The sequence below is a fragment of the Micromonospora sp. CPCC 206060 genome, from assembly GCF_036906895.1.
GTDB lineage: Bacteria > Actinomycetota > Actinomycetes > Mycobacteriales > Micromonosporaceae > Micromonospora.
Genome location: NZ_JBAKHU010000018.1, coordinates 1 through 110,202, shown reverse-complemented (window position 1 = coordinate 110,202; position 110,202 = coordinate 1). Strand labels below are relative to the sequence as shown.

Annotated in this window: 75 protein-coding genes, 1 pseudogene and 1 riboswitch; of the genes and pseudogenes, 45 read left to right on the top strand and 31 right to left on the bottom strand. The window is 71.8% G+C overall.

What is annotated here, in order from left to right; genetic code table 11:
• Window positions 1-42: 42 nt before the first annotated feature.
• From V6U90_RS14615 to V6U90_RS14605, 3 genes are read left to right on the top strand one after another with little or no spacing between them, the layout of a single operon-like run.
• Window positions 43-7,794, top strand: coding sequence for an amino acid adenylation domain-containing protein (locus V6U90_RS14615; protein WP_334435794.1), 7,752 nt, complete (start codon window positions 43-45; stop codon window positions 7,792-7,794).
• 44 nt (window positions 7,795-7,838) lie between these two features.
• Complete coding sequence (locus V6U90_RS14610) at window positions 7,839-8,777, top strand: ornithine carbamoyltransferase (protein ID WP_334435800.1); 939 nt, start codon at window positions 7,839-7,841, stop codon at window positions 8,775-8,777.
• Window positions 8,774-10,156, top strand: coding sequence for an MFS transporter (locus V6U90_RS14605; protein WP_334435791.1), 1,383 nt, complete (start codon window positions 8,774-8,776; stop codon window positions 10,154-10,156). Before V6U90_RS14610 ends, V6U90_RS14605 begins: the two co-directional genes overlap by 4 nt.
• Before the next feature lie 18 nt (window positions 10,157-10,174).
• On the opposite strand, the gene V6U90_RS14600 is transcribed toward V6U90_RS14605, so the two are convergent.
• Window positions 10,175-11,047, bottom strand: a complete 873-nt coding sequence (locus V6U90_RS14600; protein ID WP_334435789.1) for an aldo/keto reductase — start codon at window positions 11,045-11,047, stop codon at window positions 10,175-10,177.
• 201 nt (window positions 11,048-11,248) lie between these two features.
• Between V6U90_RS14600 and V6U90_RS14595 the strand changes: the two genes are divergently transcribed.
• The 3 genes from V6U90_RS14595 to V6U90_RS14585 are packed head-to-tail and all read left to right on the top strand — an operon-like array spanning window position 11,249 to window position 14,179.
• A complete protein-coding gene (locus V6U90_RS14595) occupies window positions 11,249-12,184 on the top strand; it encodes a TauD/TfdA family dioxygenase (RefSeq protein ID WP_334435787.1) in 936 nt (311 codons plus the stop codon).
• A gap of 5 nt (window positions 12,185-12,189) precedes the next feature.
• Window positions 12,190-12,975, top strand: a complete 786-nt coding sequence (locus V6U90_RS14590; protein WP_334435785.1) for a thioesterase II family protein — start codon at window positions 12,190-12,192, stop codon at window positions 12,973-12,975.
• 37 nt (window positions 12,976-13,012) lie between these two features.
• On the top strand, window positions 13,013-14,179 hold the full coding sequence (locus tag V6U90_RS14585) for a methyltransferase (protein WP_334435783.1): 1,167 nt from the start codon (window positions 13,013-13,015) through the stop codon (window positions 14,177-14,179).
• A gap of 107 nt (window positions 14,180-14,286) precedes the next feature.
• Here V6U90_RS14585 and galK read toward each other — a convergent pair whose 3' ends face one another.
• Window positions 14,287-15,408 carry a galactokinase gene (gene galK, locus V6U90_RS14580; RefSeq protein ID WP_334435799.1) on the bottom strand — a complete coding sequence of 374 codons (1,122 nt, stop codon included), beginning with the start codon at window positions 15,406-15,408 and terminating at the stop codon, window positions 14,287-14,289.
• Between the two features lie 29 nt (window positions 15,409-15,437).
• The gene (locus V6U90_RS14575) at window positions 15,438-16,322 is read right to left on the bottom strand and encodes a DeoR/GlpR family DNA-binding transcription regulator (RefSeq protein WP_334435780.1); all 885 of its coding nucleotides are present in this window, start codon (window positions 16,320-16,322) and stop codon (window positions 15,438-15,440) included.
• Between the two features lie 187 nt (window positions 16,323-16,509).
• On the opposite strand from V6U90_RS14575, the gene galT reads away from it, so the two are divergent.
• Window positions 16,510-17,706 carry a galactose-1-phosphate uridylyltransferase gene (galT, locus tag V6U90_RS14570; RefSeq protein ID WP_334435778.1) on the top strand — a complete coding sequence of 399 codons (1,197 nt, stop codon included), beginning with the start codon at window positions 16,510-16,512 and terminating at the stop codon, window positions 17,704-17,706.
• A gap of 62 nt (window positions 17,707-17,768) precedes the next feature.
• Window positions 17,769-18,596 (top strand): class I SAM-dependent methyltransferase, encoded by an 828-nt coding sequence (locus V6U90_RS14565; RefSeq protein ID WP_334435775.1) that lies wholly within the window; start codon window positions 17,769-17,771, stop codon window positions 18,594-18,596.
• 50 nt (window positions 18,597-18,646) lie between these two features.
• On the opposite strand, the gene V6U90_RS14560 is transcribed toward V6U90_RS14565, so the two are convergent.
• From V6U90_RS14560 to V6U90_RS14540, 5 genes are all read right to left on the bottom strand, one after another.
• Window positions 18,647-19,813 (bottom strand): VWA domain-containing protein, encoded by a 1,167-nt coding sequence (locus V6U90_RS14560; protein WP_334435773.1) that lies wholly within the window; start codon window positions 19,811-19,813, stop codon window positions 18,647-18,649.
• A gap of 5 nt (window positions 19,814-19,818) precedes the next feature.
• Window positions 19,819-22,179 (bottom strand): DUF5682 family protein, encoded by a 2,361-nt coding sequence (locus V6U90_RS14555; protein WP_334435771.1) that lies wholly within the window; start codon window positions 22,177-22,179, stop codon window positions 19,819-19,821.
• On the bottom strand, window positions 22,172-23,233 hold the full coding sequence (locus tag V6U90_RS14550; protein WP_334435769.1) for an ATP-binding protein: 1,062 nt from the start codon (window positions 23,231-23,233) through the stop codon (window positions 22,172-22,174). The genes V6U90_RS14555 and V6U90_RS14550 overlap by 8 nt, the downstream gene beginning before the upstream one ends.
• Window positions 23,230-26,217: an SWIM zinc finger family protein gene (locus tag V6U90_RS14545; RefSeq protein WP_334435766.1), complete on the bottom strand. Its 2,988-nt coding sequence runs from the start codon at window positions 26,215-26,217 to the stop codon at window positions 23,230-23,232. Before V6U90_RS14545 ends, V6U90_RS14550 begins: the two co-directional genes overlap by 4 nt.
• 120 nt (window positions 26,218-26,337) lie before the next feature.
• Entirely contained in the window at window positions 26,338-27,519 is a 1,182-nt protein-coding gene (locus tag V6U90_RS14540; RefSeq protein ID WP_334435763.1) for a glycoside hydrolase family 16 protein, read from the bottom strand.
• A 482-nt stretch (window positions 27,520-28,001) separates the two neighbouring features.
• Between V6U90_RS14540 and V6U90_RS14535 the strand changes: the two genes are divergently transcribed.
• Window positions 28,002-28,862 carry a carbonic anhydrase gene (locus V6U90_RS14535; RefSeq protein WP_334435760.1) on the top strand — a complete coding sequence of 287 codons (861 nt, stop codon included), beginning with the start codon at window positions 28,002-28,004 and terminating at the stop codon, window positions 28,860-28,862.
• Window positions 28,863-28,890: 28 nt separating this feature from the next.
• On the opposite strand, the gene V6U90_RS14530 is transcribed toward V6U90_RS14535, so the two are convergent.
• A complete protein-coding gene (locus tag V6U90_RS14530; RefSeq protein ID WP_334435757.1) occupies window positions 28,891-29,724 on the bottom strand; it encodes an esterase/lipase family protein in 834 nt (277 codons plus the stop codon).
• 539 nt (window positions 29,725-30,263) lie between these two features.
• Between V6U90_RS14530 and V6U90_RS14525 the strand changes: the two genes are divergently transcribed.
• Window positions 30,264-33,266, top strand: coding sequence for a carbohydrate binding domain-containing protein (locus V6U90_RS14525; protein WP_334435754.1), 3,003 nt, complete (start codon window positions 30,264-30,266; stop codon window positions 33,264-33,266).
• 57 nt (window positions 33,267-33,323) lie between these two features.
• Here V6U90_RS14525 and V6U90_RS14520 read toward each other — a convergent pair whose 3' ends face one another.
• The 6 genes from V6U90_RS14520 to V6U90_RS14495 all read right to left on the bottom strand — a co-directional run bounded on the left by V6U90_RS14520 (window position 33,324) and on the right by V6U90_RS14495 (window position 39,394).
• A complete protein-coding gene (locus V6U90_RS14520; protein ID WP_334435752.1) occupies window positions 33,324-34,265 on the bottom strand; it encodes an NAD-dependent epimerase/dehydratase family protein in 942 nt (313 codons plus the stop codon).
• Window positions 34,262-35,353 (bottom strand): cytochrome P450, encoded by a 1,092-nt coding sequence (locus V6U90_RS14515; protein ID WP_334435750.1) that lies wholly within the window; start codon window positions 35,351-35,353, stop codon window positions 34,262-34,264. Before V6U90_RS14515 ends, V6U90_RS14520 begins: the two co-directional genes overlap by 4 nt.
• Complete coding sequence (locus tag V6U90_RS14510; protein WP_334435748.1) at window positions 35,346-36,824, bottom strand: class I adenylate-forming enzyme family protein; 1,479 nt, start codon at window positions 36,822-36,824, stop codon at window positions 35,346-35,348. Before V6U90_RS14510 ends, V6U90_RS14515 begins: the two co-directional genes overlap by 8 nt.
• A gap of 19 nt (window positions 36,825-36,843) precedes the next feature.
• Window positions 36,844-37,581 (bottom strand): glycosyltransferase family 2 protein, encoded by a 738-nt coding sequence (locus tag V6U90_RS14505; protein ID WP_334435745.1) that lies wholly within the window; start codon window positions 37,579-37,581, stop codon window positions 36,844-36,846.
• Window positions 37,578-38,609, bottom strand: a complete 1,032-nt coding sequence (locus V6U90_RS14500; RefSeq protein ID WP_334435742.1) for a 3-oxoacyl-ACP synthase III family protein — start codon at window positions 38,607-38,609, stop codon at window positions 37,578-37,580. Before V6U90_RS14500 ends, V6U90_RS14505 begins: the two co-directional genes overlap by 4 nt.
• 101 nt (window positions 38,610-38,710) lie before the next feature.
• Entirely contained in the window at window positions 38,711-39,394 is a 684-nt protein-coding gene (locus V6U90_RS14495) for a Pr6Pr family membrane protein (protein ID WP_334435739.1), read from the bottom strand.
• Window positions 39,395-39,531: 137 nt separating this feature from the next.
• Between V6U90_RS14495 and V6U90_RS14490 the strand changes: the two genes are divergently transcribed.
• Window positions 39,532-40,614 carry an FUSC family protein gene (locus V6U90_RS14490; protein ID WP_334435736.1) on the top strand — a complete coding sequence of 361 codons (1,083 nt, stop codon included), beginning with the start codon at window positions 39,532-39,534 and terminating at the stop codon, window positions 40,612-40,614.
• Window positions 40,615-40,665: 51 nt separating this feature from the next.
• Here V6U90_RS14490 and V6U90_RS14485 read toward each other — a convergent pair whose 3' ends face one another.
• The 3 genes from V6U90_RS14485 to nudC all read right to left on the bottom strand — a co-directional run bounded on the left by V6U90_RS14485 (window position 40,666) and on the right by nudC (window position 44,048).
• The gene (locus V6U90_RS14485; RefSeq protein WP_334435733.1) at window positions 40,666-42,120 is read right to left on the bottom strand and encodes an acyl-CoA synthetase; all 1,455 of its coding nucleotides are present in this window, start codon (window positions 42,118-42,120) and stop codon (window positions 40,666-40,668) included.
• A gap of 226 nt (window positions 42,121-42,346) precedes the next feature.
• A complete protein-coding gene (locus V6U90_RS14480) occupies window positions 42,347-42,889 on the bottom strand; it encodes a carboxymuconolactone decarboxylase family protein (protein ID WP_334435730.1) in 543 nt (180 codons plus the stop codon).
• A gap of 238 nt (window positions 42,890-43,127) precedes the next feature.
• Window positions 43,128-44,048, bottom strand: coding sequence for an NAD(+) diphosphatase (nudC, locus tag V6U90_RS14475; RefSeq protein ID WP_334435726.1), 921 nt, complete (start codon window positions 44,046-44,048; stop codon window positions 43,128-43,130).
• 100 nt (window positions 44,049-44,148) lie between these two features.
• On the opposite strand from nudC, the gene V6U90_RS14470 reads away from it, so the two are divergent.
• A complete protein-coding gene (locus V6U90_RS14470) occupies window positions 44,149-44,784 on the top strand; it encodes an SGNH/GDSL hydrolase family protein (protein WP_334435723.1) in 636 nt (211 codons plus the stop codon).
• Window positions 44,785-44,935: 151 nt separating this feature from the next.
• Here the strand turns inward: V6U90_RS14470 and V6U90_RS14465 are convergent, their stop codons facing one another.
• The gene (locus V6U90_RS14465) at window positions 44,936-46,198 is read right to left on the bottom strand and encodes a hypothetical protein (protein WP_334435720.1); all 1,263 of its coding nucleotides are present in this window, start codon (window positions 46,196-46,198) and stop codon (window positions 44,936-44,938) included.
• Between the two features lie 263 nt (window positions 46,199-46,461).
• On the opposite strand from V6U90_RS14465, the gene V6U90_RS14460 reads away from it, so the two are divergent.
• From V6U90_RS14460 to V6U90_RS14415, 10 genes are all read left to right on the top strand, one after another.
• Complete coding sequence (locus tag V6U90_RS14460; RefSeq protein ID WP_334435718.1) at window positions 46,462-47,019, top strand: hypothetical protein; 558 nt, start codon at window positions 46,462-46,464, stop codon at window positions 47,017-47,019.
• A gap of 64 nt (window positions 47,020-47,083) precedes the next feature.
• Window positions 47,084-48,256, top strand: a complete 1,173-nt coding sequence (locus V6U90_RS14455) for an acyltransferase family protein (RefSeq protein WP_334435715.1) — start codon at window positions 47,084-47,086, stop codon at window positions 48,254-48,256.
• Between the two features lie 324 nt (window positions 48,257-48,580).
• A complete protein-coding gene (locus V6U90_RS14450) occupies window positions 48,581-48,727 on the top strand; it encodes a hypothetical protein (protein WP_334435712.1) in 147 nt (48 codons plus the stop codon).
• 150 nt (window positions 48,728-48,877) lie between these two features.
• On the top strand, window positions 48,878-49,666 hold the full coding sequence (locus V6U90_RS14445; RefSeq protein WP_334435709.1) for a hypothetical protein: 789 nt from the start codon (window positions 48,878-48,880) through the stop codon (window positions 49,664-49,666).
• A 56-nt stretch (window positions 49,667-49,722) separates the two neighbouring features.
• Window positions 49,723-49,974, top strand: a complete 252-nt coding sequence (locus V6U90_RS14440) for a hypothetical protein (protein WP_208815765.1) — start codon at window positions 49,723-49,725, stop codon at window positions 49,972-49,974.
• A 287-nt stretch (window positions 49,975-50,261) separates the two neighbouring features.
• Complete coding sequence (gene trpB / locus V6U90_RS14435) at window positions 50,262-51,533, top strand: tryptophan synthase subunit beta (RefSeq protein WP_334435700.1); 1,272 nt, start codon at window positions 50,262-50,264, stop codon at window positions 51,531-51,533.
• The gene (gene trpA, locus V6U90_RS14430) at window positions 51,530-52,339 is read left to right on the top strand and encodes a tryptophan synthase subunit alpha (RefSeq protein ID WP_334435697.1); all 810 of its coding nucleotides are present in this window, start codon (window positions 51,530-51,532) and stop codon (window positions 52,337-52,339) included. The genes trpB and trpA overlap by 4 nt, the downstream gene beginning before the upstream one ends.
• A gap of 217 nt (window positions 52,340-52,556) precedes the next feature.
• Window positions 52,557-52,700: riboswitch (cyclic di-AMP (ydaO/yuaA leader) on the top strand.
• Window positions 52,701-53,006: 306 nt separating this feature from the next.
• The gene (locus V6U90_RS14425; RefSeq protein WP_334435694.1) at window positions 53,007-53,864 is read left to right on the top strand and encodes a C39 family peptidase; all 858 of its coding nucleotides are present in this window, start codon (window positions 53,007-53,009) and stop codon (window positions 53,862-53,864) included.
• A gap of 161 nt (window positions 53,865-54,025) precedes the next feature.
• Window positions 54,026-54,778 carry an alpha/beta fold hydrolase gene (locus V6U90_RS14420; RefSeq protein ID WP_334435691.1) on the top strand — a complete coding sequence of 251 codons (753 nt, stop codon included), beginning with the start codon at window positions 54,026-54,028 and terminating at the stop codon, window positions 54,776-54,778.
• A 125-nt stretch (window positions 54,779-54,903) separates the two neighbouring features.
• Window positions 54,904-55,800, top strand: a complete 897-nt coding sequence (locus V6U90_RS14415) for a hypothetical protein (RefSeq protein WP_334435689.1) — start codon at window positions 54,904-54,906, stop codon at window positions 55,798-55,800.
• A gap of 204 nt (window positions 55,801-56,004) precedes the next feature.
• Here V6U90_RS14415 and V6U90_RS14410 read toward each other — a convergent pair whose 3' ends face one another.
• From V6U90_RS14410 to V6U90_RS14395, 4 genes and pseudogenes are all read right to left on the bottom strand, one after another.
• On the bottom strand, window positions 56,005-57,723 hold the full coding sequence (locus tag V6U90_RS14410) for a CDP-glycerol glycerophosphotransferase family protein (RefSeq protein WP_334435687.1): 1,719 nt from the start codon (window positions 57,721-57,723) through the stop codon (window positions 56,005-56,007).
• 13 nt (window positions 57,724-57,736) lie between these two features.
• Window positions 57,737-59,164: pseudogene (locus V6U90_RS14405) on the bottom strand (SDR family NAD(P)-dependent oxidoreductase); the annotation flags it as partial.
• 173 nt (window positions 59,165-59,337) lie between these two features.
• A complete protein-coding gene (locus V6U90_RS14400) occupies window positions 59,338-60,153 on the bottom strand; it encodes an ABC transporter ATP-binding protein (RefSeq protein ID WP_334435685.1) in 816 nt (271 codons plus the stop codon).
• Complete coding sequence (locus tag V6U90_RS14395) at window positions 60,146-61,045, bottom strand: ABC transporter permease (protein WP_334435682.1); 900 nt, start codon at window positions 61,043-61,045, stop codon at window positions 60,146-60,148. Before V6U90_RS14395 ends, V6U90_RS14400 begins: the two co-directional genes overlap by 8 nt.
• 157 nt (window positions 61,046-61,202) lie before the next feature.
• Here V6U90_RS14395 and V6U90_RS14390 point away from each other — a divergent pair, with 157 nt between their 5' ends.
• The 6 genes from V6U90_RS14390 (at window position 61,203) to V6U90_RS14365 (ending at window position 68,689) form a co-directional block, all read left to right on the top strand.
• The gene (locus V6U90_RS14390; protein ID WP_334435679.1) at window positions 61,203-61,853 is read left to right on the top strand and encodes a TetR/AcrR family transcriptional regulator; all 651 of its coding nucleotides are present in this window, start codon (window positions 61,203-61,205) and stop codon (window positions 61,851-61,853) included.
• A gap of 107 nt (window positions 61,854-61,960) precedes the next feature.
• Window positions 61,961-63,067, top strand: coding sequence for a DegT/DnrJ/EryC1/StrS family aminotransferase (locus V6U90_RS14385; protein WP_334435677.1), 1,107 nt, complete (start codon window positions 61,961-61,963; stop codon window positions 63,065-63,067).
• Complete coding sequence (locus tag V6U90_RS14380) at window positions 63,064-64,104, top strand: Gfo/Idh/MocA family protein (RefSeq protein WP_334435676.1); 1,041 nt, start codon at window positions 63,064-63,066, stop codon at window positions 64,102-64,104. Before V6U90_RS14385 ends, V6U90_RS14380 begins: the two co-directional genes overlap by 4 nt.
• Window positions 64,105-64,195: 91 nt before the next feature.
• On the top strand, window positions 64,196-65,740 hold the full coding sequence (locus V6U90_RS14375; RefSeq protein ID WP_442933586.1) for a glycosyltransferase family 4 protein: 1,545 nt from the start codon (window positions 64,196-64,198) through the stop codon (window positions 65,738-65,740).
• A 199-nt stretch (window positions 65,741-65,939) separates the two neighbouring features.
• The gene (locus V6U90_RS14370; protein ID WP_334435674.1) at window positions 65,940-67,526 is read left to right on the top strand and encodes a N,N-dimethylformamidase beta subunit family domain-containing protein; all 1,587 of its coding nucleotides are present in this window, start codon (window positions 65,940-65,942) and stop codon (window positions 67,524-67,526) included.
• Window positions 67,527-67,705: 179 nt separating this feature from the next.
• Window positions 67,706-68,689, top strand: a complete 984-nt coding sequence (locus tag V6U90_RS14365; RefSeq protein ID WP_334435672.1) for a DUF559 domain-containing protein — start codon at window positions 67,706-67,708, stop codon at window positions 68,687-68,689.
• Here V6U90_RS14365 and V6U90_RS14360 read toward each other — a convergent pair.
• A complete protein-coding gene (locus tag V6U90_RS14360) occupies window positions 68,667-69,752 on the bottom strand; it encodes an ADP-ribosylglycohydrolase family protein (RefSeq protein ID WP_334435671.1) in 1,086 nt (361 codons plus the stop codon). The two genes, V6U90_RS14365 and V6U90_RS14360, sit on opposite strands and share 23 nt — an antisense overlap.
• Before the next feature lie 88 nt (window positions 69,753-69,840).
• Between V6U90_RS14360 and pglW the strand changes: the two genes are divergently transcribed.
• The gene (gene pglW / locus V6U90_RS14355; RefSeq protein WP_334435669.1) at window positions 69,841-74,256 is read left to right on the top strand and encodes a BREX system serine/threonine kinase PglW; all 4,416 of its coding nucleotides are present in this window, start codon (window positions 69,841-69,843) and stop codon (window positions 74,254-74,256) included.
• Between the two features lie 30 nt (window positions 74,257-74,286).
• Here pglW and V6U90_RS14350 read toward each other — a convergent pair whose 3' ends face one another.
• Genes V6U90_RS14350 through V6U90_RS14340 form a run of 3 tightly spaced genes read right to left on the bottom strand, consistent with a single transcriptional unit; the run spans window position 74,287 to window position 75,426 of the window.
• Window positions 74,287-74,832 (bottom strand): NUDIX domain-containing protein, encoded by a 546-nt coding sequence (locus V6U90_RS14350; RefSeq protein WP_334435666.1) that lies wholly within the window; start codon window positions 74,830-74,832, stop codon window positions 74,287-74,289.
• A complete protein-coding gene (locus V6U90_RS14345) occupies window positions 74,816-75,133 on the bottom strand; it encodes a hypothetical protein (RefSeq protein WP_334435664.1) in 318 nt (105 codons plus the stop codon). Before V6U90_RS14345 ends, V6U90_RS14350 begins: the two co-directional genes overlap by 17 nt.
• On the bottom strand, window positions 75,130-75,426 hold the full coding sequence (locus tag V6U90_RS14340) for a DivIVA domain-containing protein (protein ID WP_334435661.1): 297 nt from the start codon (window positions 75,424-75,426) through the stop codon (window positions 75,130-75,132). The genes V6U90_RS14345 and V6U90_RS14340 overlap by 4 nt, the downstream gene beginning before the upstream one ends.
• Window positions 75,427-75,748: 322 nt before the next feature.
• Between V6U90_RS14340 and V6U90_RS14335 the strand changes: the two genes are divergently transcribed.
• From V6U90_RS14335 to V6U90_RS14265, 15 genes are all read left to right on the top strand, one after another.
• A complete protein-coding gene (locus tag V6U90_RS14335) occupies window positions 75,749-75,988 on the top strand; it encodes a winged helix-turn-helix domain-containing protein (RefSeq protein WP_334435658.1) in 240 nt (79 codons plus the stop codon).
• A 151-nt stretch (window positions 75,989-76,139) separates the two neighbouring features.
• On the top strand, window positions 76,140-76,997 hold the full coding sequence (locus V6U90_RS14330; protein WP_334435655.1) for a helix-turn-helix domain-containing protein: 858 nt from the start codon (window positions 76,140-76,142) through the stop codon (window positions 76,995-76,997).
• A gap of 346 nt (window positions 76,998-77,343) precedes the next feature.
• Complete coding sequence (gene pglX / locus V6U90_RS14325; protein WP_334435652.1) at window positions 77,344-80,928, top strand: BREX-2 system adenine-specific DNA-methyltransferase PglX; 3,585 nt, start codon at window positions 77,344-77,346, stop codon at window positions 80,926-80,928.
• Between the two features lie 96 nt (window positions 80,929-81,024).
• Window positions 81,025-82,224, top strand: a complete 1,200-nt coding sequence (locus tag V6U90_RS14320; RefSeq protein WP_334435649.1) for a DUF262 domain-containing protein — start codon at window positions 81,025-81,027, stop codon at window positions 82,222-82,224.
• On the top strand, window positions 82,221-83,372 hold the full coding sequence (locus tag V6U90_RS14315) for an AAA family ATPase (protein WP_334435646.1): 1,152 nt from the start codon (window positions 82,221-82,223) through the stop codon (window positions 83,370-83,372). The genes V6U90_RS14320 and V6U90_RS14315 overlap by 4 nt, the downstream gene beginning before the upstream one ends.
• Before the next feature lie 14 nt (window positions 83,373-83,386).
• Window positions 83,387-84,310 (top strand): hypothetical protein, encoded by a 924-nt coding sequence (locus V6U90_RS14310; protein ID WP_334435643.1) that lies wholly within the window; start codon window positions 83,387-83,389, stop codon window positions 84,308-84,310.
• 39 nt (window positions 84,311-84,349) lie between these two features.
• Entirely contained in the window at window positions 84,350-87,256 is a 2,907-nt protein-coding gene (locus V6U90_RS14305) for a hypothetical protein (protein WP_334435640.1), read from the top strand.
• A 32-nt stretch (window positions 87,257-87,288) separates the two neighbouring features.
• A complete protein-coding gene (locus tag V6U90_RS14300) occupies window positions 87,289-88,479 on the top strand; it encodes a hypothetical protein (protein ID WP_334435638.1) in 1,191 nt (396 codons plus the stop codon).
• A gap of 258 nt (window positions 88,480-88,737) precedes the next feature.
• Complete coding sequence (locus V6U90_RS14295; RefSeq protein ID WP_334435636.1) at window positions 88,738-90,840, top strand: EAL domain-containing protein; 2,103 nt, start codon at window positions 88,738-88,740, stop codon at window positions 90,838-90,840.
• Entirely contained in the window at window positions 90,821-91,147 is a 327-nt protein-coding gene (locus tag V6U90_RS14290; RefSeq protein ID WP_334435634.1) for a hypothetical protein, read from the top strand. Before V6U90_RS14295 ends, V6U90_RS14290 begins: the two co-directional genes overlap by 20 nt.
• Window positions 91,148-91,216: 69 nt before the next feature.
• Entirely contained in the window at window positions 91,217-92,695 is a 1,479-nt protein-coding gene (locus V6U90_RS14285) for a Fic family protein (RefSeq protein WP_334435631.1), read from the top strand.
• 44 nt (window positions 92,696-92,739) lie between these two features.
• The gene (gene pglY, locus V6U90_RS14280; RefSeq protein WP_334435629.1) at window positions 92,740-96,468 is read left to right on the top strand and encodes a BREX-2 system ATPase PglY; all 3,729 of its coding nucleotides are present in this window, start codon (window positions 92,740-92,742) and stop codon (window positions 96,466-96,468) included.
• Window positions 96,465-99,221, top strand: coding sequence for a BREX-2 system phosphatase PglZ (gene pglZ / locus V6U90_RS14275; protein ID WP_334435626.1), 2,757 nt, complete (start codon window positions 96,465-96,467; stop codon window positions 99,219-99,221). Before pglY ends, pglZ begins: the two co-directional genes overlap by 4 nt.
• A complete protein-coding gene (gene brxD / locus V6U90_RS14270; protein ID WP_334435623.1) occupies window positions 99,218-100,531 on the top strand; it encodes a BREX system ATP-binding protein BrxD in 1,314 nt (437 codons plus the stop codon). Before pglZ ends, brxD begins: the two co-directional genes overlap by 4 nt.
• Window positions 100,532-102,661: a DEAD/DEAH box helicase gene (locus tag V6U90_RS14265; RefSeq protein ID WP_334435620.1), complete on the top strand. Its 2,130-nt coding sequence runs from the start codon at window positions 100,532-100,534 to the stop codon at window positions 102,659-102,661.
• Between the two features lie 14 nt (window positions 102,662-102,675).
• Here V6U90_RS14265 and V6U90_RS14260 read toward each other — a convergent pair whose 3' ends face one another.
• From V6U90_RS14260 to wecB, 4 genes are all read right to left on the bottom strand, one after another.
• Entirely contained in the window at window positions 102,676-103,881 is a 1,206-nt protein-coding gene (locus V6U90_RS14260; RefSeq protein WP_334435618.1) for a hypothetical protein, read from the bottom strand.
• A 5-nt stretch (window positions 103,882-103,886) separates the two neighbouring features.
• Window positions 103,887-106,037, bottom strand: coding sequence for a glycosyltransferase family 1 protein (locus V6U90_RS14255; RefSeq protein ID WP_334435616.1), 2,151 nt, complete (start codon window positions 106,035-106,037; stop codon window positions 103,887-103,889).
• A complete protein-coding gene (locus tag V6U90_RS14250) occupies window positions 106,034-107,521 on the bottom strand; it encodes a glycosyltransferase (RefSeq protein WP_334435614.1) in 1,488 nt (495 codons plus the stop codon). The genes V6U90_RS14255 and V6U90_RS14250 overlap by 4 nt, the downstream gene beginning before the upstream one ends.
• 129 nt (window positions 107,522-107,650) lie before the next feature.
• Complete coding sequence (gene wecB / locus V6U90_RS14245; RefSeq protein WP_334435611.1) at window positions 107,651-108,739, bottom strand: non-hydrolyzing UDP-N-acetylglucosamine 2-epimerase; 1,089 nt, start codon at window positions 108,737-108,739, stop codon at window positions 107,651-107,653.
• A 283-nt stretch (window positions 108,740-109,022) separates the two neighbouring features.
• Between wecB and V6U90_RS14240 the strand changes: the two genes are divergently transcribed.
• The coding region (locus V6U90_RS14240) for a glycosyltransferase (RefSeq protein ID WP_334435797.1) at window positions 109,023-110,202 on the top strand (1,180 nt) is incomplete at its 3' end.

Sequence of the window (110,202 nt, the reverse complement as noted above, 5' to 3'; positions counted from 1 at the left end):
GCCGGGCTGCGGGAACACCTGCTGGCCAGCCTGCCGGAGACCATGGTCCCGGCCGCCTACGTCACCATCGACCGGCTGCCCCGGGACCCGAACGGCAAGGTCGACCGGCGGCAGTTGCCCGCGCCCGACGCCGGCTGCTACGCCACCGGGGTCTACCAGGCGCCGACCGGTGAGGCGGAGGCGGCGATCGCCGCGATCTGGGCGCAGGTGCTCGGGGTCGCGCAGGTCGGCGCCACCGACAGCTTCTTCGACCTCGGCGGTGACTCGATGCTCGCGGTCACCCTGGTCGGGGCGCTGCGCGCGGCCGGACACGAGGTGACCGTCCGGGACATCTTCGCCCACCGCACGATCCGCCGGCTGGCCACCGCACTCGACGGGAGCAACGGTCCGGCGGCGGCGTTCCGGCCGGTGCCGCCGTACGCGCTGATCAGCGCCGCCGACCGGGCCCTGCTGCCGGACGGGCTGGTCGACGCGTACCCGGCGGCGCAGACCCAGCTCGGCATGCTGGTGGAGCTGTCGGTGAGCGGGGACCGGGCGGCCTACCACAGCGTCCTCGCCCACCAGGTACGTGACGGGCGGCCGTTCGACGCCGAGGCGCTGCGGGACGCGGTCCGGACCGTGGTCGACCGGCACGAGATCCTGCGTACCTCGTTCGCGCTCACCGGCTACTCGGTGCCGATGCAGCTCGTACACGCCACGGTCGAACCACCCCTGTCCATCAAGGACGGACGCGGCGTACCGGCCGACCAGCAGGCCGCCCGGTTCGCGGAGTTCATCGCGGCGGAACGGGCCGAGGTGTTCGACCCGGCCGCCGCCCCGCTGCTGCGGGTGGCCGCACACCGGGACAGCGACGCGAGTTGGTGGCTGACCTTCACCATCTGCCACGCCATCACCGAGGGGTGGAGCAGCGCCCGGCTGGTCACCGAACTGCTCGACTGCTACGCGGCACTGGTCGACGCCAGGCGGGACGGGGTACCTGTCCACGCTCCGGCGGACCAGCAGCCCGCCGTGCGGTACGCCGACTTCATCGCCGCCGAACTGGCCGCGCTGGACTCGCCGGCCGACCGGGAGCACTGGCGGTCGGTGCTGGCCGGGCGCGCCCCTTTCACCCTGCCCAGCGGCTGGGGTGACCCGGACGCACCACAGCCGACCGCCGCCGTCACGGTCGACCTCACCGACCTGGACGACGCCCTGCGGGACCTGGCCCGGGACACCGACGTACCGGTCAAGGCGGTACTGCACGCCGCGCACCTGAAGGTGCTCAGCCAGCTCACCAACGAACCGGCCTTCCACGCCGGACTGGTCTGCGACGCCCGGCCCGAGGTGACCGGCGCCGAACACGTACACGGCATGTACCTCAACACCGTGCCGTTCCCGTACGACCGAAGTGCCGCCACCTGGCGGGAACTGATCGGCACGGTCTTCGACCGGGAGGTGGCCCTCTGGCCGCACCGGCGTTTCCCGCTGCCGGAGATGCAGCGCGAGGCCGGGCACCGGCTGCTGCACGTGATGTTCAACTACCAGGACTTCAGCCGCGCCGAGCAGGGCACGGCCGGCAGCGGGGCCGGCGGCACGGCCGGCGGTGCAGGTGGCACGCCACCGGCGGTGGTCGGCAACGCCGGGGACGGCGCCACCGAGTTCGACCTGTCGGTCTTCGCCCAACGGGGCCGCTACCAGCTCTCCGCGCGTACCGCCGTGGTCAGCCGGGCCAACCTGGACCGGATCGCCGGCATGTACCGGGCGGTGCTGGAGGCGATGGTCACCGACCCGGACAGCGACGCCCGCGCGGTCTGCGTACCCGGTGCGGAACGGGACCGGCTGCTCGGTGTCACCGACGTCGGCATCGAACCGCCGGTCACCGGCAGCCTGGACGAGCTGTTCCAGGCCCGGGCCGCCGAGTCCCCGGACGCGGTGGCCGTGGTCGCCGGTACCGCCGAGCTGACCTACGCCCAGGTCGACGCCCGCGCCAACCGGTTGGCGCACCGGCTGCGGGCGGCCGGCGTCGGCCGGGAAACCGTGGTCGGCGTCTGCCTGGACCGCGACGCCGAGCTGGTACCGGCGCTGCTCGGGGTGCTCCGGGCCGGTGCGGCGTACCTGCCGCTGGACCCGGCCCAGCCCGCCGACCGGATCGGCTACATGCTGGCCGACGCCGGGGCGCGCACCGTACTGACCACCACCGCGCAGGCCGACCTGCTGGCCGGGTTCGCCGGAGAGCTGGTCCTGCTCGACACCGACGACCCCACCGGCCAACCGTCGACGCCGCCGCAGGTCGACCGGCACCCCGACGACCTGGCCTACGTCATCTACACCTCCGGCTCGACCGGCCGGCCCAAGGGCGTCTGCGTCAGCCACGCCAACGTGCTGCGCCTACTCGACGCCGCGCAGGAGCACTACGCCGCCGACGACACCGACGTGTGGGCGCTGTTCCACTCGTACGCCTTCGACGTCTCCGTCTGGGAGCTGTGGGGTGCGCTGTGCCACGGCGGCCGGCTGGTGCTGGTGCCCCGCGAGGTGGCCCGGGTACCGCAGGACCTGCTCGACCTGCTGGTGACGCAGCGGGTGACCATGCTGGCGCAGACCCCGACCGCGTTGCGCGGACTGGTCCGGCTGGTCGGCGAGGACGCCCCGGGCGTCCGGGACCTGTCCCTGCGGGCGGTCGTGGTGGCCGGCGAGAAGCTGGACGCCACCGAGCTGACCCCGTGGGCGGCCCGGCTCGGCCTGGCCCGGGTCGCGCTGGTCAACATGTACGGCATCACCGAGACCACGGTCTACTCCACCTACCACCGGATCACCCGCGCCGACCTGGCCCCGGGGATGGGCAGCCGGATCGGCCGGCCGCTGACCGGGGTACGGATGTACGTGCTCGACGGCGACGGCCAGCCGGCGCCGATCGGGGTGCCCGGCGAGGTGTACCTGGCCGGGCACGGGGTGGCCCGGGGCTACCTCAACCAGCCGGAGCTGACCGCCCAGCGGTTCCTGCCCGACCCGTACGGCCCGCCCGGTGCCCGGATGTACCGCACCGGTGACCTGGCCAGCCGGCTGCCGGACGGCAGTGTGGAGTTCCTCGGCCGGATCGACCACCAGGTCAAGATCCGGGGCTACCGGATCGAACCGGGGGAGATCGAGGCCGCCCTGACCGCCCTGCCCGGAGTACGGGAAGCGGTGGTGATCGTCCGCGAGGACATCCCCGGCGACCCCCGGCTCACCGCCTACCTGGTGACCGGCGACGGGCCACGGCCCGAGCCGGCGCGGCTGCGCGCCGAACTGGCCCGCACCCTGCCCGACTACATGATCCCGGCGGCGTACGTGCCGCTGGACCGGCTGCCGCTGAACAACAGCGGCAAACTGGACCGGCGGGCCCTGCCGGCACCGGCGGCCACCGCCGGACCGGACCACGGGTTCGTGGCCCCGGCCACCGCGCTGGAGGAGCAGGTCGCCGGGATCTGGGCGGAGGTGCTCGGCCTGCCGGCGGTGGGGGTCGAGAGCAGCTTCTTCGACCTCGGCGGGCACTCCATCCGGGCCCTGGTGCTGGCCAGCACCCTGCGCGCGGCCGGGCTGGACGCCAGCGTCGCCGACCTGTTCCGGGCGCCGACGGTCCGGGCGCTGTGCACGGTCCTCGCCGGACGCGGCGCGGTGCCGGTGGCCGACCGGCTGGTGGAGCCGTTCGAGCTGGTCACCGAGGCGGACCTGGCCCTGCTGCCGGCCGGCCTGGACGACGCGTACCCGCTGTCGCAGGTGCAACTCGGCATGCTGCTGGAGATGCTGGCCGACAACGACGGGCAGCACCATTACCACAACGTGGCCTCCTTCGGCGTCCCCGACGACCGGCCGTTCGACCTGGCCACCCTGCGTACGGCGATCGCCGACGTGGTCGCCCGGCACGAGGTGCTGCGGACCTCCGTCGACACCGGCTCCTTCTCGGTGCCGATGCAGCTCGTGCACACCACCGCGGCGGTACCGGTCGACGCGGTCGACCTGCGCGGACTGCCCGAGGCGGACCGGCAGGCGCTGGTCCGCCGGCACGTCGGTGACGAGTACCACCGGCTGTTCGACGTCACCCGGGCGCCGCTGCTGCGGTTCACCGCGCACGTGGAGACCGACGCGGCATGGCGGCTCACCCTCACCATCTGCCACGTCGTCATCGAGGGCTGGAGCCTGCACGCCCTGGTGGTGGAGATCCTCGACCGGTACCACGCCCTGCGCCGGGGCGCCGCCCCGCCGCCGGCCGACACCCCGCCGGTACGCTTCGCCGACTTCGTCGCCGCCGAGCTGCGTGCCCTGGACTCGGCGGAGGACCGGCGGTACTGGCAGGGGATCGTCGAGCGGTACCCGAGGTTCCGGCTGCCGGACGCCTGGACCCCGGACCGGTCGGAGCAGCGGCAGCCGTACACGGCGGTGGTCGGGTACCCCGACCTGGAGCCGCAGCTACGGGCGCTGGCCTCGGCGACCCGGACGTCGCTGAAGGCGGTGCTGCACGCCGCACACCTCACCGTGCTCAGCCAGCTCACCGACGAGGCGTCGTTCTACACCGGACTGGTCTGCCACACCCGGCCGGACCTGGCCGGCAGCGACCGGGTGTACGCCATGTCGCTGAACACGCTGCCCTTCCCGCACGACCGGACGGCCCGTAGCTGGCGGGACCTGATCGGGCGGGTGCACGCCCGGGAGGCCGAGCTGTGGCCGCACCGACACTACCCGGCACCGGCGATCCGGGCCGCCGCCGGACGCGGTGCCCGGCTGACCGACGTCTACTTCAGCTACCTCGACTTCACCGAGGTGGTCGGGGAGCGGACCGCCACGGAGGAGCGGATCGGCGCGGCCAGCAGCGAGTTCGTGCTCGCCGTGTCGGCCGGTGCCGGCCGCGTCGAGTTGAGTACCGACAGCCACCACCTGCGCCGGGCCGACGTGGACCGGTTGGCGGCCATGTACCGGCTGGTCCTGGCGGCCATGGCGGCCGACCCGGACGGCGACCCCGGTCAGCCGTACCTGCCCGCCGACGAGCGGCACGACGTGCTGACCGGCTGGCAGGTCTCGGCCGCCCCGGCGGACACCCGACCGGTCCCGGAGCGGGTGGCGGCGCAGGTCGCGGCGGCACCCGACGCCGAGGCGGTGGACGGTACGACCTACGCCGGGCTGTACGCCCGGGCCAACCGGATCGGCCGGCACCTGCGCGAGCACGGGATCGGGCCGGAGCGGGTGGTCGGGGTGCTGCTGGACCGCAGCGCCGACCTGGTCGCCACGCTGCTCGGGGTCTGGCAGGCCGGTGGCGCGTACCTGCCGATCGACCCGGGGTACCCGGCCGACCGGATCGCCGGGATGCTGGCCGACGCCGGGGCGACCGTGGTGGTCACCACCACCGGGTACGCCGACCGGTGCGCCGGGGTGCGGACCGTGCTGCTGGACGCCGACGCGGAGCGGATCGCCGCACTGCCGGCCGACCCGCCCGGTGTCGTCACCGACCCGGACCAGCTCGCCTACGTGATCTTCACGTCCGGCTCGACCGGCCGGCCCAACGGCGTGCAGATCAGCCACCGCAGCCTCGCCAACTACCTCGGCTGGGCGGCGGAGGAACTGGTCGCCGACTCCACCGGCGGGGCCGCGCTCTTCTCCTCGGTCGCCTTCGACCTGGTGGTGACGAGCATCTGGGCACCGCTGGTCACCGGGCAGCGGCTCTGGCTGCTCCCCGCCGACGCCGGGCTCGACGAACTCGGCCCCCGGCTCGCCGCCGCCGGGCCGTTCAGCTTCGTCAAGCTGACCCCGGGTCACCTCGACCTGCTCGCCGGGCAGCTCGGCGGCGATCAGGCCGCCGCGCTGACCCCGCTGCTGGTGGTCGGTGGTGAGGCGCTGACCAGCCGGACCTGCGCCCGCTGGCACGCGCTCGCCCCGGACAGTGTGCTGCTCAACGAGTACGGACCGACCGAGGCGACGGTCGCGGTCGGCGGGTACCGGGTCACCGGGGCGCTGCCCGGCGACGTCGCCCCGATCGGCCGGCCGTTCGCCGGGATGCGCACCTACGTCCTCGACGCCGACCTGCACCCGGTGCCGGTCGGGGTGGTCGGTGAGGTCCACCTCGCCGGTCCCGGGCTGGCCCGGGGCTACGCCGGCCGGCCCGACCTGACCGCGGCGACGTTCGTACCCGACCCGTTCGGCGACGGCGGCCGGCTCTACCGCACCGGGGACCTGGGCCGGTGGCTGCCCGACGGGCAGCTCGACCTGCTCGGCCGGGTCGACGACCAGGTGAAGATCCGGGGCTACCGGGTGGAACCCGGGGAGATCCGGGCCGTGCTGCTCACCCACCCGGCGGTACGCGACGCCGTGGTGACCGCCGAACCGGCCGCCGCCGGTGGCCGGCACCTGGTCGCCTACCACGTCGGGGCCGCCGACGACCTGGCCGGGCACTGTGCCCGGTACCTGCCCGGCCCGCTGGTGCCGGCGGTCTTCGTCGAGCTGGACGCCATCCCGCTCAACGCCAACGGCAAGGTCGACCGCCGGGCGCTGCCCGCCGTGGAGCTGACCGGTGGCGGGACGTACCTGCCGCCGGCCACCCCGACCGAGCAGACCCTGGCCCGGATCTGGGCCGACGTGCTCGGCGTCGGGCAGGTGGGCCGGCACGACCGGTTCTTCGCCCTCGGCGGCCACTCCCTGCTGGTCGTACCGGTGGTGACGGCGGCCCGGCAGGCCGGACTGCCACTCACCCTGCGGGCGGCGATGCTCGACCGGACCCTCGCCGAACTGGCCGCCACGCTCACCCCGGTCGCCGCCCCGGTGGCGCGTACCGCACCGGTCGTGCCGGCGCTGGAGACCGTGCTCGCCGGTCACCCGGTACCGGGTGCCGCGCTGGCCCGGATCGTCGACGGGGAAGTGGTCGAGCTGCGTACCCACGGCCGGCTGGCCGCCGACGGCAGTGCGCCGGTCACCCCGGACACGGTCTTCCAGGTCGGTTCGGTCAGCAAACACGTCACCGCGGTCGGCACGCTGGTCCTGGTGCACCGGGGGCTGCTCGACCTGGACACCGACGTCAACGCGTACCTGAAGTCCTGGCAACTGCCGGCGGACCGGCCGGTCAGCCTGCGGCAGCTACTCAGCCACGTCGCCGGTCTCAGCTCCACCGGCAGCGACGGGTACCCGCGTCGCGGTCCGCTGCCCACCCTGCTGGACCTGCTGACCGGTCGGGGGGTGCCCACCGGGGAGGTCCGGGCCGGGGAACGGCCCGACCCGGTGGCGGTGGAACGCAACAGCCACTACCTGGTGGTGCAGCAGGCGATGGTGGACGTGACCGCGACACCGTTCGCCGACCTGATGGCCGAGCTGGTCTTCGACCCGTTGGACATGACGGGCAGCAGCTTCCACCAGGACTTCCCGGTCACCACCGGCCGGCCGGTCGCCCTCGGCCACGACGAACAGGGCCGGCCACTGCCGGACGGCTGGCAGCGGCGGCCGGACGCGGCAGCGGCCGGGCTGTGGACCACCGTGACCGACCTGGCCCGGATCATCCGGGAGATCCACCACGCGTACCGGGGGGACGGCACCCTGCTGGGCCGGCAGCTCGCCACCGAGCTGCTCAGCCCGGGGCCCGGGGGGATCTACGGCCTCGGCTGCATGGTCGACCCGGCCGACACCCCGGACGGGCCGGTCGTCGAGTACACCCACCGGGGCCGGACCGCCGGCTACCGGGCCCTCACCGCCGGCCGGGTGCCCGATGGGGCCGGGCTGGTGCTGTTGACCAACGGCGACGCCGGCTACCGGGTGATGGACCGGTTGGGGCGTGACGCCGGACCGAAGGAGGCATTCTGATGACGACCGTGGTGGGTGCAGCCGGGCCGGTTACCGGCGAGCCGGTGCAGGGGGTGCGGCACCTGGTGTCCATCCGTGACCTCACCGACGACGACCTGTACTCGATCGTCGCCCAGGGGGCCCGGTTCGCCGCCGGTGGGTACGGCGGCCGGCTGGCCGACCGGGTGGTCGGCACCTACTTCGTGAAGACCTCCACCCGGACCCGCAGCGCGTTCACCGTGGCCGCGCTGCGGCTCGGCGCCCGGGTCGTCGCGTACGGGCCGCACGACCTCCAGACCAACACCGGCGAGTCGAGTGTGGACACCGGCCGGGTGCTGTCCGGCATGCTCGACGCCCTGGTGGCCCGGACCGCCGCCGACCCGACCGAGATGCGGGACTGGTCGCGGCAGGACCGGATGGCGGTGGTCAACGCGATGAGCGCCGAGGAACACCCCACCCAGGCACTGGCCGACCTGACCACCCTGCTGCGCCGGTTCGGCCGGATCGAACACCTGCGGCTGCTCTACGTGGGGGAGGCCAACAACACCGCGACCGCGCTGGCGCTGGCGTTGACCCGCTTCCCCGGGGTGGAGCTGGAGCTGCGTACCCCGGCCGGCTACGGCCTGCCGGCCGGGATCCTGGCCGACGCCACCGCGCAGGCCGGGCAGCGGGGCGCCCGGATCGTGGAGCGGCACCACATGGACGACCTGCCGGACGACCTCGACGCCATCTACACCACCCGCTGGCAGACCACGGGTACCAGCAAACCCGACCCGGACTGGCGGCGGCACTTCGCCCCGTTCCAGGTCCACCAGGGACTGTGGCGGGGCAGCCCGCACGCCGTGTTCCTGCACGACCTGCCGGCGCACCGGGGCGAGGAGGTCACCGCCGAGGTGCTCGACGGCCCGGCCAGCATCGCCTTCCAGCAGGCCGAGAACAAGCTCTACAGCGCGATGGCCGTCCTGGACTGGTGCCTGGCCCCGACCATTGGGCCCCGGTCATGACGGTGACCGGTCCGGCAACTGGTTCGGCGGTGGCCGGTCCGGCAACTGGTTCGGCGGTGGCCGGCCCGGCGGCTGACGCGGTGGTGACCGGTCCGGCGGTGGCCACCGCTGGTCAGCCCACCCCGCGCCGGGGACGGCTGACCGGCAACCGGGACTTCCTGCTGCTCTGGACCGGCGCCGGGGTCTCGGCCCTCGGTTCCCGCGCCACCTCGATCAGCTACACCCTGCTGGTGTTCTGGTCGACCGGGTCGGCCACCGCGGCCAGCCTGGTCACCTTCGCGGCGCTGCTGCCCAACCTGGTCGCCCAGCTCCCGGCCGGGGTGCTGGTCGACCGGTGGGACCGGCGGCGGACCATGCTGTGGTGCAACGTCGGCCGGATCCTGGCGATCGGCAGCGTTGCCGTCGCGGTCGCCCGGGACGCGGTCTGGCTGCCGCATCTGATGGCGGTCGCGTTCGTGGAGGCCACCCTGGGCATCTGCTACGCGCTGGCCGAGCGCGCGGCGGTGTTCAACGTGGTGCCCGCCGACCGGTACGGCGCCGCGACGGCGGCCAACGAGTCCCGGGCCAACGCGGCCAGCATCCTCGGCCAGCCGGCCGGCACCCTGCTCTACGCGGTGACCCGGTGGGCGCCCTTCGGGTTCGCGGCCCTGATGCACCTGGTCTCGCTGGTGACCCTGCTCTTCGTCCGGCGGGACCTCCAGGCTCCGCAACCGGACTCCGACCGGGGCGCCGGCCTGCTGGCCCGGATGCGGGAGGGCTTCGCCTTCGTCTGGGCCCAGCGCTACCTGCGCCGGGCCATCGGGCTGTTCGCGGCGAGCAACATCCTGTTCCAGGTACTCGGGCTCGGCCTGGTGGTGATCGTGAAGGCGGCCGGCGGCTCCCCGCCGACCGTCGGCCTGCTCCTCGTGGTGAACAGCGTGTTCGGCATGGCCGGCGCGATGACCAGCAACTTCTACCTCAGCCGCTGGGGTATCCGCCGGATCATCATGACCGTCAACGTCGGGTGGGCGGTGCTGATGTCCCTGGTCGGCTTCGCCCCGAACCTGGTCCTGCTCGGCGCGATCTTCGCGCTGATCCACTACGGGGCCGGGATCGGCAACGTGGCCGGGATGCTGTACGTCTTCCGGACCGCACCGGACCGGCTGCGGGGCCGGGCCGGCTCGATCGTCATGCTGCTCACCTCGGGCGCCAACTCGCTCGGCGCGCTCCTCGCCGGCTTCCTGCTCGACTCGACCGCCATCGCCACCGCCATGTCGATTGTGGGCGGGGCGATGGCGGTCATCGCGCTGCTCTCCGTACTCGGCTTCGGTGGCCGGGCCGCCGCCGAGGCCGAACGCCGTGAGGCCGAGGCGGCCGGCTCGCCGGGCCACGACCGGTGAACAGGCGTACGGGTGCTGTCAGGTCGCGTTGGCGAGCGCCGCGAACTCCGCGTCGGTCAACGCCACCTCGGCGGCGGCGACGTTCTCCTCCAGGTGGGCCACCGAGGAGGTACCCGGGATGGGCAGCATGACCGGCGACCGGCGCAGCAGCCAGGCCAGGGCGAGCTGCGCGGGCGTCGCGCCGTGCTCGGTGGAGATCGCGTCCAGCGGGCCGCCCGGCCGGGCCAGGTTGCCGGTGGCGATCGGGAACCAGGGGATGAACGCGAGGTCGTTGCGTTCGCAGTGGTCGAGGACGTCCTCCGCGCTGCGGTCGGCCAGGTTGTAGAGGTTCTGCACCGAGACGACCGGGGTGATCGCCCGGGCGGCCTCGATCTGCTCCACGGTCACCTCGGACAGCCCGATGTGCCGGATCTTGCCCTCCTGCTTCAGTCGCGCCAGCTCACCGAGCTGGTCCGCCAACGGCACCTTGGCGTCGATCCGGTGCAGCTGGTAGAGCGGGATGCAGTCCAGACCCAGGTGGCGCAGGCTCAGCTCGCACTGCTGGCGCAGGTACTCCGGGCGTCCCACCGGTCGCCAGTCGCCGGGTCCGGAGCGGGTCAGGCCGGCCTTGGTGGCGATCACCAGGTCGTCCGGGTACGGGTGCAACGCCTCCCGGATCAGCAGTTCGGAGACGAACGGCCCGTAGGAGTCGGCGGTGTCGATGAACGTCACACCCAGCTCGACCGCCCGGCGCAGTACCCGGACCGCCTCGGCGGGGTCCTTCGGGTCACCCCACACCCCCGGGCCGGTGATCTGCATGGCGCCGTAACCGAGCCGGTCGACCTGCAGGTCACCGCCGATCCGGTACGTGCCGGACGCCTTCGCGGGCTGGCCCACGATGTTGGCACCCATCAGGTTCCGTCCCCTCGTCCGTCGGTGGTCGTCGCGGAAAATCTAACCGGCGACGGCCCACCCTGCCCCTGGATCGACACCACCCACAGAGCGGCCTGCCTGGGGACCGTCGACCCTGATGGTGGCGATATCGACGAAATATAGCCATCGGGTCGACCCTGGGTCCGGTCGAACGCCCGGGACGCCGAGGGAGCCTGGAAGATGAACGGACACGAGAGCTGGAAGCCGCTGGAGATCAGCCCGGAGAGTGCCGGGTGTGCGCCGAGCGCCGAGGCGCTCGTCGAGTATCTCGCCGGACTCGACCTCACCGCGCTGCTCACCGCCGAGAAGGCGCTCGTGTTCCGGGGCTTCGGGGTACGACCGGAGACGCTCGACCCGGTGATGGACCTGCTGCTGCCCCGACGGCTGGCGTACGTGCACGGCAACTCGCCGCGCACCAAGGTCGGCCGGAACGTCTACACCTCCACCGAGTACCCGGCCCGCTACACCATCTCCATGCACAACGAGCTGTCGTACGCAGCCCTTTGGCCGGCCCGGCTGCTCTTCTTCTGCCAGATCGCGGCGGAGACCGGCGGGGCCACCCCGGTGGTGGACGCCGAGTTGTGGCTCGACTCGCTGGACCCGCAGTTGCGCGCCGACTTCGCCGGTGGGCTGCGCTACCAGCAGAACCTGCACGACGGGATGGGACTGGGCAAGAGCTGGCGGGAGACCTTCGAGACCGAGAGCCGGGACGAGGTGGAGGCGTTCCTGGCCGACAGCGGGGCGGACTGGCAGTGGACGGTGGACGGGCTGCGGGTCTCCCAGCTCCGCCCGGCCACCACCCGGCACCCGGTCACCGGCGCCGAGGTGTGGTTCAACCAGGCCGACCAGTGGCACCCGGCCGGCCTGGACGACGAGATCGCCAAGGTGATGACCCAGGTGATGGCACAGGACGAACTGCCCCAGTCGGTGACCTTCGCCGATGGCTCCCCGATCCCGGACGAGTACATCACCCAGATCCGCGACCGGGGCCTGGCCGCCGCGATCGACGTCGACTGGCGGGTCGGTGACCTGCTGCTGATCGACAACGTGCTCACCGCGCACGGCCGGCGGCCGTACACCGGCGACCGCCGGATCCTGGTCGCCATGTCGGACTGACCACGATGACTCCGACGTTGGTGGCCCGCCCGGTCGACGGGGATCCCTGGCTGCGGGTGTTCCGGGGTGGCCTGCGCTCCCGGCTCCGCCTGGTCTGCCTGCCGCACGCCGGTGGGACGGCCGGTTTCTTCCAGTCCTGGACCGCCCGGATCCCGGACTCCGTCGACCTGCTCGCGGTGCGGTACCCGGGGCGGCAGGACCGGCTCGCCGAACCCTGCGTCGAGCGGATGGACGTCCTCGCCGACCGGGTCACCGAGGCACTCGTGCCGTACCTGGACCGGCCGGTGGCGCTGTTCGGGCACAGCATGGGCGCCTCGGTGGCGTACGAGGTGACGCTGCGGCTGGCGGAGCGCTTCGGGGTTGCGCCGGTGGCGCTCTTCGTCTCCGGGCACGGGGCACCGCACGTCACCCGGGTCGACCAGGATCCGGACCAGCTCGACGACGAGGAGTTCCTGTCCCGCATCGGGGCCCTCGGCCAGGTGGATCCGGTGGTCTTCCGGTCGGCGAAGCTACGGGAACTGGTGCTCCCCGCGCTCCGCGCGGACCTGCGTCTGATCCACCGGCACCTGCCCCGTACCGCGCGGCGGGTGGCGGTGCCGATCGTGGCGTACCTCGGCACCGCCGACCCGGCCTGCACACCCGGACAGGTCGCCGCCTGGGCGGAGCTGACCACCGGAGGCTTCCGGCTGCGGGCGTTCCCCGGCGACCACTTCTACCTGGTACCGGCCGAGGCCGAACTGGTGGCCGACCTGACCGCCCAGCTGGGGGACCTGACCACGCCACCGGCCTGACCGGTGGTGCCACCGTCACAACCTGGGGAGGCAATCTGTGACCGAACTGCTCACCGAGGGGGCGCCGTCGTTGACGACGCCCCTGGACCTGGCACGGCACGACCGGTTCCGGGCCGGCTTCCACGCCGTCACCGAGTTCGGCCACCGGCTGCTGGCCGCCCGGCTGGTCGCCGTGGACGCCCTGCCGGCACCCGGGGCCACCGTCGAGGTGGAGCAGATCCGGGACCGGTTCGCGGTCCTGCCGCAGTACGACCGGCTCTGCCACGCCCTGCTCGACATCCTGGACCGGGCCGGCTTCCTGCGCCGGGCCGGCGACCGGTTCGAGGTGACCCACCGGATCTCGGAGGTCGCCGGGCTGTCCGACGACGTGGTGGCCGCCGCCGAGGCCGACCGGATCCGGCAGGCGCACCCGGAGGCGGCCGGGTACGTGCCGTTGCTGACCGCCTGCCAGGCCCGGCTCATCGAGGTGCTGGACGGTCGGATCCCCGCCAACGAGGTGCTCTTCCCCGGCGGCTCGGCCGACCTGGTCTCGGCGGTGTACCGGGACAACGTGCAGCTCGACTTCTTCAACCAGCTCTGCGCGGAGCGGGTGCAGGGCCACGTACGGCAGTTCCTCCAGCGCTACCCGCGCGCGTACGCACAGGTCCTGGAGGTGGGCGCGGGGACCGGCGGTACCACCGGCCCGGTGCTCGCCGCGCTGGCGGAGTGGGCCGACCGGTTGCGCTACCTCTACACCGACGTCGGCCCGGGGTTCCTGCGACTGGCCCGGCGGCAGTTCGGCGCCGGACGGTCCTACCTGGACTTCGCGCGGTACAACGTCGAAGGCAGCCCGGACGACCAGGGTTTCGAACCCCACTCGATGGACGTGGTGCTCGCCAGCAACGTGCTGCACGCCACCGAGCGGATCATCACCACCCTGGCAAGCTGCCACCGGCTGCTCAAACCGGGCGGAGTCCTGGTGATCAACGAGATGACCCGACGGCTGGACTACAACACCCTGACCTTCGGACTGGCCGAGGGCTGGTGGCGCTACGCCGACGACGAGGCCCGCATCACGTACTCCCCGCTGCTGGACGGGCCCGGCTGGCGGGCGGCACTGGAGCAGGCCGGGTTCACCGGCGTCGAGCTGCACGGTGTGCCGGCGCTGGGCGCTGCGGACCAGGTGCAGGCCCTGGTCGTGGGTACGGCGACCGATCGGCACTGACCCGTCGACCTGATGATCGTTTGTGCCTGAGCGGTACGACACGCCGTCCCGATCTCCGCTCATCCGCAAACGATCATGCGGCCTGGGTGCTGTCGCCCCGCCCGGGGTCAGCGCACCCGGTACGCGCCGGCCCCGGCCTCGGCCAGGAACGACACCGGCGGGTCGAACCCCCGGTCGGCGTACGCCCCGGCGATCGCCGCCCGTACCGCGTCCGCCCGGTCCGCGTCGACCAGGGCGAGTACGCAGCCGCCGAAACCGCCACCGGTCATCCGGGCACCCAACGCACCCGCGTCCAGCGCGACATCGACGGCGAGGTCGACCTGCGCGACGGTGATCTCGTAGTCGTCCCGCATCGACCGGTGCGAGGCGGTCAGCAGCGGGCCGATGTCGGGTAGCCGGCCGGCCCGCAGCAGGTCGACGGCCCGGCGTACCCGCTGGTTCTCGGTCACCACGTGCCGGACCCGGCGCCGGGTCACCGCGTCCGGCAACGCCCGCAGCGCCGCGTCGAGGTCGTCGACGTCCCGCAGGGCGGGCACACCGAGCTGCCGGGCGGCCTGCTCACAGGTTCGTCGGCGCAGCGCGTACTCGTTGTCGACGTGCTGGTGCGGGGTCCGCGAATCGATGACCAGCATCGCCAGACCCGCTGCGGCCAGGTCGAACGGGACGTGCTCCACGGCCAGCGAACGGCAGTCCAGGAAGAGCGCGTGCCCGGCGCGGCAGAGGGTGGACGCCGCCTGGTCCATCACCCCGCAGGGCACGCCGACGTAGACGTTCTCGGCCCGCTGGGCCAGCCGGGGCCGGTCCGCCACCGGCAGGTCGATGCCGGCCAGGTCACACATCGCGGTCAGCACCGCGCACTCCAGCGCCGCCGACGACGACAGGCCGGCGCCGACCGGTACGTCCGAGTCCACCGACAGTTCGGCCCCGGGCAGGGCGTATCCCGCGTCGGTGAGCGCCCAGAGCACCCCGGCCACGTACCCGGCCCAGCCGGTGGCCCGGCCCGGCACCAGGTCGTCCGGGGTGAGCACGGTCGGCTCCGACGCGAAACTGCTGGACACCGCCCACCGGGTCGCGCCGGGCAGTAGCCCGGCGGTCACCACCGTGCGGTGTGGCAGGGCGAAGGGGAGCACGAAGCCGTCGTTGTAGTCGGTGTGCTCCCCGATCAGGTTGACCCGCCCGGGAGCGACCCAGACACCCTGCTCGGCCGACGTGCCGTTACCTGCGGACATGGTGCGGTACTCCTGTGGGTCGAGGGGTTTCACGGCCGGACGGTCGGGTCGGCCGGCGGTCCGTCGGCGTTCTGGGCGGCGCTCGCGGCGGCGTTCCCGGCAGCGCTCGCGGCGGCGTTCGCGGCGGCGTTTCCGGCGGCGTTTCCGGGCGCGGCGAGGACCACCTCGTCGACGCGGGACCGCAGTTCGGTGCGGGCGTCGTCGGTGAGGCCGGTGTCGGTGACCACCACGTTCGCCCCGTCCAGCGGCATGATCGTGGCGATGCCGACCAGGTCCCACTTGGTGTGGTCGGCGAGCACCACCACGGTCCGGGCCATCGCCGCCAGGGCCCGGTTGGTCTCCGCCTCGGCCAGATTGGGGGTGGTGTAGCCGGCCCGGACGCTCATCCCGTGCACGCCGAGGAAGAGCAGGTCGACGTTGAGCCGGCTGACCACGGCGGTGGCGGCCGGGCCGACCAGCGCGTCCGACGGGGTCCGGACGCCACCGGTCAGCAGTACCGTCCGGTCGGGCCGGCCGTCGCGGTGGAAGACGTCCGACACCGCCACCGAGTTGGTCACCACGGTCAGCCCGGGCACCGCGGTGAGCTGCCGGGCGAGCGCGGCGGTGGTGGTGCCGGCGGAGATGCCCACCGCCGAGCCGGGCGCCACCAGTTCCGCCGCGGCCCGCGCGATCGCCGCCTTCTCCGCCTCCTGCCGGGTCGCCTTCACCGAGTACGCCGGTTCGTCGGTGGCGGTCTCCACGGCGAGCACTCCGCCGTGCACCCGGGCGATCAGGCCGTGCGCCACGAGCACGTCGACGTCCCGTCGGATGGTCATGTCGGAGACCCCGAACGAGCTGGCGAGTTCGCTGACGCGGACCCCGCCACGGCGGCGTACCTCGTCGACGATCGCCGCCCGACGCTGCGGTGCGAGCACCAGGCCTCCTCTGTCACAGGCTACGGGTCCGGGACGGACGAACAATATCGAACACCGGCGCAGCTGCCCAGTTGGGCTGGCAGGGAGCTTACGTCAGGCAAGGAACGGGCCTCGGTCGAGTGGGGGTGTGGGGGGCGCTTGTTCGATCGTGTTGCTCATTGTTCGTTTCTGGGGCTACGCTCCGATCGTGTCCAGCCCGAACCCCGCCGACGCCGATCCCCGGAGCAGCACCGGGGGCGTCCATACGTCCGTCACCCGGCTCGCCGACGGCCGAGAGCTGATCTACTACGACCGCTCCCCGGTCCGCCGGGACACCTGGCCCGACCGGCGGGAACTGCCCGACCGGCCGTCCACCGGCAGCGCCCGGCTCGACCCGCGTACCGGTGACTGGGTGATCGTCGCCACCCACCGGCAGAACCGCATCTTCCTGCCCACCGCCACCGACTGCCCGCTCTGCCCCTCCATCGACGGCCGGCAGACCGAGGTGCCCGCACCCGACTATGCCGTCGTGGTATTCGAGAACCGGTTCCCCGCCCTGGTCGGTGCGGCATCCGGGGGCGACCCGTCGGCGGTCGGCGGCGATGCGGCGTCCGTCGGCGGCCCGTCCGGCGCCGCCGGTGACCCGGCAGCCGGCCCCGACCTGCTGGCCGAGATGCCGGCCACCGGCCGCTGCGAGGTGGTCTGCTTCGACAGCCGGCACGACGTGACCTTCGCCGGTCTCGACACCGACCAGGCCGGGCTGGCGCTGGCGGCCTGGACCGACCGGACCCGGGAGCTGTCCGCCCGTCCCGGCATCCGCCAGGTCTACTGTTTCGAGAACCGGGGGCCGGAGATCGGCGTCACCCAGCACCACCCGCACGGGCAGATCTACGCCTACCCCTTCGTGCTGCCCCGTACCCGGCGGATGCTCGACCGGGCCGCCGCGCACCGCGCCGCCCACGGCGGCAACCTCTTCGACGACCTGGTGGCCGCCGAGACCGCCGACGGCAGCCGAATCGTGGCGGAGAACGACCACTGGACCGCGTTCGTGCCGTTCGCCGCCCGCTGGCCGTACGAGGTGCACCTCTACCCCCGGCGGCGGGTGCCCGACCTGCCCAGCCTGGACCCCGGGGCGCGGGACGCACTCACCCCGATCTACCTCGACCTGCTCCGCCGGTTCGACCGGCTCTTCGACGCGCCGGCGCCCTACATCGCCGCCTGGCACCAGGCCCCGGACGACCCCGGCGCCGCCGAGTTCGCCCTGCACCTGGAACTGTTCACCAACCGGCGGACGTCCACCAAACTCAAGTACCTGGCCGGTACCGAGTCCGGGATGGACGCCTTCTCCAACGACATCGTGCCGGAGGAAGCGGCCCGGCGGCTGCGGGAGGTCGGGACGGCCTGACCGGCGCGGAGGCGACCGTAAAACGCGTTGTCCGGGCGCTGCCGGTGTGCGAGGGTCCCGACGTGACGGACTACCGCAGCCTCAATCGGGCCAGCTGGGACGAGCGGGCACCCGCCCATGCGGCATCGCCGGACTACGCCGTGGAGCGGTTCGTCGCGGACCCGGACCACCTCAGCGACGTGGTCCGTTTCGACCTGCCGCGCCTCGGCGGCATCGCCGGGCTCCGGGCTGTGCATCTCCAGTGCCACATCGGCACCGACACCCTGTCACTGCACCGGCTCGGCGCCCGGATGACCGGGCTGGACTTCTCCGGTGCGTCCCTGGCCGAGGCCCGCAGCCTCGCCGCGCGGACCGGCGCCGGGATCGACTTCGTCGAGTCCGACGTGTACGCCGCCCCGGACGTACTCGGCCGGGGCGCCTTCGACCTGGTCTACACCGGCGTCGGCGCGCTCTGCTGGCTGCCGGACATCCGCCGCTGGGCGGAGGTGGTCGCCGCCCTGCTCCGGCCGGGCGGCCGGCTCTTCCTCCGGGAGGGCCACCCGATGCTCTGGGCGCTCGACGACAGCCGCGACGACGGGCTGCTCGCCGTGGAACACCCGTACTTCGCGCGGCCGGAGCCACAGGTCTGGACGGAGGGCGGCACCTACGTCGCCACCGACGTGACCTTCCAGCACAACGTCACCCACGAGTGGAACCACGGCATCGGCGAGACCGTCACCGCGCTCCTCGACGCCGGCCTCGATCTCACCATGCTGGTCGAGCACGACAGCGCCCCGTGGGACGCCCTGCCCGGCCGGACCGTCCGCGACGGGCAGGGCGAATGGCGGCTGGCCGACCGGCCCTGGCGGCTGTCCCAGACCTACACCCTCCAGGCCCGCAAGCGGGGCTGACCGGCTGGGGACCGGCACCCGGCCGGCGGCGCCCGGCCGGGCAGCGGACGTCACCGGTCGGCGAAGCGCTCGGCGAACGCCACCAGGTCCCGGCGCTGGATCGCGGCGGCCATCAGGTCCGGGAACGCGTCCGGCGTACAGGCGAACGCCGGCACCCCCAGCGCGGCCAGCGCGGCGGCGTTCTCCCGGTCGTACGCCGGTGCCCCCTCGTCGGAGAGCGCGAGCAGCACCACCACCTGCACCCCGGCGGCGGTCATCTCCGCCACCCGGCGCAGCATCTGCTCCCGGACACCCCCCTCGTACAGGTCGCTGATCAGCACGAAGATGCTGTCCCGGGGACGGGTTATCAACTGCTGGCTGTAGCCGATCGCCCGGTTGATGTCGGTGCCCCCGCCCAACTGGGTACCGAACAGCACCTCCACCGGGTCGCTGAGCTGGTCGGTGAGGTCCACCACGGCGGTGTCGAACACCACCAGCGACGTACGCAGCGAGCGCATCGAGGCCAGCACCGCGGCGAACACCCCGGAGTAGACCACCGACGCGGCCATCGAACCGGACTGGTCGACGCAGAGCACCACGTCCCGCTGCACGGCCGTGGTACGCCGGCCGTAGCCGACCAGCCGCTCGGGGATCACCGTGCGGAGATCCGGCTGGTAGTGCTTCAGGTTGGCGCGGATCGTCCGGTCCCAGTCGATGTCCGCGTGCCGGGGCCGGTTGATCCGGGCGGCCCGGTTCAGCGCACCCGTCACCGCCGCCCGGGTCTGCTGGGCGATCCGCTTCTCCAACTCCTCGACCACCCGGCGGACCACCTGCCGGGCGGCGTCCCGGGTCTTGTCCGGCATCACCCGGTTGAGCGAGAGCAGCGTGCCGACCAGGTGCACGTCGGGCTCGACGGCGGCGAGCATCTCCGGTTCCAGCAGCAGCCGGGTGAGGTTCAGCCGCTCGATCGCGTCGGCCTGCATCACCTGCACCACGGTGGACGGGAAGTACTCCCGGATGTCGCCCAGCCACCGGGCCACCCGGGGTGCCGATCCACCCAGGCCGGCGGAACGCTGCGCCGACCGGCCCTCGCCGTCGTCGCCGTTGTCGTAGAGCGCGGCCAGGGCGCCGTCCATCGCGGCGTCCCCGCCCCCCGGCTTACCGCAGGAGCCGTCGGCGGGACCGCCGAGCACCAGGCGCCAGCGGCGCAGCCGTTCCTGTCGGGCCGCTTCGGTCATCGAGGTCAACGGAGCTCCCGTCCGAGCAGGATGCTGAGGGTGGGCAGCACGGCCGCCGCCCGGTCGTGGTCGAGCCCCACCGCCACGGCGGCCGGCACCGTGCCCCCGGTGGCGCTGACCCGTTCGCCGATCGCCCGCCGCTCACCGGCGGCGAAACCGCCGAAGGTGCGCCGAAGCAGGGGCAGGACCTCGGTGAACGAGTCGGCGGGGATGCCGGTCAACCAGTCGTCCACCAGGGACAGCAGGTCGTCGTCGTGCACCAGCAGCAGGCCGCCGCCACCGAGGAAACCCTCCACCCAGGCGGCCCCCGCCGCCGGTGCGGTACCCACGGTCAGCGGCAGCCCCATCCGCCGGCGTACCTCGTCCCGGTCCAGTCGACCGGCGTCGTGCAGCAGCCGGGTCAGCCGGCCGGCGAGCAGCCCCGCCAGGTCGTCCCGGCCCGCGACCGAGGTCAGGGTGTCCAGCCAGCGGTCGCGTACCCCGTCGTCGAGCAGGCCGACCGCGGCCTGGACCCCGTCGATCCGGTCCCGCAGCGTGCGGGCCGCCTCGTCGGAGAGCCCGCCCACGGCGGCCGGCAGCGCGGCGCAGACCCGGGCCAGGATGCCGGTGGTCACCTCGGCCAGCCCACCCAGCTCGGTCCGGCGTACGTCGCCGTACCGCAGCGTGCGGGCCAGGGCCGGGAACGCCGCCATCAGGTGCCCGACGTCCGCGTCGAGGGCGGCGCGGGTGTCCAGGGCGCGCAGCACCGGCGGGTACGCCCCGGGCAGGTCGGCGAGCAGGCAGATCTCCACCAGCGCGGTCACCTCGGCGAGGCTGCCGGCGGCCTGTGCCCGGGCGGCCACCGAGGCGGTCGCCGCCGCGTCCACGGTGGTGCCGTGCGCGCTCGCCTCCACCAGCCGTACCGCGAACTCCGGCTGCCAGCGCAACCGCCACTGCTCCCGGAAGGTGCCGGTGCTCCGGCGACCGCCGGTCGGGTCGCCCCACGGCACGCCGAGCAGCCGTAACCGGTGCAGCAGGCGGCTGCGCGCCAGGTCGGTGTCCCGGCGCAGGTCCAGGTCGAGGTCCCGGTCCAGCGCCTCCGGCTTCAGCCGCAGGCTGCGCTGCTGGGCGGCGAGGTCCCGGGCCAGCGGCACCGCCGGCATGTCGTCCGGTACCGCGCCGAGCCGCTCCCCGACCACCAGTCGCCGGTTGATCAGCTCCAGCCGGAGCGGCTCGCCCTCGCAGAGCACCGCCTCACTGGCCTCGGTCAGCTCGGCCAGCCCGGCCAACGGCCGGCCGCGCAGGGTGGCCAGCGTCTCCGCCAGCCGGGCGGCCTCGATGACGTGCGCGGACGACGCCGGTACCCCCTCGTCCCGGAGTACCCCGGCGGCGGCCACCAGCCACCGGGTGACCACCTCGTCCGGTGTGGTGAACAGGTGGTGGTACCAGCCGGGGGAGCGGACCCCGGCCGCGTAGCCCTGCCAGGAGGCCAGCCGGCCGTAGGTCCACGGCACCCAGGTGAAGGTCACCTTGGTCTTCCGGCGGCCCTTGAGCAGCGCGGCGTCCGCGCTCGCCGCGACCTTGGCGGTCAGCGCGGGCACGTGCCACGCCCCGCACACCACGGCGATGTTGTCGTACCCGCGCCGCGTCTGCCGCAGCACGGTGCGCATGTACGCCTCGCGGAGCAGGTCGTCCGGGTCCTCCGGGGCGCCCTCCCGGATGGCGGCCATCGCCTCGGCGACCGCCTCGAACGCCGGGGCGCCCCGGTGCTCGACCACGTCCTCCCACCAGCGTTCCGGGTCGTCGTACCCGGCTGCGGCGGCCAGCTCCCCGATCGGGTCGACCGGGCGCTGTCGCGGTCCGCCACGGTCCCCGGTGGCCCCGGCCGGATCGGCCGGCGCGCTGTCCGGCTCGGTTGGCCTGCGCTGCCCGGCCTGAGTAGCCGGCTCGGCCTGAGTAGCCGGCTCGGCCTGAGTAGCCGGCTCGGCCTGAGTAGCCGGCTCGGCCTGAGTAGCCGGCCCGCTGGTCGGATCGGCCGGCTCGACCTGCCCACCGGGCTGCTCCTCCGGCTCGGCGAACCGGTAGGCGTACGGCAGGTCGAAGAACCGCACCGGCACGCCGTTGTCGACCGCCCAGCGGATCGCCTGCCACTCCGGGGAGAAGACCGCGAACGGCCAGAACCCGGCCCGGCGGGGATCGTCGGTGGCGTACCCGAGGAGCGCCACCGGCGGTTCGAGCCGCTCGTCGGCCACCCACCGGACCAGCTCGTCGGCCTCCGGGGGACCCTCCACGAGCAGCACGTCGGGGCGCTGTGCGGCCAGGGCCGCCACGACCGCGCGGGCCGAACCGGGCCCGTGGTGCCGGATCCCGTAGAACCGCTCAGGCATCGCGGGCGGCACGGTAGAAGGCCCGCCAGTCCGCGCGCTCCCGGATCACGGTCTCCAGGTACTCCCGCCACACCACCGCGTCGGAGACCGGATCCTTGATGACCGCGCCGACGATGCCGGCCGCCACGTCACCGGGACGTAGCACCCCGTCGCCGAAGTGGGCGGCCAGCGCCATCCCGTTGGTGAGCACCGAGATCGCCTCGGCGGTGGAGAGGGTACCGGTCGGGGACTTCAGTTTCGTCCGGCCGTCCTCGGTCAGCCCGGAGCGCAGCTCCCGGAAAACGGTGACCACCCGGCGGATCTCCTCGACCGCAGTCGGCACCTCCGGCAGGTCGAGGGAACGGCCGAGCTGCGCCACCCGGCGGGAGACGATCTCCACCTCCTCGTCGGCGGAGGCCGGTACCGGCAGCACCACCGTGTTGAACCGGCGGCGCAACGCGCTGGACAGCTCGTTCACCCCACGGTCCCGGTCGTTCGCGGTGGCGATGATGTTGAAGCCACGCTGCGCCTGTACCTCGGTGTTCAGCTCCGGGACCGGCAGGGTCTTCTCCGACAGGACGGTGATGAGCGCGTCCTGCACGTCCGACGGCACCCGGGTCAGCTCCTCGACCCGGGCGATGGCACCGGTCTCCATCGCCCGCATCACCGGGCTGGCCACCAGCGCGGCCGGGGACGGCCCCTCGGCGAGCAGCCGGGCGTAGTTCCAGCCGTACCGGATCGCCTCCTCGGCGGTGCCGGCGGTGCCCTGCACCAGCAGCGTCGAGTCCCCGGAGACGGCGGCGGCCAGATGCTCCGAGACCCAGGTCTTCGCCGTACCGGGCACGCCCAGCAGCAGCAGTGCCCGGTCGGTGGCGAGGGTAGCCACCGCGATCTCCATCAACCGGCGGGGCCCCACGTACTTCGGGGTGATCTTGGCGCCGTCCCCGAGCAGGTAGGTCACCACCGCCTGCGGCGACAGGCGCCAGCCGGGCGGGCGCGGCCGGTCGTCCCCGGCGGCCAGCTCGGCCAGCTCGTCGGCGTACTGCTGCTCGGCATGGGGGCGCAACGCGGTCAACTGAACTCCTTGTGCATCTCGGAACGGAAGGCGAGTACGACGGCGAGTTGGCTCACGGTGCGGACCCGCGCGGCGTCGGTACGGGTCTGGACCTGTGTGTCGTCGGTACCGTCGGTGTCGAGGGCCTCGGCGAGGCGGCTGATCCGGTCGGTATGGCTGGGCGGCATGGCCAGTGCGGCGAGCCGGCACAGCTCGGCCAGGTGCCAGGTGTTGTCGTTGCCCCGGGCGCGCTGCTCGATCGTGTCGGTGACCGTGTCGGCCAGTTCCTCGGGCCAGGTGCCGGGGTGCAGCCCCAGCAGCCGGTGCGCCCGGTTCGGGTCGCTGCGCAGGGTGTCGGCGGCCAGCCGGGTGAGCCGGTCGGCGGGCAGCAGTTCGTGCAGCCGCCACAGCAGCGCGTCCGGCAGTTCGGCCGACTGTCGCCCGGTCGGCACGCCGACGGCGTCGACGAGGGCGGCGGCCCAGGTCGCATTTTGCTCGTCGACGGCTGCCCGGGCCCAGCCCCGGCGCAGCACCGGCGCCCAGTCGTCGTCGACCGGCATCGCCAGCAGCCCGGCCGGTGCTCGGCCGACGGTGTCGGTCCAGGTGGCCAGGGGAGTGGCCGCGACGATCTCCTCCAGCAGCCAGGCACCGAGCCCGACGCCGCGCGGCGGCTGCGGGTCCACCCCGTCCCGCCGCATGGCCGCATCACACTCGGTCGGCGGGTCGACCACCAGCCGGTCACCCTCCACCAGCCGTACCGCGGTCAGCGCCCGATCGGCCATCCGCTGGCGCAGCCCGGAACCGGGCAGCCGGCGTAGCAGTTCCACGGCGGCCTGGCGGACCTCCCGGCGCCGGTCGTCCAGCGTCCGTTCCAGGAAACCGTCATCGGCCGGGGAGAGTCCCACCCGTAGCGCCTCGACGAACCGGGCCCGGTCCGGTGCGCTCTCCGCGCTGAAGGTGGCCACCAGCAGTTCCCGACCGGCGGCCGGGTCCTGGGCCCGCAGCCGGGTCAGGTACGACAGCCGCTCCCCGCTCGTCCCGGTCTCCCAGATCCCGGCCGACCGCTCATCCGCGCCATCGACCGACCCGTGCTGCGCGGTACCGGTCGATCCGTCTCCTGCGCCGCCGGTCGGCGTGCCGTCAACGGTGGTGACCACCGCGGCCGGTGCCTCGTCGAGCAGGTAGCCCCACTCCGGGCGGTGGCCGGCCAGCCAACGGCCCCGCTGACCCGCCAACCGGGCCAGCAGCGGGCGCAACGCGGTACTGCGCCGGCCGGCGTCCAACAGTGCCGGCAGGGTCTCCGGCGGCAGCACCACCGGATGCGTGGCGGCCAGCCGCAGCCACTCGGCGAGCAGGTCCTGCTGGACCTGGGCGCCACCGGGAGCGCCGCCCTCGGCGAGCAGCAGGTGCAGCCGGGCCGCCGCCGCAGGCGGCACCGCCGGGACGGTCTCGGCCGGCGCCGGGTCCACCGGTACCCGGCCCGGTACCGGGGTACCGGCCGCGCGTTGGTAGGTCACCGCGACCGCCGCCGCCTCCAGCAGCGACCCGGCCGAGTCGTCCCCGCCGACGGTGAGCGGTCGGCCGCCCACCGGCACCGTGCCCCCGCCCCACGGCCGACGCCCCGTACCCACCAGCGCGGCGGAGAGCAGTTCGGCCGGGAGCCCGGTGGCCCGTCGGGCGCCACCGGCGCCAGTCCCCGGTGCGGCGGGCTGGTAGTGCCGGTCCGGCCAGGCGGCCAGCGGCCGGAGCCCGTCCGGGCCGTACTCCCCGGCGAGGGTGACCGGCCGGCCACCCGCAGCGGCGAGCAGCCACCAGGGCACGTCGTGGCCGGGGGCCAGCGCGACCGCGTCGCCGGCCCGGTCCACCAGGTGACCGTCCCCGCTCGGTACGACCCCGGCCAGCAGCACCGGCACGGTCTCCCGCCACGGATCGGCGGCCAGTGCGGCGGCGTACTGCGCCAGCCCGTCGCGCACCCCGACCGCCCCGGTCGGCGCGTCCAACGGGATCGGCGCCCCGTGCCGGGTGCCGACCAGCGCCCGCAGCGGCCCGGCGCCCGGGTAGAAGCAGAGGTCCACGTCGACCTCGGTGCCGGGCACCACGTCGGCGGGGAACGCCTGGCCGGGCGCGGCGAAGGCGAGCAGCAGCGCGAACCGGCCGCTGTCGGCGCCGCGCAGCCACGTCCGGCGGGTGGTCACCTTGTCGTCGGCCGAGTCCACCTGACCCAGCACCTGCCAGCGGTCCCGCACCGGCGGGGTGGCCAGCACCTCCTCGGTGGACACCGGGAAACCGATCCGGCTGCGTACCGTGGCGGCCAGGTCGGCGGGCAGTTCGTCCAGCCGGCCGGCGGCGGTCACCAGCAGCCGCAGCAGCGCCAACTCGCCGAGCAGCCGGTCGGACCAGTGGGCGCCGACCCCGGCCACCCGCCCCAACCGGCGTACCGTCGCGGCCACCGTCGGCGCCTGGGCGTCGACCAGCCGGGCGGCCACCGTCTCGAACGGGCGGTGCCCGGCGTTACCCACCTCGGCGAGCCCCTGGTGCACCTGGTCGTCGAGCCAGCGCCGCAGCTCGTCCAGGCCGGCGGCCACCCGGACGCCGCGCTGCTCCGCCCGTTTGGCGGCCGCCGCCGGATCCACCGGACCGGCCGCCTCCTTCGGCGTCGCCGCCTTGGCGGCCTTGGCGGCGCGGGCGTTCCGCCACTCCACCACCCAGTCCGGGGCGGTCGGCTCGCCGTCCACGCCGGAGGCCCAGAGCAGCAGCAGACCCAGGGCGTGCTTGCAGGGGAACTTGCGGCTCGGGCAGGAGCAGCGGTACGCCGGACCGGACAGGTCGACGCAGACCTGGTACGGCTTGCTGCCGCTGCCCTTGCACAGCCCCCACAGCACCTCGTCGGCCAGTCCGGTGGCCGCCCACTTGGCGGCACCACTGACGCTTCGGGCGCCCTTCGCCGAGCTGGCATCGGGGGCGAGGGCGAGGACCTGTGCGGTGGACCAACGATCAACGGGCACGGCGGCAATCTAGGCGACCGGTACGACACGATCGCACCCGGGCGGTACCGGGTGGGGGCGCCGGGTGGGGCGGTGCCGCCGTGGACCTGCGGCGGCACCGCCCCTGAGCAGGAGGAACGGTCAGACCCGGACGAACTTGACCGCGTCGGCGCGGGCGCAACCGCCTCCGCTGGCGGTGAGCCGGACGGATCCACCGGTACCGGCGGCGAAGTCGTACCGGCCGAGGGACAGCCAACCGGTGCTGCCGGCCCGGCCGTCGACGGTGGTACCGGTCGTACCGGCGCTGTGCGTCACGGCCACCCCGGCCGCCGGGTCGCCGTTGCTGGTGACGATCCGGCGGAGGAACACCTCGTACCGGCCGGCCTGGCGCAGGTTGGGCCGCCAGGTCGCGGTCGCACCGGCGGTGTGGCACGTGGCGTACCGGCTGGTGGTGCCGACCGTCCAGCCGGGCACGGTGGAGTCATGCCAGGTGCCGGTCTCGGAGTAGCCGTAGGCGGCCGGACCGTCGTTGTCGACGTACGCGTCGCGCTGCCAGAAGCGCACCCAGTCGAACTGGGTGGCCGAGGGGAGTCTGCTGTCGTCGGGCAGCGCGCCGTAGCCGATGCTGGTCAGCCAGATGGCCACGTAGTCGTGGGTGTTCTCGCTGGGCAGGTAGGACGTGGTGCGGGTGGGTACCCCGTCGACGTAGAACCGGACGGCGGTCTCCGACCAGTCCACCCCGTACGTGTGCCACTGCCGGACGTCGAAGCAGGCCGGGCCGTACCAGCCGTTCTTGCTCGGGGCGGCCTTGACGCCGGAGCCGGCCCAGAGGTGGACGTTCTGGTGGGTGAAGGTGGGGTTCACCGAGTCGTTCTCGAAGATGTCGATCTCGGTGCGCTGGTCGGCCGAGTAGGTGGTGCTGCCGTCACCGGCCATCAACCAGAACGCGCCGTGCCAGCCGGCCCCGTCCGCCACCCGCAGCCGGGACTCGTAGTAGCCGTACCGGAACCGCTGCTTACTGACCACGCCACCGGCGGTGTAGCTCTTGCCCGCGTAGCTCTCCTTGCGGTGGTTGATGTTGAGGTAGCCGCCGGAGACCGTCACGTTCTCCGGGCGCTGTGCGCTGTTGGCCTTGACGTCGGTGCGGTAGTGCCAGACGGCGGTGTTCAGCGCGGTGCCGGTGAAGTCGTCACTGAAGACCAGGGCGTAGCCGGTGGCCGGCGGATCCGCCTGGGCCGGGGCGGTGGTCGACCCGAGCAGGCCGGTGGCGGCCACGAGCAGGACGGTGCCGGCGGCGAGACGCCGGCGGAGCGGAGTCGGCACGGGGGTGCCTCCTTGTGGTGGGGGACGGGGACGGGCCGGCGGGGCGCAGGGGGGACGGCGCCGACGACGGTTGCCGGGCGGTGGTCGCCGCCCGGGCGGAGCGGGATGGCAGGCCGTGGAGCAGGGATGCCGGCAGCAGCCGAGGACTTCCATCACCGACCGTTGTTGCCCGCATTTGTGGAATCTACTTGCTTGATACGGGAAGATATCCCGCATGTTGCAAGTCGTCAATCATTGTGAATATCTGGATGGTGCGGCCAGGTGGCCCGCCACGGGTGTCCAGCCGGATCCGATCGCGCGGGTGGACGCTGGCTGGCGACGCGGGACGCTAAAGTGGACAGATGCCGTATTTCGGCGGACTGTTATGGGATGATTCCGGCGATCGGCCGGACGCTGCCGGTCTGACCCGAGTCCGTCCCGCTCCCGGCGCCGCCGTAGGCGTCCCCGGAGCGGGACGCCCGCATGAAAGCCAGGGAGGCGACATGTCCCCGTTCCGTGCCGGGTTGTCCCACCCGTCCCGCCGGGCGCTGCTCGCCGTCGCCGCCCTGGTCGCGGCCGGCGTGACGGTACCGGCCGCTGCGCCGGCCCGGGCGCAGGCGGCCCCGGGACCGGCGCACCGCGCCCCCGCCCAGGATCCCGGCCGATCGGCCCAGCCGGGCAGCCCGCAGTGGGCCCTGCGCCGCCTGCTCGCCGGTAACCGGCGGTTCGTCCGCGACCGGGCCCGCCATCCCCGCCAGTCGGTCGGTCACCTGCGCGAGGTCGCCGACGGTCAGCACCCTTCGGCGGTGATCCTCGGCTGCGCCGATTCCCGGGTGGCCCCGGAGATCCTGTTCGACCAGGGGATCGGGGACCTGTTCGACAACCGGGTGGCCGGCAACGTCGCCGACGACCTGCTCGTCGGCAGCATCGAGTACGCGGTCGTGGAGTGCGGCTCGCCGCTGGTGGTGGTCCTCGGTCACGAGCGGTGCGGCGCGGTCACCGCCACGATCGACGCGATCCGGTACGGCGGGCACGCCCCGGGCCGGATCGGGGACATCATCGAGGCGCTGCGGCCCGTGGTGGAGCCGGTCCTCGACGACCCCGGTGACCCGGTGGACAACGCGGTACGGGCGAACATCCTGGCCCAGACCCGGGCCCTGCACCGCAGCGCGGTGCTCCGGGACCGGATCGCCACGGGCCAGCTCCGGCTCGTACCCGCGCACGTCGACCTGGACACCGGTCGGGTGACCCTGCTCGACGGCGGATCCGACCCCACGCCCGACCTCACGCCCGACCCCGCGTCCCGCCCTGCGTCCGATCATGCACCGGGGTGCCCGGCCGGGGTCCGGGTACCGCCACGGTGAAGCGCGGCGGTACCCGGCACACCGGCGGTCAGAGGGCGAAGCAGTTAGGGCGGATCGGGCTGTCGGTGAGCGCGTTGTGGATGATCGTCCAGGTGGTGCCGTCGAGCACCAGTCCGAGGTGACCCACCACCCGCAGCGGGCAGTACGACTGGATCAGCACGTTGGTGGCACCGTCGGCGAGGGTGGCGTTCTGGGTCGGCCGGACCAGTTCGTCCTGAAGGGTCCGTATGGTGGTGTACCGCACCGCCCCGACGGTGTCGTCCCCGCTGTTCAGGTCGTTGAGGAAGTCGGAGCCGATGGTCATCTGCTGGCAGGCGACGATGTCCAGGCAGTTGCCGAGGCCGAGGAACTCCACGATGTTGGCCACGTACGTGCCGTAGTGCGGCGTACCGAGGCTCACGTACCGCTCGACGGAACCGGTGCCACCGAGGTACTTGAGCAGGTAACGGGAGACCAGGCCGCCCTCCGAGTGGGCGACGAGGTCCACCTTGGCGGCGCCGGTGGTCGCGCGGACCTGACCGACGAAGCCGCTGAAGGCGCGGGCGGAGTCGGCGATGTCGCCGAGACCGAGGTTCGGCAACTGGTAGATGAAGGTCCGGTAGCCGGCGCCGCGTAGCCGGGCGGCGAGTGGTTCGTAGACGGTGGCGATGCCGGACAGGCCACCCACGACGATCACGGGATTGGCGCCGCTGGCGGTGGCGGTCGACTGCACGGTCGCGGTCGCGGTGGCGGTCGACTGCACGGTCGCGGTGGCGGTGGCCGGCTGTGCCGGTACGGCAGCGGTGGCGGGAGTGGTCGCGGCGAGTGAGATGCCGAGCGCGGTGGTGGTGAGCGCGGCGGTGAGGATCTTTCGGAGCAGCACTGCTGCACCTCCGGTCAGGGATCCCGGGAGGCCGGGAGGGATGGAGGGGTGGGTCCGATCGATCGTGGACACATGATGCGGCGCGCAACACATCAACGTCAATGGAAAGTTACGCGCGAGTAGCTGTGGTGTGTCTGCGGGCGGGACGGGCGGCTCGCTGACTCGGGCACCGGGGTCGCCGGGTGTCGCCGCAGCCGGGTCGCGCGGCCGACGGAACTGCAACTTGTTGCTGTGAAAGCAAGACTCTTCGCTCCGCAGGGCTGCCGGCCGTGGATGGTTGAGCTGCTTTGATCCATGGTCAGCACCGACCGTGGTCGGTCGATGGTCAATGTAGGTACTGGTGTCGATGGAAATGGCCTGGTAACTTCCTCGCAACTTTGCAAACTCTTGCAAGCCCGAGCGTGAACCTGTCGATTTCGATCGCTAAGTGTCAGTCAGTGTGACCTTCTAGTGACTAGAAGCTGATCGGTGCTTGCCGGGTTCGCAAGGGTTTCCAGCATCGGCGGCCCACGCGTCCACCGTCCCGGTCGGGAGGTCCCATGAAGGTCAGTGTCGGTAGCCGGCGACGATGGGGTGCGCTCACCCTCGCCGTCGGTGTCAGCATCGGTCTGCTGCCGTTGAGCGGCGTCGGTGCGGCCGGAGCGAACAGCGTCACCGTCTACTACCAGCCGCCGGCCGCCTGGACCGGCACGGTGAACATCCACTACGCGCCGGACGGTGGTGGCTGGACGGCCGTCCCGGGTGTCGCGATGGAGGCCGCCTGCACCGGCTGGCGTAAGCGCACCATCGACCTCGGCTCGGCCACCGGGCTCCAACTGGTCTTCAACAACAACGCCGGGACCTGGGACAACAACAACGGCCAGAACTACCGGGCGGGTACCGGGCTGGTCACCGTGGCCGCCGGGAAGGTCGGCACCACCGACCCCTGCACCACCTCGCCGTCGCCCACCCCGGGCGCCACCGCCGAGGTCTACTACCACACCACCACCCGGGGCTGGGCCAGCGCGAACATCCACTACCAGCCGGCCGGCGGGTCGTGGACCGCGGTGCCCGGCCTGGCCATGGCCGCCGCCTGCACCGGCTGGGCCCGGCGGGTGGTCGACCTCGGCGCGGCGACCACGATGAAGGCCGCGTTCAACAACAACGCCGGGCAGTGGGACAACAACAACGGCGCCGACTACACCATCGGCACCGGACGTACCACGGTGAAGGCCGGTGTGGTCACCGCCAACGCCCCGGACCCCTGCGGCCCGCCGCCCCCGGTGGACACCGAGGCGCCCACCGTCCCGACCGGACTGACCGCCACGGTCAACGCGCTGACCGTCAGCGTGTCCTGGTCGGCGTCGACCGACGACCGGGGGGTGACCGGCTACGAGATCACCCGTACCGGTGGATCATCGGGGACGGTCACCACCACCAGCACCACGACCAACCGGATCGACAGTGGGCTGAGCGCCCGGACGGCGTACACCTGGACGGTCCGCGCCTTCGACGCCGCCGGCAACACATCGGCGGCGAGCGCCCCGGTGTCGGCCACCACCGGGGACGGACCCCCGACGCCGCCCGGTGGTACCCCGCTCGGTGGTGACCCGCGCGAGGACACCATCTACTTCGTGATGACCGCCCGGTTCGCCGACGGCGACCCGACCAACAACCGGGGCGGCAGCCAGCACGTCAAGAGCGGCAACGCGGCCAACAACGACCCGATGTTCCGGGGCGACTTCCAGGGCCTGATCAACAAGCTCGACTACATCAAGGGCCTCGGCTTCTCCGCCATCTGGATCACGCCGGTCGTGCTCAACCGCTCCGACTACGACTTCCACGGCTACCACGGCTGGGACTTCCACCGGGTCGATCCCCGGCTGGAGACCCCCGGCGCCAGCTACCAGGAGCTGATCAACGCCGCGCACGCCAAGGGCATCAAGATCTTCCAGGACGTGGTCTACAACCACAGCTCCCGCTGGGGCGCCAAGGGCCTGTTCACCCCCACCGTGTACGGCGTCCGCGACGAGCAGTGGAAGTGGATGTACAGCAAGCAGGAGCCCGGCCGGGAGTACGACCCGATGGTCGAGCACACCGGCACCGACCCGGAACTGACCCCGGCGCAGAACGCGCTGGCCAAGGGCCGCCCGTACAACGGTGACCTGTGGTCCGGCACCGCGCCCGCCGGCAACCAGTGCCTGCGGTGGGGGACCCCGACCGGAACGTCCAGCCCGGAGGGCTACACCATCTACCACTGCCAGTGGCCCGGCGCCACCACCAAGCACTTCCCCGCCGACCTCTACCACCAGTGCTGGATCGGCAACTGGGAGGGCGAGGACTCGCGGAGCTGCTGGCTGCACGAGGACCTGGCCGACTTCAACACCGAGAACCCGGCGGTGCAGCAGTACCTGATCGACGTCTACAACCGGTACATCGACATGGGCGTGGACGGTTTCCGGATCGACACCGCAGTACACATCCCGCGGGTCACCTGGAACCGCCGCTTCCTGCCCGCCATCGCGCAGCACGCGGTCGCCCGGCACGGCGAGAAGGGCAGGGACTTCTACGTCTTCGGCGAGGTCGCCGCGTTCGTCAACGACAAGTGGAACCGTGGCTCGGTCAACCACTCCGCCCAGTTCTTCACCTGGAAGGAGCGCAAGGAGTACAGCCCGGACGACGTCCGTGCCGCCATCGAGCAGTACGACTACGAGCAGCTAATCGGCCCGAGCGGGCAGCCCACCAGCGACAACGCCTTCCTGCGGGGCAACGACTACCACACCCCGGACCACTCGAAGTTCTCCGGCATGAACGTCATCGACATGCGGATGCACATGAACTTCGGTGACGCCAACAACGCCTACTGGAACGGTAGGGACTCCGACGACAGCTACAACGACGCCACCTACAACGTCGTCTACGTCGACAGCCACGACTACGGGCCGAACAAGTCCCCGCAGCGGTACACCGGCGGTACCGACGCCTGGGCGGAGAACATGAGCCTGATGTGGACGTTCCGGGGCATCCCGACGCTCTACTACGGCTCGGAGATCGAGTTCGCCAAGGGCGCCCGGATCGACTGCGGCCCCACCTGCCCGCTGGCCACCACCGGTCGCGCCTACTACGGCGACCACCTCGCCGGCACCGTGACCGCGAGCGACTTCGGTGTGGTCAGCAGCGCCAGCGGTGCGGTCGCGGCCACCCTGGACAAGCCGCTGGTCAAGCACGTGCAGCGGCTCAACCAGATCCGCCGGGCGATCCCCGCGCTCCAGAAGGGGCAGTACTCCACCGAGGGGATCAACGGCAACATGGCCTTCAAACGCCGGTACACCGCCGGTGGGGTGGACAGCTTCGCCCTGGTCACCATCTCCGGCGGGGCCACCTTCAGCGGCATCCCGAACGGCACCTACGTCGACGCGGTCACCGGCGACACGAAGGTGGTGACCAACGGCACCCTGACCGCCACGGTCAGTGGCCAGGGCAACCTGCGGGTGTACGTGCTCAGCCTGCCCGGCAACCCGGCCCCGGGGAGGATCGGCACCGCCGGACCGTACCTGAAATAGTGATCCCCCGTGGTGCCGGTGCGGCGGGACCCGCACCGGCACCACGGACACCACGCTTCACCGCTGCCGGCCCAGTGCGGCCAGGTAGTCGTCGAAGCCGAGGCGCGGGCGGTACCCCACCGCCCGCGCCCGGCTGATGTCCAGCACCATCGGTCGGGCGAGCTGGTCCACCGCGTACCGGGTCAGCCGGGGTGACCGCCCGGTCAGCCGGGCCAGCCCGGTCGCCACCCGCGCGGCGGCGTCGACCAGTCCCATCGGCAGGTGCGCGATCCGCACCGGCCGTCCGGCGGCGGCCAGCGCCGCGCGCAGCACGGCATCCCGCGCGTACGCGGCATCGTCCGCGATGTTGTACGCCCCACCCGGCCAGTCCCGGGCGGCCAGGCAGGCGTCCGCGAGGTTCTCCACCGCCGTCAGGCTCAACCGCACGTCCGGTCCGGGCAGCGGCAGCACCCCGGCCCGGACCGCGTCCCGCAGCCGGGGCAGCAGGTGCCGGTCACCCGGGCCGTAGACCGCCCGGGGGCGCAGCACCACCGCACCGGCCGACAGTGCCAACCGTTCACCGGCCGCCTTGGTCCGCCCGTACGCGGAGAGCTGGCCGTCGACCGGGTCGTCCTCGGTGACCGGGCGGGGCAGCACCTGCGGCCGGTACACACTGGCGCTGCTCACCCAGACCACCGGCCGGTCCCCGGCGGCGTCGAGCAGCCGGGCCGTACCGGCCACGTTGACCGCCCGGTAGGCGCGCTCGATGGCCGGGCCCGGCACCGGATCGCCCACCGCCGCCGCCAGGTGCACCACGAGATCGGCGCCGGCCAGGTCCGGGTCGTCCCGGGTCGCGTCCCACGGTACGTGCCGGCCCACCGGCCCCGGCCGCCGGCCCAGGCAGCACACGTCGGCGCCGGCTGCGGCGGCGGCCCGGGCCACCGCCGCGCCGCAGAACCCGCTCGCCCCGGTCACCGCCACCCGCAGCCCGGCGAGTTCCCGTGATCCGTCGCCGGTCACGTCGTACCCCGGATGGTCAGCTCGGCCCAGCCGGGCAGCCCGGCCCGCCGGTCCACCCGGGACCGGACCACCACCGGCCGGTACGGCGCCAGCGCGGCGAGCGTGTCGGCGAGCTGGGCCCGCGCCAGCCGGGCCCCCGGGCAGGCGTGCCCGCCGGCCCCGAAGACCAGCTGCGCCACCTTCGGCGGAGCCGGTGCGGCACAGTCGGGGTCGCGCCGGTGCGCCCACGCGGCGTGCCGGGCGACCAGCAGCAGCCGGTCACCGGCGCGCACCGGGCAGCCGTCGGCGCTGCCGTCGGCGGCGGCCACCCGGGGCAGCAGCGGCGACGGCGCGGTCACCCGGAGCAGTTCGTTGACCAGTACCTCCCGGGACTCTGCGGTGTCGGCGGCGGCCCACAGCCGGTCGTCGGCGCACCACGCCACGCACCGGGGGATCGCCGCGACGGTGGTGTTCACCGCCGCCACGGCCAGCATCGCGGCCCGCCCCACCTCCCCGGCCGGTACGCCGAGCAGCGCGGTCAGCTCCTCGGCGGCGGCCCGGGCGGCGCGCCGCTGCCCGGGGCGGCGCGGGCCGGGAAGCTGCTCGGCGGCGGCGGTGGCGGCCACCCGGCGGGCGGCCCCGGCCAGCCGGACCGGGTCGGCGGTGCTGCCGAGCAGGGCGGCCGTGGTGACCCCGGCCAGTTCGGCGGCCACCGGTACCAGGTCCACGGTGCCCCCGGTGGCCAGCGGGGCCAGCCGGTCGGCGAGGACCGCCGTCCAGACCGGCCGGAGCCGGGTCACCCCGGCCGAACCCAGCGCGTCGACCAGCGCGCGGCGGCTGTCCCGGTGCCCGGCACCGTCCTCGTCAAAGAGCAGCCGGGCGCCGCCCAGCCGCTGGGCGGTACCCCCGGTGGTCGCGTCGGCCCGCCGATCCAGCGGGACCCGGGTCAGCGCGTCCTGGTACGCCTGCGTGCCGTGCACCAGCACGGTGCGGCCCAGCCGCAGTACCGGCCACCGCCGGGTCGCCGCGAGCAACGCGAAGAGCACCGGATGACTGCCCACGTAGACCCGACGGTCCCGGCGTCGCCCGGACAAAGGCTGCTCAGCCACGGCCGGACCCGCCGTCGCGTACCAGCGTGGCGGCCAGCACGGCCGTCGCGGCCCGGTCCGGCTTACGGGACCGGCCACTGGTCGGCACGGTGGCGAAGACCAGCGCGTCCGGCCGGGCCGGACCCATCCGGGCCAACGCCGGGGCGAGCGCCTTCCGTAACTGCCCCGGTTGGGCGCCCGGCACCGGTTCGACCACCGCCACCAGCCGCTCGTCCCCGTCGGTGGCCGGTACGCCGACCAGCACGGCCAGGTTCACCCCGGGTACGTGCAGCGCCGGCTCGTACAGCCCGGGATAGATGTTCTCCGCCGCCCGCAGGATCATGTCCTTGCACCGGCCGGCGAGCACGATCCGGTCGGCGTCCAGCCGACCGACATCCCCGGTGGCCACCCGCTCCATGGGGTCCCCGCCGAGATAGCGGTGCGCCCGGTTCGGGCCGGTGAGCAGTAGCTGACCGTCGGCGTCGACGGTCGCCCGTACCCCGGGCAGCGGGGACCCCACCAGGTCCCCGTCGGCGGTGAACGCGGCCTTCTCGGTCGCCTCCACGGCGGCGGCCGGGAAGATCTCGGTCAGCGCGTACACCCCCCACGCCTGGTCGGCGCCGGCCCGGCGGAGCCGCCCCAGCAGGTCGGCGCTGACCGGCGCGGAGCCGCTGTAGAACCGGCCGGTCAGCGCCGGCTCCTCGGCCAGCAGCGCCCGCACCTGCGGCGGGGTCAGATAGCTGGCCTGCGGGCGCAGCCGGGTCAGCTGCCGGGCCAGCACCCGGGGCGAACGGGCCGGCAGGGCGCCCGGCGCCCCGCTGGCCAGGGCGGGTACCAGCACGAAGAACGTGCCGCCGAGCACCGGCTCGTCCGGCCGGGGCCCGACCAGTTCGGCGACCGCCCGCATCCCGGCGGCCAGGCCGGCCCGGCTGTGCACCACCGCCCGGGGTTGGCTGGTCGTCCCCGAGGTGAAGACGATCACGGCGTCCCCGTCGGCGTCCTGCGGACGCGGCAGCGGCCCGGAGCCGGGCAGCAGGGCCGGGGCGTTGCCCGGCAGCCGCCGCCCCACGGTCAGGACCGGACCCAGACCGGCCAGCTCCGGCAGGGCGAGCTGGGCGCGACGGGCCAGCGGCCGGGCCCACCCGGCGACCGCCTGGGCGGCGGCGTCCGCCACGATCAACCCGGGGCGGGCCAGGGCCAGCCGGGCGGTGAGCACCTCCGGACCGGCGGCCGGGTCCAGCACCGCCACCCGCAGGCCGAGCCGGTGCGCGGCGAGCATCACCGACAGCGCCCGGGGACCGGGCCGGACCGCCACGCCGAGGGTGTCCCCGGCGGCCAGTCCGTGCCGGTGCAGCGCGACGGCGTACCCGTCGGCCAGGTCGGCCAGCTCCCCCCGGGTGGCCCGGACCCGGGTACGACCGGTCCGGGTGGTGCCGAGCACAGCCGGCCGGTCCGGTCGGTGACGTAGCGTGGCGGCGAGTTCGTCGAGCATGGGTTGCGGCTCCTACCGGTCAGCGCGGGTCGGGGGAGAGGGCTCCACTGCCCCGGTCCAGGTACCAGTTCGCCGTCCGGCGCAGCCCGTACGCCCGTAGCCGCCGGGTCGAGTTCTCCACCACCATCGCCCGGCTGTGCACGATCGAGTCGGTGCCCTGTCGTACCCGGTTGAGGAAGGTCCGGTCGGTCGGCGAGGGCCGCCGGGGCATTCCGCCGACCTGCTCGTACAGCTCGGCGGTGATGGCCATGTTGTTGCCGGCGTGCATCCGGTAGGGCGCCCGGAACTGCCGGCCCCGGTGCGCCGGCCGGACCCGGCCGAAGGCGGCGGCGGCGGCGACCAGCAGCCGGAACACCGCCCGGCCGACCGGACCGTGCTCGTCGCGGCGGGCCCGCACCTGACCGCACACCATGCCCGCGCCCCGGTCCAGGGCACTGCGGGCGGCGGCCAGCCAGCCCGGATGCGGCAGGCAGTCCGCGTCGGTACGCGCCAACAGCCGGGCGCCGTGCGCGATGGCGTACCGGAAACCGGTGTCCACCGCCGCGCCGACCCCCTTCTGCGGCTCGTGGATCAGCCAGGTCGGCACCGGGGAGCGGGCGGCGAACGACGCCACCACGGTCGACGTGCCGTCGGTCGAGCCGTTGTCCACCACCAGCAGCGTGTAGTCCAGGTCGGTCTGCCGGGCCAGGGCGTCCAGGGTGCCCCCGATCCGGGCCGCCTCGTTGAAGGCCGGCACCACCACCCACAGGTCGGTCACGACTTCTCCCAGACCATGGTCATGATGCTGACCCCGCCGCCCAGGCCGATGAACAGCACCCGGTCGCCCCGGCGCAGCCCGCGCCCGGCCCGGGCGAGCTGCACACCCAGGGTGGCGCTGGCCAGGTTGCCCAGTTCGCCAACGGTGATCTCCAGCTTGTCCTTGGGTACCCCGGTTACCTCGACGAAGCGGTCCAGGTACGGCATCGTCACCTGGTGCACCAGCACCCGGGCATAGTCGGCCCAGTCCAGACCGGTACGCCGACGGACCCGGTCCAGGATGTCCGTACCGATCTGCTCGAACACCCCGCGCAGCGCGTGCCCGTCCCCGGTGAAGTAGGTGTGCTCGTCGCCGCGCGGGTGCCGGGACCCGCCGCCGGGGATCCCACCCACCGTCCAGTGCTCGGAGCAGGTCTCCGTGTCGACGTCCAGGATTCCGCCGCCGGTCACCGGCTCCACCAGCACGGCGGCGCCCGCGTCGCCGAACGTGTAACCGGCGAAGGCCCGCCGCGCCTGGGCGAGGTCGGTGAGCTGCCAGCGCATCGCCCGGGTCGGGGTCTCCCCGGTGACCACCAGCGCCCGCCGGGCCCGACCGGCCAGCACGAACGAGCGGGCCACGTCGATGCCGTTGAGGAAGCTGTTGCAGGCGTTGGTGACGTCCAGGGCGTGCGCCCGGCCGCCCAGCTCGGCCTGCACGATGTGTGCGGTGGCCGGTTCGACCATGTCCCGGCTCGCGGAGGCGAAGAGCAGCAGGTCCACGTCCCCGATGGAGAGGCCGGCCGTGTCGAGCGCCTGCCGGGCGGCCCGGACCGCGAGCGTCGAGGCGTACTCGTCGTCGCCGGCCATCCGGCGCTGCTCCACGCCGGTCATCATGGAGAACAGGCCGGCCGGCAGGGCGATCCCACTGGCCTCGGCGACCCGCTGTTGCAGGTCGACCGTGTGGACCACCCGCTCGGGGAGGCTGACGCCTACGGCGGTGATGCCGACCGGTGGTGTGGCGGGCCGGCTCGGCGGCGTCGGTTCGATCATGGGCCTAGCTTTCGTGAACAGGGGTGGTCGGCGGATGAGTAGGCGTGCTCATCCGCACCCGGTGGTCGTACCGGGTGTCCGGGCTGGTCAGCGCCGACCGGTCACCGGACCAGCTCGTCGGGGCGCTCCTGTGGGACCCCGGAGCGGTCCGGACCGGGCCGGTGCCGGGCCAGCCCCCGGTCGAGGCCGGTGAAGGCGAGCCCGAGCAGCCAGAACGCGACGGCGAAGAAGACCGCGCTGAGCGCCACCCCGCCGTAACCGAGCTGGCCGGCATCGACGAACGGGTACGGGTAGCGGTTTACGACCAGCCCTCGGATCAGGGCGAATCCCAGGTACCCCAGCGGGAAGGCCAGCCAGTACGCGGCGTACCGCAGGCGCAGCCGACCCCGGGGTTGCAGGAACAGCCAGTCCAGGACGGCCAGCAGGGGTACCACCGTGTGCAGGAACTGGTTGCCCGCCGCGTCGGCGAGGTCCCGGTCCGGCTGGGGCATGGCGAACGGGCTGGCCGGGTTGGCCAGCACCAGGTGGTACACCACCCCGGTGATGGTGATGTAGAGGGTGACCGCTCCGGTGAGTACCGGCGAGGGCGCCGGCCGGCCGCGCCAGGCCAGCCATCCGGCGTACCCGGCGACCAGCCCGACCGCCACGTTGCTCTGGATGGTGAAGTACGGCAGCAGACCGGTGACGGTGGCCGGACCGGCGGCGGTGAGCACGATCCCGGCCAGCACACAGATCACCGTCAGCAGCCGGAAGATGGCCGTAACCTGAGCCCGCCGCAGATTCACCGGGGCAAGCTACCAGCCGGTCGCGTGGTGCCACCAGCCGAAAGTCCCGGCCCTGCCGGCACGGATAATGCCCCGGTCACCACGCGGACAGGAGACCGAAGATCATGAAAGACTGGCTACGGACCGCAGTCGGGCGCTTGCGATCCGACTGGCTGCCGGTGGTCGAGGCGACCCTGGCCGCCACCGTGGCCTGGCTCGTCGCCCGACAGCTCCTCGGCCACCCTGAGCCCTTCTTCGCGCCGGCCGCCGCGCTCATCGTGCTCGGTCAGGCCCGGGGACAACGGATGCGCCGGGCGGTCGAGGTGGTCATCGGTGTCGCCGCCGGCGTGCTCGTCGCCGACCTGGTGGTGCAGGCACTCGGTCCCCGCGACACCTGGACCGTCTTCACGGTGATCCTGCTGACCGTCGCCCTGGCCGTGGCGGTCGGGGCGAGCAGTGTCTCCGTGGTGCAGGCGGCGGTCTCCGCCCTCTACCTGGTGGTCGTCGCGCCGTCGACGGAGTCCCTGGTGCCCTTCCGCTTCGTCGACGCCCTGATCGGTGGCGGGGTGGCGCTGGTGGCCAGCCAGCTGTTCACCGTCCGGCACCCGCTCGCCCCACTGGTCACCGAGATCCGGCACACCTTCACCGAACTCGCCGACCTGCTCGCCGAGATCAACCAGGCACTGACCGGGCGGGACGAGGCCGCCGCGCTGGCCGCGCTGGAGCGGGCCCGGCAGTTGGACGCCGGGGTCGAGCGGCTCCAAACCGCGGTACTCGCCGCCGGTGAGGCGCTCCGGCTGCACGTCAACCGCCGCCGGCACATCAGCCGGGTACACGCGGTGGACGCCACCGCCCGACAACTCGACTACGCGGTCCGCAACACCCGGGTGCTCGCCCGCGCCGGGGTGACCCTCACCCGCCAACCGGCACCCATCCCCCCGCAGCTCGGCGCTGCGCTGACCGCGCTCACCGAGGCGGCCCAGGCCGCCGGGAATGCCCTGGCCGCGGACCTGACGGGCCAGGACGAGGCCGCCGACCGGTACGCCGAAGCAGCCGAGCGGGCCGCGCTCGACGCGGTGCACACCGGCGGTCAACTGCTCGCCGGCAGCCCGCCGCTACCGCTCATCATGATCGTCGGGCAGATCCGGGCCACCGCCATCGACCTGCTGCGCGGCATGGACGCCGACGACGCCACCGTGCTCGCCCGGGTGGAGGAGGCCCTCGGCCTGCCCCCGGTCTGACCGGCCCGCCCCGGTCGCGACGAGCGGTCCACCGCCCTGTTGCCCGTCGCTCTAGTCCGTGGCGAGCAGCTTCTTCTGCACCTTGCCCATCGCGTTGCGGGGCAGCGCGTCGACGAACCGGACCTGCCGGGGACGCTTGTGTACCGACAGGTGCCCGGCCACGAAGTCGACCAGTTCCGCCTCGCCGACCCCGTCGGCGACCACGTACGCGGTGACCTGCTCGCCCAGGTCGGCGTGCGGCCGGCCGACCACCGCTGCCTCGCGTACCCCGGGGTGGGCCAGCAGGGCGTCCTCCACCTCGCCGGCACCGATCCGGTACCCGCCGCTCTTGATCAGGTCGGTGGACGCCCGGCCCACGATCCGGTGCCAGCCGGCCGGGTCCACCGAGGCGATGTCCCCGGTCCGGAACCAGCCGTCGGCGTCGAGCTGCGCGGCGGTCGCCTCCGGCCGGTTGAGGTACCCGTCGAAGAGCATCGGGCCGCGTACCCGCAGTTCACCGACGGACTCCCCGTCGGCGGGTACGTCCCGGCCGGCCTCGTCGACCACCCGGGTCCCCACCCCGTCGAGCGGGAAGCCGACGTACCCCGCCCGGCGTGGCCCGTCCACCCGGCTGCTCACCGTGATCAGGGTTTCGGTCATGCCGTACCGCTCGACCGGCTGGTGTCCGGTCAGCTCCCGGAGCCGGTCGAAGACCGGTACCGGCAGGGCCGCGCTGCCCGAGACCAACAACCGGGCACCGGCCAGGGCGCGGGCCGCCTCCGGCTGGGCGCAGATCCGCGACCAGACCGTCGGTACGCCGAAGTAGAGGGTGCCGCCGGCGGCGGCGTACCGCTCGGGGAGCGGCCGTCCGGTGTGCCGCAGCCGGCAGCCGGTCCGCAGCGCCCCGAACACGCCGAGGACCAGCCCGTGGACGTGGAACAGTGGCAGACCGTGCACCAGGATGTCGTCCGGGCTCCACGCCCAGGCGTCCACCAGTGCGTCGATGCCGGCCTCCACGGCGCGGTGGGACAGCAGCACGCCCTTCGGGGCACCGGTCGTGCCGCTGGTGTACATGATCAGCGCGGGGTCCGTCGGTGCGGGGGCCGGCCGGTCGGTCGACGAGAGCCGGGTCAGGTCCACCGGCACCCGGGGCAGGGCCGGGTCGCCGTCGGCCGTCCCGGTCCCGGCGGTGTCGTGCCCGCCGCTGCTCAGCGTCGTGGCGGTGCCCGCCCCGGTGGTGATCAGCAGGGCGGCGCCGGAGTCGGTCAGCAGATGCCGTCGTTCGGCGGGGCCGGAGTCCGGGGGCACCGGCACCACCGCCGCCCCGGCCAGCAGCGCGCCCACCATGCCCACGACCGTCTCCACCGTCGGGGTGGCGTGCACCGCGACGACCGGTGCGCCGGCAACCTCGTCGGCGACCGCCCGCGCGCAGCCCAGCAGCCGTTCCGCGGAGATGGCGACATCAGCCACGGTCACCGCGTCCGGCCTGTCCGACGCGAGCTGTGTCATCCCGGCCAGCAGCCGCACGCCGCCTCCCCCTGGTCGTACCCCGTCGCCGGTGCGGCAACGACGGAATCCTATCGACCGACGGGTGCCGGCCCGACGTGCCGTGACCGGGTCAGGGGGTGGTACAGGGGTACGGCGCCGGGCCGCCACCGGGCGTCCACCACCGGCGGTTCGGCAGACGCTGTCGAGCTGCTCGCATGGACGGAGCGCGCTCCGTTGGTGCAGGCAGCTCGACAGCGTGCCGGGATCAGTCCGTGTAGCCCGACTCGACGATGCGCTCGGCCGCCCGGAAGTAGTCCTGCGGGTCCTGGGCGGGCAGCGAGCCGAGCCCGTCGACGTACCGGTTGAACATGCAGAACGCGGCGGCGATCAGCACCGTGTCGTGGATCTCCACGTCCGTGGCGCCCTTGGCCCGGGCCGCTTCGACCATGTCGGTGGTGACCTGGCGGCCGCTCTTCTGCACCGCCCCGGCGATGCGCAGCAGGGCGCGCAGCTTGGCCGAGACCGGCGCCGAGTCGAGGTCGGCCCGGACCTGGTCGACCAGGACCATGCCCGGGTCGAGCTGGACGGCGGCGAACGCCGAGTGCGACGCGCAGCAGAACTCGCACTCGTTGAGGCCGGAGACGTACGCCGCGATCAGTTCCCGCTCGCCCGGCGGCAGCGAGTTCGGCGTACGCAGCAGGACCTCTGCCAACTGGTTCAGCGGCTTGGCCGTCTCCGGCCGGTACCGCATCAGGCCGATGATGCCGGGGAACTGCTTCTCGTCCAGGCCGAGGTCGATGTGTGCCAAGCTGTCACGCTCCTGGGGCGATGACCGGTCCGCAGCCCACCGCCGGTCGCTGACCGGCCCGGGCGGGCGGCCCGGTGGGTAGGGGTTCGTCGATGCATGGTCGCACGCGGCAACGCCGGCCCGGTTCTCGCCGCTTGCGTTGCGGGTCGCCCGGGTCACCCGGGTCACCCGGGTCACCCGGGTCGTCCGGGGCACCCGGGTCGTCCGGGGCACCCGGGTCAGGCCGGGTCAGGCCGGGTCAGGCTGGCGCCCCGGCCAGCCAGGACTCCAGCAGCATCCGGTCGATCGAGTCGACCCGACCCAACCGGTGCCCGGCCGCGACCCGGTCGCGCAGCTCGGCCCGGCTGAACCAGCGCGCATCGAGCAGTTCGGCGCCGTCGACGGTCACCTCGTCGGACAACGCCCGGGCCCGGAACGCCACCATCAGACCGGCCGGGAACGGCCAGGGCTGTGACCCCTGGTAGGTCACCGGGCCCACCCGTACCCCGGCCTCCTCCGCGGCCTCCCGCCGGACCGCGTCCTCCAGACTCTCCCCGATCTCGACGAAGCCGGCCAGCAGCGAGTAGGCGTCCACGGCCGACCCGTGGTGCCGGGCGAGCAGGCACCGCCGGGGCGTACCGGCGGACTCGACGAGCATGATGACCGCCGGTTCGATCCGGGGGAAGAGCAGCCGGCCGCAGTCCGCCGCCGTGCACGCGCGGAGCGCGCCACCGTCGCGGGGCCCGGCCGCTGCCCCACAGGTACCGCAGAAGCCCTGGTTGCGGTGCCAGTGCAGGATGCCCCGCGCGTACGCCTGCACCGCCGCCTCGGCCGGATCCAGGTGGCCCACGCAGGACCGGACATCCAACGTCCGGTCGGCACCGGTGAGCGTCACCGCCTGCTCCTCGGCCAGCTCCGACAGGTCCACCGCGAAGATGCCGGTCGTCCCGTCCAGCCCCAGGAACACGCCATCCCGATCCGCGAGGCCGGTGCCGGCCCCGGTCAGACGTACCGGTACCGCCGGGTCACCGGTGACCGGGCAGCGGTCCCGCCACACCGGGATGACCCGGCTACCGGGATCGGCCCGGAGTGCGGCGAGGCGGGCCGGGTCGGTACGCACCCCGGCGCCCCGGTCCAGCCGTCCCCCGGTGTAGCCGATCGTCGTCACCGTCGGTGTCATGAGGCCCTCTCCGTCCCGGATCATGGCGCAGCCTTGACGTGCTCATTTTCCCGGTACTACGGTCACGCCCGGCCGGCGGGCGGCCGACGGGAGGGCGACTGTGATCTTCGAGCCTGGTCAGCGGATCGTATTCATCGGTGACAGCATCACCGACTGCGGCCGGCGTGACGTCGCGGCGCCGTACGGTTCCGGCTACGTCAGCCTGGTCCGCGCCCTCGTCACCGCCGCCTACCCGCAGCACCACCTGACCTGGGTCAACCAGGGGATCGGCGGCAACACCGTCCGGGACCTGCGTGAGCGGTGGGAGACCGACGCGATCGGCGAGTGTCCGGACTGGCTCTGCGTGATGATCGGCATCAACGACGTGTGGCGCCGGTTCACCGGCCGGGAGGACGAGGCCGTCCCGATCGACGAGTACGAGTCGACCCTGCGGGACCTGCTGACCGGCGCGGTCACCGCCACCGGTTGCCAGTTGGTCCTCGGTGACCCGTACCTCATCGAGCCGGACCGGGCCGAACCGCAGCGGGCCATGTCGGACCGGTACGGCGCCGTGGTGCGCCGGCTCGCCGCCGAGCTCGACGCGGTGCACGTACCCACCCAGGAGGCGTTCGACCGGGTGCTGGCGCACACCACTGCGGCGGACTGGGCCAACGACCGGGTCCACCCGAACCTGCCCGGTCACGCGGTGCTCGCCCAGGCGTACCTGACCGCCCTGGGCTGGCAGCCGGCGGCCTGACCGGAGGCCGTGCCCCGCGAATCCCCCCGACCCACCCCCACCCCGCTGCATTGATCTCGCAGTTCCGGCCCCGGCATTTTCGGCGTGTGTCGGGTAGTGGCGGCCCGAGCTGCGGGATCGGCGGGGTGGGGTTGGCCGGTCCGGGGAGACGTCAGCCGACGCTGATCCGGCCGTCCGACGACCGGACACAGGAGACGGCCCGGTTACCGCTGCTCGCCGCGCCGGTGAGGCACTGACCGAGCACGGCGTGCCCGGCGACGTTCGGGTGCCAGGACTCCTGGCAGGTCTGGAAGTAGGTGCCGCAGGTGTTCGCGATGCGCTGGATGTCCAGCTTGTCGTAGCCGGAGAGGCTGGTCACGAAGACCCCGGTCGGCCCGTCCTGGAGCCGGATCGGGGTGGCCAGCGCCCCCGTCGGGCTGGTCGACTGCTCGCAGAGCCGGGCGCCGTCGAAGGCCCGCTGCACGTTCAGGTAGACCAGGTCGTCACCGGGGAACTCGGCGGACATGGTGGTGTGCACCGACTTCACCAGGGTGCCCAGCCCCTGGGAGAAGAAGTGGCCGGGGGCGAGGCTGGCGCGGTGGATCGGGCAGCCGCCCGCGTACCGCTCGGCGCCGAGCGCGCGGAACTTGTCCCGGGTGTCGCTGCGGCTGTCCTCCTCGTGGAACTTGACCTCGAGGTCCAGCGGGAGCGGGTTGGTGTAGTCCTGGAAGACGATCCGGTGCTGTCCGTCGGCGTCGATCTGGTCGAGCGTGGTGAGTAGCTGCCGGACCGCGTTCGTCGTCTCGGTGGTCGCCGCCGCGAGCTGCGCCGAGGTGGCGAGGTCGGTGGTGGTGCAGGGCTCCTGCGGGACCGGACCGCCGAGGTAGGCCCAGAACTCCCACCAGCCGGTCCAGGCGTCGGCGATGAACCGGTTGGCGCACTTCTCGGCCACCGAACCGAAGGTGAAGGAGCTGTTGTTCGAGCCCAGCCCGACCAGTACCAGATCGATGTCGTGGGTCTGGGCCACCGTGCGGAGCTGGTCGAGCTGCGCGGTGACCTGACGGCCGTTGGTCCGGGCGGCCGAGGCGGCGGCGATGTCGTGCGGCTGACCGCCGGAGCAGGCCAGGTTGAACCGGGCCTGGATGCCGGGCAGGTCGGCCCGGTGCAGCGAGGCGTTGGCCGAGCGGTGGCAGAAGAACGCGTTGCTGTTCGGTGCCGACCAGCCCGGGAAGGACTGGGCCACCCCGTTGAGGTCGGTCACCGGGGTGTACGACCCGGCGCCCTCACCGCTGATGAAGCTGTCGCCGAGCGCGACCGCGGCGGTGGGCAGGCTGGCGACCTCGACCAGGGGCTGTGCGGAGGCCGGTGGTGCGCCGAGTGCCCCCACGGTGAGGGCCATCGCCGCGACAACCGCGGTACGACGGAACACGGACATCGCTGTCTCCGATCCATCCATGGAAATATGAAAGTTTCTATTGGATCGTGATGAGAACACGTGGCGGGCCGGTCGTCAACGATCGGTCGGTGATGGGCAGCCGTTCGGCTGACCGTCCGGGGTGGATGCCGGATCGGAGCAGGTCGGGTGTGGTCGGTTCGCCGGTCGACACCCCGGTGACCTGACACCTTCTTTCGCACACCTGTCGGGTAGGTTCGTCTGCTGATCGGCAGAAACCCACCCCGATAGGAGAAGTTCCGCGCATGGGTAAGAAGACCGTCCACGTCTCCGACTTCAGCGGCCAGGTCATCGCGCCCGAGGACGAGGTGGTCAAGATCGTCGTACTCGAACACCCCGACCTGGTCGCCGGGCCGGTACGCCTGGACGCGCGGCCGGTGGAGGTGGAGAGCATCGACGACGCCGCGCTGGACATCGCGGTGGTGGAGATCCACGACCAGCACGACGACGAGCCCCGCCGGGTGGTGCTGACCGCCAGCGAGTTCGACTCGCTCGCCACCGACGTACCGATGGCGCAGCTGCTACGTACCGCCGAGCGGGTCCGGCCGGCCAAGACCACCCGGAAGTCGACGGAGAAGATCGACTACGGGACCCTGGAGTACGCGGGCCGGCCGCACCGGGGCCGGGTCACCGACGAGGAGGCCCGACTGGTCCGCGAGCACCTCGACGAGGTGAACAAGCGGCTCGCCGATGCGGGTCTGCGGCAGATCGACCCCGCCGACCCGGAGCACGCCACCCGGTACGCCTTCCCGACGCCCGGGGAGGTCACCGGCGACCCACAACCGGTGGTGTCTGCCGGGTGACCGGTACCCCGTACGGCGGGACGGGTGGGCGGTCCCCGCTCCGTTCCGGCTAGGGTGGCCGCCCATGGGCCCGATCCAGTCGCTTCGGCAGAATCCCGACGAGACGACCGTGGCAGCGGCTCCGGCGAGCACCCGCCGGAGCAACCTGCCCTCGCTGACCGGCCTGCGGTGGATCGCGGCGATGCTGGTCTTCGGCTTCCACATCGGGACCATGCGGATCATCGCCGAGCCCGACTACCAGGCCGTGGTCGGCTGGCTGTTCACCCTCGGCCTCTCCGGCGTGCAGTTCTTCTTCATCCTCAGCGGCTTCGTCCTGGTCTGGTCGGCCCGCCCGGGGCAGCGGCGCCGGGACTTCTGGCGCCGCCGGCTGGCCAAGATCTACCCCAACCACCTGGTGCTCTGGGCGGCCGTCCTGCTCCTCTGGACGTACCTGGCCATCGAGATCAACTGGGAGGTGGCGCTGGCGAACCTCTTCCTGGTCCAGGCCTGGATCCCGCACGGTGGCTACTTCTACAGCGTCAACACCGTGAGCTGGTCGCTCTCCTGCGAGCTGTTCTTCTACCTCTGCCTGCCGCTGGTGCTCCCGCTGCTCCGGCGGGTACGCGCCGGGGTCCTGGTCGGCGTCGTCGTCGCCGTGCCACTGCTCATCCTGGCGCTGTGGCCGGGACAGGAACTGGTCCCCGAGCAGAGCCGCTGGTGGTTCACCCAGGTGTTCCCGTTGGTCCGGTCGCTGGAGTTCTGGATGGGGGTGGCCGCCGCCGAGTTGATGATCCGGGGCCGGTGGCGCGGTCCGGGTCTGCCGGTGGCCAGCGTGATCTTCGTGGTGACCTGGGTGGCGGCGAGCACCTGGATCCCGGCCCAGTTCTGGGCCGCCCTGCTGGCGCCGGTCTACCTGCTGGTGATCGCCGCTGCCGCCGACGCCGACGTCCGTGGTAGCTGGTCGCCGTGGCGTTCCCGGCGCATGGTCTGGCTGGGTGAGGTCTCCTTCGCGTACTACCTGGTGCACGTCTTCGTCATCTCCACCGTGCTCCAGTTCGCCGGCCGGAGTCAGGGCCTGCCGGGCTGGCAGGGGCCGGCCGCCGCGGTCGGCTTCCTGCTGCTCAACCTCCTACTCGCCGCAGCGCTGCACCGGTTCGTGGAGAACCCGATGATGCGACTGCTCGTACCCCGCCGCCGGACCGCCGGACATGGCAATACTTCCATCTCTCACGCTGCGTACCGGTCCGGCAGGAGGTAGGTTGTAGGGGTGAACCCCGCTGCACCCGTCCGCCCGTCGTGGTGGGTGGTGTGCCGTTCGGCGCGCCTGATCGCAGCCCTGGCCCTGGCCTGGGTGGTCTTCGCCGTCGGCGCCGGTGCCGCACCGCTCCCGGGCGCCACCCGGGCCGCCGTCCCGGCGGTGACGGGCGGCATGCCGTCCGGCGCTGTGTCAGCCGACGCTGTGTCAGCCGACGCTGTGTCAGCCGACGCTGTGTCAGCCAACGCTGTGTCAGCCGACAACGTGTCCAGGGCGACCGCCGAGCGTCCGGCAGCGGATGTGGACGATGACCGCGCGGTGTCCGACGTGCGTCCCGCGGTCCACCTCGGAGCAGAGCCGGCGTCGGCCGGCCGGGTCGTGCCGACCGGTGTCCGGTGCACCGTCGACACCGGTCCGCGCACGGTCCGGGGCCAGCGGGCCCCGCCGGTCGGCTGCCGGTTGCAGTTGGCCTGACCGTCGCGCGCCACGACCGGCCAGCGACCGTCCCAGGTTGTGCCCGACACCGTGCGCCCCGTTGCCGGGTGCCGGTAACCGGCCCCGTCCGTCCACGCAGGGGCGCCGGCCGCGTCCCCGAATCGCGTTGACCACTCCCGAGGTGTCGAGATGATGCACGCTCTGCTCTACCACTTCCTGCGTGACGTGCCGCAGGCGGTGGCGATCTGGTCGGCCCTGACCGTGCTGGCGATGGTGGTGATCGCCACCCTGGTCGGACGACGCGGCCCGGTGCCCGAGCCGCCACCGGAGTCGGCGCCGGCACCGGCCGGGATGCCCGTCGGTGAGGCGCCGGAGGACCTGCGGCGCTACGCCGGGGAGGTGGCGGTGGCCGCCGACCGGGCCGCCGCCACCGCCCGGCGCCATCGGGCCGGGTGGCTCGCCGTGCAGGGTGAGGCCGAAACGACCGGGCGCCGGCTCGACGAGGCCGACGCCGAGGTACGCCGCCTGGTCCGGGCCGTCGCGTTCGGTGTCCCCCGGACCCCGCACACCCCGGCCGAGTACGCCGACCGCGAGCGCTTCCTGCACCGGGCGGCGATGGCGGCGTACTGGCGGCGCGAGCTGTCGGTGGCCGAACTGAGCGACGTGTTCGCACACCGCAACGGCTGGGATCCGCGCCGCCACCCGGTCGAACAGGAACTCGTGCTGCGTACCGTGGTGCGGGACCGGCTGCGCGCCCGGCACCGGGCGGCGGTCCAGCGGGAGCGGGATGCCTGGCGGATGGCGGAGCTGTCCGTCCTGGCGGCCCGCAGTCTGCGCGAGGAGGCGTTCGTGGCGGCGGTCCGGGCCCACCAGGCGTGCTCCGTGCCGGTACCCGGTCCGGCCCCGGACCGCACCGCCGCCGCCCCGGTCCGCCGGTGGCGGCCGGGCACCCGGTGGCGTACCGTCCGGGCTGGTTGAGCGACGCGTCGTAACCCCGACCGCACGGTGGGTAGATGGTTGGCCATAATGGACGGATGGTCGCCTGGGAGTACGCACTGTTGGTCCGCCGTCGCGAGGTCTCCGGACAGGCCTGGCGGCTCACCTACCACTGGTACGGCCCGGACGGGTCGCGCCGGGATGTCACCGACTACGCCGACACGGCCATCGCCCACCTGAACCGGGCCGGGGCCGAGGGCTGGGAGCTGGTCACCGCCGAGGAGGACGTGAACAACCTCCAGGGCAGCACCGAGGTGCACCGCTACCACCTCAAGCGGCAGATCGGATGACGGTGGGTTGACGATGGTGGCGGGACGGGGCATCCCCCGTTCCGCCCAGTCCGTACGGCGTCATCCTCGCCCGGTCGATCCCAGGTCATCCGGTCTCGGTACGATCCGGTGGTGCGTCATCCACGCGCCAGGCGGGCCCAGGGCGGCAAGACCCCGCAGTCCGGGCCGGCGGAGCGCGGCGGCCGACCGGGCCGCCGGCGGTTCCCCGACGGGAGCGCCCTGCCGCGCCCGTGCCGCCCACCGGGCGGGAGCGAGTCGCCGAACGACCAGCCAGTGATGAGGACCGCGTGACCCAGACCTCGGACAATCCCGTCTCCGCGGCGTCGACGCCGCTCTCCGCCCAGTCCGGTCCCTACTTCGGCCGGTTCGGTGGCCGGTTCGTACCGGAGGCCCTGGTCGCGGCCCTGGAGGAGTTGGACGCCGCCTACCGGGCCGCGATCGTCGACCCCGACTTCACCGCCCGGCTCGCGGAACTGCACCGGACCTACTCGGGCCGGCCGAGCATCCTGACCGAGGTGCCCCGGTTCGCCCGGCACGCCGGGGGCGCGCGGATCGTCCTCAAGCGCGAGGACCTAAACCACACCGGCTCACACAAAATCAACAACGTGCTCGGCCAGGCTTTGCTCACCGTGCAGATGGGCAAGACCCGGGTGATCGCCGAGACCGGCGCCGGCCAGCACGGGGTGGCCACCGCCACCGCCGCCGCCCTGCTCGGCCTGGAGGCCGTGATCTACATGGGCGAGGAGGACACCCGCCGCCAGGCGCTCAACGTGGCCCGGATGCGGCTGCTCGGAGCCGAGGTCATCCCGGTGACCGCCGGTTCGCGCACCCTCAAGGACGCGATGAACGAGGCGATGCGGGACTGGGTCACCAACGTCGAGAACACCCACTACCTGATCGGTACGGTGGCCGGTCCGCACCCGTTCCCGTCCATGGTCGGCGACTTCCAGCGGATCATCGGCGAGGAGGCCCGACAGCAGATGCTCGACCTGGTCGGCCGGCTGCCGGACGTGGTCTGTGCCTGCGTCGGCGGTGGTTCCAACGCGATCGGCATCTTCCACGCCTTCCTCGACGACCCGGAGGTCGAGCTGCTCGGCCTGGAGGCCGGGGGAGAGGGCGTGGCGACCGGGCGGCACGCCGCCTCGATCACCGGTGGTGGCGCGGGTGTCCTGCACGGCAGCCGCAGCCTCATCCTCCAGGACGCCGACGGCCAGACCATCGAGAGCCACAGCATCTCCGCCGGCCTCGACTACCCCGGGGTCGGCCCGGCCCACGCGTGGCTGTACGAGATCGGCCGGGGCCGGTACGAGCCGGTCACCGACGCCGAGGCGATGGAGGCGTTCCTCCTGCTCTGCCGCACCGAGGGCATCATCCCGGCGATCGAGAGTTCACACGCTCTCGCCGGTGCGATCCGGGAGGGCCGCCGGCTCGGCCCGGACGGCGTGATCCTGGTGAACCTGTCCGGCCGGGGGGACAAGGACGTCGACACGGCCAGCCGGTACTTCGGGCTGCTGGACTCCGACGGTGCGGCAGTGGTGAGAGAGGATCAGGCCAAGTGAGCGTCCGTAGCACCATCGAGCAGGCCCGGGCCGAGGGCCGGGCCGCCCTGATCGGCTACCTGCCGGTCGGCTTCCCCGACGTGGAGACCTCGGTCGCGGCGATGCGTGCCATGGTCGCCGCCGGGGTGGACATCGTCGAGGTCGGGATCCCGTACTCGGACCCGCTGATGGACGGCCCGGTCATCCAGCGCGCCACCGAGATCGCGCTGGCCGGCGGTACCCGCACCGCCGACGCCTTCACCGCTGTGCGGGGCGTCGCCGACGAGGGCGCACCGGCGCTGGTGATGACCTACTGGAACCTGGTCGACCGGTACGGGGTCGAGCGGTTCGCCGCCGACCTGGCCGGGGCGGGCGGGTCCGGACTGATCACCCCTGACCTGATTCCCGACGAGGCGGCCGAGTGGCGGGCCGCGTCCGACGCCCACGGGCTGGACCGGGTGTTCCTGGTGGCGCCGAGTTCAACCCCGGAACGGATCGCGATGACCGTCGCCGAGTCGCGAGGCTTCGTCTACGCTGCCTCGCTGATGGGGGTCACCGGTGAGCGCGGCGCGGTCGGCGGCGGCGCGAAGGACCTGGTCGCCCGGGTACGCGTGGCAGGGGACCTGCCGGTCTGCGTGGGGCTCGGGGTCAGCAACGGGGCGCAGGCCGCCCAGGTGGCGTCCTTCGCCGACGGCGTGATCGTCGGGTCCGCCTTCGTCCGCGCGATGCTGGACGCCCCGGACCGGCGTGCCGCCGTCGAGGCGGTCACCGCCGTCGCCGCGGATCTCGCCGCCGGGGTCCGGTCGGCCCAGCCCGCTGTCGCCTGATCCCGACCTGTGTCGTGCGGATGGGCCGGATGGGCACTTTCGGCCCGAACCGTACCTCCGGCGCCACCCGTGCCCATTGGTGCCCGTCACGGTGACAATGCGTCACCAATCGCGGGCGGGCTTGCTGTTTTGGCAGGTCAGAGGGGTTGGCAGCAGGAGAAGCGGCCAGTAGTGTCGGCCCGGTCCGGTGTGGTTGCCGGTCGCCGAGGGCGACGCTGCGCCGGACCCGCTGAGTCGTGCACGCACGAGCCGGGGACCCACCGCACTCTGGGGTGAATCCGTGGAGCACAACGTCCACGGTAGGGCCAGACTTCCCGCCCGAACCCGTCAGCTAACCCGGTAGGCGGCATCGGAAGGAGTTTCGTACCCGTGCAGCACCACCCCCCGCCGCTTTCCGGCCCTCCCCGTCGCGCCGTACCGACCCCCGCCGCCATCCGACCGCTCGGCTGCTGAGACTGGCGGATCCCCGGCGGTGGCCCCGGTCACCACCTCCCCCTTCGCACCCCCCGGTCGACCCCGCAGCACCACGGTGAGCTTCTGCCCCGTGGTGTGGTCGGCGTGCGCCTGACATCGGTGGATCCGTCTTCCCGGCAGCACCGTCCCGTCCGCCTGTCGCCGTAGCGGCGGGCCCGGCGCGTCGTCATACCCCCGATGACGCGACCCAACCGTGGAGGATCACGTGAAAGACCGCTTCAAGCAGCAGTTGACGCGCGTCGCGTCGCGTCGCCCGTACCAGGTCGCGGCCGTTTCGGCTGTCGTCCTGGCCGTCACCTCGACCACCGGTCTGTTGCTGACCCGTACCGACGAGCCCACCCGGGGCGACCTGGCGGTGGCCGCCGTGGCCGAACGGAACGACTCCACCACCGGCGGGGTCTCCCGGGCGACCCGCCCGTCGGCTGCCACCACCCCGGCGCCGACCGCGTCGGCCACGACTGCGCCGACAGGTACCCCGTCCGCTGCCGCCAAGCCGGTCCGGCAGGCTGCGGTGAAGGCTACGCCGACGAAGCCGAAGCCGCCCGCGAAGAAGGTGCTCGACGTCGACTACCAGGCGCAGACCACCTACTACTACTGCGGTCCGGCGGCGGTGCGCAACGCCCTGACGGTCCGGGGCATCGAGCGCAGCCAGGACGCGCTCGCCGGCCCGCTCAACACCGACGAGTTCGGCACCGATTCCGCCTACGACACCACCCGGGTGCTCAACAGCGTGACCGGTACCGACTTCTACCGCACCCGGATGATCCCCGGTGGTGCCGCCACGTCGGCGCAGAAGGACCAGCTCCAGGCCGACGTGGTCCGGGCGGTCAGCAACGGGTACGCCGTCGTCGCCAACGTGGCCGGCTCGGTGACCGACACCGAGGGCGGCTGGCACTCCTTCCCCGGCGGGCACTACATCGCCGTGGTCGGCTACGCCGACGACGGGCGCAGCGTGCAGATCTCGGACTCGGCCGACCCGGCCACCGCCTCGTACTGGCTGGCCACGACCGCCCTGGCGAACTGGATCGCGACCCGGGGCTACTCCGCCTGACGTCCCGTCCCGAGGCCGTACCAGCGTTCCATCCGGCGGTCCTCCTCCCCGCACCGCCACCACCGGGCGCCGACCCACCAGGGTCGGCGCCCGGTGCGCGCCCGGGGACCGGCGTTCCCGGCGGTTCCGGTGTGCCCCGGGCCGGTGGCAGACTGCTCGACATGTCCGACCCGGAACCTTCCCCGACCGGCGAGACCCGGATGCCCCGGCTGGTGCTGCTGCACGGCATGGGGGGCAGCGGCGCCGTCTGGCACCGTTGGCGTCCGCTGCTCGACCGGCACTGGCCGGACCGCTGGCTCGCCCCCGATCTGGCTGGCCACGGTGCCGCCGCGCCGCTGCCCGGCTACTCCTTCACCGCGCTCGCCGACCGGGTCGCCGAGCTGCTCGACCCCGCCGAACGGGTGGTGGTCCTCGGGCACTCCCTCGGCGGCGTGGTGGGGCTCGCCCTCGCCGTCCGGCCCGGTGGACCCACCGTCGAACAGGTCGTCGGGCTGGGCATCAAGACCGTCTGGACCGGGGACGACCTGGCCCGGGCCGGCAAGCTCGCCCAGCGGCCGGTGACCTGGTTCGCGTCCCGGGACGAGGCCGCCGACCGGTACCTGAAGGTCGCCGGCCTGTCCGGACTGCTCGATCCGGGGGACCCGGCGGTCGCCCCGGGGCTCGTCGGGCAGGACGGCCGTTGGCGGCTCGCCATGGATCCGGCCGCGTTCGGTGTCGGGGCGCCGGATTTGGCCGCGCTGCTCAGCGCCGTCCGGTGCCCGGTGACCCTGGCCCGGGGTGAGCACGATCCGATGGTCACCGACGCCCACCTCGCCGGGTACGGCGTACCGGTGGTCACCCTGCCCGGGCTCGGGCACAACGCGCACGTCGAGGACCCGGCGGCGGTGTTCCGGGCGCTGATTCCGCCGGGCTGAGCCGGCCGCGCCAAGCGTTCGGTTAGTGGACGCCAAGCGCCCACCACCAGCCTTGTACCCAGCAACCACGCGATCGGCCCGACCGGACCGGTGGGCCGATCGCCGCTAGGGACAGGGAGACGGGAATGCGAGTTTCTTCGAGGGCCGGATTCGGCAGTGCGGCCGTCGCGCTCGCGGTGCTGGGAGCAGTCGGGATCAGCGGGGCGACGCCGGCGTCGGCCGCCCCGGCCGGGTGGGAGGTCCTCTCCGGGATCTCTCTCTCGGACAGCGTCGCGGTGAAGACGGTGGAGCTGCACTGCCCGACCGGCAAGGTCGTCAGCGGTGGGGAGGCCTGGCTGACCGCCTCACCGGGTGCGGTGGGCCGGGTCGGGCTGGAGCGGTACGCCCCGTCGGCCGACGGGAAGACCTGGACCGTGGTCATGCGCGAGACGGGTGCGACCAACTACACCGGCGACTGGCAGATCAGCGCGCGGGCCTTCTGCGTCACCACCCCCTCCGGGTACGAGGTGGTCGCGGCGGACAAGACCGGCACGAACGACTACCACCGGATGCAGATCACCGCCCAGTGTTCGGGCACCAAGAAGCTCCTCGGCTCGGGCGCGATGGTCTACAACACTGACGGCGCGTTCATCCTCGACCGGGTGGAGGCGGGCTTCAACGATCCGACCGAGATCCCCTTCTACACCATCGCCCGCGCCCGCACGCTGGACCAGGGCAAGGTCGCCCACAGCCAGGAGGATCTGCGGGCCTACGCGATCTGCGCCAACAAGCCGGCCGCACTCGAACGGGTCCGGGGGCTGTCGGACATGGTCAGCCCCTCGATGCAGAACGTGCCGGTGGCCTGCCCGGCGGGGAAGGAACCGTACAGCGTCGGAGCCGGCATCCACGTGTCCAGCATCCACGAGAACAACCGGGCGCAGGTGCTGATCTCCGGGATGCGGTCGTCGAACGCCTGGGCCCACGAGGACCCCGACGGGTACGTCGAGGACTGGCGGCTCAGCGCGACCCTGATCTGCGGCTGATCCGGTCCCTCGGGGTGCCGCGCGGTGCGCGGCACCCCGGAGCAGCCAGCGTCATGAACAGTGGTGGAACGCTGTCGAGCTGCCTGCACAGACGGAGCGCTCCGTCCGTGCACGCAGCTCGACAGCGTGCGCCGTGCAGTAGTTCGATCGGCAGCCCGTGCCGGCCAGCCGACAGTGGTTCCGGTCAGTCGACAGCGGTTCCGGTCAGCCGGCGGCGGTGCGGGTACCGGCCGGCACGACGGCCGGGGCGGCCCCGTCGCGCTGCACCGGCGGCGTGGACTTCGGCCGCAGATGACTGCGCGCCTCGCTGAGGAACGCCTCGGCGTACGCCTCGGCCGGGAAGTCCCCCAGGTACCGGGTCCGGGTCTGCCAGCGGGTCTCCGCCAGCGGGTCGGCCCCCAGCAGGAGATCGAGCGCCCCGTCGACGTTGGCCAGGTCACGGTGCAGCGCGTAGCCCGCCCGGGCCAGCGGAAAGTCCTCGGTGAAGCGCTCGCCGAGACCGAGCATGTCGGTCACCGCGTAGGGCTTGCCGGAGTAGAGGTAGTCGGAGATGACCCCGGAGACGTCCGAGACCAGCGCGTCCGACCGGTTCACGCAGTCGACCAGGGTCAGCTCCCGGGCCGCCGTGCTGCCCCAGACGTGCTGCCGGCCGGTCCGCGCCCGGTCGGCGGCGAGCAGCTCCTCGATCCGGGACAGCTGCCGGGCCGACTCCGGGTTCTGCGACGTGTACGGGTGGGCGCGCAGGATCACCGTGGCGCCCCGGGCCAGCAGGCGCGTCACCAGGGTCTCGCCCACCGGCAGCGAGCAGTAGTTCGCGTCGGCGTAGTGGCCGGTCCAGGTGGGGGTGTAGAGGACGGTCTTCGCGGCCAGGTCGGCGATCGGGGTACGCCGCACCTCGATCGACTCGACCTGTGGCCGGCCGACGATGGCGAACTTCTCCCGGGGGATGGTCACGCCCGCGCGGGCGTACCGGTCGATGGCGGCCTGACCGGCGACGAAGATCTTGTCGAAGATGGCCGAGACCGGGTTGGCGCTGGGCGCCTTGTCGCTGTCCCCGTGGTGCAACTGGATGTGGGTGAGCTGGTTGAACCGGATGCAGTGGCTGTTCTTCGCGCCGTGGTTGACGTAGAAGGCCACCTTCAGGCTCGGCACGATCGCCTCGTCGATCGCCTTCAGCGTCGGGCAGACCACCACCGGGGCGCGGGTCGCGGCGGTCACCGTCGGCAGGAACTCCGGCTCCCGGAGCAGGACCAGGAACGGCCGGCCGATCCGCTCCAGGTAGGGCAGCCACATGGTGATCTGGTACTCCGACCCGGGCGGCGCGGAGAAGTAGAGCAGGAACTCGGGGGCGTGCCGGTGCAGCGCCCGGGAGACCGGGCTGCCCGCCGCCGACGGGGTGAACCGGCGCTTCGCCAGCGCGAGCACCGCAGCGGCGGTGACCGCGCCGACCAGCAGACCGACCAGCATGACCGGCCAGGCGGGCAGGGTCAGCGCGGCGCTGAGCGCGGCCAGCGCGAGCAGACCGGCGACCGCCGTGGCGAGGTGCGTGGTGACCAGCCGGGACTGCGACCGTACGGCCAGGTTGGCGGCCTGGATCTCCAGCGAACCGGCCTCCCGCAGCGGGCGTTCGGCCAGGACCAGCCCGAGGATGACGACCGCGGCCAGGCCCAGCGCGGGGTCGAAGTCGTCACCGAGCTGCCGGGCGTACGCGGTGATCACCCCGGCCGCGACCAGCACGGTCTCGGCGACGTTCTCCGCCTGTGGGCGGATCCGCCGTTCCACCAGCGCCGCACCGATCGCGCCGAGGGCCAGTACCGCGCCGACGGTGGTGGCCTGGGTCAGCGCCAGTACCCCGAACGCGGCGACGGCGAGCCCGGCGGCCAGGGCCCGGACGGCGAGTTTGCGGACCAGGGTTCCACGCATCTCAGGCTCCCGCTCGGCGTACGTCGACCACCTGGCCGGTGAGGTTGGACAGCAGCACGTCCAGGGACGCCTGGGCGACCGTCTCGGCGGCGAGCAGGGTGTGCTCCGGTTCCTCGCCGAACGCCCGGGTCCGCATCGGGGTCGCGGTGCGTTCCGGGTTGACGCAGTTGACCCGTACCCCGAACTCGGACCACTCGTCGGACAGCGCCTGGGTCAGGTTGACCAGGGCCGCCTTGGTGGCCGAGTAGAGCGCGTACCGGGCCCGTCCCCGGGTGTACGAACTGGAGGTGTAGAGCAGCAACTGCCCCTTCGTCTGCCGCAGGTACGGCAGGGCCAGCCGGGCGATGGTGACCGGGGCGACGAAGTTGACCTGCAACATCTGCTCGATCGTCGACTCGGGCATCTCGGCCAGCGCCCCGGTCTCCAGGATCCCGGCGGTGACCACCACGTGGTCGATCCGGCCGGTGGCGTCGAACGCCTCCCGCAGCGCCTTCTCCACGTCCTCCGGACGCTCGACGTAGGTGCCGGTGGTGGACCGGCCGACCGAGAAGACCTCCGCGCCGAAACCCCGGGCGATCTCCGCCAGCCGGGCCCCGATGCCGTAACTGCCGCCGAAGACCACAATGGTCCGACCGGTCAGCTCCTCGGTGTAGGCGCGCTCGTCGGTCAGCCGGGGGGCCTGGGCGGCGGCGAGCTGGAAGAGCTTGTCGGCCAGGTGCACGTCGACCGGGTGGGTGACCTTGATGTTCTCGTCCGCCCCCTCGATCACCTTGATCGGCACCTCGGGCAGGTACCGCAGCACCACGCCGCAGTCGTCGGTGGCGTGGAAGTCCGGGTCCGCCCCGGCCAACCGGTACGCCTCGCGGATGGTGGGGGAGCGGAAGGCCTGCGGGGTCTGCCCCCGGCGCAGTTGGGCGCGGACCGGGATGTCGGTGATGCAGTCGTCGGCGTCGACCCGGACGATCGTGTCGGCCGACGGGATGGCCACGTCCACCGCCGCGTACGACCACAGCGCGTTGACGCACTCCCGGACGATCCGCGGGGACAGCAGCGGCCGGACCGCGTCGTGGAAGAGCACGTTGCAGTCGTCCGGGCCGAGCGTGTCCAGGGCGAGCCGGGTGGTGGCGTTGCGGGTGTCCCCGCCGGCCAGCACCCGGCTGACCTTGCGGAAACCGGCCCGGTCGACGATCTGCTGGGCGGCCTCGACGTGCCCGGGGGCCATCAGCACGATGATCTCGTCGATCTCCGGGGCGGCCTCGAAGACGGCGATGGTGTGCTCGATGATCGGCTTACCGGCGATTTTGAGTAGCTGCTTCGGGATGCCCAGGCCGACCCGGGAGCCGGTGCCGCCGGCGAGCACGACCGCCACCGTCCGGGTGGGCCGCCACGGCGCCGGGCCGTCCGGCCGGGCGTCCGCTGCGGTGGTCAGGTCCTGCGTCATTGCCGATCCTCACTGGTCCACGGGTCGATGGGGTGCGCGGGCGCTACGACCTTAGCGCCTGTGCCGGCGGGGGGTCCGTGGCGAACCCGGCGGTACAGGCGCTGGCGTACCGGGGTGGTCGGGTGGGTTCCGGCCGACGCTGCGCGCCGGCCGGAACCCACCCGACCCACGGCTCACTTGCCGCCCATGAACGCCTCGTACGCCTCGACCACCTCGGCGGTCGGCCCGTCCATCCGCATCACGCCGGACTCCAGCCAGATGGTCCGCTCGCAGGTCTCCCGGATCGTGCCGATCTGGTGGCTGACCAGGAAGACCGTGCCGGCGCCGGCCCGCAGTTCGCGGACCCGCTGCTCGCTGCGGCGACGGAACCGCCGGTCACCGGTGGCCAGTGCCTCGTCGATCAGCAGCACGTCGTGGTTCTTGGCCGACGAGATGGCGAACCGCAGCCGCGCCGACATGCCGGAGGAGTAGGTCCGCATCGGCAGCGAGCCGAAGTCACCCCGCTCGTTGATGCCGGAGAACTCGATGATCTCCGGGACCTTCTGCTTGACCTGCTCCGGGGTCATCCCCATGGCCAGGCAGCCCAGCGCGGCGTTGCGCTCGCCGGAGAGGTCGTTGAGCAGGGCCGCGTTCACCCCGAGCAGCGACGGCTGCCCCTGGGTGTAGACCGCGCCCCGGTTGGTCGGCAGCAGCCCGGCGATGGTCCGCAGCAGGGTCGACTTGCCGGACCCGTTGCTGCCGATCAGGCCGATCGCTTCGCCCCGGTATGCGGTGAATGTCACACCCTTGACCGCGTGCACCTCGCGCACGGTCGGCGCGGGAGCCCGGGAGATGAGCCGCTTGAGCGCGCTCGCCGGGGAGTTGCTGCCGGCCGTGCCGGCGCCGTGTACCCGGTAGATCACGTGTACGTCGTCGACGATCACGGTGGGGATCCGCTCCCCGTTGATCGTCGCCACTGACGCGGGGACGGTGTTGGTCAGCTCAGCCACGGCCGTACTCCTGTTCGCCTCGCCAGAAGTAGATGAATCCGCCCACGCCGATCAGCAGCGACCAGCCGGTGGCGAGCAGCCACAGCGTCGGCCCGGACGAGGTCAGCGGAGAGTCCTCCAGCAGCGCGTGCCGGATGAGTTCGATGTACACCAGCAGCGGGTTGGCGTGCACCAGGTTGACCAGGATCGGGTTGTCCAGGTTCTTGGTGAACATCTCGACGCTGTAGAGCACCCCGGAGCCGTACATCCAGGTGCGCAGCACGAACGGCATGAGCTGCTTCAGGTCGGTCATCTTCGCCCCGAGCCGGGCCAGGCCCAGCGCCAGGCCGGCGTTGAAGATCGACTGGAGCAGGATCGCCGGGGGGACCAGCAGCCACTCCACGGTCAGCGGCTCGCCGGTGACCAGCACGATGCCGACCAGGACCACCATCGCGGTGAGCAGGTGCTGGAACTGGGTGAGCGTCACCGCCAGCGGCAGGCAGGCCCGGGGGAAGTGCAGCGCCCGGATCAACCCGAGCTGACCGCTGACCGCCTGCACCCCGCCGGAGACCGCAGCCGAGGTGAAGTTGTAGACGAACAGCCCGACGCAGAGGTAGGCGATGAAGTTCGGGACGCCGTTCTTGGTGCCCAGGATCACGCCGAAGATGAGGTAGTAGACCGCCGCGTTGGTCAGCGGGGTCAGGACCTGCCAGACCCGGCCCAGCCGGGCGGTGCTGTACGACGCGAGGACCTTCGCGTTCGCGTACGCCGCGATGAAGTGCCGGTACGACCACAGTTGCCGGGTGTAGGCGGCGAGGGTGGGTCGCTTGCCGGCGACGCTCAGGCCGTGCCGGGCGGCGACCTGCGCCTGGGACAGTCCTGGACCGGTGTCGGCCACCGCCGTGTTGGCCATGGTTGGGCGCTCCGATCTTTCAGTTTTACGGGATGCGCGCGACATCTGTGGAGAGCGCGGCCAGCGCGGTGGACCGCCGGCGCCTCGTCGCTGCGTGGAACGTAGTGGAAAACACGTAGCGACGCAACCGTACCGTCGCTGCGCTACATTGTCCCACGTGACGACCGAGAAGAGACGTGCGCCGGCCGGCGCGGCGGTGCTCCGCGACGACATCACCACGGCGATCCGTGGCGCCGTCATGCACGAGCTCGCCGCCGTCGGCTATGCGCGACTGTCGATCGAGGCGGTCGCCCGGCGGGCCGGGGTGAGCAAGACGGCGGTCTACCGTCGGTGGAGTTCCAAGCTCGACCTGGTCCTGGAGATCGTCTCGGCGGCAGCCGGGCAGCGGCTGCCGCTGCCGGACACCGGCAGCCTCACCGGTGACCTGGAGGTGCTCTTCCTGATCATGGCGAAGGCCCTGGGGCACCCGTTGGCCTCGCAGATCATCCCGGACCTGCTCGCCGAGGCGGCCCGCAACCCGCAGATCGCGCAGACCCTCCAGACGGCGCTGCGGGTCAACCAGCACACCATCGGCGCGCTCGTGATCGGGCGCGCGGTCGAGCGGGGCGAGCTGGCTCCCACCGCCGACCCCGACGCCGTCATCGACCTGATCGTCGGCCCCCTGTACTGGCGCCTGGCCATCGCCCGGGTACCGCTCGACCCGACCGAGCTGTCCCGGATGGCCACCGTGGTGGCCGGTGCCCTCCGAGTAGCATGTAACCCGTCATCTCGGGACGAGTCGGACGTCCAGCTCTTCGCGCAACCGTGAATTCCAGCTCGACCGGGTCGACACCCGATCCGCACCGCGCGAACCGGTCCCAACCGGACCGGTTAGCATCGCGGCCGGACGAGCTCCAATCGACAGGAGGATGCCCAATGCCTGGGCTGAACGCAGAATTCATCCCCCCAGCCCGGCCGGTCATCGGCGAGGCCGAGATCGAGGCGGCTGTTCGGGTGCTGCGCAGCGGCATGGTGGTGCAGGGCCCGGAGGTCGCGGCCTTCGAGCAGGAGTTCGGTGAGCTCGTCGCCGGGCGGCACTGCGTCGCGGTCAACTCCGGTACGTCCGCTCTCCAGCTCACCCTGATGGCCCTCGGCTTCGGCCCCGGCGACGAGATCATCGTCCCCTCGTTCTCCTTCGCGGCCTCCGCCAACGCGGTCCGGCTGGTCGGTGCCGAGCCGGTCTTCGTCGACATCGAGCCGGGCAGCTTCTGTGTGGACCCGGCCGCGGTCGAGGCGGCGATCACCCCGCGCACCGTGGCGATCATGCCGGTGCACCTCTACGGCCACCCCGCCGCGATGGACCGGATCATGGCCATCGCCGAGCGGCACAGCCTCGCCGTCGTCGAGGACGCCGCCCAGGCGCACGCCGCCGCCCTGAACGGCCAGCCGGTCGGCTCGTTCGGCACCGCCGGTTGCTTCAGCTTCTACCCCACCAAGAACATGCACAGCCTTGAGGGCGGCATGATCACCACCGCCGACGCCGGCCTGGCCCGCACCCTGCGCCTGCTGCGCAACCAGGGCATGGAGCAGCGGTACGCCAACGAGATCGTCGGCGCCAACATGCGGCTGACCGACGTGGCCGCCGCCATCGGCCGGGTCCAGCTCACCCAGCTCCCCGAGTGGACCGAGCAGCGCCGGGCGAACGCGAAGTTCCTCGACTCCCGGATCACCGGCATGGTCACCCCGCCGGTGGCCGACGCCGCGAAGCACGTCTACCACCAGTACACCGTCCGGGTGACCGGGGACCGGGACGCCGCCCAGCGCAAGCTCACCGAGCTGGGCATCGGCAACGCGGTCTACTACCCGACCCCGATCCACCGGCTCATCCCGTACCTGGTCGACGGCAAGCCCGGCCCGTGGGACCTGCCGGAGACCGAGAAGGCCGCCGCCGAGGTCGTCTCGCTGCCGGTGCACCCGTCGCTGAGCCCGGCCGACCTGGAGCGGATCGCCGACGCCGCGAACATCGCCGGGGGTGCCGCATGAGCAACGGTCGCAAACTGCGCGCCGGCCTGATCGGCCTCGGCGCCATGGGGCGCAACCACGCCCGGATCCTCTCCGGCCTGGACGGCGTCGAACTGGTCGGCATCGTCGACCCGGCCGGCGACACCACCGGTACGCTGCGCGCCCCGGTCCTGCCCGAACTGGGCGACCTGCTCGCACTCGGCATCGACTACGCCGTGGTCGCCTGCCCCACCGCCCTGCACGAGCAGGTCGGCATGGAGCTGGCGGACAACGGGGTCTGCGCACTGGTCGAGAAGCCGCTCGCCCAGTCGGTGGACGCGGCCACCCGCCTGGTCGAGGCGTTCGAGGCCCGGGGCCTGGTCGCCGGGGTCGGGCACATCGAGCGGTACAACCCGGCCCTGCAGAACCTGCGCACCCGGCTGGAGGCCGGCGAACTGGGCGAGGTCTTCCAGGTCGTCACCCGTCGCCAGGGGCCGTTCCCGCACCGGATCGCCGACGTCGGCGTGGTGATGGACCTGGCCACCCACGACATCGACCTGACCAGCTGGGTCACCGGCCAGGAGTACACCTCGGTCTCGGCCCGTACGGTCTCCCGCAGCGGCCGGCTGCACGAGGACATGGTGGCCGCGGTGGGGCAGCTCGCCGACGGCACGATGGTCAACCACCTGGTCAACTGGCTGAGCCCGCTCAAGGAGCGGTCCACCGTGATCACCGGTGACCGGGGCTGCTTCGTCGCCGACACCCTCACCGCCGACCTGACCTTCTACGCCAACGGCGCCATCGACACCGAGTGGGAGGCGCTGCGCGCCTTCCGGGGTGTTGCCGAGGGCGACATGGTCCGGTACGCCATCCCGAAGCGCGAGCCGCTGCTGGTCGAGCACGAGCGGTTCCGCGACGCGGTCGAGGGCAAGGAGAGCGACATCGTCACCCTCCGCCAGGGCCTGCGTACCGTCCAGGTGGCCGCCGCGCTGCTCGAATCGGCCGCGGCCGGGGTGACCGTGTCGGTCGCGCCGACCGGCACCGACAGCATCCCGAAGCAGGCCACCAGCACCCTGTAACACCGGTCGACGAAGCGGTCAGCCCACGAGGGAACAGGCACTGAAGATGGCAACAGGCAGCACCTCCCGGCCGGTCCGGGGACGGGTCGTCATGCTGGTGGACAACGGGGTGCACGGCGACTCCCGGGTCCAGAAGACAGCCCGCTCCGCAGCCGAGGCCGGCTGGGAGGTGGTCCTGCTCGGCATCGCCGGCAAGGCCGGCCCGCAGACCTGGTCCATCGGGGACGCCGAGGTCCGCCTGATCAAGGTGCCCCGCCCGCTCGGGCAGCACCCCACCCAGTTCCACCGCTCGCTGCGCCGGCCGCTGGCGTACCCGGCCGGGCGGCACTCCGGGTACCGGGTACAGCTGATGAAGGCCCGCCAGGCCGACGTCGCCGAACGCCGGCTCGCGCTGGCCGCCGCCGGTGGCCTACGCGCCAGGCTCGGGCAGGGCCTGCTGGTCGCCCCGCAGCTCACCGCCAAGGTGCTCGGCCGGTGGGCGAAGTTCCGCGCCGGTGAGCTGCACCGGCTGCGCAAGCACCAGCAGAACCCGGACGCCCTGCTCACCCGGCTGCCCGTCCGGTTCTGGCAGCGCACCATGGGCGCCCGGAGCTGGCGCCGGCTCGACCCCGGGCTCTGGGACTACGAGTTGGCCTTCGGCCCGGTGATCGACGCCCTGCGGCCCGACCTCATCCACGCCAACGACTTCCGCATGATCGGTGTCGGGGTGCGGGCCGCCGCCCGGGCCCACGCCAAGGGCCAGCCGACCAAGCTGGTCTGGGATGCCCACGAGTTCGTCGCCGGGGTGCTCGGCCGGGCCGACAACCCGCGCTGGCTGCCCGCCCAGATCGCCCACGTCGAGGAGTACGTCCGCCACGCCGACGCCGTGGTCACCGTCTCGGCCACCCTCGCCGAACTGCTCCAGCAGACCCACCGCCTGCCGACCCGTCCCGAGGTGGTGCTGAACGCCCCGACCGGGCGGCCCGAGCCGGGCGCCGACGACACCCCCGCCCCCGACCTGCGGACCGCCTGCGGGGTCGGCCCGGACACCCCGGTCCTGGTCTACTGCGGCGGCGTCAACCCGTCCCGGGGCGTGGACACCATGATCGACGCCCTGCCCCAGCTCCCCGGGGTGCACGTAGCGCTGGTCACCCTCCACCCCAGCGGCAACAACGCCGCCAGTGAGGCGCTGCTCGCCCGGGCCGGGGAGATCGGCGTCGCCGACCGGGTGCACCTGCTGCCGTACGTCGCCCACTGGCAGGTCTCCGCGTTCCTGGCCACCGCCGACGCCGGGGTCATCCCGATCCACCACAAGCCCAACCACGAACTCGCCCTGATCACCAAGTTCCTGGAGTACTCGCACGCCCGACTGCCCATCGTGGTCAGCGACGTGCGGACGATGGCCGACACGGTCCGCTCCACCGGGCAGGGTGAGGTCTTCCGGGCCGAGGACGTCAGCGACTACGTCCGCGCCGTCGGTAAGGTCCTCGCCGACCCGGAGCGCTACCGGGCCGCGTACGACCGGCCCGGCCTCCTCACCGGCTGGACCTGGGAGGCACAGGCCGAGGTACTGGAGGCCGTGTACCGGCGGCTCCGTCCCGACCTGACCCCGGCCGAAGCCCCCGACCGGGTCACCGTCGCCGTCGCCACCGGCTGAGGTTGCGCGATCGTCGGCTGACACGCCGACAGTCCGCTCCGGCCTGCGGATGTCCGGATCGGGCCGAACGGCGGCAGCGGGCGGTCCGCGACTGGCCGTAGGATGCGCGGGGGCGCCGGAGGGGACCGGCTGGGCTGGTACCCGGGGTCATCCCTCCGGGCTGCCCGCGCCCCCGTGCACCCCCGTCGATAGGTCCCTGATGTCCCGCATCCCCCGTCGTTCGGCTCTCGGCATCCTCACCGTCGGCGTCTCCGCGGCAGCGGTCACCGCGTTCGCCGCCACCGCCCCCAACGGCCAGGCGACCCACGCCGGTCTGCCGAAGCCGACCCGGACACCCGAGCCGCCGTCGCGGGGCGACGCGGTGCTGGTGGAGAACGGCCTCCTGGGTTCGCCGACCTGGCGCCCCGGGGCCGGCGGCACCCGCGCCGCAGACGACCGGGGCGGGCAGATCCAGGGGTACGCCTCGACGACCAGCGCGGCGGCGGGGGAGACCGTCGACTTCCACGTCAGCGTCAACCCGGCCCAGGAGTTCAGCGTCACCGTGCACCGGCTCGGCTGGTACGACGGCGCGTCCGCGCGCCCGGTGCTGACCAGCCCCACCCTGCCCGGAGTGCCCCGGCCGGTACCGGTGGCCGACCCGGAGACCGGGCTGCTCGACTGCCGCTGGCCGGTGACCTGGAGCCTGCGGGTGCCGGACGACTGGCTGTCCGGGCTGTACGTCGCCGTCTTCACCACCACCTCCGGCTGGCGTTCCTGCACCCCGTTCGTGGTCCGCGACGACCGGCACCGGGCGGACTTCCTGGTGGTGCTGCCCTTCTCCACCTACCAGGCGTACAACCTGTGGCCGCTGGACGGGCGGACCGGCAAGAGCCTCTACTACGGGTACGCCGCACCCGAGGGGGAACTGGTCTACGACACGCGGGCGGTGAAGGTCTCCTTCGACCGGCCGTACGCCGGGGACGGTCAGGCCAAGCACCTGGACCGGGACCACGACGCCATCCAGTTCCTGGAGCGGCAGGGCTACGACGTCACGTACGCCTCGACGGTGGACCTGCACACCGGCCGGATCGACCCGGCCCGCTACCACGGGATGATCTTCGTGGGACACGACGAGTACTGGTCGGCGGCGATGCGCCAGGTGGCCACCCGGGCGGTCGAGCAGGGCACCGGCCTGGCCTTCCTGACCGCCAACAACGTCTACTGGCAGATCCGGATGGAGGCCGCCGCCGACGGCCGGGACGGCCGGGTGGTCACCTGCTACAAGACCAGCCCCGATCCGGCGCCCGGACCCGACCGGCGGGAGCGCACCACCCGGTGGCGGTCCATCGGCGGCGGCGGGATCCTCGCCGAACAGCGCCTGCTCGGGGTGCAGTACAACGGCATCGTCGCCCGGACGTCCCCGCTGGTGGTCCGCTCGGCCGACCACTGGTTCTGGGCCGGCTGCGACCTGGTCGAGGGGGACAAGATCCCCCGCCTGGTCGGGGGCGAGGCCGACGGCTTCGACCCGGACATGCCCGCCGCCGAGGGGACCGGGGCAACCATCCTCTCCGCCTCGCCCTACCCGGTGCGCTCCGGTGAACTCCGGGAGCAGAACAGCCACCTGTACGAGAGCCCGCAGGGCGCGCTCGTCTTCACCGCCGGGACGCTCTACTGGCCGATGGCGCTCAACCGCCCCGGGTACGTCGACGCCCGGGTACAGCGCGCCACCGCCAACCTCCTCGACCGGATGCGCGGGGCACCGACGGCCTCCTCGACCAGCCTGCCCACCGTGTCGCCCGCTCCGTGATCGTCTGCACCTGACCGGTCATCGGGGTGGCGTGTCGTACCGTTCATCCGCAGACGATCGTGGTGCCGCGTAGCACATCCGGGCCGGGTGTGGGCGGCCGTCCACAGTCCACCGGTTGTCCACAGGTGTGGGGTGGTGCCGGTTGCCGCAGGTGTTCGGCCCGACCCACCCTGGTCGGCGTGAATCCGGTACTCCGTGTACTCGTCGAGCAGGGTGGTGGGCTGGTCACCCGGTGGCTGGCCGGTCAGGTCGTACCATCATGGACCCTGGACCGGGCCAGCCGCGCCGGCCACCTGTGCCGGGTCCTGCCCGGCGTCTACCTCGACGCCCGGCTCGTCACGCCGATGCCGGGGCGACCGCCACTCGCCTCGGTACCGCCGGAGCTGGCCCGGCGGGCGGCGCTGGAGTACGCCGCCGGGCAGGGCGCGTTGAGCCATCTCAGCGCGCTCAACGTGTGGGGCGTACGCCAGCAGACTGCGGACGAGCCGGTGCACCTGACCGTCCCGGCGCACTCCACGCTGCGCAGCCGCCCCCACCTGGTGGTGCACCACCGGCGCCACTTCACCGTGGCACAGCCGCAGGTGGTCATGCGCCGCGATGTCCCGGTCACCCCGCTGGACCGGTCCCTGCTCGACGCCTGGCCGGTGTTGCCGCCCGCCGAGCGTCCCGCCCCGATCATCCGGGCGGTCAACGACCGGCGGACGACGGCCGAGCGGCTGCGGGCGGAGCTGTGCGGCCTGCCGAAGCTGCCGCACCGGGCCGAGCTGCGGGTACTCCTCGACCGGCTGGCTGCCGGCTGCCGCAGCCCGCTGGAAATCTGGGGCCACGACCACGTGTTCACCGGCCCCGGGATGCCACCACTGAAACGTCAGGTACGCGTCCGGGTCGGCGGGCGCACCAGCTATCTCGACGTTTACGCCGAAGCCGAGCGGGTCAACATCGAACTGGACGGCGCCTCGACCCACGATGACCCGCGCCAACGCGAAATCGACCTGCGCCGGGACGCGCTGCTGGCCACCCTCGGCATCCTGGTGGTCCGGTTCACCCACCGCCGGCTGGTGCACGAGCCCGACCAGGTACGCCGCGAGGTGCTCGCCATCCTCGCCGCTCGCCGATGGTCAGCCGGGGGGTATGGGCCGGTTACCAGCCCGGGTAGCGGATGATCCACTGCGGATCGGGTGCGGTGCCGTACCCCGATCCGGCCGGATGGTCGACGAACTCGCTGACCAGGTCGCGGGCCAGGGTGTCGGCGACCCAGACCAGCTCCAGCCGGGAGAGCCAGTCCACGGGCAGGGCGTCGACCCCGTACGCCGCGCCGAGGAACGCTCCGGCAGCGGTGGCGACGTGTCCGCCGTCACCGGCCGAGGCGGCGAAGAGCAGCGCTTCCCGGATCCGGGCGGGCTCCGGGAAGGAACTCACGACGTAGATCGCACCGGCCAGCGCGCTGAGGGCCCGGGCGTCGGGCGCGAGTCGGGCCAGCTCGTCGCGCTGGGCCGGTGCCGACCGGGCGGCAGCGAGCGCCGAGGCGAGGGGGAGCGCGGCGGCGCCGAGCGGATCGGAGTGCGCCGGGGCGAGGGGGAGCGCGGCGGCCCCGGGCAGGTGGCTGGCGCACTGCTGCTGCGCATGGGTCACCGCAGCATCGATGCCGGCACCCCGGAGCAGGTGGGCGATGATCGTGGCACCGAGGGCGGCGGCGTGGACCGCTTCCGTCGCGTGGGTGGTGGCCGCGATCTGGGCAGCGAGGTCGCCCACGCCGGCGCTCCACGACTCGACCAGCCCGGCCGGCAGACTCCGCGTCAACCCGTGGGCGCCGGTGCTGGTACCGGCCGGGTTGTCCGGTGCCCCCATCCCCAGCCGTTGCAGGGCGGCCACGGTGGCCGGTGCCGACCCGCGCCGGACCGCCAGTACGGGCACCTGGGCCAACCAGCCGTCCGGCCAGTCCTCGTCCTGCCACCGCTGGACACCCGGAATGCCCTGCATCACTGCCCAGCGGGTGTAGGCGTGCCGGACGACGCTGGGTGGGTGGCAGATCCCGCGCAGGGTGCCGCGCACGCTGGCGCGGATGATTCCGTCCACGGTGAAGCAGGCGAGTTGACCGGCGCTGGTGGCCGGCAGGGTGCCGCTCGGGGGTACCGCCCCGGCGGTGGCGCCGACGGCGTCACCGAGCATGAGGCCGAGCAGGCAGCCGCGTACCGCCCCGAGTTGTCGCACGGTTGATCTGGACATCTTGGAGAATATAGGAGCGGGGGCGAACGGAGCGCTGCCCCGGCCGCCGGGACGGGCGGAACCGGGGTCTGCGCCTAGGATCGTCGGCATGCAGGAGGGCCGGTGGACGACGATCACTCCGTCGCAGTTCTCGCACGAGCGGGAGGCGTTGGCGTACGTCCAGGCGCTGCTGCCGGACACCGAGCCCTACCGGGCCTGGTCGAACTTCACCTTCACCGCGCAGACCGGCCACCCGTACGAGGTCGACCTGCTGGTCGCCGCGCCGGGCGGGCTCTACCTGATCGAGGTGAAGAGCCTCACCGGACGGCTGGTCTCCAGCGGCTCCAACTGGATCCTCTCCGGCCCCAACGGCACCCGTACCTTCGACAACCCGCTGCACCTGGCGGACGCGAAGGCCAAGCGGCTCAAGTCGCTGCTCCAGGCTGCCGCAGACCGGTGCGGTGGGTCCCGGATCCGGGTGCCGTTCGTGCAGGCGGCCGTGTTCCTGGCGAAACCCGGGCTGCACATCGGCTTGTCCGAGCACCACCGGCACGGCATCTTCGGCCCCGAGCCGGAGCCCAACCACTCCCCGGGTGACGACCTGCCGACGATCGGCTCGCTGCTGTGCCGGCCGCCGCAGGACGAACGGCACCGGGTCACCCCGGACACCTCCCGGGCCCTGCCCGACCTGCTGACTGCGGTGGGGATCGCCCGCAGCCGGCGGCACTACCAGATCGGCGCGTGGGAGCTGGCGCCCCGCCCGTTCGATGTCGGGCCGACCTGGCAGGACCATCATGCCCGGCACCGTGACCTGGAACGGGAGCACCGCCGGGTGCGGATCTACCTGGTCGAGCGCAACGCGGTGCAGGCCGAACGGGAGAGCATCGAGCGGGCCGCCAGGCGGGAGATGCTGGCGTTACAAGGCATCAACCACCCGGGGATCGTGCAGGTCGACTCGCTGGAGTCACACGAGGCCGGGCCAGCGTTGATCTTCCGGTACGACCCGCGCTCCATCCGGCTCGACCACTACATGACCCAGTACGCCGACCGGCTCGACGCGCCAGCCCGGCTGATGATGATCCGGCAGTTGGCCGAGGCGGTGGCGTACGCGCACAGTCGCCGGTTGCACCATCGTGCGCTCTCCGCCCGGAGTGTGCTGGTCAGCCCGGGGCGGGTGCGTCGGGGCGGTGGCGAGGACGAGGCGTGGCTGACTCCGCAACTGCGGATCAGTGACTGGCAGGCGGCCACCCGGGGTGCGGACTCCACCTCCGGTGCCTCCAGCGGCGACCGGGTACCGATGTCGTCGCACGCCGCCGCGCACATCGAGCGGTCCGCCGAGGCGTACCTCGCGCCGGAGCTGACGGCGCCGAAACCGGACCCGGTCGCGATGGACGTGTTCGGGTTGGGTGCGCTGTCCTACCTGATCCTGACCGGCCAGCCACCGGCGGCCAAACGCGCCGAGCTGCTGACCCGGTTGGCCACCGAGGACGGGCTGCGCCCCTCGTCGGTGGCGGACTCGGTCTCCGAACTCGCCGACCTGCTGGTGCAGTTGGCGACCGCGCCGGTGCCGATCGAGCGACTCACCACGGTCGCCGAGTTCGTCGAGGCGCTGGAGGCGATCGAGGAGGAACTGACCGCTCCGCCACCACCGTCGGTGCACCCCGGACCGGCGGCACCGGAGCAGCCGAAGCCGGAGCAGGTCGACCCGCTGGAGGCCCGCCCCGGGGACCGGGTCGGCGAGTGGACCGTACTCAAACGGCTCGGCACCGGGTCGACCTGCCGGGCGTTCCTGGCACACAACGAACGGACCGGCCGCCCGGAGGTGCTCAAGGTCGGGCTCTCCGACGAGAAGGGCGCCCGACTGGCGCACGAGGCGCGGGTGCTCGGCCCGCTCACCGACTCCCGGGTGATCCGGCTGGCCCGGCCGGAGCCGCTGGAGATCGGCACCCGCACCATCGTGGTGCTGGAGCACGCCGGTGACCGTACCCTCGCCCGCAAGCTGCGCGACGACGGCCGGTTGACCGTCGACGAGCTGGAGACCTACAGCGACTACCTCTTCGGCGCCCTCGACTATCTGGAGGGGGAGGGCGTCTACCACCGGGACATCAAGCCGGACAACATCGCGATCCGGATCCGGCCGAACCGGACCCGCCAGCTTGTCCTGTTCGACTTCTCCCTGGCCGGGGTCTCGGTCAAGGAGATTACCTCCGGCACGCCACGCTATCTGGATCCGTTCCTCGGCACCGCCAACCGGCCGGTCTACGACCGGCACGCCGAGTGGTACGCCCTCGCCGTCACCCTGCACGAGATGGCCTCCGGCGAGCTGCCGTTCTGGGGCGACGGCGGCACCGAACCGCAGTTGACCAAGGGGCCGCCGGTACTGGCGGTCGAGGCGTTCGACCCGGCGATCCGCGACGGTCTGGCCGACTTCTTCGAGCTGGCCCTGCACCGGGACAGCCGTGCCCGGTTCGGCTCGCTGAAGGACATGCGGGACGCCTGGCAGCAGGTGTTCCGGCGCTCGGACGCGAGCACCCCGGTCGGTACCGACCACCCCGAGACGTCCGGCGACGAGCCGGACGTGGAGATCGCCGAGGCGGCCCGGGACGAGGCGGCGGCGAAGGCCACCCGGGCCACGGCTCTGGAGGCCGCCGGGTTGACCCCGCGCGCCGTTTCCGCCGCGCACCGCCTGGACGCCAGCACGGTCGGCGAACTGCTGGTCGTGGCGAACAGGCTCGCCCACCTGGCCGGCCTTGGGGCGCGCACCCGGCAGGAGCTGCAACACCGGGTCAAACAGTGGCGTACCCGGCTGGGTGAGCGGGAGATCATTCCCGCCTCGCCGGCCGCCCGCCGGGCCGCTGCCGCCGAGGCAGCCCCCGAAACCTCTGGCGACGCCGGTGACGTCGAGCTGGTCCGGGTCGGTCTGGACGCGGTCGCGACCCTGCTCGTACCGGCCCGGACCAGCCGTACCGCCACCGAGGCGGAGGCCATCCGGCTGTTGCTGAACCTGCCGGACGACACCGGCACGTTGCCGGCACTGCCGTCGTGGCCGCAGCAACCACAGGTCGCGGCGATCCTGGGGGTCACCGCCGGGCGGGTCGCGCAGATCCTCGGCAAGCAGCGCCGACGCTGGCACGGCATCCCGGTGGTGGGCAGCCTGCGTACCCAGATCATCGAGCTGTTGCGCGACGGCGGGCGGGTGATGGGCGTCGGCGAGTTGGCCACCGCCCTGCTGACCAGCCGGGGATCGGTGCGCACCGGGGACGCGTTGCGCGGTGCGGTGGCGCTCGCCGCCGTGCGGGCCGCCGTCGAGGTGGACGCGCTGGAGACCGAGCCGCGCCTGCTGCTGCGCCGGCACGCCGACCGGCTGCTGGTGGCTCTGGAGGTGGGCGACGACGACGCACCGGACACCCCGGCGGCGCCGGCCCTGCTGGACTACGCCGACGCGCTCGGTAAGGCTGCCGACCGGCTCGCCGACAGTGAGGTACTGCCCAGCCCGGCGACGGTACTGCGTACCCTCGCCGCGGTGACCGCGCCCGGCGGCGCGGCCGACGCGTTCGACGAGCGGCGCCGGGTGCTGCTGGCGGCGGTGGCCTCGGAGCGGGCCGCCGCGACGGCCCGGCTGGAGATCTACCCCCGCGATCTGGACCCGGTGCGCGCGCTGCGCCTGGCGCAGGCCGGCGTGCTGCCCCCGGCAGGCCCGGGTGGTGGGCAGCAGCGGAGCCTCACCCCCGCCCAGGTCGCCGACCGGGTTGCGGCCCGGTTCCCGGAGTTGGACCGGATGCCCGGCCATCCGAAACTGGACCGGCTGCTCGCCGAGGCCGGCTTCGACCTGCGCTGGGACCGGGACCGGTACGTCCCACCACCGACCCGGGGCGCCTCCTCCTCGATGTCGATCGTGCAGCGCCGGCCGTCCGGCAGCACCGCGCCGAGCCAGTGGGCGGCTGAGTCGCCGGAGCTGGCGGCGGCGCTGCGGGCCGAGGAACGGCTGACCGGGGCCCGGTCCGCCGGTGGCTTCCGGGCGTTGACGGTACGGGTACCCCGGTACGCTCCGGCGCTCGACGAGCTGACCCGCCGGTTCGGGGCCCGACCGGTGAACGTGGCCGCCCGGTTCCTGGCCCACCTGCACGCCCTGGTCGACGCCCGACCGAAGCCGACCTGGCAGACCATTCTTAGCGCCGACATCGCCGAGGAGGGATCCCGGCCGGCGATCAAACTGGGGGAGTACGTCGAGCAGGCATGGGCGCTGACCGTCCCGGAGCTGCGCCGGGAGCTGCACCCGGACGCCGGGCCGGTGCTGCTGCACGACGCGGCGCTGCTGGCCCGCTACCGGGCGGTGGACCTGCTGTACGAGCTGGCCGACGCGGCCCGCGCCGGGGCCGGTGACCTGTGGCTGCTGTGCCCGATGGACGACCCGGCGCTGCTGCCGAGGTTGGACGACACGGTGGTCCGGGTCGGCGACAACGAGTGGATCGCCCTGCCCGACGCCTGGGTCAGCAACACCCACCGGAGCACCGTATCCGCCTGACCAATTTCTATGGTGCCCACGCTTGCGGCTTCAGCTCCGTCCAGCACGGCTACCGGCTGAGGGTGGTCCACAGTTGCAGGGCACAGACTCGCCTGAACGAATCGTTAACGAGCCTGGGTAGCGTAGGGCAAATGCCGCTGCGGCCGGTCGAAGTGACGGAATCAGGTTGAGGCTCAACAGATCTTCTATCGGAATCCAGCGCGCCTCGCCGAGGTGGTCGTCCTCCTCCTGGCCCGCAGTGCTGATCTGCTCCCCTGTCGCCTCGCACTCTCTGGCGACCGCGACGACCTGGACCTGATCGCCAAGGGACGTGTACATCACCCACTGCCAGATGTAGAACGGCTGACCAGGAAGGACCTCCAGCCCGGTCTCCTCGCGCACCTCGCGCCGGAGGTGTGCGTCCACGTCCTCGCCGAACACCATCCGCCCGCCCGGTACCTCCCAGCACCCTGGGTTGTGCGGATCCTGAGACGTCTTCTGCACCACGAGGACGCGACCGTCGCGGACGATGAATGCCTTCTGCGCGAACTGGTGAACCCTCATGCCAGCCTCTTCCTGATCAACGAATGTCGACACGCTGCCGGCTGTCGGCCCGAGATGGGACAGATCGGCGTGCGGTGCCCGGTGCACGGTGGCCCGCAGACTCGGACACCCGGCGCAGACCGGCCGGCTGGACGAAGATCTCGCGTTTGCCGGTCGCCTGCCCGGCCCGGTCCAGCACATACCCGGTCAGCCAGGCCCAACCGTGGTAGGTCGGCTGGTCGGACACCGAGATCACCCGGAACAGGAACCCGCGCGATCCGCCGAACTGCACCGAGGCCCGACCGTCCACCAGCACCACGTCACCCGGACGTGGCACCCGCGACGGCACGTTCACCAGTGCCGCCCGGAGTTGCCGCGCGGATCGCGCTGCCCCTGGCACCGCTCGGCGTGCATCGCCTGCCAGTCGCGCAACGCCCGCTTGAGCCGGTCGTTCTCCTCGTTGGCCCGGGCCACCATGCGGTGCAGCTCGGCCAACTCGTCGGACACCCGACGCTGGAACGCGCGCACCTGCTCGGGGTCGATCCCGCGCCGACGCGGGTCGAACTCCCAGGTGCGCACCTCCAGCGGGGTCAGCCAGGCCGGGCGGCCGGTGCCGTAGCTGCGGCCATGTCGGAACACCTGGGCCACGTCGGTCTCTCCTCCAGGGTCGGGGGCAGGGCGGAAGAGCTTCATCGGGTACGCCTGGAAGGGGCTGGTCGTCCGCCCGACGGTCGCGGACGACCAGCCCGGCCCGGCCGTCGCAGCTCTCGGGTCAGCGGTACGGCGGCAGGGCAGTCCGATGGGTCGGGACGGGCACGCGCACCCGCCCCGACCAGGGGGATGAGCCATCCCGTTGCCACACGAGGAGCGGCTCGCGATCAACCATATATGCCTAAGTTGCAAAGAGCAACGCTCGGTTGTTCCTCGTGTGCTTTTCGTGATCAAATTGGCGTGCCACACGAGGAGTGCCATGCCACAGATGCCTGACTACATCCGGATCGCTGATGAGATCACGGACGATGTGCGGAGCGGGAAGGTGCAGCCAGGAGACAAGCTGCCTTCCATCGCTGACATGTCTGACCGTTTCGAGGTCAGCTCTTCGACCATCCAGATGGTCTACGTCCGGTTGGAGGCGTTGCGGGTGATCCGCCGCCACCAGGGTAAGGGGATCTTCGTTACCGATCCGGAGACGTGGATGCGGGAGCCCTGACGAGGGTCATGATCGTCTGCGGATTATCTGTGCGACACGCCGGGTGAAGTACTGCTGAGCTGCAAACGATCAAGTGACCGATGGCGTCGATTCAGGGTCGCAACCTCGGGCGTGGCTCCAGAAGCCGTCGCGGGTGTGCGACTATCGCACCATGGCGGACAGCCTGGCGTGGGGTGCGATCGGCGAGCGGATCCGACAGCTTCGTCTCTCGTTACGGCCGACTCAGGACGATCTTGCTCGGGCTGTGGGTCTGGAGCGGACGATGATCGTCAAGGTCGAGTCGGGGGCCCGTCGGTTGGACGCGCTTGAGCTGATGCGTGTCTCCTCGGCGTTGCGGGTGTCGATGGACTACCTCATCCGGCCTCAACCAGAGGTGATCTCCCGACGGTCGGCGCTGCTGACCGAGGACACCGACACCGCCATCACGCGGCAGTCCCATCGGCTGGAGATCGCTCTTGTCGAGTGGCTGCGTGAGGTGCGGCAGCTTGTCGACTACGGTCTGCTGCACCGGAGGGAGAGGCTGACCTACCCGGGTCCGGTGTCGTCGGATGCCGAGGCGCGGGCAGCAGCCCTCTGGGTACGCGATCAGCTTGGACTCGGCACTGACCCGATCGGCAGCTTGACCTCGGTCTGCGAGCAGGCCGGGCAGTACGTCCTGGCCACCGAGTTGCCTGGTGACGGCGCTTCGGTGATCGACGGCGACCTCGCCGTGGCGGTGGTCAGCCGGGTGCCTGACCCTGGGCGACGACGGGCGACGGTGGCTCACGAGTTGGGCCACCTGGTCATCGGTGACGAGTATTCAAGCGACCTTGGCGTGCACGCCTCCCGGGGCGAGCGGGAAACTGTCATCGACGCCTTCGCCGCCGAGTTGTTGCTACCTACCCGGGTTCTGGCCGACGGGGCGGCTGGATCGGCCACGCTGACCAGGGACCAGCTCGTGGAATTCGCCGCCCGCTATCGGACATCCTGGACGCTGGCCCTCCGACAGGTGGAGCTGGCGGGCTGCTGACCCGCGAGGTACGCCAGAGGTGGAGCCAGCAGAAGCCGACCCGGGCGGAATTCCTGGAGGCGGTCGGCTGGGCACCTCAACCGGATCTTGAGTCGGAGCGGGTTCCCCAGGCTATGCCCAGGCCGTTCTGGCGGCGCTTCGGCAGGACCTGGTGACCACTTCACGCGCGGTCGAACTGCTACACGGTCAACTGACCGAGTCGGACCTGCCTACGCGGGACGAGGCGGAGATCGAGCCGTGAGCCTCGCGTCAACGGTTGCTGCTGACGGTCTGATTGGCGCAGCACAAATATGCTCTGTCCGAATGGTCGGCATCACTCGTCCGACTATGGGGCTAGAGTCGTCGGGTGATCGACCGGAAGCTGCTCTTGAACGACTTGCAAAAGCAGGTCAAGTCCCTGGAGAAAGACCTGCGGGAGCAGGCCGAATCGGTCGAGGAGGTGCGCCTCCGCCTGCGTGGCGAGTACGACCACGCCTTCAAGGTTGGTCGCACGGCCGCCACCTGGGCGTCGTGGCGGGACGAGCGGGTCACGCAGGCTGCGGTGGCCTGGGTGCTCGGCACCGTGTTCGTCCGCTTCTGCGAGGACAACGGCCTGCTTCCTGAGCCGTACCTCGCCGGGCCAGGGGACCGGCTGGTGCTTGCGGAGGAAGCCGAGGCGCAGTTTTTCCGCGACCATCCGGACGAAACGCTGCGCGGGTGGCTCCTCGAAGGCTTCGACGCGATCGGCGGCACCCAGGCCGGTAAGTCCCTCTTCGACCGGCGGCACAACCCGCTCTATCAGATCCCGCTATCGCACGACGCGGCCAAGGAGCTGATCAGCTTCTGGCGCCAACGGGGCGAGGGCGGCAACCTGGTGCACAGCTTCCGCGACGAGCTGTGGGACACCCGCTTTCTCGGGGATCTCTACCAGGACCTCTCCGAGCACGCGAAGAAGACCTACGCGCTGTTGCAGACGCCAGAGTTCGTCGAGGAATTCATCCTCGATCTGACGCTGACGCCGGCGATCGATGAGTTCGGCCACGATGTGGTCAAGATGATCGACCCGACCTGCGGCTCAGGCCACTTTGTGCTCGGCGCGTTCCACCGTCTCCTCAAGGAGTGGGAGCAGCACGCCCCGAACCGCGACCCGCACGAGCGCGTACGCCTCGCGCTCGACGCGGTGCACGGCGTCGACATCAACCCCTTCGCGGTAGCCATCGCCCGCTTCCGCCTCCTCGTGGCCGCCCTGCGCGCATCGGGCTTCAAGGTGCTCAGCGATGCGAATGGCGTCATCTTCCCGATGCACTTGGCAGTGGGCGACGCTCTGCTGAAGTCACGGCAAGGGACATTGGATGGCAAGGAAGATGTCGCCGACTTTGCCTATGCCACCGAGGACATCAAAGAGCACCCCGGCATCCTTCGCGTGGGTCAATATCACGTTGTCGTAGGTAACCCGCCCTATATCACCGTGAAGGACAAGGGCCTCAACGACGCATACCGTGACATGTATGACACATGCTCCGGTAAGTATGCCCTGTCCGTGCCGTTTGCGCAGCGGTTTTTCAACCTTGGCAAGACCGCCGACACGGACGGCAGGGGTGCGGGCTACGTTGGTCAGATCACTGCCAACTCGTTCATGAAGCGTGAGTTTGGCAAGAAGATGATCGAGAAGCTTTTTGCCACCCGGGTCAACCTTACTCACGTCATCGACACGTCGGGCGCCTACATTCCAGGTCACGGCACCCCGACGGTCATTCTCGTCGGCAGGAACACCAACCTGAAGAGAGCTGGCACGGTTCGTTGCGTGATGGGAATTCAGGGCGAGCCAAGCGCTCCTGGCGATCCACGTGAAGGTAATGTCTGGCAGGCCATCGTTTCTCAGGTTGAGCATCCTGGCTCAGAAAGCCAGTGGGTCAGCGTTTCTGACGTGCCGCGTGTGCAGCTCGCAGCATTTCCCTGGAGCTTGAGTGGTGGCGGCGCTGGGGATCTAATGGCGGCAATTTCGGCTGGCGGGCGGACGCTGTTGCAGCGGCAGGCAAGTGGCGCAATCGGGTTCGCAAGCTTCCCGGGGCAGGATGAAGTGTTCTTCGCGCCACCGGGCTGGTTCCAACGTAACAGAATCCGAGATTCGCTCAAACGCTCACTTGTACTTGGCGAAGTTGTCCGCGACTGGGACGTGGCGTCCGAAGAGGACGCGCTAACTCCGTACGGTGCGGACTTAAAGGCTGTTCCGTTTGATGCGACAGCCTCGTGGGGGAGGCACCTTTGGTCCTTGCGTCGTTCGCTCGGTTCTACCACTGGCTTTGGTGGGCAGAAACGGGATGATCTGGATGCCCCCTGGTGGACGTGGTATCGCTGGGTCCCGGAACGATATCGGACGCCTTTGTCAATTACTTTTGCGTTCGTGGCTACGCACAACCACTTTGTATTGGATCGTGGTGGGAGGGTGTTCAATCGTTCGGCGCCGGTGATTAAGCTGCCGGATGGAGCGCCGGAGGACGATCACCTGCGACTGCTTGGGCTGCTCAACAGTTCGACCGCCTGCTTCTGGCTCAAGCAGGTTAGCCACGGTAAAGGTAACGGCGGCGTGAATGAGGGCTACCGAGGTGACGAATGGGAGGAGTTCTACGAGTTCACGGGTACCAAGCTTCAGGAGTTTCCGCTGCCGGAGGCGTACCCGCTTGAATTGAGCCGGGAGATCGACTTGCTGGCGCAGCGGCTCGCTGCGGTGACTCCGGCGGCGGTCGCGGCTTCTGGGGTGCCGACTCGCGAGCGGCTCTACGCCGCCGAGCGGGAGTGGCACTCGACTCGGGCGCGCATGATCGCGTTGCAGGAGGAGCTGGACTGGCAGGTCTACACCCTCTACGGGCTGCTGGACGACGAGCTGACCCACCCGGTGGCGTCGGTGCCGGAGCTGGCGTTGGGCGAGCGAGCCTTCGAGATCGTGCTCGCCCGCAAGGTCGCTGCCGGTGAGGCCGAGACGCAGTGGTTCGCCCGGCACGGGTCCACGCCGATCACCGAGCTGCCGGCGCACTGGTCGGATGACTATCGGGCGTTGGTACAGCGGCGGATCGAGGTCATCGAGGGCAACCGCAACATCGCGTTGATCGAGCGGCCGGAGTGCAAGCGGCGCTGGGCCACCGACGGCTGGGACGCGATGCAGACGAAGGCTCTGCGGGACTGGCTGCTCGACCGGTGTGAGGCGCGCGAGCTGTGGTATCACCACGTCGACGGGTTGGAGCAGCCGCGCCCGCTGACCACCGCGCAGCTCGCCGACGAGTTGCGCCGCGACGACGACGTGCTCACCGTCGCCGCGTTCTACGCACCCGGTAAGGATCTCGGCAAGGTGATCGCCGACCTGGTCGCCGACGAGCATGTGCCGCACCTGGCCGCGTTGCGTTACAAGGACTCCGGGCTGGCCAAGCGCGCCGACTGGGAGCACGTCTGGGAGCTGCAACGGCAGGAGGACGCGCTGCCCGACGAGGCGGCGAAGCGCGAGTTCCGCAAGCAGATCCCGGTGCCGCCGAAGTACACCTCGGCGGACTTCCTCAAGGGCAGCTACTGGCGGCATCGCGGCAAACTCGACGTACCCAAGGAGCGGTTCGTCTCCTACCCCGGGGCCAGCCGCGACGGTGACCCGTCGCTGCTGATCGGCTGGGCCGGCTGGGACCACCGCGAGCAGGCCCAGGCCCTGGCCACCCTGATCGTCGCCCGCGAGCAGGAGGACGGCTGGGCCGCCGACCGGCTGTTGCCGCTGGTCGCGGGGTTGCGCGAGATCCTTCCCTGGGTACGCCAGTGGCACGGCGACTTCGACCCGGTCTGGGGTGCCTCGCCGGCCGACATCTACGAAGGCTTCCTCGCCGAGGTCACCAACCGGCTGCACCTCACCGACGAGGCGCTGGCGTCGTGGCGCCCGCCGAAGGCGACCCGGGGTCGAAAGGCCAAGGTGTGACCGAAGTGGTCGAGGGTGGTGGCCCCGGTCGTCTATTAGTCTCGGTTCCGGGTCCGGTCCGCTGGCCCGGCGCGGTGTTCCGGGTGCGTCGTCGAGGTGAGGTGCGAGATTTCCGCGCTTGAGGAAGATGATGTCGTCGAGGAACTCGACTCGCTCGGTCACCGTACCGGCGTCGAGATCGAGGACGACTCGATAGCGCAGGCGGATGAGCCCACCGACTCGATCCGGAAGCCGTTCGACCCTGAGCAGATCGACGTCATCACCCGCACCACTACCGTGGACCTGCTGTTGTCCCGGTTGCGGGGCAGACGGCTCGACCTGCAACCCGACTTCCAGCGGCAGGCCGGGCTCTGGAAGCCGACGACCAAGAGTCGTTTGATCGAGTCGTTGCTGCTGCGCATCCCCCTGCCCACCTTTTTCGCGGCCGAGGGAGACGACGAGGTCTGGGCCATGGTGGACGGCATCCAGCGACTCACCGCGATCGCCCAGTTCATCGAGCCGGAGACGATCGGGGCCGAGCCGCTGCGCCTGCGTAACCTCGAATACCTCGGTGAGGAGTATGACGGCGCCAGCTTTGACGAGCTGCCCGGTCGGTTGCAGACCCGGCTGCGCGAGACGGAGCTGATCGTCTACGTGATCCGGCGCGGTACCCCCGAAGAGGTCAAGTTCAACATCTTCGCCCGGATCAACATCGGCGGCCTGCCCCTGTCCCAGCAGGAGCTGCGGCATGCGCTCATTCCCGGTGAAGGGCGGCGCATCTTGCAGGACTGGGCGGAATCGGAGGCGTTCCGGTCGGCGACCGGCAACAGCGTACGCAGTGAGCGGATGGCCGACCGGGAGATGGTCCTGCGGTACCTGGCCTTCCGGTTGACCCCTCCGGAGACGTACGCTGCCGACGACTTCGACCGCTTCCTCCGGGAGTCGATGCATCAGCTGAATGCGTTGCCCTCGTCAGGGGTGGACCTTCTGTGGCGAGAGTTCAACGAGGCAATGCTCGCGGCGGAGATGATTTTCGGTGCCCATGCTTTCCGTAAGCGGGATCCTGAGCGTCCTTCATGGCGGCTGCCGATCAACAAGGCGCTCTTCGAGGCTGTCGCGGTCAATCTTGCTGCCGCGTCCGGTGACGAGATTGCTGCCCTGATGGAGCGGAAGGACGAGGTTGAGGAGAAATTCTTCGCCCTGATGTGGGATGCCGGCTTCCAGTCGGCGATCTCTCAGGGGACCAGTAACCGGGGGAAGGTGAACTACCGGTTCGCCGAGATCCGTAGGCTTTTCGACTCGGTGGTGGGGTCGTGATCGATCGGATCGAGCTGCTCAACTTCAAGGCGTTCCGGCGCCTGGACCTGCGGCTCGCGCCGTTGACGCTGCTCACCGGGGTGAACGCGGCCGGCAAGAGTACGACCATCCAGGCCCTGGCCCTGTTGCGCCAGTCGCACGACGCGGGCCTGTTCGATGACAACATCGGTTTCCTGCTCAACGGTGACCTGGTCGAGTTGGGGGTCGGGCGGGACGTCCTGCACGAGGATTTCGCCGTTGACAAGGAATACCGATCGATTTTCATCGGGATTCGTCTGACCTTCGGTAACCTGGCCACCCGCTGGGAGGCCGAGTACGACCCCAAACGAGACCGGGAGGCAGACCTGCTGCAAGGCTCGGTCACGCAGCTCGTACGCGGCATGGCGGGCAATGTGCAGAAGCAGGGACTGTTCGGGCCGGGGTTCCAGTTCCTCAAGGCGGATCGGATCGTGCCGGCGGTGCACTACCCGAAGTCGTACGAGGCGGCTGTCCGGCGGGGTTCCCTCGGCGCCCGCGGTGAGCACACGGTCAACTTCCTCCGGACCCACGGGGACGACCGGGTCTCGCCCGAGCTTGCACAGCACATCGACGCCAAGTCGGGCAGACTGCTCGACCAGGCCGAGGCGTGGTTGCAGGTGATCTGCCCGGGGGTCAACCTGATGGCGGAGGATCTGCGGGGCACGGACCTGGTACGGCTCAGCTACGGATTCGGCGGCATGGCCGGTCTGCACTCGTCCAATTTCCGGTACCGGCCGACGAACGTCGGTTTCGGATTGACGTACGCCCTACCCGTCATCGTCGCCTGCCTGGCATCCGGGCCGGGCACCCTGCTGATGTTGGAGAACCCGGAAGCCCACCTGCATCCTCGTGGGCAGAGCATGATGGCCAGATTGGCGTGCCTGGCGGTGGCGGCGGGCGCGCAGGTCATTGTGGAGAGCCATAGTGACCACGTGTTGAATGCGATCAGACTTTCGGTCAAACAAGGCGTGTTGACACCGGATCGGGTCGCGCTGCACTATTTCGACCGGGACGACGACGGTAAGATTTCGATCACCTCTCCCGCTGTCGGTCATGACGGCATGCTGTCGCAGTGGCCGGCTGGGTTCTTCGACGAGTGGGATCGGGCCTTAGATCAACTTCTCGACTGACGGAGAGCCTCTTCTTGTCTCTGCTGCTGGTCCTCAACGAGCTGTCGTATCGGGATGTCAAGGCGAGACGGGAAGAGGTGGACAGTTCCCTTCGTGATTTCGTGTCGCTGTTGCTGCGGGTGCGGCGGCACCGTACCGAGGTGTCGCTGGTAACCGAAAAGACTCTCGCTGACCTGGAGTTTTCCGACGGCTACTCGATACGTAGGTGGGCTGGTGACAACCGGAACAGGGACCACTGGCGGTTCCTGAAGGTCATGCGCAACCGGGCGCCGTTCCGCGAGGCAGTGCCGGACAACCTGGGGTACGACGCCGACTACTTCCACGATGGACGGCCAGCGGACGGGCTGGGTACGGCGCATCTGGTGGCCGGTCTCGCGGTGAGCCTCCGGCTCGGCCCGGAGTGGGAAGCGGCACGGCTCGTTCTCACCCGACAGGCGCTCGGCGAAGACGACAGCGGCGAGATCGTGCTCGACTCTTCCGAGGTGGACGTCCGCCACGCCTGCACCGAGGGCCATGTCCACGAGCACCGGCACTGGCTGGTCGACTCCGAGCTGACCCGGCTGCACACCGCCGACCAGCTCTGGGCGGCCCGGGAGGATCTCTTCCCGCACCTGCGTTTCCTGGCCAGAGTGGAGGGCGACCTCGCCGGGCTGCCCGTCGGCTGGTTCCACGCGGTCAAGGAACGGCTTGCCGAGTTGGAACGCTCCGCCGCCGACTGGCGGGCCGATCCGTCCGTGGCGCTGCGCTGGCACAGCAAAGTCACGCCGGAGAGCGACTCTCGTCGGGAGTTGTGTCGCTTCACCGATGTCGACGGGGTGAGCCACCTCTTCGAATGGCATGCCCGGTTCACCCCCGGAGCGGGCCGGCTGCACTTCCGGATCGACAACGCCAGCCACACCCTCGTCGTCGGGTACATCGGTCGCAAGCTGGGGATCTGACCGCCGTAGGCGTCCAGGCCGGAGCAGGAAGGAGCCGTGGTGCCGAAAGGGCCGCCACCCGGCTTACGGATCGACAAGGCTTATTCCCCTCGGGGACTGCTACAGCAGTACCGGCTCGGCGAGCGCTTGCCTTTCCAGTGCTCGCGCTGCGGCGAATCGAAGACGGCAAGGCTGGTCGCGACGGTATCCGGCGACTGGTCTGTACTGCTGTGCAACGGGTGCTACGGCCGGCTAATCGCCAACCAGGACATTGTGCCTGAATTCCGGGAGCAGACGCATCATCGTGATGCCTCGCGGGCGTCCATCGATGGGCTGTGGGATGGGGTTGACGGGCTTCCCCGCGGCCTGGTTCGGATGGCCCGACTCGTTCGAGCGGCTGCCGATGGTGCCGATTTCTCCCCTGATGAACACGAGTTTCACCGGAAGCAGGCCGCCCAGCCTGCCGGGGTGGCCGCCTGGCGTTATGCCGAACTGCATGCTGAGGGTGAACTGCTCCTCGGCAAGCTTTCGCCGGCCCGTCGGGACCTCCAAGGGCTGGCCCGGGTGCGGGAGGTTCTGGCCCGGGACCGGCAGTCGGCTGTTGCCGACTTTGAGAAGCAACACCGCAAGAAGCTGATCGAGGCGGGTCGGTCGAGTGGTGCGCCCGACTGTCTGGATGCACTGGTAATGCGGCACATGAACGGTGCGCTGTTCAACGGTGCGCTGACGGCGGTGCTGCGCCGTCGCGGCCTTCGGTTGGATGCGATCGAGGTGCCCAGGACGGACCTGTGGGGTTGGCTTGCAGGTCAAGGCGCGGAGCCGGCTGCCAACGAGGCCGAGTTGCCAGCGGGCGTACGCCGACTGCGGCAGCTCGACAAGGCGAGCTTCATCAGGGAGGTCATTGCCGATGTCAACCGCCCCCAGTTCGATGAGGCGCTGGCGCACCAGGCACTCATGGAACGGTGGGCGCTGCATAGCAAGGAAGTGACTGACCGGCTGCGTCAGACGAGTGTGGCCATCGAGGAGGAGTTGTCTGGGACCGGACTCCATTCCCAGGAACAGCTCTTGTGGCTCCGCCGGTCTGCGAAGGCGTACGCCCGTGGTGCGGCCCGGTGCCTGGAAGCCACGCTGATGGTCAAGGAGATGCAGGTACGGGCCACGCGGCTCTATCACGGGGAGCGGGTGCAACGGCTGCGAGCCAACTGCCTTGCCGAGGCTGCGGGCGAGATGGCGAAGCGAGACCCCGGACTCGGCAAGCTTGTCGCCTCGGCCTGCGCAGAGCACCGGGCCACCTGCCCGAAGGCGAAGGACCCCCATCCCTGCCCCGACTGCGCCGACAAGGTCGCGGCAGCGGTGCGTGCCCACCTGGCTTGGTCGGTGCCCGCCCAGCGTGCGGTGACCACCGCGCTAGATATGCCGGTGCCGGAGAACGGGGGTGCGGATCGGCCGACGGAGGACGTTTTCGTTTGCGCCGCCGCGCGGCAGACTCCGAACAGGGATCAGCGGTACACCGTCGCCGTGGTGTATGCGCACACCGAGCCCGGCACGAACCTCTTCGGCTCCGCCTGGTTGACCGAGGAGGGTGAACTCCGTACCGGCGTCGACCTCTGCGCCGGGCCGCACGACGGCGCGGTGCAGGCCGTGTGCCGGGCGGCGCTGGACCTCTGTGACGCCGGATCCCGTGCCCGTGTCGTTACTCGGGATGCGCGGGCGGCCGGGGTCGTGCGGTCGACGATCCGCACCGGGGCCGTCGAGGAGTTGGCCGACTTCCCGCTTTCGGACCGCACCCTGGGCCTTCTTGTCGAGGTGGCCGAGCGGCGGCAGCGCATCTCGGTGTACGCGGACCCGTGCACCGAGCCGCACCGTGGCGCGGCTGCCGTCGAGCACCTGGCCGGTCTCGCCCTGCGTGCGGGTCGGGGCATGGCGACCCTGGGTCAGGTGCAGGCGGAGGCCGACCGGATTGCCGAAAGTCTGATTCGCGGCGGCGGCACCCGGTTGGCCAGCCCGGACGAGGAAGGCGAGCATGCCTGGTGGGTGGGTGGCCGAACCACCTCCGACCGTGGCTGGCTGAAGTGGCAGACGGCGCTGTACCGGATGCACATCGACGGCGGATGGTGCGTCCTGCCTGACGGGCGAATATCCGGCGGGTGGATGGACCGACAACCTCTGCAACTGCGTCTCGAACACCGGAGCAGTGACTACCCGAGGGTGCCTCCGGTGCAGGAGGTGACCCTGCGGCGCCGGGGCGGCCAGTGGGAACTCAGCGGGATCCGCTGGCCAGCCGGCCTCCTGTCCGGCGTGCTGGTCACCTTCGAATGGCGGCAGGGAACGTCGACCGTCGTCGCCCGCACCGCACTGCTGCCCAAGCCGGAACGTATCGACGACACGGAGTTTCTCCACCGGTACGACCCGCAGGTCGTCACCCGGGAACTCGTTCCCGGGGCGGAGCAGGACCGCCGGGTACCGGATTTGTCCGACCAGAGTTGGATCCTGCGGACCCTGCGGCGGCTCGGCTATCTCAGTGCCGACGGTGTCGCGATGCTCGACGAGGAGGCGCTGATCCGGAACTGCCTGGTTGAGGGCATGCCGAGGTCGCTGCTGGACCGGCTGCCCCGCGCGGTGGAGCAGTTACAGCGGGCCGGGCGGATCCAGCGGGTGCGGGGCAGCCGTGATCTGGAGGGCCGGCCCTGGTATCCAGCCCGGTCCGGCGATCTCCGGGTCGACCTGCTCCGGTACACCCCACGGATCGAGATGCTCGACCCAGCCAAACGCCGGGACACGACCGGCTGGCCGGCCCGCCGGGGTGGCCACTGGGTCACCGGGTTCGTCCGCCGGCTGCCACCAGGCGCCCAAGCGTCGGCCGAGCAGATCGAGCGGCATCGTGATGCGATCCGCGCTGCGGAGATCGTGGATCAACCATTACCCGAAGGCTTCACCTACGTCCGGCGCCACCACCGTCGTCGCTGACGAGGCCAGCACCCCTGAAAGGAACTGCTCTCATGATGGCGGCGAAGTCCGATAACGCTGCGGTTCGGTGGCCTGCCGAGCTGGTCGACGAACTGGCCCAGGATCTTGCGGCCCGGCCGGCCCGGCTCTGGCAGGTCGCCGATCCGGTCGCCCTGGCGCAGTGGGTGTTCGCCGAGCCCTGGCCGGCGCCGCTCGTACCGGCTCCGGCGGCTCTGGAAGGGGACTGGGCCGCCGGTCTCGATGCGGCGCAGCGGGCGGCGTGGACGTTGACCGGCTGGATGATCCGGATGACCGTGCCGGAGGCTCTCCGGACCGCCGGCACCCACTGGCTCGTCTCCGACCGGGTGGACCGTGGCCGGTCGCTGCTGCGGCTGACCGTCGGGGTACTGGAGACGTTCGGGGTCCACCAGGACGGCGCCGGTGTCTGGCTGCGGGTGGCGCTCGCCCCGTTCGGCCTGGCCGGCGAGACCGGTGCGCTCGACGTCGAGCAGTGGCGGGAGCGTGGCGTCGAAAGATTCGACGACACGACGAAGACGCTGGCCGAGGACAAGATCGGGCTGAGCTGTCCCGATGTGGAGACCGCCTGGTGGCTGCTCCGGCAACCACCGGTCCTGGCGGCGGCCCGGCTGCTCAACGTGATGTTGGCGGTAAACGGGCGCTTCCCGTACCCGGGTCGCTACCGGCCAGAGGTTGCTGCGCGGGCCTGGGCGGCTGCGGAGACAGTCTTCACCGGGCCGGGTGCCGCCACCCCGGATGGCGACCCCGGTGTCGAACCGGGATTCGACCGGCCGTACGCCGGCCCGGCCGCGCCCGCCGACCTGCCCGGACAGCGGGCGTTCGACGGGGACGCCTACCGGGCCGGGGTGGACGAGCACGACCGGATCTGCCGGCAGTTGATCGCACACCTCGGTCGGTCGGGTGTGCGGGCCGGCGCCGGGCTGCACGGCGTACCGGTCGATCTGGCCTGGCGGGACGCGACCGGCCGGCACGTCATCGCCGAGGTGAAGAGCGTTGCCGGCGGTAACGGCACCGATCAGCTCCGGCTCGGTCTCGGTCAGGTCCTGGAGTACCGGCACCGTCTCGCGACGCGCGGGGCACCGGTGACCGCCCTGCTGGTGGTGTCCCGCTGCGACGACCCTGTCTGGCGGGACATCTGCGCCGACAATGGCGTGGAACTGCTCGTCGCGGACGGGAACTGGGCAGATCGTCAATGGTCCGGCTGATTCCCCGAAGTGAGGGGATTTCTGTCACGACGCGACAACATGAGTCTGACATGTTTCTGACTCAAATCCGGCGGGGGTTGGTCGGTCGAGATCGGCTAGGGTCACTCGGGTGTCGCGGCGAGTCGGTACTTCCCTTAATGGTTCACGACGGGGGTAGGTGTGCAGAGCCGGCGGTGGGCAGTTCTGATCGGAGTCAATCAGTGTGGTACCGACGTCAGGCTGCCGAGCCTCCGGTATGCCGAGGATGATGCCAAGGCGATGCGGGAGGTCCTGCTCGACGAGCGGATCGGCACCTTCGACGATGGTGACGTCACGCTGTTCACCGGCGAGGAGGCCGAGTGGCGGGAGATCAAGGCCCGATTACGTGACCTTGTGCTGCGTTCACAGCCTTCCGATGTACTACTCGTCTACTTTGCCGGGCACGCCTTCGTCCCGGAATGGAGTGCCGGCCCGGATGCGTATCTGGTAACTCCCGATCTGGACGCCGAGGCATTGCGGCGGGATCCGGATTCCGGCATTCGGATGGCTTTTCTCAAACGTGATGTCTTCGAGTCGTTCGCCGGTACGTCGTTCCTTGTCCTCGACTGCTGCCACGCGGGGGCCTATGCGGGATCGGAACTGCGGCACACCGAGGCGATGCAGACGTACCGGACCCAGGTCGACCGGCACAGCGCCCTGCTGGCCTGCCCGAGTGGAGCAGCCGCTCGGGAGAGTGAGGAGCACCGACACGGTGTCCTCACCCATCACCTGCTCCGGGCACTGCGGGGCGAGGCTGCCGACAGCGAGGACAAGGTCTCCTTCGCGCAGATGGCCAACTTCGTGGCGGAACAGGGCATCCACCCGACCCCCGGTCAACTGGTCCACATGTGGGGACCGACCACGGTGCTCACCCAGCCACCACCATCCCGGCACGACCGTAAGCCGCTCACCGCCCCGGCCACGACGGGAACCGTCCGGCCGTGCAAGAACCCGCTGGATGACCTGGCCAGCTCGATCAGCCAGCTCCTCGGCAGGGTTTTCCGCTCTCCGGCGCGGCTCGCTGGCACGTCACCGCAGGCGGGCTACGCCGAGCGGGCAGAGACCATCAGGTACGCCCTGGAGGCGGACTCCGTGGCGGTGGTACAGCTTTCCGAAACCGGGCTCAGCCCGGTCACCTCGACCGCACGTTTCAACAAGGACGAGCTGCGACCACTGCTCGAACAGGGATCCGCCCATGCCAGTCCCAGCCGGAGTTCGTCGCTCGGGCACGTCGTATCCGACGAGAAGGGCCGGCGGGTTCTCTGCGTGCCGCTGTCGTACCCCGACAACCGGGTGGTGACGCTCGCCGTCGTCGATCCGGCCCTGGCGCTGCTGGAGATGGGCGAGCCGTTGGCCATCCTCCTCCAGTCGATCTGGAACTCGAACGTGCTCGACGAACCCCTGCTGGCGGAGTTGCAGGTACTGACCGCCCTGCGGTCCGCCTTCGGTCGGTTACCGCTGGGGCTGTACCAGCACGCCTTCACCCTGTACCGGCAGCTGATCGGGTCGCTGACCATGGTCTTCCAACCGGTGATGTCCCTGGACCGGCGCCCGCACGGTGTGGCGGTGCACAGCTACGAGGCGTTGGCGAGGCGGGCGGAGAGCGAGGTCCGGGCACCGCTCACCGCACTCCAGATGGCCCACGTGTGGGGGGACCGGTTCATCATCGAACGGGATGCGCTGCTGTTCGAACGGGCGATCCGTTCGTACGCCGAGGCGGACGCGGACACCTCCTGGGACGGCACCAAGCCGGTCTCGATCAACGTCGCGGTCAGGTCACTGCTCAGCGATTCCTACATCGCGCAGGTCCGGAACGCGCTCGTGGACACCAGCCTCGATCCCCGGACGGTCACGCTGGAGATCTCCGAGCAGGATGCGATCCAACCAGGACCGGACGAGGTGTGGCCGCAGGAGCCGCTGACCTATTTCCACAACCGGCTGACCTCGCTGGCCCGGGATCTGGAGATCAGCTTTGCCGTCGACGACTTCGGCGTCGGGTACTCGTCGCTGGCCCGGATGGCCGAGTTGCCCCTGACCCAGATCAAGGTCGACCGGGCGGTGCTGCACCATCCACTCGCGCTCAAGGAACTCGACCTGGTCACCCGGGTGGCGTACCACGCGAGCGACCTCGGTCAGGCCCCGAACCCTCGGGCGGTGATCGTCGAGGGTTTCGACGAGCACGCACCTGTCACCCTGGCCGACATCTACAACCTGCGTATCCGTTACGTCCAGGGCTTCATCTGCGGCGAAACCCCATCGACGTCACTACGTCCGCTCGGCCAGGAGGTCCGGGAGCGGATCGCGGCACTTGTGAGAGGTGAGGATGACCAGCGTCCGGCTTGAGCTTCCGGCCCAGATCATCGAAGAGATCAACCTTCCGTACGAGGGTGTCCGGGATGCCTCGGCAGTGACCCTCGCGATCGAGGGGATCGGCGTGGCGGCCAACCTGGCCGCGTTGGCGACGCTTGCCACCCTGCAACCGCAGGCTGCGGCGTTGGTGGCGGCGATCCGCCGGTGGCGCCTGGGTGAACCACAGCCTTCGGTGACGTTGACGGTCAAAGGGCCGGGACTGGACTTGAAGATCGATCTTCCACGTAACGTGAGCACGGCGCGGCTGCTCGAACAGCTCCGACCGCTGTTGGATGAATAGCTGCTCCTGACCGCTCGTCAACCGTGCCTGTGCACCGGAAATCGACTGCTCAACGCTAGGCTCCTGCCCGTGGCGAAGGACATCCCCTGGCGAAGTGTCGAGCCGGTCCCGGAGTTGAACGGCGACGTGGCCGAGTTGCTCGCTGCCATCGACAGCCTCCGGCGGGTCTGGGATGAGAACCTGGCGGTCGCCACCCCCGACGAGGTCGAACAGGCCCGCAAGCGCAGCCTGCGCCGGCATGCGATCGAGACCGGGATCATCGAGCGCCTCTACGATCTCGACTGGGGCGTCACCGAGGCACTGGTCGCCGAAGGGCTGACCCTGGATGTCGCGGCCAACGAGGGCGGCCTCACCGAGGACACCCTCGCCGTCATCCGTGACCAGTACTCGGCACTCGACTATCTCGCCGAAGCCGCACGGACGGGCCACGAACTGTCGGTGCACTTCATCCGGGAACTGCACGTCCTGATCACACGCCATCAGCCGACGTACGACGCCCAGGACCAGTTCGGGCGGGTCGTGAAGGTGGCACTGCCGCACGGCGAATGGAAGAGACAACCGAACTCGGTCACCCGGGAAGACGGCGTGAGGATCAACTTCGTGCCACCTGAGCAGGTGCAGTCCGAGATGGAACTGCTCCTCGACCGGTACGCCTCAGCCGCCTCCGCGCACCCGGTCGTCCGGGCCGCCTGGCTGCACCACAGCTTCATCTCGATCCACCCGTTCGCCGACGGTAACGGGCGGGTCGCCCGGGCGCTGACGTTGCTCGTGCTTCTCCAGGCCCATTACGCCCCGCTGGTGGTCGACCGGCGGCAGCGGGCCGACTACATCGCTGCCCTTGACTCTGCCAACGAGGGCAACCTCCGGCCGCTGGTGCGCTTCTTCGCGAGACTGGAGCGGATCGCGCTCACCTCGGCGTTGACCAGGCCGGTCGAGGCCGCGCCGGTGGGAGTCGGCGCGGTGGACGTGGCCCGCGCCTATGCGGAACGGCTGCGCGTGCTGACGCAGCGTCGCGACGATGCCCAGGGCAAGCAGACCCAGGCGCTCGCCGAGGCGCTACAGGAGAAGCTCTGGGACTACATGGGTAACGTGCGGGATCAGTTCCGCGACGCTTTCCGGGCAGTGGATCCGGCCGCCAATGCGACTGTCTACCAGGCGGCACCGCCGGATGAGCGGGCCTTCTGGTGGCGGGCCCAACTGGTCCGGACCGCCAACGCGGTCGACTTCTACAGCAACCTGCGGGCCGGTAGCTGGTGGACCCAACTGCGGTTGACCGTGCTCGGGCAGACCCTGCGGTATGTCGTCGCCGTGCAGAAGGTCGGTCGAGGCGAGACCGGTGTGCTCGCCGTCACCTCGTTCGCCGAGTCGGTGGAGAACCACCTGGAGGCGGAGTCCTCCCGCGCGATTTCCCTGTTGAGCCCGACACCCGACGACAGCGTCACGTTGATCTACACCGATTCGGCCGACGCCCGCTGGACAGAGGTGTGTGAACTGGTGGATCGGACCCTGGCCGCAGCCATCGCGAGTTTCAGTAACGGTCTCGGATAACTGCGCACCGATAGCGGATTCGAACAGGAGATACGGTAAGCGGCATGGCACAGCCCACCCCCGCGCCGCTGCTCCGGGAATTCATCGCCATCCCGGAGCGGACCAGCACCAGTGACTTCGTTCTCAAGCTTGCCGACAGCGTCGCCGACGCCGACGCGACCCTGGACGAGTACGTCATCACCGACCGGCTGGTGGGCAACTTCGACGAGGCGCTCGGGCTGATCCGTTCGGCGGTGGAGGGGCACGCCTCCAAGGCCGCGTACCTGCACGGCTCGTTCGGCTCCGGTAAGTCGCACTTCATGGCGGTGCTGCACGCCCTGCTGCGCGGCGAGCCGGCGGCCCGGGGCCGGGACGAGTTCGCCCCGCTGATCGCCAAGCACAGCGTCTGGCTCGACGGCCGGAAGTTCCTGCTGGTGCCGTACCACCTGCTCGACGCCCGTTCGTTGGAGCAGCGGGTCCTCGGCGGGTACGTCGACCGGGTGCTCGCCCTGCACCCCGGCGCGCCGATCCCCGCCGTGCACCGTACCGACGCGCTCCTGGCGCAGGTCGCCGAGCTGCGCAAGCGGATCGGCGACCCGCAGTTCATCGCCGGGCTGCCCGGCGGTGACGCCGAGGACGAGTGGGGCGAGAACGAGACGTTCTGGACCAGCGACCGGCTCGACGCGGCATTCTCCGCCGCCTACTCCGACGAACTGCGCCGCAAGCTGGTCAACGACCTGTTGACCAGCTGGAACAAGGGCTTCTTCAGCAATGCCCGGGAGGACGCCGAGGCGTTCGTCTCGTTGGACCGGGGGCTGACCGAGATCAGCCGGCACGCCAAGGAACTGGGCTACCACGGTCTGATCCTCTTCCTCGACGAGCTGATCCTCTGGCTGGCCAACTCCATCGGCGACCAGCAGTTCGTCTCGCGGGAGATCCAGAAGATCACCAACTTCGTCGAGGGCGGCGACACCCGTCGGCCCATCCCGGTGGTCAGCTTCATCGCCCGCCAGCGGGACCTGCGCGAGCTGGTCGGTGAGGAGGTGACCGGCGCCACCGAGCTGAGCTACCAGGACAACCTCAACCTGGCCAGCGGCCGGTTCGACGTGATCAAGCTGGAGGATCGCAACCTGCCGGAGATCGCCCGCCGCCGGCTGCTCAAACCCCTGAACCCCACGGCCGCCGCCGCGATCGGCAACGCCTTCGACACCGCGACCAAGGTACGCCGGGAGGTGTGGGACACCCTGCTCGGCACCGACGCGGCCAGCGGCGCGGACATCGACGCCTTCCGGCAGACGTACCCGTTCAGCCCGGCCTTCCTCTCCACCCTGGTGCACGTCTCCAGCGCCCTGCAACGCTCGCGTACCGCGCTGAAGCTGATGCGTCAACTCCTGGTGGACCGGCGGGACACCCTGCGTCTCGGTCAGCTCGTCCCGCTCGGTGACCTGTACGACGTGATCAGCAGCGGCGGCGACCAGCCGTTCACCGAGAAGCTCAAGGCCGAGTTCGAGATGGCCCAGAAGCTGTACGACCTGAAGTTGCGCCCCCACCTGCTCGGGCAGTACACCCTCACCGAGGAGGATCTCGACCGGGCCCGCCGGGGTGCGGACCTGCCCGCTGAACTGGCCGGCCGGGTGCGCGCCTTCACCGGTGACGACCGCCTGCTCAAGACCCTGCTGCTGGCCGCGCTCGCGCCCAGCGTCCCGGCCCTGCGCAACCTCACCGCCCGGCGGCTCTCCGCGCTGAACCACGGCAGCATCACCAGCCCGATCCCCGGTGGTGAGGTGGCTCAGGTCGTCCGCAAGATCGAGGATTGGGACCGCCGGTTCACCGAGATCCGGGTAAGTGAGGGCGACGACCCGGTGGTCTCGATCGAGCTGGTCGGCGTGGACGTGAACAGCGTCCTGGCCACCGCCAAGCACTACGCCAACGACGGCGCCCGCAAGCTCATGGTCCAGCGCCTGCTCTGGGAGCAGCTCGGCGTACCGTGGGCGGACTCGTTCTTCAGCGAGGCCGGGCTGACCTGGCGGGGCAGCCGCCGCACCATCGAGCTGGTCTACGGCAACGTCCGGGACCCGAACGACGTCCGGGAGGACGCCTTCCATCCGAGCGACCGGGACGCCTGGCGGCTGATCATCGACTACCCGTTCGACGAGGGCAGTCACGGGCCGGCGGACGACCGGCAGCGGGTACAGGACATGAAGAGCCGGATAAGCCCCCGTACGGTGTGCTGGATCCCGGCTGCCCTTTCCGTGCAGCGTTCCGCAGACCTGAGCACCCTCGTCATGATCGACGCGGTGCTGACCGGGCAACGGTTCGACACCCACGCCGAGCACCTCAACCAGGACGACCGGCGCCGCGCGCACACCGTACTGACCAACCAGCGCACCTCGTTGCTGAACGGCCTGCGGAAGGTGCTCCGCCAGGCGTACGGGTTGGCGCAGAAGCAGGAGAGCGACGTACGGCTCGGGTTCGACGACCACCTCCAGTCGTTGACCCGTGCCCTGGAGCCGAAACTGCCGATGGGCGCGAGTTTCAACGACGCCCTGCGCAGCCTCGGTGACCAGATGCTCAGCCAGCAGTTTCCGGCCCATCCCGACTTCGATCCGGACCGCAAGGGTGAACCGGTGCGCCCGGCCGAGATCAAGGAAGTACTCGGTTACGTCCGGCGGGCGGTCGAGTCACCCGAAGGGCGGGTCGAGGTCGACCGGGCACAGCGGCAGACGATGCGCCGGATCGCCAACCCGCTGGGGCTGGGCAAGATGCACGAGGCCGCCTTCGTCATCGAGGGGCAGTGGGTCCAGCACTTCCAGCAAAAGGCCGCCAGCGCCGGCATCCACGACGAGCTGCGAGTGGCGGATCTGCTGACCTGGATCGACGAGCCGAGCCCACGCGGGCTCGATCCGCTCGTCGCCCAGCTCGTCGTGGCCACCTTCGCCGAACAGACCGACCGTGCCTTCTATCTGCACGGCAGTGAGGTGGTCCCGCCACCCGAACCGGGCCGGATCACCGGGGACCATGTGCTGCGCGAGCAGCGCCTCCCCACTGAACAGGACTGGGAGACCGCCCGGGCCCGGGCTGCCGCGATCTTCGGTTTCCAGCCGGTCGCCCTGCGCCGGGGCCGATTGGTGGCGATGTTCGGTCGGGACCTGATCAACGCGGCTGAGCGGTACCAGCAGAGTGCCCATGATCTGGTCAGGCAGCTGGACCTGCACGTGACGTGGCTGGGCATCGCACCGGACGCCACGACCGGTCGGCTCGCCACCGCCCGTGCCGCAGCCGACCTGCTGGCCGCGCTCGTCGCCCGCCGACCAGCGGTGGAGACCATCGAGTCGCTGGCCCGCGCCGACCTGGGCGGCCCGGCCGACCGGACCGGAAAGAGCATCAAGAGCGCGACCCAGGTCGCGGCGGAACTGGCCGCCGCACCCTGGGACACCTTCGAGATCATCGAGGGCCTGGCCGAGCCACACGCCGCCGAGGCCGCCCTGATCGTCGCCGAGCTGCGGGCCGCCACCCGGGCCGACGAGTTGACCACCCCACTCGCCCCGGCGCTGCGCCGGGCCCGGGCTGCGGCCACGGACCTGCTGCGGAGGGCGACCGCCCGGCAGCCGGGGCCACAACCGGACCGGACCAGGGATGCCGAACCGCTCGCGACGCCCGACAGGGTCGGCCGACCGGCGGGCCAGATCAGGGTCGGGGCAGCGGACCTGGAGCAGGCCGTCGCCGACCTGCGCGCCTTCGCCGAGGAGCATCAGGGCGCCAGCATCGAGGTCAGCTGGAGAGTCGTGCCGTGAGTACGGCACCCACCGCATCCCAGGCACTGCGGATCAACCCGGTCGCACTGCGCCAGAAGGTGACCCAGCAGCTCGACCGGCACCGCAACGGGGAGGCGTACCCGGTCCTGGTGGTCCGTGCGGAGCCCACCTGGCCGCACGACCCGGTGCTGCTGCTCCCGGACGGTCGCCGGGTCCGGGTCGCCGCCTGCGCCTCACCCCTCGCCGTGTGGGAGCACCTCTGCGTCGAACGCGGCGACGAGGTACTGGTCCTGCTCACCGACCTGGCCGAATCCGAACTCGGCCAGGGGGTGCGGAGCCGCATCTTCCGGCAACGGATCATCACCGTCGAGCCGTGGGATCTGGTGGTGGACGCCTTCGGGGCCCAACTGCCCGACGCCGCCCTGGAAGCAGAGTCGTGGGCGGGCGAGGCACTGCTCGACGCGACGCCTCCGACCGGCTGGCCTAAGCTCACCACCGCCGTGCTCACCAGGGACGTCGCGCTGCGACAGCTCGCCGCCGTGCGGCTCGGGCTGGACCGCCGTGGCGACGGCGCGGATGACCTCGACGTGGCGATGTTGCTGCGGTGGAGCGCCGAACCGGCCGCCGTCGAGGCGTTCGGGCTGCTCCGGGGTGCCGAGCGCGACGGCCTCGCACAGTGGCTCGTCGACCAGTTCGGCCGCCCAGCCAGGGCGCTCTTCGCGCTGATCGCCGCCGGGCACGGCCCCGATGCGTTACCGCTCGGTCTGGTCTGCGATGCGCTCTGGACGAGTGACAGCCCGGAGGCGGTGCGGGCACAGGGGCGCGTCGACCAGTACTTCGGAAACCTCGACGACGACCAGACCATCCGGGCCTTTGCCGAGGCTGCCGTGCAGGTGACCGCTGGGATGCTCACCGACCCGGGGCGGAAGTCGCAGGTCCGCCGGCAGGGTCATGCCATCCTGGACCGGGCCGAGGAACTGTTGATCCAGTTCGGTGCGACGGTCAGCGCCGGTCACAGCACGATCCTGCGCACCGGCTTCGTCCAGCGGACCGGTGCTGTCGCCGATGCCCTGCTGGCCGCTCTGCGTGATCCGGACGCCTCAGCTCCGGCGCTCGATGCTGCTGTCGACGACCTTGCCGGGCACCTGCTGGCCGAAACCGAGGCCGAGCGGGTCCAGCGGGTCCGCATGGCACACCGACTCGTGCGGTGGCTCGGCACCGGGACTCCCTCGATGCAGAGCGTCGCCGACGGCGTGGACCGACAGATCACCGAATGGGCCTGGGTGGACATCGCGGCCGAGCACGTCTGGGCCGGTGAGGACATCCACCCGGGCCTCCGGCAGGCATTCGGGGAGACCCACCGGCGGGTGCAGCAGCGGCGCCGGGAGCTTGACCGGGCCTTCGCGGAGCGGCTGGGCACCTGGGCAACGGCCGGGCCGGGCAACGACGGCGGGCTGCTCACCGTCGAGAACATCCTCTCCCGCGTCATCGACCCGTTGGTCCGTACCGAACGGCCGCTGTTGTTCGTCGTGCTCGACGGGATGAGTGCGGCGGTCGCCGTGCAACTCGCTGACGAACTCTCCGAACACTGGGTGGAGTACGACCCGGTCGCCGGGGGCGGTCCCGGTCGCCGGAGGGGCGTGGTGGCCGCCCTGCCCACCCTGACCGCCGTGTCGCGTACCTCGCTCTTCGCCGGTGCCCTGCGTACGGGCAGTCAGGACACCGAGAAGCAGATCTTCGACCAGGGCAGGTGGGGCAGGGGCTCCCGGATCTTCCACAAAGGGCCGGCACGGGGTGGCGCCGGTGAGGTGCTCGCCGATGACCTCGTCACCGCGATCGCTGACCTGAACCACCTCGTGGCGGTGGTCATCAACACCGTGGACGACTCCCTGGCCTACGGCCGGGACGGCGCCGAAGCCGGTTGGCAGCTCAACGATCTGGGCTTCCTGCGTAGCGTGCTCGACCTGGCCCGGTCCGCCGGTCGGGCGGTCGTGATCACCAGCGACCACGGACACGTCCTGGAACGCGGCGGCGAACATGTTCGGGTCGCCGACGCCGCTTCCGCCCGTCACCGCACCGGTCCGGGACCGCTGGGCGAGGGGGAGGTCGAGCTGACCGGACCCCGGGTGCTGGCCCCGGACAATCGCATCGTCGCCCTGTGGGACCCGTTGCTGCGCTACCGGCCGAGCCGGGCGGGCTACCACGGCGGCGCGTCGCTGGCCGAGGTGACCATCCCCCTGCTCGCCTTTCTCCTACCCAACGTGACCGACACGCCAGCCGGCTGGGCGGCGGTGGAAGGGCGCCAACCCGACTGGTGGCAGGTGACACCGGCAGCCGACCCGGTTCTGCCGGCCGTTACCGGTCCGGCATCCGGAGCCAGGTCACGCCGGAAGCCGGCGGTGGCCCCCGGGGAGACGCTGTTCGACGTACCGGAGGCAGCGGAGTCCTCAGGTACGGCCCCGACGGGTACCCCGGATGATCTGGTGACCGCCCTTGTCGCGACGGAACTCTTCACCGCGCAGCTGGGATCGACCCCGCGCCGGCTGAACCCGAGGAAGATCGAAGCCGCGCTGGCCGCGTTGGTCGACGCCAAAGGTGTACTGCCGATCGCCGTGGTCGCCGAACGGGCCGGTGAGGCGCCCTCCCGGGCCGGCGGGTTCGTCACCATGCTCCAGCGCATCCTCAACGTCGACAACTACCCGGTGCTGTCCGTCATCGACGGCGGACGGACCGTCCGGCTCGACATCCGGCTACTGCGCGACCAGTTCCGCCTGCCCGGAGTGGGGCGGTGAACACCGCCAGCCCCGCGCGACGGCGGGAGGTCATCGACGCGCTACGCCGGGGCGCCGTGCCGTCGGCCGGGCTGGACCTGTTCGCCGTCGGCCTGGACCGGTTCGCGACCGCGATCGACGCGGAGCTCGACACGGTTGCTGCCGGTGGTGCGGTCTTCAAGGCGGTCCGGGGCGAGTACGGATCCGGCAAGACCTTCTTCACCCGCTGGATCGCCGAACGTGCCAAGCGCGCCAACCTCGCCACCGCCGAGGTACAGGTCTCGGAGAACGAAACACCGCTGCACCGCCTGGAGACGGTGTACCGGCGACTCACCGAACGGCTCGCTACCTCGGCCTTTCCGCCGAGCGCCCTGCGGCCGGTGGTGGACGGCTGGTTCTACGCCCTCGAAGAGGATGTCCTCGCGGCCGGGAACGTCACGCCGGATGACACCGCAGCCCTCGACTCGGCGGTCGGTGTGCTGCTCGACCAGCGTCTCACCGCGGTCAGCCGTACCGCGCCGGCATTCGCCGCGGCGCTTCGTGGCTACCGGGCCGCCAACCTGGCCGGCGAAGCCGCCACCGCCGACGCCGTGCTGGCCTGGCTCGGCGGCCAGCCCCACGTGGCGGCTGCCGCCCGGCGGGCTGCCGGTGTCCGGGGCGACCTCGACCACTTCGCGGCCCTCAGCTTCCTCCAGGGTCTGCTCGTGGTCCTGCGCGACAGCGGTCATCCCGGCCTGCTGCTGGTGCTCGACGAGGTGGAAACCCTGCAACGGGTCCGCTCGGACGCCCGGGACAAGGCGCTCAACGCGCTTCGTCAACTGATCGACGAGGTGCACTCGGGCCGGTTCCCCGGGCTGTATCTGGTCATCACCGGTACGCCGGCCTTCTACGACGGACCGCAGGGCGTACCGCGACTCGCACCCCTGGCGCAGCGGCTGGCCGTGGACTTCACGACGGAACCCCGGTTCGACAATCCGCGTGCGGTACAGATCCGGTTGCCCGGCTTCAGCGTCGACTCGCTGGTGGAACTGGGCGGGCGGGTGCGCGACCTGTATGCCGATGGCTCCGCGGCCCGGGACCGGCTGACGGCTACCGTGGACGACGCCTACCTCAGGCAGCTCGCTCTGGCGGTTGCCGGTGGGCTTGGCGGCAAGGTGGGTGTCGCACCGCGCCTCTTCCTCAAGAAGCTGGTGGGCGAGGTCCTCGACCGGGTGGACCAGTTCCCCGACTTCGATCCCCGGCAGCATTACGCGCTCACCCTGTCCACCGCCGAGCTGACCGACGTGGAACGCAACGCCACCAGTGCCGACCACATTGATCTGGACGTCTAGGTGACGGCGGAGCTGCTGCACCCGGTGGTGCTGCACCACATCGTGAATTCGTTGCAGTGGCCGGCGCTGCGGCCCCTGCAGGAAGCCGCGGTGGAACCATTGATCACCGGCGACGATGCGCTGCTGCTCGCGCCGACTGCCGGAGGCAAGACCGAGGCGGCGCTGTTTCCGTTGCTGTCCCGGATGTCGCAGGAGAACTGGCATGGCACCGCGTTGCTCTACGTCTGCCCGCTCCGTGCGTTGCTCAACAATCTGTTGCCCCGCGTCGAGCACTATGCCGGCTGGCTCGGTCGAACTGCCGCCCTGTGGCATGGGGACGTCACCTCGGGGCGGCGGCGCAAGATCCTGCGCGAGCGGCCGGACATTCTCCTGACCACCCCGGAGTCGCTGGAATCCATGCTGGTCAGCACCAAGGTCGACCACGCGGAGTTCTTCGGGCAGCTCCGGGCGATCGTGGTGGACGAGGTACACGCCTTCGCCGGCGACGATCGCGGCTGGCATCTGCTGGCGGTACTCGAACGGCTCAGTCGGATCGCCGGCAGACCCGTCCAACGGATCGGGCTCTCCGCGACCGTCGGTAACCCCGACGACCTGCTGCACTGGCTGCAAGGATCCGGCCGGCGGCGTCGGGCAACGGTCGTCGCACCGGACCTGCCCGCGCCGACGCAGCCGGTGACGGCAGGCGACACCGTCCCGTCGCCGCCCCCGGTTGAGATCGAGCTGGACTACGTCGGTTCGGTTGACAACGCGGCCAAGGTGATCGCAACGTTGCACCGGGGTGAGAAACGGCTGGTCTTCTGCGATTCCCGGGCCCTGGTGGAAGAACTCGGTCAGAAGCTGCGCGCATTACAGGTCACCACGTTCCTGTCCCACGCGTCACTGTCCGCCGACGAACGGCGGCGTGCCGAGGAGGCGTTCGCCCAGGAACGGGACTGCGTCATCGTCTCGACCAGCACACTGGAACTGGGTATCGACGTCGGTGACCTCGACCGGGTCATCCAGATCGACGCCCCGGGCACGGTCGCCGCGTTCCTCCAGCGGCTCGGCAGAACCGGCCGACGCCCGGGGAGCACCCGGAACTGCCTGTTCCTCGCACTCGATGGTCCGGGACTGGTGCATGCTGCCGGACTGCTCACCCTGTGGGGCCGGGGTTGGGTGGAACCGGTGGTGCCCCCACCACAGCCCAGGCACATCATCGCCCAGCAGATCCTGGCGCTCTGCCTGCAACAGAACCGGGTCGGAGACCACCTCTGGCAGGACTGGTGGAACGGTCTGCCACCATTCGACGGCACGGCGGAGGTCATCGTCCGTCATCTCGTCGCGCACGGCTACCTCGATTCCGACGAGGGCATGCTCTTCGTCGGTCCGGCGGCTGAACTCCGGTTCGGTCGGCGGCACTTCATGGATCTCACCGCCGTGTTCACCGCCCCACCGCAGTTCACCGTGCTGACCGGCCGGACCGAGATCGGCCGGACCGATCCGGCACTACTGACGGAGAAGGTGGCAGGCCCCCGGCTGCTCCTCCTTGCCGGTCGGAGTTGGCGGGTCACCTACATCGACTGGAACCGCCGCCGGTGTTTCGTCGAGCCGGCGGACAGCGGCGGCAAGGCACTCTGGATGACCGGCGCGGGGCCGCGCGGCCGTTCGTACCAGTTGGTCCGGGCCATGCGGGAAGTCCTGCTCGGTGTCGACCCGCCGGTCAGGCTGACCCGGCGTGCCCTGACCCGCCTCACGGACCTGCGTGATGACGGCTCCGGCGTCGTGCATCCCGGTGGCACGGTGATCGTCCGGGATGGTGAGGGCGACCTTCGCTGGTGGACCTGGGCCGGATACCGGGCCAATGCCACCCTGACGGCCACCCTGGGCTCGCTGGCCGATCCGACTCAACGACCCGACGACGCGGTCATCCGCCTCCGGCATGACCTCGACCGGAAGACCTGGCTGTTCGGCACCGCACATGCTGCCGAACAGCTCTGCCTACCGGAGATCAGCGACAAGGCCCTTGCCGGGCTGAAGTTCAGCGCCGCCCTGCCGGAGCACCTGGCCCGGGCCACCCTCGCGGCCCGACTGGCGGACGTTGACTCCGCAGCTCTGGTGCTGGCCGAGCCGTCCCGGTTCGTTCACCTCTGACCGGCGGTACCCGGTCAGGGGGAGTACTTCCAGCGCAGCAGCAGGTACGCGCCGAAGTACGCCGAGCCGGCGGCCAGTACCGCCACCACGATCCACCGTTTCGGCCGGCTGGTCCGGCCCAGTGCCACCGCGACCGGCAGCAGCAGCGGGAACGCGGGCAGCAGGAAACGCGCCTTGGAGTGGTAGTACCCGTGCGCGCCGAGCGAGGTGGCCAGCAGCAGCGCACTGTAGAGCAGCAGTTGCCACGGCTGCCGGTCCAACAGGCTGAACACGAACAGCACACCGGCCAGCACCAGCACCAGGGTGACGGCGTACAGGGCGAGGGTTGAGCCGTCGACGAGGACGTTCTTCGCCACGCCGACGGTGTACCGGCCACCGTCGAAGGACATCTTCCAACCGTCGTTCTGGATGGTGAACCAGCCGTCCAGCCGGCCGGTCCGCCGGGCCACCCAGCCCAGGTAGCCGAGGTAGCCGAGCGGGGCGAGCAGCATCGCGACCCAGGGCCGCCAACCGTCGCGCCGCTGGAACACGGCGATCAGGGCGGCCAGCCCGACCACCGGGATCAGCGCGGACGCGGTCGGCCGGGTCAACCCGGCCAGCAGGCAGACCAGGCCGGCCGCCAGCCAGTTGCGGCGCAGCAGCGCGAAGAGGGTCCAGACGGCGAACGCGGTGAACAGTGCCTCGGTGTACGCCATGGACTGCACCACCGCGTGCGGCAGCGCCCCCCAGAGTACGGCGAGCAGGATGCCCACCCGCCGGTCGTACAGGTGGTTGCCGATGGCGAACAGGCCGGCCGCCGCAGCGAGGGCGGCGATCCAGGCGACCAGCACGGCGGTGCCCCCGGGGCCGAGCGGCAGCAGCGGCTCCAGGATTCCGACCAGCCCCGGATAGAGCGGGAAGAAGGCCATGTTGCTCTGCCCGGCCCCGCTGTCGTACCCCCGCTCCGCGATCGCCAGGTACCAGCTCGCGTCGGCCCGGGTGGCGAGCAGGGTACCCGCGCTCCGGCCGCTGGCCTGGGCCCAGGCCCAGAGGACCGCCAGCCCGGCGAGCCGTACCGCCAGGTAGCCGACCAGGGCCGGCCAGGCCAGCCGAAAGAACCCGCCGATCATGGACTTGTGGTGGGCATCTTGCCCCGTCACGTCGTTTTTGGGGGGCACCACAACTCCATGATCGGCGGGGGAGGCGTTGACGCCGGAGGGGCGGTGGGGGGTGGTGGTCATCGGAATCAGGGGACCTTTTCGGTGGCGGGGATCCGGAACAGCTCGTCGAACTGGTGCCGGGTGACGCTCCAGTCCCAGGTTGCCAGCGCGTACGCCGAGGCGGCCTCGCCGGCGGCCCGCCAGCTCTCCTCGGTGGCGGTGGCCGTGCGGATCAGCGCCGCCGCCTCCTGCGGCGTACCGACCACCCAACCGGCCGGGAAGAGGGTACGGGCGCTGTGTGCCCGCCCGGCGAAGAACGGCCAGTCCCGCACCACCGGGACGGCACCACTGGCCGCCCCCTCGACCAGCGCGCAGTGGAAACTCTCCCGCACCGAGCTGCTCAGGATCACCCCGATCCCGGTCAGCGCACCGGGTACGTCCGAGGTGTGCCCGACCCGGACCACCGCCCCGGACGGTTCCAGCTCGGCCAGGTCGGCGTCGAGCGCGTCCTGGTACTGCCGGACCGAGGTACTGGCCGCCGGGTCCAACCCGGAGCCGATGAGCAGCAGCCGGTAGCGCGGGTCCACGGCCCGCAGTTCGCGCAGCACCTCGATCGCCCAGCGTGGGTCCTTGGCGACCGCGCTGGTCCCGATCAGGCCCAGGGTGAACCGGGCGGCCGGATCCTTCGGCCGGGGGTACGGTCGCAGGTCCATCGCGTTGGCGATCACCGGCAGGGCCGGGGCCTGTTCACCCTGTAGGGCCGGCAGCACCTCGACCGCCAGGTCCCGCAGGTGCTCGGAGACGAGAAGCAGCTCGTCCACCCGGGAGAAGTCGATCAGGTGCGGCCAGAAGCTGAGCGCCTCGAAGCTGTGCAGCCGCATGATCACCCGGGTGTCGCCCGGGTCGACCAGGGTGAGCAGCGCGGCGGTGGCCACGGTCCAGTCCACGAAGACGGTGTCCGCCCAGTCCAGGTGCGGCCGGAACCACTCCTCGACCCGGTTACCGAACTCGGTCGCTCCGGTCAGCCGGTGCTCCACGATCGCCCCGGCGTTGCGGATCAGCGTGTCACCCACCGGGTCCTGCGTCAGGTGGACGTACCGCAGCTCCACCCCGGGCAGGTCGGCGTAGCGGGCCCGGATGTCGGTGAGGAAGTGGTCGTTGCCGTTGGTGGCGATCAGCAGTCGCAGCGGCCGGTCGGCCGGTGGCGTCGCGGCCGGCTTCTCCCGCCCCCGGGGCGCAGCCAAGGCCTGGGCGGCGCGGCTGCCGCGCAGCGGGGCCAGGAAGCCGGCCGGATCGCCGGCCAGCGGCGAGGTGAGCTGGTCGAAGTGCGGTACCCGGTGGAACAGCAGCCGCATCGCCTTGTACAACGACTGGGCCGCCTTGCGCGGGTTCTTCCGGCCCAGCCAGTCGTCGGCCACCGCCAGTTCGGCGGTGACCGCCTCGCGCAGGCAGACCGGTACCCGGCCCATGGCCAGCTCCTCGGTCGCCTCGCGCATCAGCAGCTCCGCCCGCGCCCGCTTGTCGGCCATCCGGGCGCTGGCCGCCTTCGACGCCGAAGCGGCCTGCCCGGGTCGGTCGGCCCGGACCGCGCGTACGTGCAACCGGTAGGTGAGTCCACCGCGTACCCGGTCCGGCAGGCCCGGCGCGGCCACCACGGTCCGCCAGAGCCGGGCACCGGCCCGGCTGCGCAGCACCGCCGGAGCCATCGTCGCCTCCAGCGACTCCTTGACCCCGGTGACGGCCGAGCGGCGGGCGCCCCGGGCCAGGATGCCGGCCCGGGCCGAGACCACGTCGCCCAGACCGGTCCGCGCCGGCCGGTGCGTCCCCTCGTGCCGGGCCCGGATGACCTTCCCGGCCGGGCCGAGCCCGTGGCAGGCGTCCGCCCGGGGCTGGCGCTGCGCCATCTCCCACACCGTGTGCACGGCCAGCCCGTCCAGGGCGACCAGCACGTCGGCCGTCCGGACCCGCTGCCGGACCCAGCCGTCGTGCCAGGCCCGCAGCCACACCGCCCGGCTGGGCTGCTGGTTACGGGCGAGCGTACGCCGCAGCTTCGCATCCGGCTCGGTGGCGCGCAGACTGTGCAGCTCGGCCAGCGCCGGGTCGATGGTGAACCCGTCCAGCGCGAAGTCGCAGACGATGCCGACCCGGGCACCCTGCGCCCGGAACCGGCCCAGCGCCTCGACGAGTACCGACTCCTGCTGCGGTCGGTCACCGGCCACGATGAGCACGTTGGTCATGACGGGTTGCCTCCGGTCGGGCGGGTCGGAACGGCCGGGGTCGGTTGGGTCGGCCCGGCGGCCGGGCTCGCCTGGGCGGCGGCCGGGGTCAGGGTGGCCTGGGCGGCGGGCCGGGCGAACCGGGTGGCCTCGGCGACGGCGGGCGCGAGCTGGGCACCCCGGGCGAACCGCTGCGCGTGCTCCCGGGCCGCCGCCCGGTCGGCGTCGTCGGCGCGTACCGCCAGCCGGGCGGCCTCGACGAACGAGGCGGTCAGCCGCTTCGGGTCCAACCCGACCGCGCCGGTCCAGAGCGGATGACCGGCCAGCACCGTCGCCGCGTCGTGGTCGACCTCGTGGGCGGAAAGCACCGGCAGTCCGCTGGCCGCGTACTCGTAGACCTTGCCGGAGGTGACGTACCGGCCGCCGACCAGCATCAGCACCAGCGCGTCCCAGCGTCCGTAGGTGGCGGCCACCTCGGCCTTCGGTACCGGGCCGCCGAACTCCACCCCGTCGGCCGCCGCCGCGCGCAGCAACTCCATGTGCGCGTTCGCCTCGCGCAGCGCACCCGCGCCGATGTGTCCGCGTACCTCGAACCGGCTGCGGGCCAGCAGCGGCTCCTCCCGGCGGGCGTTGCGCCAGCCGGTGAGCACCGAGTCCAGCAGTGCCGGGGCGAAGTTGATCGAGCCGAGGTAGCCGAAGGTCAGTCCGGCCTCCGGGTCGGGCCGGTGGGTGGTGGCCGGTACGCAGTCACCGTCGTAGCCGTTGCGGACCACCCGGACCCGGTCGGCGATCACCGGGTAGCGCTGCCGGTAGAAGTCGGCGATCGGCTCGTTGACCGCCCAGACCGCCCGGGCCTGCTCCAGTACCCGCTTCTCCCACCGGTCGGCGGGAGTGTTCTCGGCGAACGCGGTGGTCCCGGCGATCACGTCGACCGACCAGCCGTCCCGGAAGTCCACCACGTACGGCACCCGGTACTCCTGCCACAGCTTCCAGGTGGCGGCCAGGTTGACGTACGGCGCGCAGGTGGTCATCAGCAGGTCGGCGGCGTGCGCCCGGTGTACCCGCAGCAGCGCCTTCTCCAGCGCGAACCGCCAACCGCCGAAGACCGGCTCGGGGAAGATCCTCAGCTCCTCCCGGCGCTGCTGGTCGATCCAGTGCTGCGGGCGCAGCGACCGGGCCTCGGAGAACGCCCGGATGTCGGTTTCCAGGTCGGTCCGGGCCAGCGGTACCTCGACCACCTTCACCCGGGGGTCCACCCCGGCGGAGAGGGTGTGGTCCAGCCCGTACTCGCGTTCCCAGGCGGACTCGGAGATGGTGATGACGGTGACGTCCCAGCCCAGCGCGCAGAACTGGTTGGCGGTCTCGCGCATCCGGTACGCCGAACTCTTCGCCGCCGGCGGGAAGCCGATGGCGAGGTAGATGACGTGCGGTCGGGGGCCCCGACGGGGCCGGGGTCGGGTGGCGCGGGCCAGCCGGGCGAGCGGTGAGGGGAGTCGCTTCTGCATCGCGCTGTTGCCGATCTTCCTGGTTACCGTCAGGGGTGAGGGGCGCTGCCGGTGGTGTCGGTCGGTCAGATGGTGTCGGTCGGGTGGTGTCGGTCGGTCAGCTGGTGTCGGTCGGGTGGTGTCGGTCGGTCAGCTGGTCTCACCGGCGAGCACCGCGACCACCCGCTGTGCCGCCCGTCCGTCACCGTACGGCTCGCCCCGACCGGCCGTCGGGGCGGCGCGGGTGACGATCTCCGCCCACGCCGTGGCGCCCAGCTCCTGCGGCTGCGGGACCAGCCGGTTCCAGCCGTCGACGAGGGTCTCCGGCCACTCGGTCTCCGGCCGCAGCGTGGTGCAGGGGCGACCGAGCAGGTACGCCTCCTTCTGGAGCCCGCCCGAGTCGGTGACCACACCGACCGCGCCGAGCACCCCGGCGACCATGCCCGCGTACGGCAGCGGACGGCCGATCCGCAGCGCACCCCGGGCCAGTTTGATCCCGTGCTGCTCGGCGCGGGCCAGCAGCCGGGGGTGGGCCAGCAGGGCCACCGGCAGCGGCAGCCCGGCCAGCGCGGTGACCAGTGCGTCGAGGCGGGCCGGATCGTCGGTGTTCTCCGCCCGGTGCAGGGTGGCCAGCAGGTACGGCGCGTCCGGGTCGATCCCCTCGGGCAGTGCGGGTGGGGTCTGGCCACCGGCGAGCACCGTGTCGCGTACCCCGAGGCAGGCGTCGACCATCACGTCACCGACCAGCCGGGAGCGGGCGGCCAGCCCTTCCGCCGCGAGATGCCGCATGGCCTCCTCGGTCGGGGCGAGCAGCAGGTCTGCGGCGTGGTCGGTGAGTACCCGGTTGTGCTCCTCCGGCATCCGGCGGTTGAACGAGCGCAGCCCGGCCTCCAGGTGTGCCACCGGCAGGTGCTGCTTGACCGCGCTGAGCGCACCGGCCAACGTCGAGTTGGTGTCGCCGTAGACGAGTACCCAGTCGGGGCGTTCGGCGGCGAGCACCGGGTCGAGCGCGGCGAGCGCGGCGCCGGTCTGCGCCCCGTGCGATCCGGAGCCGATGCCGAGGTGCACGTCCGGCGCCGGGATGCCGAGCCCGGTGAAAAAGACGTCGGAGAGGTCGGCGTCGTAGTGCTGGCCGGTGTGCACGATCACGTGCCGGTGGCCGGTGCCGGCGAAGGCAGCGGCGATGGGGGCGAGTTTCACCAACTGGGGACGGGCCCCGACGACGCTGACGACCTTCACTTCGCGGTACTCCAGGTGTGGTTCGGGGAATCATCCGGCACGGGAGACCAGAGCGGCCCGTACCGCCGCGTGTCCCGACCGGTGACCAGGAGGGCGTATCCGACACCTCTCCTGGTGACACCGACGCCCCGGAGTCTAGCCAGTGGCAGCGGGCGGTTGCCGTAGACTCGCCCCGGCCCGCCGGGAAGGCCCGTGGTGCCCGTCGGTGACCGGCCCGCAGAGCACGGAGGGGCACACGATGGTGGTTGACGGCGCCGCGCAGAAACGGCGTGGCCGGATCGTCATGCTGGTGGACAACGGCGTCAACGGGGACTCCCGGGTGCAGAAGGCGGCGCGTAGCGCGGCCGAGGCGGGCTGGGAGGTCGTCCTGCTCGGCAAGTCGCCGACCGGCCGGCCGCAGAGCTGGCGTCTCGGGGACGCCGAGGTGCGCCTGCTGCCGGTCCCGGCGCCGCTGGCCCGGCCCCGCCACCAGTACCGCCGCCGCTGGCTGCGCGGGCTGCTCGGGTACCCCCCGGGCGGGATCGCGGCCCAGCGCGCCCAGACGGTCCGGGCGTGGCGGGCCGACCTGGCGTTGCGGGACGCGCAACGGGCGGCGGCAGTCAGGACCGGTGTGGCGGCGCCGGGCGGGCTGCGTACCGGATCCGGGGTGCGGCGCGCCGAGGAGACCGCGGTCGGGCTGCTGGACCGGTGGGTGTCGTTCCGGGACCGCCAGACCACCCGGTCGCCCCGCACCATGCACGGCCCGTTCGACCGGGCGGTGACCGCGTTCTGGCAGGCGACCATGGGGGACCGGGCCTGGCGGAAGCTGGAGCCGGGCCTGTGGGACTGGGAGTTGGCCTTCGGCCCCGTGGTGGACAGCCTCGCGCCGGATCTGATCCACGCGAACGACTTCCGGATGCTGGGGGTGGCGGCGCGGGCCAAGATCCGGGCCGCCGTCAAGGGGCGGTCGGTCACGCTGGTCTGGGACGCCCACGAGTTCCTGCCCGGGGTACGCCCGGTGCGGCACAACGCCCGCTGGCTGCCGGCGCACTGCGCGCACGAGCGGGAGTACGCCCGGCACGCGGACGCGGTGATGACGGTCTCCGAGTCGCTGGCCGAGCTGCTCGCCTCGACCCACGGGCTGGCGGAGACCCCGGCGGTGGTGCTGAACGCCCCGGAGGCGGTCTCCGCGCAGGCGACGTCGGGCGCCGAACACGGTGCCGAGCCGGTGCCGGATCTGCGGGCGCGGTGCGGGGTGGGTCCGGACACGCCGCTGCTGGTGTACAGCGGTGCCGCCGCCGAGCAGCGTGGCCTGGGGGTCATGGTGGAGGCGCTGCCGCAGCTCCCCGGGATGCATGTGGCGTTCGTGGTCAACTCGCCTGAGGGTCCGTACGTGCAGGGGCTGCTCGCCCGCGCCGGGGAGCTGGGCGTGGCGGATCGGGTGCATGTGTTGCCGTATGTGGCGCACTGGCAGGTGGTGCCGT

What these genes read in the sequence shown, in the direction of transcription:
- V6U90_RS14560 (WP_334435773.1), bottom strand. Translation starts at nt 19,813, where the DNA reads ATGACCGAAGCGGCCCGACAGGAACGGCTGCGCCGCTGGCGCCTGGTG.
- V6U90_RS14250 (WP_334435614.1), bottom strand. Translation starts at nt 107,521, where the DNA reads ATGCAGAAGCGACTCCCCTCACCGCTCGCCCGGCTGGCCCGCGCCACC.
- V6U90_RS14595 (WP_334435787.1), top strand. Translation starts at nt 11,249, where the DNA reads ATGAACGGACACGAGAGCTGGAAGCCGCTGGAGATCAGCCCGGAGAGT.
- V6U90_RS14535 (WP_334435760.1), top strand. Translation starts at nt 28,002, where the DNA reads ATGTCCCCGTTCCGTGCCGGGTTGTCCCACCCGTCCCGCCGGGCGCTG.
- V6U90_RS14295 (WP_334435636.1), top strand. Translation starts at nt 88,738, where the DNA reads ATGCGGGAGGTCCTGCTCGACGAGCGGATCGGCACCTTCGACGATGGT.
- V6U90_RS14590 (WP_334435785.1), top strand. Translation starts at nt 12,190, where the DNA reads ATGACTCCGACGTTGGTGGCCCGCCCGGTCGACGGGGATCCCTGGCTG.
- V6U90_RS14460 (WP_334435718.1), top strand. Translation starts at nt 46,462, where the DNA reads ATGGGTAAGAAGACCGTCCACGTCTCCGACTTCAGCGGCCAGGTCATC.
- pglY (WP_334435629.1), top strand. Translation starts at nt 92,740, where the DNA reads ATGGCACAGCCCACCCCCGCGCCGCTGCTCCGGGAATTCATCGCCATC.
- V6U90_RS14445 (WP_334435709.1), top strand. Translation starts at nt 48,878, where the DNA reads ATGATGCACGCTCTGCTCTACCACTTCCTGCGTGACGTGCCGCAGGCG.
- V6U90_RS14380 (WP_334435676.1), top strand. Translation starts at nt 63,064, where the DNA reads ATGAGCAACGGTCGCAAACTGCGCGCCGGCCTGATCGGCCTCGGCGCC.
- V6U90_RS14455 (WP_334435715.1), top strand. Translation starts at nt 47,084, where the DNA reads ATGGGCCCGATCCAGTCGCTTCGGCAGAATCCCGACGAGACGACCGTG.
- V6U90_RS14465 (WP_334435720.1), bottom strand. Translation starts at nt 46,198, where the DNA reads ATGTCCGTGTTCCGTCGTACCGCGGTTGTCGCGGCGATGGCCCTCACC.
- V6U90_RS14555 (WP_334435771.1), bottom strand. Translation starts at nt 22,179, where the DNA reads ATGCCTGAGCGGTTCTACGGGATCCGGCACCACGGGCCCGGTTCGGCC.
- V6U90_RS14290 (WP_334435634.1), top strand. Translation starts at nt 90,821, where the DNA reads ATGACCAGCGTCCGGCTTGAGCTTCCGGCCCAGATCATCGAAGAGATC.
- galK (WP_334435799.1), bottom strand. Translation starts at nt 15,408, where the DNA reads ATGTCCGCAGGTAACGGCACGTCGGCCGAGCAGGGTGTCTGGGTCGCT.
- V6U90_RS14375 (WP_442933586.1), top strand. Translation starts at nt 64,196, where the DNA reads ATGCTGGTGGACAACGGGGTGCACGGCGACTCCCGGGTCCAGAAGACA.
- V6U90_RS14600 (WP_334435789.1), bottom strand. Translation starts at nt 11,047, where the DNA reads ATGGGTGCCAACATCGTGGGCCAGCCCGCGAAGGCGTCCGGCACGTAC.
- V6U90_RS14415 (WP_334435689.1), top strand. Translation starts at nt 54,904, where the DNA reads ATGCGAGTTTCTTCGAGGGCCGGATTCGGCAGTGCGGCCGTCGCGCTC.
- V6U90_RS14410 (WP_334435687.1), bottom strand. Translation starts at nt 57,723, where the DNA reads ATGCGTGGAACCCTGGTCCGCAAACTCGCCGTCCGGGCCCTGGCCGCC.
- V6U90_RS14440 (WP_208815765.1), top strand. Translation starts at nt 49,723, where the DNA reads ATGGTCGCCTGGGAGTACGCACTGTTGGTCCGCCGTCGCGAGGTCTCC.
- V6U90_RS14300 (WP_334435638.1), top strand. Translation starts at nt 87,289, where the DNA reads ATGATGGCGGCGAAGTCCGATAACGCTGCGGTTCGGTGGCCTGCCGAG.
- nudC (WP_334435726.1), bottom strand. Translation starts at nt 44,048, where the DNA reads ATGACACCGACGGTGACGACGATCGGCTACACCGGGGGACGGCTGGAC.
- V6U90_RS14500 (WP_334435742.1), bottom strand. Translation starts at nt 38,609, where the DNA reads ATGATCGAACCGACGCCGCCGAGCCGGCCCGCCACACCACCGGTCGGC.
- V6U90_RS14420 (WP_334435691.1), top strand. Translation starts at nt 54,026, where the DNA reads ATGTCCGACCCGGAACCTTCCCCGACCGGCGAGACCCGGATGCCCCGG.
- V6U90_RS14395 (WP_334435682.1), bottom strand. Translation starts at nt 61,045, where the DNA reads ATGGCCAACACGGCGGTGGCCGACACCGGTCCAGGACTGTCCCAGGCG.
- V6U90_RS14330 (WP_334435655.1), top strand. Translation starts at nt 76,140, where the DNA reads ATGGCGGACAGCCTGGCGTGGGGTGCGATCGGCGAGCGGATCCGACAG.
- V6U90_RS14385 (WP_334435677.1), top strand. Translation starts at nt 61,961, where the DNA reads ATGCCTGGGCTGAACGCAGAATTCATCCCCCCAGCCCGGCCGGTCATC.
- V6U90_RS14260 (WP_334435618.1), bottom strand. Translation starts at nt 103,881, where the DNA reads ATGACCACCACCCCCCACCGCCCCTCCGGCGTCAACGCCTCCCCCGCC.
- V6U90_RS14605 (WP_334435791.1), top strand. Translation starts at nt 8,774, where the DNA reads ATGACGGTGACCGGTCCGGCAACTGGTTCGGCGGTGGCCGGTCCGGCA.
- V6U90_RS14510 (WP_334435748.1), bottom strand. Translation starts at nt 36,824, where the DNA reads ATGCTCGACGAACTCGCCGCCACGCTACGTCACCGACCGGACCGGCCG.
- V6U90_RS14615 (WP_334435794.1), top strand. Translation starts at nt 43, where the DNA reads ATGGTCCCGGCCGCCTACGTCACCATCGACCGGCTGCCCCGGGACCCG.
- V6U90_RS14255 (WP_334435616.1), bottom strand. Translation starts at nt 106,037, where the DNA reads ATGACCAACGTGCTCATCGTGGCCGGTGACCGACCGCAGCAGGAGTCG.
- pglW (WP_334435669.1), top strand. Translation starts at nt 69,841, where the DNA reads ATGCAGGAGGGCCGGTGGACGACGATCACTCCGTCGCAGTTCTCGCAC.
- V6U90_RS14335 (WP_334435658.1), top strand. Translation starts at nt 75,749, where the DNA reads ATGCCACAGATGCCTGACTACATCCGGATCGCTGATGAGATCACGGAC.
- V6U90_RS14370 (WP_334435674.1), top strand. Translation starts at nt 65,940, where the DNA reads ATGTCCCGCATCCCCCGTCGTTCGGCTCTCGGCATCCTCACCGTCGGC.
- V6U90_RS14360 (WP_334435671.1), bottom strand. Translation starts at nt 69,752, where the DNA reads ATGTCCAGATCAACCGTGCGACAACTCGGGGCGGTACGCGGCTGCCTG.
- V6U90_RS14525 (WP_334435754.1), top strand. Translation starts at nt 30,264, where the DNA reads ATGAAGGTCAGTGTCGGTAGCCGGCGACGATGGGGTGCGCTCACCCTC.